Genomic DNA, 115343 nt, shown 5'->3' on the forward strand with positions numbered 1-115343 from the left:
CTCGCCCGCTGCGCGGGCTGGGACGCAAACACGCAGGGCGGCTTCGCCATTATGCCCTACGTGCCTGCGCCCCTTATTTAAAAGTTATGACCATATACACGCTCTAGTTTATAACCTATGTATTTAGCCAAAAAAGTAGGCCATTTTCGACTAAACCAAGATACTTAGTTCTGGACATCCATCATATTGCGAGCACAACCGCCATCAAGCTCGGTTCCGACTTACCATTTTGGCGCCCTGAGTGTCCGTTCAAGTTGAACGCTGCGATGGTCCGTTGTTTGTCTAAACCGGACTCCTATGATTATCTTATTTAAGCTTCTGTTCACGTAAGTCAGCATTATGCAACTGTGCGCGCCCTGACGTCATTCTCTCGCTTTCTATCTGCCTCTGTAATTGGCCTCGTATATAGGTTCATGGCTTCATTGAGACATACCCACGCATGCCCCTGCCTATTTGCTTTCCGTTTTTGAGGCACATGAGCGCTTAAAGGGCGAATTGTTGGAGCATCCTCGTAATTACACAAAATAATGGGCTGAGCGGCATTGATTGTGTTGACCACCGGCTTTCCGTGCACGGCGCCGTAATACAAAGAGACATTGACCGATGCATTTCGTGTTTTTCGCACGTAAAAGCGATGGGAGTGTCGTGTATCGTCTATCTGCTGCGATAATGCCTTGAGCTGCTCATCATTGAGCCCAGAATTGCAGTTATAGAGATAGTGCTTGGCCCTATCAGGCAGTAAACGTTGGTCTGCGTTCTTGTAAGCCCAATAGAAGTTCACGCTTTTAAGCGCGGTATCCGTATCAGGGCGACAGTTGATCACATCGATATGCCGATAGAGCTGATAAGAGATAATTTCAGCCCCACGGTGTTGGTGCAAAAACTCATGCTTCTGCAGGTGATTACGACGGTGGGCGCCCGTAACAGGGTCAACATCTTGCACACACTGTTTAATCGCTGTTTTGGTGCTGTTAATGGCAACGATAGTATCAATGACGTCGTCATGGTTCTCTAATAAAAGAATACCAGGGAACTTACCCGCCACACGGCCTGAAATATCCCGAGAAGGACGATGAAAACATTGAAGGGCATTCAAGCAACGCATTTGTGCCTGCACATTGAACCTATCCCGATGCCCGAGCATCAATTCACCGGCAGAGAAAGCTTTGAAGTCCTCTTTTGTGACGTCGTCAATATCCGCAAAGTAAGCCGAGGGTGATAACCGCATAGCACTATACAGCGACTCGTATAAATCATCTAATGTAGTGAGCAGGCTAGTAAAGCGCGCAAAATCATTCACCATGTCCACGTCCTATTCTCAATCAAACATATCTCTATTGTATTATATTTACAGACCACCTTCATATAAAAACACCAATAAAACCCACCCGCGACAGCTCAAACCTGGCATCAACCTTGAAACCCGCCCTGCCGACCAGCCGAAGGCGCGCGCGAGTTGAGCAAAAGGGGCACCTCGGTGGTGGATGAGGGACTCCTTTCTTGGGGATACCTACTTGAAGGTGGTCTGTAATGTCACTAGTTATGTTTTATTTTGTATGGAATGATCATTATTTGGAGTGTGGTCAGTAGCCGTGATTGCAATAGAAAAAGTAGGCGCATGTACTCGAAATCTAGTTAATTTCGTTATGCGTCGTGAAGCCTTAGGACTATCTGCATGATACACATCATACCCGTTTGTGGCTGTGGAATTTTAACTTCTACTCTCACTCTTTCAATTTTTGAAGAACTAACTGAGGGAATTTTCCCTTTGTTTCAATTTTTGAAGAACTAACTGAGGGAATTTTCCCTTTTTTTCAATTTTTGAAGAATTAACTGAGGGAATTTTCCCTTTTGTTTCAATTTTCGAAGAATTAAGCTCGTATTGTTTCAATTCTTGAAGAATTAAGGCTTCTTTGCTTCAATTTCCGAAGAATTAAGGGCTCGCTTGCACTTTTTTTATGCTACTACTCATTCCCAGAATAATATTTTCAATTATATTTATTGACTTTTAGATTTTTCCTGGTTTCGCATTATTTCAATCGCTAGTTAACGCGTTTCACACTAATGCTTTTTTGCATTAAAAACCACCATGTTCTATGTCTTTACCTTCTCAATTTTCGGATTTTAAAATTCACATTTTTTCTACATCATTTCTTTGTAATACCAGACCATTTTCGGACGATTTTGACCAAATTCGCAAACCCGCATACCTACCCCAAGGTACTTAGGGTATTTTCCACTGACGTTTATCAATTTTTAGTTCCTGAGCTTAACGCTTTCGCTCTTTAAAAAGGCCAGTTAAAAAGTTTTATATTATTGCCTATTCATGCTGCTTTATGCATAAATCACAACGTGACTTAGCAAACCCCGAATTCATCTAAACAAAAGCGACTCTTGGCCAGCTCCGCTCCCCCGTATCTGAAAAAGATTATTTGAAGTTTTCTATAATGATTAATAAAAATCTTGACTGGAAAAATCGTGCTATGTAGAGCTTCTGTTGTTACCGACCATGTAAAACTGAGCTGCTCACGCCAAACCGTTGTGCGAGAAATTTCATTAATTTACTATTCACAAAGTGATATAGCCTAATCAAATCGTCTTAACAAACATGAGATTTATTGTCTTTATTAAAATAAAGTATGCAAATATCACACATAATTGTGTTTACACTTAAACGCTGATATTACTTTGTACTATTGACGCGCAAGGCGACTCTTTATGATTGATTATGACCACTTTAGCATAATACTTTAGTATAAATTATATGGGCACCGAAAAAACTAAATCGCTGATTTTAAATCAAATAAAAACAATAAACTCTCTCTTACATATCGCAAAACCACTTCATTCCTTTCTTTTACGCCCATTAATACTCACCATAAGATTAATAAATAGTATGTTTTTCGTTAAAAATGATGACAAATGACTTGTTTTGATTGTTTCATGTGGTTACTATGGTTTCACAAAGATTTAACAATACATTTAAGAAGCACACTTAAATCACACAACAAAGAGAATGGGTCTATGCAAAACACAAGATCAAATATCAATAGAAAGCTGCTGGGCAATACAGCTGCACTATTATTAACCATTAGCTCTCCTACATTGCTTGCGCAAGAAGTTAACACTGCGGTCAATAATGCACAGCAAAACACTGATAAAAAACAGCAAGAAGAAACCTTAGAAGTTATCGAAGTCACCGGCGTCAGAGCGTCTCTTGAAGATGCACTTAATACTAAGCGTAATGCTGCATCAATTGTTGATGCAATCTCGGCCACCGATATAGATGCATTACCTGCTTTAGATTTTGGTGAAGCCCTTCAAGCAATTCCTGGTGTTCAATTGAACACTGATGAAGAGGGAAGACAAAGCACTATCAGCCTTCGTGGTTTAGGTAGTGGTTTTGTAAAAACAACGGCCATGGGCCAATCTTTTGCCACCCCATCAGGCGCATCAAATATCAATGCTGTGGGTGAGCCAAATCCATTCGCAGCTTTCGAGGCAAGCATTTTCGACGGTGTTACCGTTGTTAAAAGCCCCACAGCCGACCTTCAGGCAGGCGGTATTGCCGGTATCGTCGATCAGAAACTTCAGCAAGCTTTATCAAAGAAAGATGGTTCAGCATCAATAAGTGTTGGCGGTCGCTATGAAGACTTAACGGGTAATGTAGACCCGAACTTTAGGATCTCAGGTGTAAAACACCTAATGGACAATAAACTAGGTGTAGCTTTCAAGCTAGCTGGCTCGGGACAAACATTCAGACGAGACACCTTTGATATTGTCGATTACACATCTGTAGATACTGTAGACGGCGATGTTCGTGCCACCAATATTGCCGAGTATCGCGAGAAATGGGGCTTAGCGGAAGATGCTCAACTTACAGCACCCGCTCGCGCTCGAAACGTAAGCGAGTACAGTGATGGCGATAGAATTTCGTTCTCTGGTAATATCGAGTATCGCGTAAGTGAAAACTTTAAGCTTGGCGCACATTTACTGTTCTCAGAACGTGACTTAGCTGACGGAACGAAAGAAGCTTCAACTATCAGCCCAGGCTTTAACACTCGTCGTCGTGACAGAGATAACTTCGATGCTCGCGTAACGCTAGATATGGACACAGCACCGTTTGCATATGATAGAACGGCAGACGAAGAAGGCGCTCCATTAGTTTATGCCGTGTCTAATTACGACTTTACAGATGGTTCTCTTCAAACAGAAAACCGTAAGACTACCTTTAGAGAAAAAACCGAAGGTATTATCCTTTACGCTGATTACTTCACCGACGATTGGGCTTTCGACGGCACAATTACACACTCTGAAGCTAGCAATGAGTTCCAAAATGTTGGCTTTACTTTCTTAACTGACCAAGACTGGCGTGACTCTTTCAATTTTACAGACGCTGATGGTCGTAGAAATGGCTTAGACAGCGTTCCTACGGGCTTTAACGGCTCTATCAACTCAGGTAATGGCAACTTAGACAATATCTTTGTTCAAGGCCAATACGACCAACCATATGTCTTTAATGACTTGGTATGGCAGGTTCCAAATTTAAGCTCGTCAAGTGTAAACTCAGTGTCTGATGCAAACCAAGGCAGACGCCTATCGTTTAGAATTACAGGCCGCGTTCGAGATTTATCTAGAGAAGTAAGCAGTGCTGAATTTAACGCAGAGCGCTTCGTTGATTTTGGTTTAGGTGACGCACTTAACTTTGAAACTATAAAATTTGGCGCGAGATTTTCAAGAGAGTCTCTTGAGAGTATTGACCAAAGACAAGGTTTAGCAGGCGTCGATACAAGCAATATCTCTGATGCATTCTTAACCGATAATATATTGTCTTCAGAGCAAGGTGATTACTTTGGCGGAAATATCCCTGGTACATTTGATAACACGTCAGGTTGGTTAACAATCGACAATGCGCTAGCTTTAGAAATGTTACAGGAAGGCATCGAGACCGATGTCAATAACATCCCAACAGCAACATCTTTTAGCACCCCATTTGCAGGTTTAGAGCGAAATAGAACTGGATTTTGGGATCAGCAGGATAGAAATAGCGGATTACCGATTAATCTTGGTTTTAATTTTGGCGCAGACCAAGATATCTTGGCAATGTATGTTATGTCAGACTTTACCGGTGAACTAGGATCCGTTCCTTATCGAGGTAACATTGGCGTTCGCCATATTCAAACCGACAACACGTTTGATGGATTTGAAACCCAAGTGGACGCCCAAGGTCGAAATGGTATAGCAGCGCCAGTTACCTTTGAAGACGACTATCAACATACGCTGCCTATGGCAAACATTACTTTCGAAGTTCATGATGATGTGTTGTTAAGAGCTGCATACTATGAGGGTATTGTTCGTCCAAACCTACTTGCACAGCGCCCTACAGCAGCTTTGCGCGGGGGCAATCAATCGGTTAGCTTAGACCTACCAACAGCAACGGTTCGTCCTTATGAAGCAAAAAACTATGACCTATCGTTAGAGTGGTACAACCGTGAAGGTAGTGCAATCTCTGTAGGTTATTTTAAGAAAGAGATAACGAACTTGTTTGATTCTGAACAAGGATTCTGCCCTGATCCAGGTACAAACCCAATTGTGGATCGCTTACTTGGCGACATAGAGCGTACACCTGGAACTAATGGCCGAGAGTTTGGTTGTATTCAAACGACACCTATCATCGATGATGACGGTAATGAGAACTTGAGAGAAGTAAATATCACTGCTCCTATCAATATTTCAGATACAATTACCGTTACAGGCTATGAAGTTGCAATCCAGCAGAAGCTTGATTTTCTGCCGTATCCTTGGAATGGCCTTGGTGGTGTATTTAACTACACAAGCTTAGACCAAGAGGGAAGTGAAATTGAGTTAACGCGTGTATCGCCTGAATCTTTCAATGTTATAACCTATTGGGAAAATGACGGTATAAGTTTACGTTTATCGTACAACTGGCGTGACGACCAAACGCTGAGAGGCGCTAACTCTTTCTTAGGTACTAATGCTCGTACCAGAAAAGCGATAGGCCGACTGGATTTTGTAGGCCAATATAAGCTTAACGATAAAACTAAGTTGTTCTTACGCGCTTTCAACTTAACAGATGAAGTTGGTGAGGAATTCTTAGGAACAGACGAGCGTGCTATTAGCCGTCTAACTTATACAGGTCGTATCTATCAATTAGCTGTTAACTACAGATTCTAATCTGTACCAACTATAGTTGGCTTGGGCTCAGGCCCTCGCCAACTTTACTATTTCCTCAATAATCTTCAAAACTTTTACGCAAATTTTACGCGTTTTCATTCTCCTTCCCTGATACATTTAACGCACTAATTTTTATTAACAACTACTGAATAATATGTATGCGTGATATCGCAGTAACAAGTGCCATTATGGTATTCGCTGTTCTGGCAAGTTGGCTATTAAGCAGCTTATTTTTGCCGATGGGTGGAACGCTACTCATACTACAACTCGGCAGCGTTGCCTGTGCGACTTTGTTTTCTCGCTTTAATGGTATGTTAGCGGCTTTCTTTGGCGCTTTGAGCTTTAACTTTTTCTTCACCGAACCTTTGTACTCTGTTCGAATGACCAATGCAGACGATGTCGTTAATATGGCAACGTTTATTATCGTCGCTATTCTGACAAGTGAGTTAACAGCGTTTTATAAGAAACAACAAACCGCGCTTCGCAAAGCACAATTACAGGCAAATGTACTTCGGTCAGTTTCACATGATTTACGTACTCCCCTCTCCTCAATTATCGGCTCTATGGAAACACTAGACTCTTACTATCACTCATTATCTGACGAAGATAAACGTGAATTGATAACGGGCAGTATCTACGAGAGCAAACGACTACATGCCTATGTCGAAAACATTCTTCAAGCTACAAAAATACAAAGCGATTTGTTAATAGCGGGAAGAGAGAAGATAAGCATTTCCCTTGTAGTTAATAATCTATTAACTCGGTTTAATACCGAGCGAATCTCAGTTAACTTTACGCATACCAATGAACATATCATTGTCAGCCCAACGCTCTTGGAACAGGCTTTATTTAATGTATTAGACAATGCGCTTAAATTCAGTAGCGAAGTAGTAGAAGTGACAATTAGCAACGATGCGAAAAGCACCTATTTTTCTATCGAAGACTCGGGCATTGGCCTCAAAAATGGTGATACTGAATCACCTTTTCTCTTGTTCTCTTCTTCACGTAATGGTGATGTTGGAAAAGGCGGTATTGGTCTTGGGCTCAATGTTGCTAAAGGAATAGTCGAAGCCCACAAAGGAACCCTCACGTTACAAAATCTAGATCCAGGCTGCGGTGCCATACTTTCTATACCCAATTTAAGTGAGCAATCTTCATGAGTACAGTTCTCATTGTTGAAGATGAACCGCACATTCGCAGAATGATAAGCATCGCGCTAAAGGTAGAGGGTTTTATAGCCAAAGAAGCGCTGAATGTGAGGGAGGGGCTAGCAATCGCTCTGAGAGAGAAACCAGCGTTAATAATACTAGACCTTGGTTTACCAGATGGTGAAGGCAAAGAAATATTAACCCGAGTTAGACAGACCAGCAGCGTACCTATTTTAGTTCTATCAGCGCGGCATTCTGAGGATGACAAAGTAGACCTCTTAATGGCAGGGGCAAATGATTATGTGAGTAAGCCATTCAGTATCAAGGAGTTGGTTGCCCGTATTAAGGTATTACTCCGGGACATAATGCCAGTTATTCCTGATGCAGAACGTATAAGGCACTTTCAGGACCTTACGCTGGACTTGAATAGTGGTGTATTGGTACTAGGCAGTGCCCAAGTTTCGCTTACTCCAAAAGAGCTATTGTTAATGGATATTTTAACGAGGGAAGTGGGTGTTTTCGTCAATCAAACGGTGCTTATACGTACTATTTGGGGCATTCACAATAGCGAAGATACCCATTATGTGAGAGTGCTCGTAAGTCATTTACGAAAAAAACTCTCAACACTTAGCAAAGACCAGTTTGCAATAGAAACCTCCGCGGGCCACGGCTACCGCTTTTTGTTTAATCAATCGGAGTAAACTTATGGCACATTTTACGGTAATAGGGTTAGGGCGTTTTGGGTTAACAGCGAGCATTGAGCTTATACACATGGGGCATACCGTTACGGGAATAGATAAAGACGAGAAGCTCGCTGAACAATACGCAGGACAACTTACTCAGACGCTTATATGTGATGTTACCGATGAGAGAGCATTGAAAGAGCTAAATCTCTGCCAAAGTGAAGCCGTACTTGTGGCAATAGGTGAAGATATGCAGGCCAGCTTATTGTGTACACTCCACGTTAAAAACTTGGGCGTAAAAGATATTTGGGTTAAAGCAAATACTGCAGCGCACCATACCATTCTCTCTAAATTGGGGGTTACTCGAATTGTGCACCCGGAGGAAGAAATGGGCGCGCGCGTTGCGCAGGCATTAAATTACCCCATGGTAAGTGACTACCTCAGCGTTGGTCATGGGAACTATATTGTAGACGTACACCTTCCCTCAACTTTCCAACCCATAAGTCTAGAACAGATAGTTAAAGGGTTTGAGCATTCAATTCATTGTTTATTACTCAAGCGTGAGCAAGAAGTGAAAAAGTCCCCCCCTTCATCTTTTATTGCCCGTGAGCACGATACGCTTATTTTATTTGGCCCTAAAGAAGCCCTAGTCAGAATTGCTCCAAGGTTGAAGTAATGACACGTTGGAATTTACAAAGCCGCCCATTAACAAGAAAAGCGAAAAGTGCTTATAAAATACAGGCAGCTCCGCCTCTCATTTTATCGTTGAGTTTTTTGGGGGTGATAATAATGGGTACTTTACTGTTGCTGCTGCCGGGCATGACAACACAACCTATTTCTTTTTCTCAGAGCCTATTTACTGCGACTTCTGCAGTAACGGTTACAGGGTTAGTCGTGGTTGATACCGGAACGGTATTCACATCAATGGGCCTTACCGTCATCGCCTTTTTGATTCAAATAGGTGGGCTTGGCTTGATGACCTTCGCTGTGGTTACCTTAATTGCGCTTGGCAGCAAGATTTCATTTTTACAACAATCTGCTATCAAAGAGGCGTTTAACCAAACAGACCTATCTACTCTTGTCTCTACCGCAAAGTCAGTACTTTTATTTGCACTAGTTATCGAATTGGTAGGCTTCACTATTTTGTCCTTGTTTTGGCTACAGTCAAAACCAATAGGAGAAGCACTATTTCACGCATTTTTTTACACAATTTCTGCGTTTAATAACGCCGGCTTTGCACTTAGCGACGATAGCCTTTCCTTCTATGTAGGAAACCCTGTGATTAATCTCACTATAACTGCCTTATTTATTATTGGTGGTTTAGGCTTCTCCGTGTGGATAGATTTAAACAAAAAGCGAGCATGGCAAACCCTATCCGTTTACAGCAAACTAATGATTAGTAGTACTATTATCATAAATGGCGTCGCTCTCATTCTGATTTACCTTATCGAAAAAGATAACCCAAACACCCTTGGGCCTTTAAACAGCACGTCAAAATTATGGGCGGCATGGTTTCAAGCCGTAACGCCGCGCACCGCAGGTTTCAACACCATTGATATCAGTGCTCTTGAAGACGCAACAACATGGCTAACTTTGCTGCTTATGTTTATAGGTGGAGGGTCAATGAGTACGGCCAGCGGAATTAAGCTCGTTACTTTTGTGGTGCTTATCATGTCAGCCTATAGCTACTTGCGCCGTGACCCATCGCCATCAGTATTCGGAAGATCGCTGTCTAGCGAGACCAGAGGAAAAGCTTTAGCACTCGCCCTTCTTTCAACCGCAGTATCTTGGATTGCGATATTCATCCTATCAATAACCGAAAACGCTGATTTCTTAGATGTGGTTTTCGAGGCAATTTCTGCTCTCGGTACGGTGGGGCTGTCTAGAGGATTAACAGGTAACTTGTCTGACGCGGGTACGGTCGTAATTATCTTCTTGATGTTTATAGGCCGCTTGGGACCGCTAACCATTGCTTATTTTCTGGCTAGTCCTCGCAATGTAACAATTAAATACCCAAATACTACTATTCCCGTGGGGTAACATACGCATTGAAAGGCGCCTAATGGCGCCTTTCACGCTTTAAACCAGTAGTTAAGAAACTAATGCTTTAACATATGACTTTATTGATTCATTTTTACCATTTTCAAAAAGACATTGTTGAAAACGCTCTCCAGATACAGCAACTTTCACAAGCTCTTGGTCAATTTTCTTCAACGTATCCACATAGTCGTCGCTCGACAACGCCGCTTTTAAGTCAGCTAAAATCGCTGCATTGCGAACCTGAGGTTCTTTTCTTTCTACCGGGTATCCAGCGCCTCGCTCACCAGTTAATGCTTTCTCGAAGATATAACGGGCATTAAGCTCTGCTCCCCAGCCAAAACCTTTCGCAAAGGGAAGTGCTAATGCATTACCGTTGTTAACTTGGTTGAACAAGAATGCATCAGAAGGGTCAATACAGTAACCGCAAAAAACACCTGGTTGTGCATTTAAAGACATCAGAGCGCCTTGCCCAGTGCCACATCCAGCAATAACGAAGTCTACTGCACCAGAGTTAATTAACGCTCCGGCCATGATACCCAAATGCACGTAGGTAAGATGATGATCGGTTTCACTGTTCATCCCCACATTGTGTACGCTATGACCTAAGGAATCCGCAACAGACTCTAACTCTTTAAGGATCACAGGGTTCTTTGATGCTTGGCTGTTTTCCATCATTAATGCAATCTTCATGACTACTCCTGAATAAATTTGAAATACATAGCAAGCATAACATCTTTTACGGTCATTAATAAGCAAACACGATGAAATCATGCATGCAAATTTGCTTTATAAAAAAATTCAACAATCGAAAAAACGTTTGGCCCGCAGCGAGGTTAATCAATTGTTAGCATCCACACTCTTAGCATGATATTTTATGATTGGATATAATCGTTTTTGGCGCCAATAATTAATGTTTCCACGACTCTTATTACTTATTCTCACAAGTATTGTATTTAATGCCTTCGCTAGTGAGGCTGAACAGTGTGGCTCTTGTCATCAAGAGCAATTATCTGACTGGCTAACATCGGATCATAGTAGAGCCATGGATGTAGCCTCAGAAGCAACGGTAAAAGGTGATTTCGACAACGCTGTGTTTGAGCATTTCAATCAAAAAGCGACTTTTTTCAAGCGCGACGGCAAGTTCTTTATAAGATTTGAAGAAAATGAGCAAACTACAAACTATGAAGTGAGTTACGTATTTGGTCACTACCCTCTTCAGGAATATCTCATCAAAACTGAACGCGGAAAAATGCAAGTATTCCCTTTTGCATGGGATTCAAGAGAGGGATCAAATGGTGGCCAAAAGTGGTATCCCATATATCCCGATGAAGAAATTAGTCAGCAAGATAGATTACATTGGTTGCAGCCGTTACAAAATTGGAACGGAATGTGTGCAGACTGCCATTCATCAGGCTTACAAAGAAACTACGACAGTGAGAGAGATTCCTTTGAAACAGTGTGGAACGAGGTGAATGTTTCTTGCCAATCATGTCATGGCAATCTTGATGAGGGCCACTATGGCAAAAAAGAAACGCCTCATTCAGCGCTAACTAAAAACGAACAAAAAAATATCGGTAATTGGCTTTTAGGTGAAGGTGAAGGTGAAAAAATTGCTTCATGGAATGGACCCAAGCGCGACAACAGTTTTATGGATAGTTGTTTTGCATGCCATTCACTTAGAGCACCACTTACTGATGGAATAACGCCATCAAAGCCTTTCTTGTCACAATTTAAGCCTGCTTTGTTAACTACTCCCCAATACCACGTTGATGGACAGATTCAGGATGAAGTTTACGTCTATGGCTCTTTTCTGCAAAGCAAAATGTATGAGGCCGGGGTGAACTGCAATGATTGTCACAATCCTCATACTGCAAAAGTGAAAGTAGAAGGCAATGGCCTTTGCTTGCAGTGCCATAAAGCGTCGGAATTTGATAACGTTAAACACCATCGTCACGAACCAGATACCGAGGGTTCACAATGCATTAGTTGTCATATGCCAACGAATACCTACATGGGTGTTGATAAAAGACGAGATCACAGCTTTCATATACCGGCACCTAGTGTCAGCGAAAAATTCGATACGCCGAACACATGTAATAGCTGTCATGAAGATAAGAGTACAAAATGGGCTAAAGAGAGCTTAGTCAAATGGCATGGCGCTCCAGCCTCTCCTCATCCTGCCCAAATGCAATACATGCTATTACTTAGTGGTGAACGATTAACGCCAAATCGCCATCTTGCGTTAGCAAAAAATACATCACTGCCTGCCATTAAAAGAGCTACCGTTGTATCTTTATTGCCCAACACTCTTCAGGCATTACCGTACAATTACGCCAAGGTACTCGCGTCTGACAATAGTCCGTTAGTGAGATTGGCCTTTGCAGATGTTTCTTTTTTAGTGGACAAAAACAAAAGGCATCAACTTCTAGAGCCTCTTTTAAACGACCAATTTAAAGCAATCCGCATCGCCTCAGCAGAGCAACTAATCGCATTAGGAGGAGTGTCACTTATCTCTACCAATGTGTTAAGCGAAATGTCAGAAGCATCCGAGCAAGCCCTTTGGCGAGGCGAAGGCAATTTAAATGCAAGCTTAGTGTATGTGAACGCGGGAAACTTTGATAAAGCAAAGGAACTCCTTCAAGCCGGCATTAGCAAAGACCCTTTCTTTGAGCCAAATTACATTAACTTGGCCAATCTTTATCGTTCATTGGGAAAAGAACACGTAGAAGCCTCCACACTCAAAAACGGCCTCAAAAATAATCCACAATCAGCGTTAGTAAATTACGCTGAAGGTATGCGATTGATAAGAGCTCAAGATATAGAGACTGCAGTTATCCACCTTACAAGAGCCAATGAGCTCGAGCCGCGTAATAGCAATTATTTGTACATTTTGATTTTGGCGCTAGACAAAGCGGGCAACACTCAACGTGCCGTAGAAATCCTGAAAGACAAAGTCAAAGCGGTGGATAACCAATTTGAATTACTCCAACTCGGCCTCAACTTTTCTCAAAAATTAGGGCTTCGAATTGAATACACACATTTTCAAAATGAATTAAAGAAGGCTCAAAGCAAATGATTCGCGCAATTAGGGCGTGTTGATAAATTTAACATTATTGAAAGGAGAAACTGAATGTCTGAAAAGTTAGGTGTAGTTGAAGATATGGGCGGCGGTATCAAGCGCCAAATACTTGCTTATAACGACGATGCTATGGCCGTTAAAGTATGGTTTGAGAAAGGCGCAGAGGGTTATGCTCACAGCCACCGTCATACCCAAATTGTGTATTGTGAGGAGGGTGAGTTTAACTTCATCATTGGGGGTGAATTAAAAGTATTAAAAGCCGGTGATAGCTGCGCTATCGATCCGCATGTTGAGCATGGTACAACAACTGAAACAGGCGGTATTCTTATCGATATGTTTAGCCCAATGAGAGAGGATTTTTTGTAAGAATGTGACGCATAGCGACATTTTCTTCCCCTCATAAAAAAAAGCTGCAAAATTGCAGCTTTTTTATTATTAAAGAAATCTTATTTGTAAATGATCTGATTCACAATATTCTCTAAACCCTCTTGCCTTCCCGAGACGGGCTTAGGATCTAACGATTTCTGCTTACTGTGCTCTGCTAGAGACTCTAAAGACATATTTCCGTCAAGGATTTCTCGTCCAAACACCGAGTTCCATTGTGCATAACGTTTCTTAACATTATCGCCTAGCACGTCATTTGAAATGAGTTCGTGAGCTTTCTTTAACCCTAATGCACAAGTATCCATACCGCCTATGTGACCTAAAAACAGATCTTCTGCGTCTAGGCTTTGACGTCTAAGCTTCGTATCAAAGTTAAACCCGCCTGATGTATAACCGCCGTTCTTGAGAATTTCGTAGCAAATGAGCGTCATTTCCTCCACTGAATTTGGAAACTGATCAGTATCCCAACCTAGTTGGGCATCACCGCGATTCGCATCAATTGAACCAAAAATATCAAGTGCAAATGCAGTCGCTACTTCATGATGGAAAGAATGCCCAGATAACGTTGCGTGGTTTGCCTCAATGTTTACCGCAAACTCTTTCTCTAAACCGAACTCTTTTAGGAAGCCATAAACGGTGGCAGTATCATAGTCATACTGATGTTTAGTAGGCTCTTGCGGCTTAGGCTCAATGAGCAGTAAACCATCAAAACCAATTTTATGTTTATGCTCAACAACCATATTCATGAAGCGCCCTAACTGCTGACGTTCTCGCTTTAAATCGGTGTTTAAAAGAGTTTCGTAACCTTCACGTCCCCCCCACAATACGTAGTTAGCACCACCAAGTGCTTTCGTCGCATTCATCGCGTGATACACCTGGGTAGCAGCGCGAGTAAATATTTCAGGATTCGGGTTGGTAGCCGCACCAGACATATAACGTGGATGGCTGAATACGTTTGCAGTACCCCATAAAAGCTTCATTCCCGTTTCTTCTTGTTTACGACCTAACACTTCAGTCATCTCTGAGAAGTTTCGAATATAGTCTTGCACTGAATCACCCTCAGGAGCAACATCAATGTCATGGAAGCAGTAAAAAGGCACGCCAAGCTTTTCAAAAAATGAAAAAGCAGCATCTGCTTTTTGTTTGGCTCTCTCCATTGGATCGCCAGCAGCAAGCCAAGGACGATTAAATGTTGCTCCACCAAATACATCGGCACCGTCCCAACAGAAGTTGTGCCAATAGCAAGCGGCAAACCGAAGATGCTCTTCCATTGTTTTCCCACCAATGACCTCTTCAGGGTTATAGTGCTTAAACGACAAAGGATTCGTCGATTCAGGCCCTTCATAGTTAATTTTAGGGATACTTTCGAAATAGTTTTTCATCATTTTTTCCTTTTTTGTACGCGCTGTGACGCTACGTATCGGATTTTTTTGAATTTTTGACTCTTAACCCGCTTTCAGGAAAAGAATGTTTCAACGGCGTAATACAGTTCTCTAAACTTTTGTCGCTTATTAAGATAAGTAGCATGAACGTGGCTGTTCGGCGTGTAAGTTGCTTCTAAGGTGGGCTTGAAGCACACATCAGATACACTTAAATTAGAATTTGCTGCTAGCTGTGCTAGACGCGCGGCACCTAAAGCCGGGCCAACATCTCCGCCTTCACGATATTCCAGCTCATAACCACTGATATCGCTAAGTAGCTGACGCCAAAATGTGCTTTTCGCGCCTCCACCGATAAGGCTAATAGAGGTTGCAGCAACGCCACTTTGATGCACGGCATCAATGCCATCGGCAAGGGCCATAGACACTCCCTCTATCACCGCTCTCGCCATATGCACGCGTTCAGTCGATGCAGATAAACCAAAGAAAGCAGCTTTAGCCGATGGGTTGTTGTGAGGTGTTCTTTCGCCAGTGAGATACGGTAGAAACACTGGAGTTTGAGTGTCTAAGTGACTAGTGTTCGCCTGCACGTCTTCAATCATGGTGGCAACGTTGTTATAACCGCTCTGATTTGCATACCAATCTAAGCAACTTGCTGCGCTGAGCATTACCGACATCATATGCCAACGATTTGGAATAGCATGGCAAAAGCTATGAACCGCTTGGGCAGTATTTACGGTAAACCGGTCTGTAACGGCAAAATAGACACCTGAGGTACCAAGCGACAACATAGCGTGTCCAGGTTCATAAATTCCGCAACCGATTGCGCCTGCCGCATTGTCTCCTGCCCCACCTGCGAGAATCACATTCTGCATTCCCCATCGAGTCTGGAGAGCATCTTTTAGGTTCCCTGTAGCACTATTTCCTTCATAAAGAGCAGGCATGTTGTCTACATTTAGGCCACACGCTGATAACAGCTCTTCATCCCACGTGCGAGATTCAGTATTTAGCCACATCGTCCCTGCCGCATCAGACATGTCAGAACCAAACTCTCCAGAAAGTTGATAACGCAAGAAATCTTTAGGAAGAAGGACCTTGCTAATTTTAGTGAAGACCTCAGGCTCATTCTTTTTCACCCAAAGTACCTTCGGGGCTGTGAAACCAGCCATAATTAGGTTCCCCGTGCGGACAGAGGAATCTGGCACTAAGGTACTGAGCTCCTCACACTCTTCTACGCTTCGACCGTCATTCCATAATATTGCAGGCCTTAAAACGTTTCCTTTATCGTCAAGTAATGTAGCGCCGTGCATCTGGCCGCTCAATCCAATTGATTTCACTTTTGATAAATTTTCTTCACTGCTTAATTCATCTAAGCAATCACACGTAGCTTGCCACCAGTCTTGAGGATCTTGCTCAGACCAAAGGGGATGGGGCATTGAGACACTCAAAGGTCGAGATACGGCTCTAACTACAGCTCCCGCATCATTCATTAACACCGTTTTTACACCAGAAGTGCCTAAATCTATTCCTACGTACATCATCTTGTCTCATACAAATAAGAGCTTATGAACAGATGTTGATTACTAAAAGCGTTTATATCAATTACGAAATTTTGTAATCGTTTTGTTAATTACCACATACTGGTTTAGTATGCTTAAAACTAATAAACATAATAGTTATTACGTAATTTGTTTATACGTGGGAATCTGACATGTTCGAGAAAGCGCACAGTATTACGCTACTCCTTAATGCAAGTAAGATATTTGACAGACAAATAATTGAAGGTATTGGACGCTATCTTCAAGCATCAAATGCTGACTGGGATTTGTATTTAGAGGAAGATTTCTTAACCCGATTAGATCATTTCGACGAATGGCACGGGGATGGTGTTATTGCAGACTTCGACAACCCGGCTATTGAGAAGACATTATCAAATACCTCTGTTCCCGTGGTTGGTGTTGGAGGCTCTTATCAAGATAAAGACAGTTATCCAGCAGTACCTTATGTTGCAACAGATAACTACGCGTTAGTTGAAGCCGCCTTCGAACACTTAAGACAAAAAGGAATAGAGCGCTTCGCGTTTTATGGTAGCCCAATTAGTCACAATCAACGGTGGGCGCAAGAAAGAGAACAAGCGATGCTTAGCATCACTAAACGACATGGCTATGAATGCTATGTGTATCGCGGCCATGCGGTTAGAGCCGAAACGTGGCAGTATTCGCAAAAACGTTTAACAGACTGGCTTAAAAGCTTACCTGCGCCTACCGGTATAGTCGCTGTTACAGATTCTAGGGCGCGCCACCTGCTTCAGGCCTGTGATCATTTGGGCCTTTTGATCCCAGAGCGTTTTGCAGTCATCGGGATAGATGATGATGAGCTTACTCGCTTTTTGAGCCGGGTTAGCTTGTCTTCTGTTAGACAAGGTTGTCTGGAAATGGGATTTCAAGCTGCAAAAATACTGCACAAACAGTTAAAGGGAAGTACTTATAACGCCACACAACTGCTCGTTCCTCCCGTAACAGTTGCAGAAAGGCAGTCCACCGATTTTAAGGCAATTAAAGATCCTCTCGTAATGCAAGCATCTCACTTCATAAGGATGAATGCCTGTAGAGGCATAAAAGTAGACCAAGTGCTTGACCATGTGAGTATTTCCCGTTCGAACTTAGAAACCCGCTTTAAAGAAGAGCGAGGCCATAGTATCCATACTGAGATACACAACGAAAAACTCAACCGTGCATGTAGGATGCTAAAAGAGACCGATTTACACAGCAACGAGATAGCAAAACATTGTGGTTATCCCTCAGTTCAATATATGTATGCGCTATTTCGTAAGCACTTTGACCAAACCCCAGTAGAGTATCGCCAAAAATTGCAGCCTGATCATTATAAGAACCAGTCAGAAAGCTCGCTTACTAACATCTCCTAAATTATGACAATAACAGTAGAGAAACTACATGGACACAACAACTGTAAATGACTTATCACAAGAATCCACTAGCTCTGGGTTTATTCTCTTTATCACTATCGTGGCGACAATAGGAGGCTTCCTGTTTGGGTTCGATAGTGGCGTAATAAATGGCACTGTGGATGGTCTTCAAGCCGCTTTCAATTCAGAAAGTGTGGGCACTGGCTTTAACGTTTCTAGTATGCTTTTAGGTTGTGCCGTAGGTGCTTTTTTTGCTGGTCGACTAGCCGACAAGTACGGCCGAAAATCTCTTCTACTCGTCTCTGCTATTTTCTTTTTAATAAGTGCTTGCGGCTCAGGAATTGCTGATAGCAGTTTTGAGTTCGTCATTTATCGCATAATTGGTGGACTTGCAGTGGGAGCGGCCTCTGTGATGGCACCTGCATACATAGCAGAAGTGTCTCCTGCAAAATATAGGGGTACGCTAGCTTCTATACAACAAATAGCTATCATCGGTGGACTATTTACCGCGTTTCTTAGCAACTACTTTCTTGCCGATTATGCGTCAGGTTCAACGCAGAAACTATGGTTTGATTTTGAAGCGTGGCGCTGGATGTTCTGGATGGAAGTTGCTCCCGCATCACTTTTCTTAATTATGTTACTTTTCATTCCAGAAAGTCCGCGTTTCCTCGTTGTTAAACAGAAAAATGACCAAGCAAATTCAGTACTTCGCAAGTTGTACGGCAGCCAAGGAGCCAACAAACTTTCTGAAATAAAGGCTTCTTTATCCAACGACCAAAAGCCTCAACTAAAAGACCTAATAGATAAGCCTTCCGGCAAGTTAAAGTCGATTGTTTGGATTGGAATTGGACTAGCGGCGCTTCAACAGCTTGTTGGTATAAACGTCGTTTTTTATTACGGAGCGGTTTTGTGGCAAGCAGTAGGGTTTTCAGAGTCGGATGCTCTTCTGATCAATGTTATCAGCGGAGCTATAAGCATTGCAGCATGCCTTGTGGCCCTAGCAATCATTGACAAAGTAGGCCGTAAACCATTGCTCAAGTGGGGCTCTATTGGCATGACAATCACACTCACCATGCTAACGGTTGCGTTTTTAAACGCAGAGCAAAGTGCTGATGGCAAACTTGCACTAAATGAGTGGGGCCCCGTGGCACTTATAGCCGCGAACTTATACGTATTTTGCTTCAATTTTTCATGGGGACCGGTAATGTGGGTTATGCTTGGGGAGATGTTTCCAAACCTATTACGAGGTTCGGGCCTTGCTGTAAGCGGACTAGTTCAGTGGTCGACTAATTTTCTCATAACGTGGTCTTTCCCTATGCTGCTCGCTGGAATAGGTCTTGCCGGCGCTTATGGCCTTTATGCCATATTCTCACTGCTATCAATTGTATTTGTCATTCGCTATGTATACGAAACGAAAGGCCTAGAGCTTGAAGACATGAAGGGCTAAATTCAGCATTTAATTCGCTTTCTAACACAGGAGGCGAATTCATCGTTGTAGTACCCATGAAAGAATACGAGCGAGAACGCATCACAGATAGCAGAACCTACTGTAGGGAAATAGAAAAAGGCTTTTAGGTATTGTGCTCTGTTTTAAATGATTGACTAAAATAATATTCCCTTCAGGTGATACTGAAGGGAATAGGTATGATGCTAAAAAGTAGAAAGTTATATAACAGCATTTGGCTGGTGATGTGAGTGGTGTGATGAAAGGGTTGAATTCTCGTTATTCAAAAACGACCTCATTGGGAACAATGTTTCAGATAAATAAAAAACGCCCCTTACAAAGCAGTAAGAGGCAGTATTACAAACTAAAATGTACAACGCTGTAATTGCACGGACTAAAGGTTAGCTGTTACCCCTAAAACTATACGTCTATCTGTGAGGCCTTGTGCACATAGAAGCGCACCTTCGTTAACACACCACTCAGTTCGGTCTTCGCGTAACAGGTTGATACCGTCTAAACCCACTGTAAATGTGTCATTGATGTCATAGCTAACACTCATGTTAAGCTGTGCCCTATCGTCAACGATACGCGGCATATCAAAGCTTATTAGCTCTCCCGTTTTAAACGCTGAACGCCATGTATAGCGAGCGCGAACGCTTAAATCGTATTTATCGTAAAACAATGTAATGTTATAAGCATTTTGCGACAAATCTTCTAATTCAATACGCTCTTCCACGATATCATCGGCTAAGGTTGCCGTAGACTGATTAGTATCAGTCCTCCCCAAGAGTTTATTCAGTGCGTTAGCGTCTCCAGTAGCAGGACGGAAAGTCTCAATACCTGCACCCGACTCTTGATAGGTATAATTAGCTATTACCCCAAAACCTGATGCCCAACCAAGATCTTTTTCATAGGCCGATAAGTCGTGCTGAAACGTAAATTCAATACCTGTTTGAGTTTCCTCATTAGGTAGATTAATTGTGGTTTGAAGCGGTACACATATTCCCGTTCCAGGAACTGATGACCACACATTTCGATCGGTGACGGTTGGGTTATAAATACCGCCGCCTTCACATGGCGCCGTAATATCGCGTTCAATTTGCCCGTTATCGCCAATTGGCTCTTCCGGATTATCTCGAACTGCGGCAAAGATATCGGTTCGCTCTTTGTGAAAAAGACCCACGCTTACGAAGCTAGACTCTGCAAAATAATATTCTGCAGATAAATCATAGGATATTACTTCCTCAGGAGTTAACGACGGGTTACCTACTCTTACCGCTGCGCCAGCCCCACCAGGAAAGTTAATTGACGTGGAAAGATTATCAAAATTTGGTCTACGAATATCTTTCGCTACACCCGCGCGTATTACGACATCATCAATCACTTCAGAGACTATATTGAACCTCGGTAGGAAATAGTCATAGGAAGACGTTTCCTCACGTAACCCTGTCACTTGGCCGTTCTCAATGTTATTGCCTACTGAAGTCACTTCAGTGTCTATGTATCTTAAGCCTACATTTCCGCGAAAAGTAATATCGTTGATATAAAAGAAGTAGTCGCCCTGCAAATATAGTGCGCTAGTTTCTTCTTCAATATCGAAAAATGAATCTAACTGCAGTTCGGGCTCAGACAGCAATGGGTAGCCTTCAGTGATATTTCCGTTTGCAATTTGGAGCGCATTATTTTCTTCAATTGCTTGATTAAGCGCATTGATTACCGCGCTAGGATCGGAGAAAGAAAGGTCGCCATCAATGGTTAAATAGTTTTGAATATAAAGTCTTCGACCGTCTGCATCGTTAAAGTTAGATGGTCCTGCACCAACAATACTCGAAAATAAATCGGCAGTTGGCCGGTAAAAGGTCGTATTTGGATTAGAAAAGTTAGACGCAGTATTGATGTCATTGCTTAGCGCAGTATTTTTATTCCAGCGATAACCCGCTTTAATTCCTGAAAAGTACGGATTAAGGTCAGACACATCATAATCGGCGTCAATCCTGAACGCAGTTTCGGCGTTTTCTTGTGTATTACGCCCAACACCAACGCCTCTTAACGCATAGTTTGCTGGATTTAAAAGATCCTCATTTGACGGCCCAAATTCAGTATTTTGAGCAATACCGAACTGTAACGTTCTATCCGAAGCATCGAACTCCACCGGTACACCATTGTCTATGCTAAGCCCTTCTGCGGGCTGCGGCCCATTGGGATTTATGAAGTCTAGTGTTGTATTTAAACGGGGAAAGAATGAATCTGAGCTTGAGTAAGAAACTTCAGAGGAAAGCTTAAGCCTGTCGCGAAGCCACGTAAAACCGGTTGCGAAAACGTCGCTGTCTGTAAAGCGAGAGCCGGTATTAACGCTCGTTCTCAAGTTGGGATCAATATTGTTATTATTACTATCGACGCCTACACCTAACGTTCCGGAAAGTACCGCCTGTACTTCACCTAAATTTAACGGTCCGTTAGGTCCATCAATGGTTCCTAGGTTAATTGTCTCAAATGCAGTATTGTTTGTGTTATCCACTACGGCTGCACCGCCTGTCCCTGAGATAAATGCTCGCGAGCTCTTCTGAGCGCGTTCTTGCCTATTAAGCGTAGCATCGAAATAAAATTTGAGGTCGTCCACAGGCTCAAACTCTATTGAACCCGTAAAATTTTTCGTTTCATATTCATAGCGAGAAATGACTTGGTCTAAAAACTGTGTCCGCAAAAACGGAAATGCTTCTGCGCTGCCACTGCCAGAATCGGGTAACACCTCCCTATCTCTATCAAAACGTGGATCGAAAGAAGCTACCTGCTGCTCAGCATAACTTCCCGTCAATACAATACCAACACGGCCATAATCGGTATCATAACTATCACCAAATGTCCCCGAAACTCGCGGTGATGTTGCATCTGCTAAATCGCTGTTTTCTGCTTGGGCTCGCACAGATATTAAGCGCTCTTTAAGGCTTAACCCACGTAGCGTTCTCAGGTTTATTGTTCCACCTACCGAACCTTCTATCGTTTCAGCTGAAGGAACCTTGATAACTTCTAATGATGAAATAAGAGCTGCTGGCAAGTCATCAAAACCAATACCCGAACGGCCATTACCGCTTCCCACTGTCGAAACGCCATTTATTTCAACTCGATTAGCACTGGTACCTCTAATTTGAACGCCAGTACCAACACCAGCAGTGCGGTCAATCTGGACACCAGTTATGTTCTCTAAAACTTCAGCTAGGTTTTGATCAGGAAGCTTGCCTATGTCTTCTGCTTGAATAACCTCTTTTATACTATCTGCAGAACGCTTTTCAGCAAGTGCACTTGCTAACGCACTCCTTATCCCTCTTACTTCGATAACCTCTGTCTCTTTCTGACTATCTGCGCCTGAACCGGCATCTTGTGCGTAAGCGTTGCTTGTTAAGCAACCGATTGCAGAAGACACTGCCACTGCTATTTGCAATTTTTTCGCAGTCACTTTCAACATCCATACTCTCCCTTTAACAGTCATTGTCAATCAAACAAATCCACAATAGATCACAAAACAATCACTATCAACAAAATTGTTAACGAAACGTAAATATAAGGGGTCATTAATTTACATTGTTATAACCTGCCTCATCACTCATATTCTCTCGCTTATGCAGAGAAACAGGGGTAAAAAGTAAATATTCAGAAACTATCCGCGTTGCAATATCACTCTTATTAGTGCAAAATCAGTCACAAACAATCAAGGCGCTTAACTTTAAGCTTTTTAGGGTAATATAGCGCTTCAATTAAGACCCAGCTCACGGTGAAAGAGGGCTGCGTTCTTCAGGAGATGTTAATGTTTAATCGAAAGCACGTGTATGTAGCACTATCTATGTTAATGGGGTTATCAACCATTGGCTGTTCGTCTGACACTTCTGTGGATAAAGTACTAGACCCTAGCGCTGCACCGAAAGAAGTTAAAGCCTACGCAAAGTTTGTCCCTGAAAGGCGTGACGACTTTGCCTGGGAGAATGATAAGGTTGCATTTAGAGTATACGGACCGGCAGCTCCACTCGCGGGTCACGCCAGCGGTGTTGATGCATGGCTTAAGAAAGTCGATTACTCAATCATTGATAAATGGTATGCCATGCATTTTGCAGGCAAGTCATACCACGAAGATCGCGGTGAGGGATACGACCCATACCACACTGGCATTAGCCGGGGTGTAGGCGGGTCTGCCGTATGGATCAATGAAACGCCATACTATGCCCACAACTTCACTCAATATGAAATTCACGAAAACAATACCGACGAGGTACGTTTTACTCTGCACTACAAGTTTGAAACGCCATTAGGGCAAGTGGATGAAGAGAAAACCGTTTCATTAGCTCTCGGTTCAAGAATGTATGAAGTACAGTCGATATTTTCGCTAAACGGTGAGCCTGCATCTATTCCAATTGCTATTGGAGTAGCGACACATGACGAAAATGCGAAGGTATTTCAAAGTGAGAAAGATGGATGGGTTGCAGCATGGGAAATGATAGACGGACAGGGCCTAGGTACCGGCGCACTTATAGACCCCAGTAAAGTACAAAAAATTATTCATACACCATCTGAAATAAAAGATAACAGTCATATATGGCTAGTTACGCAATCATCCTCTGATGGCTCACTTAACTATTATGCAGGCTATGGGTGGTCAGGTGCTAACGAGATAACAACCTCGGCGCAGTGGCAAGAATACCTCAGTAAATTTGGGGGATAAAAGATGGAAAAGATCGCATTTGTAATGACACTAAGGCCGGGGCTCGAGCAAGAATACAAGAAAAGGCATGACGAAATATGGCCAGAGCTTGTCGAGGAATTAAAGGAAGCGGGTGTTTCAGACTACAGCATTTTTTATGAAGAGAGCTCGAATAAACTTTTTGCAGTGCTCAAGCGCGAAGAAAAACATTCAATGGATGATTTACCTGCCAAGCAAGTCGTAAAAAAATGGTGGGCGTTTATGGCTGATATAATGGAAACCCATGATGACAACTCTCCAGTAGTAACAGATCTTAAACGCGTATTTCATTTAGACTAAATCTCAGTAAGAAACTCAACTAATACGGTGCCACTCAACTAATAATAAAGGCGCCGTAGCGTAAGCGCCTAGTTTTTGCGCACGGTAGAGTTTCGTTTAAACGCATCAGTAAACGACAGAAAAGTATACTGAATGAGATTTCTCATTCTCCTCTATGTTTTAGGAAAGGAGATATAATTGAAAATCCTAATTTTAAACGAAGCTAAGCACTCATCAATGCTCGGGCATATTGAGCGGCGATGCGCCGCAACGCCTGCTACTGTGTCAAAGTTCTCTCGTAAAGGCATCACTATTTACGTGGAGAGCAATGCAGGCCTACTCTCACATTATACCGATAGCGAATATGAAGCTGCGGGCGCAACCGTAATTGCACATCCAGACGAGATAGTTGGCGAAGTAGACGTGCTAGCCTGTGTCAACAGTCCTGACGAAAAAACCATTTCAATGTTATCGGCCAACACAATCGTAATTGGTCATTTAGATCCATTTTTTCAGCCATCAATGATTAACAAATTAGCTGCGTCAAATTTGACAGCGCTTTCTGTTGAAATGATACCGCGTAGCTCTAGAGCACAAAAAATGGATGCGTTGAGTTCGCAAGCGAGCCTTGCTGGCTACGTTATGGTAATGAAGGCAGCCAATCACCTCCCATCAATATTACCAATGATGATGACACCTTCTGGCACTATTAAACCAGCTAAGGTTTTTGTGATAGGTGCAGGTGTTGCTGGTTTGCAAGCTATTGCAACTGCAAAAAGATTGGGGGCAAACGTGCTCGCTTACGACACCCGTCCCGTCGTTGCAGAGCAAGTAGAGTCTTTAGGCGGTAAGTTTTTAAAGGTAGATATTGGAGAGACAGGCCAAACAAAAGACGGTTACGCTAAAGCGCTTACTGATGAGCAAAAAAGTACTCTGGCGGAAGCGCAAAAAGAGGCTATCGCCACTTCGGATATCGTAATAACAACAGCCCAACTGTTTGGACGTAAACCTCCTGTTTTGATTAGTAAAGAAACACTGTCATTAATGAAGCCAGGAAGCGTTGTAGTCGATATGGCAGCGCTTTCGGGTGGTAATGTAGAAGGGTCGGAGCCTGGCGAGATTTCAGTTATAGAGCAAGTTACAGTCATTGGCTCTGGGAATTGGAGTGAAGAAGTCTCCAGAGCGGCAACAGACATGTATGCCAACAATATATTTAACCTTCTGGACGAATTCATTAGTGGCGAGCCTCCTCATTTTGAACTGTCATTCGATGATGAAATTCTTGCTTCATCTGTCATCACTCATGACGGAAAAATAACAAATGAAACACTAATCAAAGCATACGAGAGCGCGTAATTATGGAAATTATCTACTTACTATTTATTGTTTTACTTGCTGCTTTTCTTGGCTTTGAACTCATTCGAAAAGTACCGGCTACACTTCACACGCCCTTAATGTCAGGGTCTAACGCGATTTCAGGAATTACCCTAGTAGGAGCGCTAGTTGCATCTGGTTCAGACAGTAGCCTTTTGACAACCATCTTAGGCACAACTGCTGTTGCCTTAGCTAGCATCAATGTTATTGGTGGCTATCTAGTAACTGATCGCATGCTTGGCATGTTCAAGAAAAAAGAAAATAGCTAAGAGAGTGGCAGACATGAATTTAGAAATATTAATAAACTTTGCCTACGTAGTGGCTGCTGGGCTATTCATCTTCGGATTAAAACTATTAAGTCATCCATCTACTGCTCGCAGAGGCAACCTTGTATCAGCAGTAGGTATGTTCGTCGCAGTTGTTGTCACCTTGTTAGATCAACAGATTATAAGCTACCACTTCATTGTACTGGGTGTACTTGTTGGCGGCTTATATGGTGCATGGAAAGCCAAAAGTGTACAGATGACGCAAATGCCTGAGATGGTATCTTTGTTCAACGGCTTTGGCGGCGCAGCCTCAATGCTACTCGGATGGGCAACAATTAGCAGTATGTCTCAACAAATACTTGTTAACGCAAGCAGCTTCGTTTTCATTACGGTGCTACTAACGCTGCTCATCGGCGGTGTAACGTTCTCTGGCTCTGTCATAGCTTGGGGCAAGCTTTCTGGAAAGTTATCATCAAAAGCGCTCATTTTCAGCGGTCTTAGAGAGTTAAGCATATTGCATTTAGTTGCCATGGCCGTAGTCGGATATATGTTTGTCACAGATCCTGCTAACACCTTATGGATTTACGTTATCATCGCACTCGGATTGAGCTTTGGACTCTGGGCTACAATATCAATAGGTGGTGCTGATATGCCCGTTGTTATTGCACTACTCAATAGCTATTCCGGTATCGCAGCTACTGCCGCCGGCCTTGCTGTTGGCAATACCATATTGATAGTTACAGGTCTTTTAGTAGGTGCCTCTGGTTTAATATTGACTAATATCATGTGTAAAGCGATGAACCGCTCGCTGATGAATGTTTTACTGTCCGGCTTTTCCAAACCTATTGAACAAGGCGAGGTGATTACAGGCGAAATTAAAGTACTGTCACCTCAAGATGCATTTTATGTGCTGGAAGCAGCTCAGGCAGTGTTGGTTGTGCCTGGTTATGGTATGGCAGTTGCTCAAGCTCAGCATGCCGTGCGGGAACTGCATACCTTGCTAGAGAGCAATGGTTGTACTGTAGATTACGCCATTCACGCAGTAGCTGGGCGCATGCCAGGCCATATGAACGTGTTACTTGCAGAAGCCGATGTCCCGTACGATCAGCTTTATGAAATGGATGATGTAAATCCTCGCATGGAAAATTACGACGTTGTTATTGTCATTGGTGCAAATGATGTCGTCAACCCTGCGGCTAAAGAGATGAAAGGTAGCCCTATCTATGGCATGCCTGTTATTGAAGCGTATCGGGCCAAAACAGTTTTTGTTTTGAAGCGCTCTGCAAATGCAGGCTTTGCCGGTGTAGACAACCCGCTATTTTTTAAAGATAACACCCGAATGATCTTAGGGGACGCAAAAGAAACGATAAATAGCTTAATTCGTGAGTTTGGCGATTAAGTCGCAATACCTACCGGCTCGTGATTGTAGAGTCACGAGCCCAACTTTTAGCTTTTAGTCGGTAAAACACTATTATGCCTTATGAAGTCCTTGGCCAGATTTTTGGGCTGCTAGCCTTCTTAGTAGCCATTTATTCTTTTACCCACAAAAGCGACATCAAACTAAAGCTTAGTTTAATAGTCATGTTCTGCTTCCAAACTGCGCACTTTTTCTTTTTGGGCCCAGTAACCGGAACCATTGCTAATTTATTAAACTTTTTCCGAACTATCATCTCAATAAAAACCAATCACAAATATATTGGCACTTTATTTATCGCGATTAACATCGTCTGGGGATCCTTAAACGTTCACCAATTTATCGACCTCTGCCCTATTTTAGGCGCTTGCTTTGGCACTTATGCTATTTTTTATGCGTCTGGTATACGAATGAGGAAACTATTTATTTGCGGTGCGTGTTTCTGGCTTACCAACAATATTGTTTTAGGTTCTATCGGTGGGACGTTACTTGAAGTGACTGTAATAATTGCAAACAGCATCACAATCTACCGGTTACAAAAAGATATCGATATAGAAAAAGAGGAAAGCTTGTGAGTAAGCACCCACAAGCTTTTGAGATCTTTAATTTATAACATTTCGTTCCTTTAACGGATACCAGCTTTCTATTTCGCGCATTAACATATCAACTTTATTTGGATACTGCTCAGCTAAGTCTACTTGCTCATTCTCATCGTTAGCGAGATTATAAAGCCTAGGCCCAACTAACAATTCATCATGATACTTCTGATAGCTTACATTTTTGCCGTCGTAGCTTACAATCAACTTCCAATCGTCTTTAATTACCCAACGGTATAATAACGTCGATTCTACATCGTCTATGCCATCCATATCATGAGCAAAGCCCTCACCAAAGATTGCCTCTCTTTCAATCTGCTTTCCACCCCTTAAATTGTCGTACAGGTTGAGCCCGGGCAGTGATTCAGGCACATCAACACCTGCTGCACCTAAGATAGTAGGCACTATATCAATACTGCTTACCCTTTCTTGTCTGAACTCTGATTTGAACTGGGTTGGCAATGAGTAAATAATTGGCGTGCGAACCCCGCTTTCATTAGGGCTTTGTTTAGATTTAGGTAAAAATCTGTCTGTTTGCTTTGGATTGGTTATCCAGCCATTATCTGAAACGTAAACAATTAGGGTGTTATCTTTCAATCCTCGCTTTTCAAGGTGATCAAAAAGCTGACCGTTAGTTTCATCGAACCACTCAACCATTGCATAGTATTTAGCGATGGACTCGGGCAGATCATATTTCTCATACTTAGACAGAATTCGTTCAGGAGGCGTATGTGGTGAGTGAGGCATGAAAGGGGCATACCAAACAAAAAATGGCTTCTCTGCATCATGCGTGCGATCGATAAATTCAGTGATGGTATCCACACCCTGACGACCAATTTTTAAGCCTTCGTCGCCGTGGCGTCCACCTTCATTTGGAAAGCCTTGCGTCATCCCTTCATCAAAACCACCACGCTGAAAGCTTCCTTCCCACCATTTCCCCGTTTGCAGTGACACATACCCTTTTTCTTTGAGCAGTTCTGGCAACGTTTGAACAGTATCAATTTTAGCGATAATTTCTGCTCGCTGCTTACGATACTCTTCTCCCATTTTACCACCAGGCAGCTTTCGCGATGGATCATTGCCTGTAATACCATGCTGACTGGCATAGAGACCTGTTGCAATAGTTGCTAATGATGGACGGCAAAGTGAAGTTGGAACATAACCTTTAGTGAAGGTTACCCCGCTTTGCGCTAACCGGTCCAAACTTGGAGTTTGAACAATATCGTGACCCATAAAGCTATAGTCGTTCCACGCATGATCATCAGAGAGTATTAATAGTATATTAGGGGGCATGTTTTGCTCTTGCTCTGCCCTTGACGTTTTTTCAGTAGGCGTTGCGACACAACCTGTCAGCAACAACTGAACACATATATAAACCGCTATTGTTCGCCAATATAGTCTCACTTTTTCGCCTCGTTTTAGCATTTTTGAACCCTACTCCCATTTTCTCTTCAATTAACATATGGCTATTTAACAAATAACGAGTAATTGCTCGGCCCCTCAATCAGTTAGTTATTTGAAGAGCGGTTAGCTGGATGGAAAGAGCATTACTGTATCAAAAAGCCCCTAGCTGAAGTGAATCGAGCTAGAGGCTTCGGCTGGAACCTTTCTATTTATTCCATTCAAGCATCTCTGAGGCAGCCAGTAATACAGCGCCAGTGCCATATAATTGCGAATCAGACTCTTTTACTGGGTCAGGGCTCTTTCCAACGTGCTGAACCCAATGAACTCGACCATCATCAGTGACAGCTTGTGTGATTGCACTCCAACCTTTTTCTACAATATCTTTAGAGCGCTGATCGTTAAGGATGCCATTGTTCACTCCCCACGCTAGCCCGAAGGTAATAAAACCTGTACCGCTAACTTCCGGCGTTTTAACCTTATCAGGATCCATCAACGACGCGGGCCAATATCCATCCTCTTTTTGAAGCGCCATAAGCCCTTCAGCATGCTTTCTATAAAGCTCAATGTAGCGCGCTCTAGAGGGATGCCCTTCTGGTAGTTCTTCGATAATCATGGGTATAGCAGCAAAGACCCAACCGTTACCTCTTCCCCAAAAAACGGGTTCACCATTGTCGCTTTTTGCATCGAAATAACGGCTGTCCCTGAAGAATAGGCCGTATTCATCAGAGAATAAGTAATCTGCTGCGGCCCAAAACTCTTTGTCTCCATATTCTAGATATTTAGGGTCGCCAGTTACTTTTGTCATTTGCGCCCACGCTCTTGGTGCCATAAATAGGGCGTCTGCCCAACACCATCTTAACTGGCAGTTTCCTTCTAGATGGTACTTACCAGTGCTCGATTCAGAATCTCCCATGTTCAAACCAACCTGTGGTGGCTTGCTCAAAATCATATCGAACACTTCTTTTGTTGGCTTGTATGCCTCTTTAATGTCAGCATGCTCCGCTAACCAAAGATAGGTTTGTGCAATGGCATGATCATCTGCATGGTAAGGTCGCTCAAGAATCAATTCATAATCTTCTTCTTCAGCGACTTCTTTAACAAACGACGCTAATTGCTTATCGTTAGTCGCGTCAATCCAGCGCGTCAAGCCGATATAGAAAGAAGCCTGGATCCAAAATTTAGCATTCTCTGATTTTGCGCGATGGGATTCGGGAATGTAATTCAAGTTGCCAAGTTGCGCTATTTGCCAATTCGCAGCGCTTTTACCGATGCGCATTGCAGTAGACTGGATACCCTGCTTCTGCATCTCCTTGCTTTTTTCCATTTCCATCGCTTTCGCAGGTTTACTATCTATAGTATTAGTCTTTTGCTCTGGCGTCTCGCCAGAGCAAGCGCTGAGACCTAACGCTAAACTTAATGCAATGGTCGATAATTTCAATTTTGTGTATTTCATATTTGTTCTCAACTAATCGTCACGGGTTGCGTAAATTCCCGGGTTGAATATAGGAAGCTAGTTTACTTAACCGGCGCGTTAATAGATTTCAGGCTGCTCAACGTTCTTGGTACTGGCCCATTTTCGCCAACTAAGTACACTTTGATATTCTCGTCACTTTCTTTTTCTGCCACCAGCATTTGAGCGTCAGCATGACCGTTCTCTATTAGTGTCGTGATAGCGAAACTCGCATTGGCTCTTTTGAGTACCGTTGCCTCTTCTGAAAACGAATTCCCATCTTTGGTACTACTCCACCACGACAGAACGGCATCACCTTCTTTCTCGTAAGTAACGAGGTAACGAATATCATTAGGCTCTGTAACTGTGAAGTCGCCGCGAGACACTCCCTCGTAACCTTCGATAATCTTATTGCCACCTAGCCATTGCTCACCGTCCCACCAAATGTGTCTGGTTTGCTTAGGTCCACCCGTTTTCGCGCCTTTATCAACGCCAGCATTGATTGCAATATGCGGGTGGCCTTTGCTATCAAGATGTGAGGTGCCGTTAAAGGTCCATAGATCGCCAGTTTTCATGGCTAGTGTTTTTTCATCAGCAACTTCTTTGGTAACCGGAAGTGAAAGAGGTTCACCTTCTACATTGCTCCACTCATTAGTTTTGGTATTAAAATTCATAAAGTAGACATCGTGTCGCTCTGTAGTGTGTCCTCGTCCATTAATACCCGCTTTACCATCCCAGCACACGTGGTAGTCGTAGGACACGATCAGGTTGTCGCCCTCACCTTTGCCTATCCATGCATACCAGCTATCAACAGCTTGAATATCGGTTCGTCTTTTATGTTTGAGAAATGAAACGGGGGCTGAAAAAGTACGTCCGTTGTCTACTGATTTCTGATAAACCCAGTCACTGCGATGAGCTCCATGACGGAAAAATAAGTAAATATCGCCATTATCCATCTTAACCACCTGGTTATAGGTGCCAAACGGAGTGATGTTATCTAAATCTTCCCATTCGGTAATATCGTAAGGCTTTTTGGAAACCGCGTGTTTGTTCGCACCAAAATGTGTGTTACCCAACGGGTTTTTACCATTTGAAGCATGACCGCCGTGTCCACCGTAAAAAATATGAACATAGCCTTCATTATCAATCAGCATGGTAGGCTTGCCGTGGTTATCAAATTTCTTACCACCATCACGGCGTCCCAATTCGCTGGTTCCTGCTTTGAAGGGGCCTTTCCACTCCTTGCTGTCATGGTTGTAAGTGGCAACAAACGGGTCTTCTTTTGGACCTTGATAAGACACATAGGTAATACCGTTTTGGTGTAATGCAGCCGGATGCTGAACAATCGCTAAAGGGTTGCCTACCGCATTATCAGCAAAATACTCTACGTATTGGGTGTCCTTTATTGCAACAGCCTCTACATTATCAGATTGAGTATTACAACCTGCTGCTAGCACGCTCCCCATCAGCGCAGCACTGAGTGCTATTTGCGTTTTTGTGTTCAAAAATTTACCTTTTAACATCGTGTCATTCCTACTCTTTGCTCAATACTAATCTCTGTTTTCTTCAAACAAGTCTAGAAATTCGCGAGCAATGTCTGGATTTGTCATGGCTAGATCACGTAGTTCAGCAGGATCTTTTTCGATATTAAATAATTCAAGTGGGGCATCGTAACCGTAACGAACCGCTTTCCACTCGCCTTTGCGAGCAGCCTGATAGGTATCACCAATTACGCCTGAGTTAGGGTCACCCACCTGCTTCGAAAACTCCCAATAAAGCACGCGTTCGCCCATTTCATTTGGGTCTGTCTTTAAGAGGCCTACAATTGATTTACCATTAGTTTTAACTCTGGGGACCATGTTTAAATTTACGCCCGCAAGTTCAGCCACAGTAGGCATAACATCGGCAAATAACCACGGTGTTTCGTCAGTGCGCCCCGCCTCTATTCGCTCAGGCCAATGCACAATCATAGGTACATGAATACCGCCATCGTATAAATCTCGCTTCATACCGCGATAAGGCTCTGAGGCTTTTAAGTATTCAGGATCGGCACCGCCTTCATCATGTGGACCATTATCAGAGGTAAAGAAGATGAGTGTGTTATCAAGTTCACCCATTTCGTCTAACTGCTCTACAATTTGACCAATGTAGTGGTCTAGTGCAGATACCATACCTGCCAATGTAGCGTTGGGCTTGTCAATGGGCTCAGGGTAGTATGAAGCGTACTTGTCGGCTGGGTTTCCGTCTTTCATGCCCGTGTATGGTGTTTCATCGAACGTATACTGCTCGCTAAATTTCTCAGGCACACCTAACTCTGCGTGTGGCGAAGAGTATGCAAGCATAATGAAAAATGGGTTTTCCCGTGGCTGCTTTATATAGTCTATCGCTTCTTTAGTGAATAACTCTTGAGCATAGGCGCCCTTTTTACCACCTTCGTTCTCAGGTACCCGAATTTTTTGACCATCTCTCCATACTATATGCGGATATTGACGGTGCCCTTCTAAAATTGAGTAAAAGCCATACCAAGTATCAAACCCCATAGCAAGAGGGTCTGTAACGCCCATCTGCGACCCAATAGAGTATTTACCAAACAGCGCCGTGTCATAACCACCATGCTTTAGTACATGCGCTAACGTGATATCCATTTCCGTTAACTGCACCGTATTGGAATTATTCGTCATCAAACGACCGTCTCTTCCAGTAAAAAGAGAAACACGGGACGGAGAGCACACTGTGTTACCTGCATAGGCTTGGTCGAAGCGAATACCATTTGATGCAAGCTCGTCAAGATTTGGCGTTTTAATTGGTGTATTACCGTAAGCGCCCACTTGGTTGAAGCCTAAGTCATCAGTAAGAATAAAGAGAATATTTGGTTTATCCTGTGCTGCTGCACTGGAGGAAAGAGATGTGAATAATGCACCAAGTACGCTTATAAGACTAAACCTTAGTTTGTTCATGGTATTTCCTAATTAAAGTTATTATTAAATCGTAAAATTTTGATGACTGCGCACTACTTGAGACAGTGCGCCGTTAATGTTGTCGGCTCAGGTATAAAAGTTCTTCCTTTGTCACGGTTAGGCGGCAGCGCTTCCCAAGCAAGATAAAATCGCTTTCCTGCAGTAGGGAAATTATCATCTGTTACAAGTTGCTTCATCGCCTTTGTGTATAAGGGCATCTCGTTCGATTTGTCGAACGCACGCAAAGCTTGTGGAATTTGTGAGCCAGTGGTCTTGGTCTTAACATCAAGAGAATCAGCTTCAAGAGTGTAAGCGTAAGCTGTACCGTCTAAATCGGCGAAAACCTGAACGTCGCCATTTTCAAGAAGCTTAGCAGGCTGTTTAACCGTTAAAGTAGTCGGGAGGGCTCCCGTCATATTCAACTCTTGACGTGAATCTTTCCAATTAGAGATCTGATAACTTTTCCACTTCCCGTTGTCATTTCTTGCAACGAAAAGTTGGCTATCACCGTTTTCGTCATACGCTTGATATGAGATAAGCGGCCGTGCCTTGTGATCAAAACCGATGGGAGTGTGCCCGTTCAAAATTCCAGAGAACTGTGGCAACGGTACCGCGGCTTCACTATTACTAAGCTTCATCGGGAGAGTGAGTGAAGTACCGTCCGATTTCTGCCAATTGACGAGGTCTTTACTCTTTGCATAAGAAATATCGTGATTAGAGGCTGCTACCGGCGTTTCTCTCCAAACCCAAGAAAGATGAAAGAATCCGTCTGGGCCTAAAACTGGACCCCAAAAATAACCATTCCTTTCCCCTTCACCATCCACTAATGGAGTATCATGCAATCTCTTCCAAGCGTCATTTTTGGTATTAAAAGCATTGTAAATTTCGTTGCCGCTTCCGCTTCGACCATTTCTATATTTGAAATACAGTTTGCCATCAGCATCGTTAAAGAATTCTGGGTAGGTCATACGACTTTCTGTTTCTTTATCCGCCATGAAGTCGACACGCTTTAGGCTGCGAACATCATATGGGTTTTCGCTTTTGAAATACACAATAGGGTTAACGTGCAAATTACCGACAATATGAATAAAACCCTCTTCATCTAAGCCAATAACAACACTATTGTGACTGTCCCAGCCTAAATAACTATCCAACTTTTGGAATATCCAATTACCGGTAGGATAGGGCTTGTAAGCGACACTCATTTGTCTGCTGGCATCATAATACGCCACTATCTGCCTATCGCCTTTTCCCACGTAATCAAAAGCAACTCGATGCCCAGACCAAACACGGTCTATTGCCTCTACTTCAAAGCAATCGGTTTTATCGAACGTTTGCGCAGAAGTTGCACCACAGATAGCAACAGCACACACCACAGTTGACCGACGTAGAAATGTCTTTAATCGCCTCACTGATTCGCCCCAAAACGTTAATTTGTCGTTAATATTTATGGTGACTTTAAACAAATTAACCGTCATTTACAATCTTTTTCACTCATCCAAAGGCGTGCTAAAATTTCAAATCGAAAATTTAAAAAAATTATTTTAAAAGTCATTTAAAAGCAGAAAGATAAGCTAAAACCACCTTATTTCCTGCAGCATAGCCACCTTAGTGAAATTGCTAAACAGACACAAAATACTGCAATTTTTTGCATTCCATTGAAACATTAAGATTTCAAATAACAGCACAAAAGATTGGTTTTGACTTATTATTTACATTTGTGATTAAAACAATGTTAATATCGAAATTACTATTAACTTACGTCGCGAATGGTCTTCAATAATAGATAGTGCGAGGGCGGTGTGAGCAAAATTAGCTAAAGGATGGGATGAACGTGCATAATATTAAGCTGAGGTTTATCAATACAGTGACGGCTTTACTTTTCGTACTAAGCCACTCAGTTAGCGCAAATACAAGTCAGCCAAACATAGTGTGGCTTGTGATAGAAGACATGAGTCCACTATTACCTATGTATGGTGACGATACGATAAAGGTGCCGAATATATCGCGTTTGGCAAATGAGGGACTTGTTTACAATAACGCATTTTCAACCTCCGGCGTGTGCGCACCTAGCAGAGCAGCACTAGCAACTGGCCTCTATCCCAGCAGTTTCGGTGCCAACAATATGAGAACGTATTCTAACACAAAGGAGACTGGCCTGCCCAAGTACGAGGCAGTTCCTCCTCTTCACTCAAAGATGCTAAGCCAATTATTAAGAGAGGCTGGCTACTACACCACCAATAATTATAAAACGGATTATCAATTCAAAGCCCCAAAAACCGCATGGGACGAAAATGGGATTTACGCCCATTGGCGTAACCGGCCATCAGATATGCCGTTCTTTTCTATCTTCAACTTCACTACCACACATGAATCAGGCTTATTCGAACCATACGGAATTAGGAAGCTAGAGCAAAGACACTATTTTTCAAGCGACGCTGAGCAAATATCACAACTGCCTAATGATCATCGAGTTAAAACCGATGAAGAAACCACGCCTATCCACATAGACAAAGCAACTGAGTTTCCTGTCCCACCTTACTTACCAGATACAACAACAGTGCAACACGACCTATGGAAGGTTTACAACAATTTAGCCGAAACTGATAAGCAGATTGGCGCAATAATAGAAGCATTAGAAGAAGATGGGCTGATGGATAATACCATTATTGTTTTCTACTCCGACCATGGAGGGCCGATGCCCAGGCAAAAACGTCTCATCTACGATAGCGGGCTAAAAGTTCCTCTTATTATTCGCTTTCCTAAAGGCTACAAAGCTGGAACTATCGAGGAGCGCCTCGTGTCTTTTGTCGATTTTGCGCCTACAACATTAGCCATGGCAGGTATTCCGATACCTGAATATATGCAAGGTAAAAACTTTTTTAACACGACGAATGAAAGAAAGTACATTTACGCTGCAGCGGATAGATTTGACGGTATTACTGACACAATACGAGCGGTTAGGAGCCGCTGTTATAAATATATCCGTAACTACCGGCCTGATACCCCTTATTATCTTCCTGTCGCATACAGAGAAAAAATACCGTCCATGCGAGAATTACTTGAATTAGATGCGACGAACAAACTCAATGAAGCACAGGGTCAATGGTTTAGAGAAACGAAAGATGCTCACGAACTTTTCAATGTTTGTAATGATCCTAATGAGCTATCAAACCTTGCCTACATTAAGAATTATCAAAATAAACGTAAGGAAATGGAGGCCGCTTTACAAAACTGGTTATCTGACATTGGTGATAACCCATTGATGAAAGAACGACAACTCATCCATGCACTTTGGAACGGCGAACCCACACAGCCTAAAACCCAAGCACCAACCATCGCTACCGAAAACGGTAAGGCAGTAGTAACCAGCGAAACACCAGGCGCTTATATTTCTTTTCGCATAAAAGACGATACGTCTTCCTCTAAATGGCAAATGTATAGAAAAGACCAGGCTATCAAGCTGGGCACTATAGAAGCTATCGCTCATAGGCCAGGATATCTCGAAAGCGCCCCATCAACATTGACCATTGAAGCAAACTGAAAATAAAGGATTTAAAAATGCGTGCTGTAATAACATTTTGGCTTGCCATCGCGACAGTTATTTTCATAGGGGCCTGCTCGTCCTACTCGCACACTGAAAACGATAAACCCATTTCACTAACCGTTGGTGAAGGGTTTACTAACCCCCTTGGCTATTACGAGAACACTCCCCGCTTTTCTTGGCGCCAATCATTAAATAGCGGAAAATCAACCCGTCAATCAGCGTATCAAATTCAAGTGGCTTCAACGGTTGAAGATTTGATGAACAATCCTGATAAATGGGACAGTGGAAAGGTAGAATCTGCGTCGATGGCCTGGGTGGAGTACAACGGCAAGGAAATCGCATCAAGAGATCAAATATTTTGGCGGGTTAGATTTTGGGATGAGCACAATGTGCCTTCAAAATGGAGCGATGTTGCTGAAATCGAAATGGGATTGCTCGAAAACGCAGACTGGAAAGCCTCATGGATCGGGGCAAATGAAACAAAGGCCACAGCACCCGTTTCTCAAAGCATTCTAGCAACGCCACAATACTTCAGAAAGCAGTTTTCTGTGGATAAAAAAGTTGTTAAAGCTAGGTTGTACGTAACCGCCAAAGGTGTTTTTAAAGTTTACCTAAATGGTGAAGACTTAACTAAAAATGACGCACTCCCACCGGGCTGGACTCCTTACGAAAAACGTATTGAAACGCTTACCTATGATGTAACCTCGCTGATTAATGAAAAGGATAATGCGCTTGGAGCAATTATTGCGGGTGGTTGGTATTCAGGTCGAATTGCAGATCTTAAAGAAACTGACCACTCTAAGCCACCGCGCTTCTTAGCCCAGTTAGAGATCACTTATTCAGATAACTCTACCAAGCGCGTTACATCAGATAACGCGTGGAAAGCAACGCAGTCTGGCCCCATCCGTTTTGCCAGTAATTATGATGGCGAACGGTACGATAAAACATTTGCCATGGATGGATGGACGACCTCTGGGTTTGATGATGCTAAGTGGAATACTGTAATTACCGACCCGTTAACAGAAGGTACACTTTTACGCCCTAAACGCCATTTGCCTGTACGGAATATAAAGCAACTAACACCGCGCTCATTTAAACAAGTAAGTAGCGATACTGTGATCTATGACTTTGGCCAAAATATGGTTGGAGTGCCGTCTATTACACTACCGGTTAAAGAGGGAAAGCAGGTGACTCTTCGTTTTGCTGAGGCACTGCACAAAGGTAAATTCTATACAGAGAACTATCGTTCTGCACACTCTACAGATTATTACCTTCCCGCAAAGAGTGGTGTAGCTGAATATACACCTACTTTTACTTTTCATGGGTTTCGCTATGTTGAAGTATCAGGTTTTGACGAAACTAAAGCTCCCGTGAATAGTTGGATTGTCGCTAACGTTCAGCACTCCGATATAAAACTATACAATAACTTTTCAAGCGCTAACCCAAAGCTAAATAAATTGTTTGAGAATATAAATTGGGGACTAAGGGGCAATTTCTTTGATATTCCCTTGGACTGCCCACAGCGGGACGAAAGACTTGGCTGGACAGGCGACGCCAATGCTTTTATTGCGCCCTCTATGTACATGGCTGATGTATATGGTTTTTGGTCTGCCTACTTAACTAGTTTACGCGAAGAACAAACCGAAGACGGATTTGTGCCGCTTTATGTTCCGTTTGTAAAATGGATAAACTGGACGTCTTCAGGCTGGGGTGATGCCGCCACTATACTCCCGTGGGAGCTTTACATGATGACCGGCGATAAAAAAATTCTAGAAGATAGTTACCCGTCCATGAAAGCTTGGATTGATTATCATGAGAGCCAAGCTACAAATAATATCTCAAGCATGATGACTTTCGGTGACTGGCTGCAACCGTATCCCGAAAAAGAGGGTAAGGGTGCCAATCGAGGAGACACTGACTTTTCACTGATTTCAACAGCATTTTTCGCTCGCTCGGTAGCTTTGACACGAAAAGCGGCGCTAGAGCTTGGTTTCGAAGAAGATGCAAAGCGCTTTGAGGAAAAGCGCAGACACTTGGCACAAGCATTTAGAAGAGAGTTTTTTGATAACAATCTAAATGTACTCAAAGGGAAAGAAACACAGACAGCCTATTTACTTGCGCTTGCATTTGACCTACTGCCCCAAAAAGAAATAGAAATAGCGCAAACTAAATTGATCTCATTACTGGAGAGTTCCAACACACATTTGAGAACAGGTTTTCTCGGCACGCCGCTGCTTGCAGACGTTTTGCAAAATGCTGGCCGCACCGACCTCGTCTATGAGTTATTGTTTAAAGAAACGTACCCATCATGGTTTTACTCGATTAATAATGGCGCAACTACCACGTGGGAACGTTGGAATTCTTATTCGTTAGAAGAGGGTTTTAATCCGCAGGGAATGAACTCACTAAATCATTACGCTTATGGCACTATTTCGAGATGGTTTTACGAGGGGATCCTTGGCGTAAAGCCAGCGTTACCAGGCTTTAAAAAAGCGGTAATATCTCCTCAGTTAACCTCCAAACTTAGTTTTGCCGAAGGCTCTATACGCACGCCTAACGGCATTATAGACGTAAGCTGGACTAAGAGCACCGAGGGCTTTGAAGTGTTGGTGACTGTTCCTTTCAACACTACTGCTGAATTTATTCCACCCGCGCATTATAAAATAGTGGGGGCTATAACAGCTAAAAACGAACCTGTAGCTCAATGGAACAAGCTAGGTGCTGGCAAATATCAATTTCGTCTAACGGAAGATGAGGAAAATACTGGAAGTAACTTATGACAAAGGGCCCTTTTCAAACATTGAACGTACTTACTTGCTTAATATTTTCACTAGTTACAACCAATCTTAGCTTTGCAAGCGAGCGCGACTCAATAGTTGTTACAGAAAATGGAACAGCGGTAATAGAAGCAGAAAACTACTCTGCTCAACATAAAGCTGATACTCGGCGCTGGATTGTGTTTAACCGTAAAAGCAACAGTGCCCATGGTTTTGCAGATAGTGACAAACCCCATTTGGGTGCCAGTAGCAATGCGTACATTGAGCTGTTACCGGATACTAGAACAAACCATTTCGAAACTTTAGTGCATGATGTTAATTTTTCTGCCACGCCAGGTAAGTTAGCTGTTCTAACCTACCCTGTTTATTTTGATGCCCCAGGTAGATATTTCGTTTGGGCAAGAGCCTTTAGCTCAGGGAGCGAAGACAACGGTTTACATGTAGGTCTCAACAATGCATGGCCTCTCAGTAGTCAAAGGCTTCAGCTATGTGAAGGCAAAAACAAATGGACGTGGTCTTCTAACCAAAGAAGAAAAGACAACCATTGTGGAACACCAAACACTATCTGGTTAGATATACCTGAAAATGGTGTACACAACATCACAATATCTATGCGAGAGGATGGCTTTGAGTTAGACAAAATTATTCTGACCAAAGACCCTAATTATAAGCCCGAGGGCATAGGCCCAAATGAAACAAGACGCCAACCTTCACCCCTTCCAGCAAAAGAAACGTTTGTTGGCATAGAAGAATACAGCCTTATTTTAGAGGCTACGCAAAATTTTGAGTCTGCTGGTGATATCCCCTTCTATAAAGACCACAGAAATAGAGCCCTGGGTATTGATGCCAGAGAAACACAGTATAGAAACGTGTGGGCTACATCTAAATTAGAAGTTCCTGAAAAGATGTGGGGTAAAAAAGCGATAGCTAGCCAGAATTTTAAGAACGTCATATTGGTTACACTAGGTGAAATAGACGGTGAGTCATCTTACAGAGTCCTACTGAATGGCAACGAAATCGGTAGCTTTACCAATAATGAAACCACCATTGATTATCAAGAAAACTATTTTAACTTAGGCTCACTCACGTTAAAGCCAGGTGACATTATCACCGTTCAAGCAAAGGCAGTGACCAACGGAAAAATTCCTGAAAATGGTGGCACTGCGTATGCCAGAGGAAGATGGCGCGGGCTGGTGTTTCAAAAATAGTTTTAGTGTGCAATAACTGGAGAGATTACGATGAAATACCCCTCAATTTTTAGCCTATTTACCGCACTTTTGATGTTGAACGGATGCACGTCAACTCAACCTTTGTTGGATGACTCACTGTATAACTTCAACAATGTATATGAGGATGGTGAAGCAACCTTTGTTGATGGTGAGCTTCAGCTTATATCAGAGAACAATTGGTTCTTCTCAACCAAAAAGGTTTACGAAGACTTTGTACTAGAAGCAGAAGTCAAAATGCCTGATACCTCTGAATACAGTAATTCAGGAATAATTTTTCGAGGCCAAATTGTTGACACCGACAAAGGTAAGCAAATTGTCGGCTATCAAGTAGATATAGATCCCAGTGATAGAAAATGGACAGGGGGATTCTTCGATCAGGGCCGCAGAAAATGGTTGTACCCCAGCCACCCTACCCGTTCTCACCCTGATGAAGACTTTGTTACCAACTACTTAGGTGAATGGAGTAGAGAGCAAGGCGACGCCTATAATCACTTAGCATGGAATAAGGTCAAAATTGTGTGTAAAGGTTCCGATATAAAAATCTTCATTAATGACCTACTAACAACCCATGTCAAAGATACAAAAGACCGTAAAGGTGTGATCGCTTTCCAGCACCATGGTAGTAAAGCGTATAAGGAAAAGCGGGACAAGAGTAACATTGTGCGCTTTAGAAACATTACGATTACTCCCATATAGTAACAAAGGGGAGAAATGATTCTTCGCCCAAAGTGTATTGAATGTACCGGAAACTGATTAAACCTTCACATCATTATATCTAGCCACAATCTGAAACTGGTAAAGTAAATGCGCTTTTTTTCATTGAATTGAAGGTCCGCTTGTCTTAAGCACACTATATTCGCTGAATCATTAAGCTCTGCTTCACTGACATCTTCACCGTTAAATGAGGGGCGCGTGTGAATTATCTCTCAACAGAACTAAGCCTAGATCTGCAAACCTCACTCTACAAAACGCAGAGCCCGCGCTAAAGCTTGAGGTTAACGATCGTTTCTTTAATGCAGTTATGAAATATCTCCTTAACCATACGCACCTCTCCAGCTTTGCCAGGGTGCTGTTCTTCATTTTTAATAACATTCATTAAATGACTAACATTTTGCTCGATAGCTTTTGTCATTTTTCTCACCTGAACCGCCGCCAAAGAAGCGGGGACACGTAACTCCTCAGCAAATTCCATAATGTTTGCTTCAGACAATTCTCCCAAGAATTGTGCTTTCCCCATGGGCTGGGACAATTCATGATCCATGTGTTTATGCGGTAATTCATATATCGCCGTCGACAACAAATCATAATGTGGGGTCATAACTACGTCAGAGTCTTTGATGAAGAATGAAAGGTTTTTCAGATGAGCGTCGCCATTGCCAACGAACGCATTAAATAAAGCCCAGCGAAAGATATCCAGCGTTGTTTTGGCCTTCATTCTAGAGAGCTGCGCCAGTTTGTTTAAACTCTCTGCTGTACTGTTAGGGTATTTCATATTTGGTGCAAGATTGAGTAACTGACAACCATCTAGAACATGGCAACGATGTTGGTTAGGGTACAAACCTACGCGGTCAAACCGCTCTATAAGGTATACAGGCTCTGGCAAATAGCGAATATCTACCGAAGGGACGTCTAAACCACAAAGCTTTGCCAGCTTCATGACAAACCATTCATTCCTAACGGTATGGTAATAAACATCTGGCGAAGAATGTTCAGGTTTAAGGATGTGAGTGGACGGAAAAAACCCAGAAGGCTCCAGAATTTCACCGTCGCGATAGATAACCAGCATCTTGTGCTGCGCGCCAGCTACAGACATTCTTTTACGCTCAGCGCGGTTCAAAGGCGCTTTTGGCAAATTTTTTATTCGCTCACTCACTTCTTCGTAAGTAAGTGAATGTACTTCACCTCGTGTAAGCTGCTCGCCTTCCGGCAACAAAGTTATGGCGCCAGCGGATTCAGCACCGGCAACTTTGAGTAATCCAAAGGCATCTTCTATTGGCACTCTCACGTTTTTTGCCAGCAAATCACGCGCTTTCTCTTCGGGTAACAGGTTGTCAAAAAACCACTGCACCGGACGATAGGTACCGCCGTCGATGTGCTTCCCTTCTCGCAAAGGAATATGAGGAGACAGCGGGTGGCGATTCTCGCTTACCAACCAACCTGGCGCGTACTCAAATCCCCAAATGTTATTCTCGTCAGTCAATTTGCCAACGAGCGTATCATCCACATATACATCAAGAGCTCGGTTCATAAATCAATGCCGTCGATGATTTGTGACATCCGTTTTCGTTGTGCATCTGAAAGTGCCTCTTGTTGAATTGGAACATCGATGGTGACCGTGATCCCCAATGAATCCAAAACTCGCAACACTCGACCTAACTCAACCGTCGGCTTGCCATTCTCAAAATCACTCAGAAACGTTGTACCATTGGAAGACAACGAGGCAGCAGACATCTGATCAAGACCCTGCGTCTTTCTGACTAATTGCGCGGCTTTACCCAATTGTTTGGCATCTTTAACTGAAAATTTCACACAACACCCTCAAATATATGCGTTCGCGGTTATCTTATAAAAGATGAGACAAATAGCAAGTGTTTATATGCGTTCGCGGTTAAATCAGTTTTAATTTATGATAAAACCCAAGTAAAACCGCGAGTGCGGTTATATTAGTATCAATTATGAATTGATATCGGATAGTCATGCAAAGTAAATTCTAGTTGAAGGCGATTAATATTTATCGGGACACCGAAAATAACACTTTAATTACGGGGAAAGCCTTCGGCGGGTAAGAAATAGAACCAAATAGAAACACGATACCGAGTCCCTATCGGTACCGACATACCTTTACAAGTCGCTCAGTTGAAATGATGACTCTTTGGAGTGGTGGGAAAGTTAAAACCGATATGCTACCACTAAACGAGATTGCACTTGAGTTTGGCTCAATGGAATACCCAGTTGGACTCTATTGTCCGCTCTATTTTCATTTCGATGATACTCTGCGCCAAATTCCCAGTGACGATCGTATTGATAACGCCATGCTAGGGTTATTCCGTAGCCGTTACTGCTATTTTGATCCTCCGGCATGGAGTCATCCTCTCGAACATCAAACCAGTCGTAACGCAGAGTCACTGAATGCTTATTAAAAGAATACCGCCCAGCTAAGTACCACGCCGTGAAATCAGCTCTGACAATATTAGGGCCCATATCTGTCGCCCCATCCATAATCTGAAACATCAACCGCCATTGGCTGTCGAAACTGTGTTGTAGGGCAAGCGAATGAAATTTGGTGTGCCAAGCATACAAACGCGCCTGATTAATTACACTGGGATCGGCTCTATTGTCGTAAAAATAATACCGTGCTTCTGTGGTTCTAAAATGGCGCAAATGAAAACCAATGTATGCCCCCCATCGGCCGTCAATTTCGGTGAAAGGCTCCACCCATGCAGGTGAATTAATCGCGTTCTCATTAATAACTGAAGGCAGCCTCGCAAAGTTTACTCTGTCTGAATGGAGACTTTGCCTATCATGCATCGCAAAACCTCGCCATGTCAAAAGAGAGCCCAAGGGGTCATTGCCTTTAAACGCTCCTAACGTGGCTTCCCAGCTCCAAGGGCTGCGACTCGCTCTGCCATTTTCAAATACGCTCAACTCCCCACCTACGTTTCTTAACTCCTCACCTATCCAGCTATTTATCGCAGATTGGGTATAGGTGTAAGGAGAAAGCCAGCCCTCAGCAACGTTTTCAATCGACATCGAGGGGTAGAAAAACCCTAGCCTCGCCTTGACCTTTATCTTATTTGGCATTAGGGGTTTGTAGCGAAGAAACGCCTGAGTAAAGCCGAGGTGCTCAACGCCATCTTCATATGCGTTGAGCACGGCGTCTACAGACCAATGACTATTTAAATCAAAGTGGGTTCTGATAAATGCCTGTTGAGATTGAAATCCTTCGTTTTCAGGCCGAAGAATACCGGTACCATTACTTTGCCAAGTTGGTAGTTTGTCAGCATCAACAATAGCGACTTCAACACGACCAGATAATATTTGCGCACTAGCCGGCGCACAGATAGCAACACAAATTAATAACAGTAGAATCCGATACTTCACTGTCTTCCTTTTTCTAAAATAAGTACATTGCAAAAAGTTAGCGCGTGTCGCCGTGTGTTTCTAGCCATTGTGTAATATCTTTTGCTGGTAGTGGTCGACTCAGGTGAAATCCCTGAGCTGTCGAACACCCCATGTCACGGAGCAATACAACCGAATCCTCATTTTCAACTCCTTCTGCAACTGTACTCAGCCCAAGGTTTTTTGCCAACGCAACAAGCGTTTTAACCATTACTTGATCTTCTTCGTTGGTAGCAAGCTCTAATACAAATGCTTTATCAATCTTAATCTCATCGACAGGCATTTTTTTCAGCTGTGCCATTGAAGAAAACCCGGTACCAAAATCGTCGATCGAAAGCTTAATCCCCATTCGACTTAGCATGTTCAGCGAGTTGATTGCCACTTCAGGATCGCCCATTACTGCACTCTCAGTCACCTCAAGGATCAGCTTATTAGGTGCCATAGTAAACTCAGACAATAACGCAGATACAGTATGTGGTAGTGATAAGTCAGTGAGATCCACAGCAGAAATATTGACCGCCATTGCAATGTCAATACCTATACTTCGCCATTGAGCATATTGCTGGGCAGCTTCTCTCAACGCCCACTTAGTTACATAGCGTATAGCGCCGGTTTGCTCCGCTAAAGGAATAAATTCATCTGGTGAGATAAAGCCATGCTGAGGGTGTGTCCAACGTATCAAGCACTCAACGCTATGAACTGTTTCACTAATCAAATCCATCTTTGGTTGATAATACAACGTCAGCTGACCTTGATTAAGTGCGTCTTTTAATTCGCTCATTAACCGCAATCGCAAAACCGAGAACGTATTTAATTCTTCATGATAAAGCACATAAGGCTTATGAGAATCTTTACTGGCATGAAGGGCAATATCAGCCGCCTGCATCAAATCACTCGGTTTAGCGCCGTGCTCGTTGTAGCGGGCTCCGCCAATATTAACGTTTATATTTAGCGAAAGTGAGTTAATAGTAAACGGACCATTAAAAAGACTTAGCAACTCTTCCATTAGTTGCTCAACATTTTCATCTTCAGTGTCGATGACAGCAAACTCGTTTCCACCTAAACGGGCAATAAACATATCGCGACGACAACCACTGCGTAAACGTTCTCCAACCATGAACAGCAACTTATCACCGCTGCTATGTCCAATAGTGTCGTTTATTTCTTTAAATCTCGCTATATCAATTAACACCACCGAAAACATATTTTTTGGATAATTAATCATCCGCTCTTCGAGCAATTGAATAAAGCGGTTACGGTTGGGCAGAGACGTTACACTGTCAAAAAATGCCAGTCTTTCTATCTCTTGCTCTCTTTTAACAATTGCACTTTGCATAGAGCTGATAGCATTAGAAAGAGTGTTAACCTCAGCTGCTCCCTCTTTTGGAAACTTAGTAACATGCAAGCCTTGACGTATTTTCTCTGTTAAACCTACCAAAATAAGAATCGGCCTAGTAATGCTATTAGAAATCAACATTGCAGCTATTAAAGCAATAATAGCAGCAACAATTAGCAAACCGATTAAGCGCCCTAGTAAACTGTTGTAAGACAAGTAGGCGTTGCTCTCTATTGTGGATAACATAAGTAATATTGTTGCGTTTTGAGTGCTGCCTAACGAGCTCACGTAATAAACATAATGTTCGTTTGAAAGGTAAGCATCTTGTAATTCGCTGCTTGCATTTGTAAGCACATTCGAAAACTCTTGTTGAATGGAAGTATCATAAATAGAGGCTAGATAAGTTGATGAATTCTCTGTTTCACGCAATAAACTTACGTCCATTGTGGTGAGACGCGTTAGGTCATCATCAATTAATCCTTCGATGGGCTTAGCAAATACTATCCATGCCATCGCATCTCTAGAACGTGGCGTGTTTTTCACAGCGACCGATTTAGCTAGGAAAATATCGCCATTAATCTCTGCCCATGTTATGCCCTCAACAGCGAGTTTCTCTACATCCAGACTTTCTATCGAAATAAAACCCTTCGAGGTAGATAGTACTTTGCCTTTATCATCAATAACGGCAAACTCTTCTGCCCCAAAGCGGTCTGCGAAATTACGCATGCCAAGCGTGAGCGACTGTGCTTGAGTATCCGCGCTTAATATTAAACCTTTCACACTAAAATCCGCAGCGAGATTAGTTGCGGAAGATTGCAAAACATTAGCGACTTCTCGAATATAATCATTGATTACTCGACTTGATGTTTCGGCATTCGTTTTTAACAACCCCGTTGAATGAGTAAACGTTGCATGCTGAACAATATACAGGGTAAATAGCACTATCACTAATACGATAGTTAAGAAGCTCGCCATTAATGTCGTGCGTAAATTTAAGGCGCGACCAAACAAAGATTTAATCATATTCGGTAAAGCCCTCAACCGCATCATATTCAACTAAACTCGGCAATAAAGGCGAGAATAGCGAAAAACTAACGGCAATATCATCCTTACCAATGGTCAGGTTCGACTGTCTGGCAGTATCACTGTCAGACAGTCTCGGATGCCAAATCGATAGCGTGTAATTGCCATCAGGTACCGTAATGATAGCTTTACCCTCACTGTTCGATTGCGCAAAATACGGTGTATCTGCAACATAAATGTAGCCCAACATCCAGTCATGTACGTTGCAACCAAGTTCCACAACGCCTGGGGTATTAAAAAGCTGAGGTTCCACTTCTAGTTCACTGTAAAGCTTTAACTCAAAAGTTTTTGCAGGTGAAAACGAATAGACATGGTGCTGAACATTATCTGAATTAGGAAACTTAACCTTTGTGCCTTGTTGCACAACCAGAGTGTGAGGAACAAACTCTCTGTTTATTTGGTCCATAATTGCAATAGCTTGCTCACCAGCAACTGCGTTCGATTTATCATCATTGTGTAGTAATGCAACTATATTAGTGAGAGGCTTTCCTTGCTTGTCAGTAATGAATACGGACACTTGTGCAGCATAAGATGAAAAGGTCAAATTCGTTGCTAGTAAAATTACGCTTAACTTAGTATATAGGTAGGTCACATAGCTTTCCTGTAAGAGTTCGATAGAATTATATAACGGTCAAGCGCAATTAAATTTTCAATAATTTAGCATAGCTGTATAAAAGAGTTGTGCTAGTAGAACTTCGCGGCTTGTCTTATCGTCTATTTTATAAGCTCGCGAGCTACCAAAATATCTAATTCGCAATGTTGGTGAAAGCACGCCGACATAATAAAGCATCAACAAGTCGTATTTAGGCTGAAACGTCAGCCCCGATAACCATAAACAATTGCTATCTGGATTCTAAAGAGATTTGATATTTTGAACTTATACAAACGGCTGTAACTCGTAACGGCTACAGCCTTTTTTATTGCTAAAGTGAATTAGTGCCAAAGGTTTGGATTAAAACACCATTTGGTTTTTACCTTTCGGGCCATCGTAGTCGTATTTAAACCAGTCTACATCTATATAACCGTCGTCCTTTTTCTCATTCCAAGAAAAGAACCCTAGTCTATCCCCCGTCCACTTACCAAAGCTTATGGTAAAAGTTGGGCCGAAAGCGCGATAGCTTTTGCCATCTAAGCTATATTCGTAAGTTGCTTTGTTTCTCGCATTGGAGGTTCTTACATACAGCGTGTCGCTTTCTATTATTGGGCCTACTTCTTTTTGACTCATTCCATCCATGTAAAACAAACGAGTTGTACCATCTTCTAGGCCTTCCACGCCTAATAGGTTAAACGTTCCGCCGTATCTAACAAAACCCGCTAATTGATTTGGGGCTATACCGCTAATATCGAACTTCGCTACAGCTGTGCCCGTCGTAATGCCCATTATACGTTGGCTAAGGGTGTTACTAACGCGCCAGAAATCGCCATCTGAACCATCATTATTAGTCCATTCGTTAATTTTTGGTCCGTACTTAGCGCCTTGCGGTAGCACCTTGCTCGCTTTAAGCCTTAACCAGCCGTCTCGCTCTTTTAGCGACCAATGACTATCTCTTGGATTATGATTCCACTCCCACTGTGGACCTAATTTACTGCTGGCAAAGTCGTCGTCGGAACGAGGTGCTGCAACGGGATAACCTTCTATAGGTTTTTTAAACCGCTTAACAGGCTCGCCTATGCCGTCATTATCTTCATCCACGCCAATAATTGGCCAGTCGTTTGTCCATGTCACTGGCTCTAGGCTTTGTGGACGGCCCTGAAAAGGAATATCGTCATTTTGTATAAGCTGGTGCATATACCACCAGCTGCCGTCAGGAGCTTGCATCAAACCGCCTTGACTAGCGCTGCGGTTACCAAATTCAGTACCTTTCTCTAGCACAGTTTTCACTTCATAAGGCCCATAAATACTTTCTTTCGAGCGTAAAACTAACTGCTTTCTGTCGTTTTTAGGGTTTTTTACACCTGGCTTTGTCGATTTGTCGCCCATGGTCCATTGCGCCATAAAGATGTACCAAAACCCATCTTTCTTATAAATCTTGGCAGCCTCGGCCCCCATACCTGTATATACCAACTTACCTTCATCGAGTATTTTAGTGCCGTCCCAGCTCATACGGTAGATACGGTTTTCATTACCTTCAATAGTATTGTCAGCACTTTTTTGCTTAGCGCCAGAGTTAACAATAATGTAGGCTTCGTGACTATCCTCGTCCCAAAATACAGCAGGGTCATCTAACACATCGGCTTTGGGCAGCATCATGATTGGCTCGCTCCACGGGCCTTCAATATTATCGGCGGTTGTAACCATTAATCCGTGTTGATAGTCTATTTGATACACATACCATTTCCCCTCGTGATACGCTAAATCACCAGCCCACACGCCAAACGAATAACCGTTCATGCGGTCCCAGTTGTATTCCGGCGCCCAAGATAGACTGGAAAAAGCATGACCAACGTTTTCCCAGTTCACCATATCCTTTGATTTAAGAATGGGCATTCCCGGGGACATATGCTGTTTCGAAGTAATCATGTAATACGTATCACCCACTTGCTCAATATCTGAGTCTGGGTAGTCGGCGTTTAAAATGGGGTTGATATAAGTTCCGTCGCCCTGATCACCAAAGCTTCCCGTAGTACCTTGTTTCATATACTTGTTTTCTACAGAAATTGTGCTCGAGGCATCTACCTGACAACCGGAAAGTGTTGTAAGTAAAACAGATGCAATACCTAATTTCTTAAAATTCATTTGCTTAAACGTGTCCATAAAATTCCGCTGCTCAAAAGTAAGGATTATCAGGGCGATTGGTTAACAATATTTACATAATGACACATTTTGATTACCATTGACAATTAGCAATCATTTACAATCACAAAGTGCTTTATTCAATGCGTCTGGAGTTACTTTGGTACTTAACATTAAAGGGTCTTCTGTGAAATCGTTGATAAATATAGTGGCAGCAAGCATTGTGCTTAGTGCTTGTAATCCAGCATCTCTTACTACTAAGCAGGAGGAGCCTTCGCCTCTTCAGCACATTAATTTACCTGCCGGTACACTTGCAGTGGTAATCGACGGTAATTCCCCCGACCCTGATGACATTGGCGCTACTCCAGTTTTATTAGCATTACTCGATAAAGCCAACGCTTCCGACAGATTGGTACATATTTCTCACTCTTGCGATTTAGACCCTTTTAGGAATAAAGCTCGGTATCAAATAGACTCGGATGACGAGAGTAGACGTCAGCGTGTACTCGACAGTTCTATCAACCGCGCGCTACATGTTTTTGGTCCCTTCGAAAACACTGAAAAGCTGTTTAATTGCAGAACGGAACAACAAGGTGCAATAGAAGATTTAACGTTAGCCATAAATAGGGCGACCGCTGAAAGACCTTTATGGATTATTGAAGCAGGTGAACCTGATGTGATTGGCTATGCCTTAAAAGAGTCAGAAGTAAGCAAGCGACAATATGTAAAAGTAGTGTCCCACCACCCTGCAAATGACAACAGCGGTGACTTTTTTACCTGGCAGCAAATTCTAGATTTCGGTGTTGAAGAATACCAAATAGGCGATCAGAATGTAGGTTTACAAACTTCAATAAGCGCATGGGATTGGGCTAAAGATAGTAAAGACGAAGGTATCTCTCTTATTTACGAAATGCTCGAATATGCGGAACAAGATGGTATCGTTCCTTTTCAAGCGGGCAAATTTGATAGCTCCGATGCCGGTATGATTTATTGGTGGATAACGGGTGCAGATAATGGAGGGGACAATAAAGCCACACCAGACAATATAAAGGCAACATTGCTACCTTAAAATCCCTCATTCTTACTTTAAAAAGTTTAAACAAAATATCCTTTTATTTATAAGTTTACAGGCGGCTCAGACTTACTTATTAGCATGGTAGAACAACATCCATTAGCGCTATCATTTAATGAGTTCGTGAAATTTGATAATACAAATGTAGCGATGTCATTTACTTGCTTGGAGAGTTGTTATGTTGAAAAAGGTTTTAGTTTTATCGTCGTTGTTTTTTTTTAGTTTTTCCAGTTCTGCTACAATGGTGTTTGTGGAAAATCTTATCGTTGCGCCAAAACAAAGTAATATTTTGCAAGGAACCGCTGCTCCATTTTTTAGTATATTAGATTTTGGCGTATTAGAGGCGAAACCAGGTACATCATCATTACTACCAAGTTTTTTATTCCCAGGCGATGAGACTGTACTGGGATTTCAGTCCAACAGTGTATCGAATAGCTCTACATCAAGCGAGGTCGTTGGTTCCGATGGAACAAGAACCAGAGTGGATCGAGAGTTAAGAGCTTCGACGACGAGATTGCTTCAAGGCGTTGACATATTTAGCAGCGTAGGCCTAAGTGGCTTCTCAGATAGCTTGCTTTCTATCCGTTCGGGAGCGTTATTTTTAGACTTCAGTAACATTGAGCTTTTTGATTTCTCCGAACTTATATTAACAGTAACATTTTCATCAGAAACCATAGTGGAAGTGCTTTCTGAAACACTGAATGAGATTCAGCCAGCAACACCAGTTAACGCCCCATCATCGTCTTATTTGTTGTTGATGTTAGTAACAATTTTATTAATGGTTCAGAAGAAATCAATATCGCCTAAAGTGACTTCGTCGTTCGCTTAACAAAAACGACAATTAATTATATCCAGTTCCCCTAAACCTTTGCCCACACCAACGGATGGTAGGGCCTTTTTTACTACAATCAAATTAAACAGTCATCACTGTCATTTTCTTTTTTTTCTAGTAATTTTTCAATTCTTTGAGGGACAGATTCTTCAATAGGTATTTGCATAATCAGTTTTGTATTCGTATCACAGTAGTCAATAATACTTTCAAGAAACTTGTCGAGCTCCGATAAGGCTGTTACTCCGACTTCAACAATAAACGTAGTGACACCCGTAACATTATATATTTTTATTACCTCGTCCATCCCTAATAGTATGGACTTTAGTTTTCTCTCACTCGCTTTATGGACCTCACACTCCACCAATGCCCTTATTGGCAAACCAAGTTTTTCAAGATTAATGATCGGTTTATATCCAGTTATTACACCTTGTTCTTCTAATTTTTTTACACGCTCAGCGACTGCGGGCGCTGACAAGTGTACTTTCTTTGCCAGTTTAGAATACGAGATTCTAGCATCCAAAGATAATTCTCTGATAATTCTTAAATTCAATCTATCCATTACTATCAACACCGCTAAAAATACATCTACTATATAGACAGACATTAAGCCCAATATATTTCAATATTCATTCGATTTTGATAAAAAACAGCTAGTTTTATTTAGACTTTAGTCTAAACAATATGAAGTGAAAGGTTATTCCAATTTTTACCTTTAAAAACAATTTTCTAATGACTAGAGCTCTATCATCCTTTGTTCAGAAAATACGCGTTAATGTTAAAGTATCACGCTGAATATAATTGAAGTCATGAGTAAGGCAGTCCATGCATTCAACAACTTTAGATAACCTCATAAGACGATTTACGCTGATAGAAATTTTACATAAGAATGACTCACTACCGAATTTATTAAACAAGTGCTTGCAGGAAGCAGAAAGCTTTTTTGAGGAATTTAATTTCTACTTAATCGCGTGTTCATCCAATAAACTAAATGTACTCTACAAATCGAGTACTGAGTCTCCAATTACAATCGATAGAATACAAAAAAGCATAAAATTTTTTAGTTCATCAGAAGAAAGCAAAATTCTAATTAGTTACTCCAAACACAAGGTGCTTTATCAATCGTTGCCGTCAAATTTTCACATTGCCATTTCATTCCCTAAAGACAGCTATTCGGACTCAATACGCACTGAGTTGACAGCTATGATTATTGAAATTTCAATACTCATAGCAAAAAAAGATTCAAAAATGTTGCTTGGTAATGCAGTGAAGGTCGAAGATGGTATAAAAATTAGTGACTTCGAAACGTTCTACCGAACCTTGACAAGTCTATTTATCGAAGATAAATCATCTTGTTACTCAGCATTAATCTTTATTGACTTCGAGCGTTTCAGCTCCGCAAAAGATGTGATTCGTTTCTCGTTTAACGATAACATTCTGTCAACGATCTTAGAGCATATCAAAGTCAGTAACGACGAAAACGTATTAATGGCAAAGGTAGAACACGACTTACTCGCCATACTCATAAAAGATTTTACACAATTAGAATCTGTAGCATTTGAATATATATCCAAAGCAACGCAGGATTTCAGGATTAAACTCAAAGAACAACTAAAAATTGATTCACAGCGATTTTTTCTGACCTTTAAAGCAGGAATAAGGTTGTTTAATCGAATGGATTTTAGTGATATTGAACCAGAGCGCAAAGCTAAGGCATTAATCAAGCAAACAGAGTTTGCCATGGACATGGTAAACAAAGACTCTAAAACGCCTTATCTGTTTTTCACCGATGAACTGTTAACTAAATATCAAAGACGCAACACAATCGAAATTGAATTAAAACACGCTTTAGAAATAGGTGAGTTTTATCTGGTATATCAACCTATTGTTAACTCTGAAAGAACTATTGTTGGCGCTGAGGCACTACTTCGTTGGAAAAATAAAATACTCGGGGAAATCTCTCCTAGTGAATTTATTCCGATAGCAGAACAATCTGGACTAGTTATCGACATTGGAAACTTCGTAGCAGAGCAGGTCTGCGAAGCACTAAGTAGCGATCTTTGTAATATCAAATACATTAGTATAAATGTTAGCTGTATTCAGCTGAAAGATACTATGTACGAGGAAAAAATTTCTTATCTACTTGCTAAGTATCCAAAATGTCGAGGGCGGCTGCGTATTGAGTTAACAGAAAGTGTTGCCATGACGCACTTAAAGAGTACTCAATTGATTATGAATACGCTTCAATCAAAGGGAGTTTATTTTATGCTTGACGACTTCGGGACAGGCCATTCGTCTTTAGCCTATTTAAATGAACTTTCATTGCACACTATCAAAATTGATCGAGTTTTTGTTGATGGGGTGAGTCAATGTACTAAAAAACAAACAATAGTTTCAACTGTAAAAAATTTAGGAAATAGTTTTAATTTAGAGTGTATTGTTGAAGGAGTTGAAAAGGAATGTGACTTCGATTTCTTGAAAAAGCTTGGCATTAACTCATTTCAAGGTTTCTTATTCTCAAAGCCAATATCGAAGCTAGATCTTGCAGAATTAATACCTACCTCTGGAACCTTACCGAACAAAACCGCAAAATCCTAATTCAGAACTGTCCAACTGAAAGTGAAGTGGACAGTTCTTCTTTGCATAGATAGAACACCATGCAGTAACTAACCTACGAATTAGATATGGGGATTACCGGACGGATACAATAAAGTAGTCAGTCATACAACTCCTAGTCAAATATGGAAAAAAGTATTGTCTTCAACTTCGGTACTGTAAGCGGCTTAATGACGATACCGTTCATCCCAGCTTCGATACAAGAACGATTTACTTCATGCGTTTGATCTGAGGTGCATGCAAATATCTGTATTGGATAGTCTACGATTTTCAATATTTCTTTAACCGCATCTGGCCCGTTCATGATCGGCATATGATAGTCCATAAGAATGAGGTCGTACTTAAAGCGCTTACAAAGTTCTACCGCTTCCTTGCCATTTCTGGCGTGATCGGAACTAAATCCCAATTCACACAACAATAATTCACCAACAATTCTGTTAATTTCAATATCATCGACAATCATTATACGAGGCCCAGCATCAAAAAATTCTCGTCTTTCTTTCTTGATGGGTGTCGTATTAATGAGCAAAAATGCACTGGTAATATATTGAGCCAAAATACTGAACTGTGTTGTGGCATTCCGATTATTTATATTTTCAAGCGTTCTATTTTTTCTTAAAAGAGTTAACTGGCCTTTCTTACCAGCCTTCAAAAGAACGTTAAATGTTAAGAAAAAAAAGCAGACTTCATTCTCTCTTACTACACCACTGGAAAAGTTCTCTTTCCCATCAGCTTTATGAAATACTTGAGATGCAATATCTTCAAGCGCAAAATAGGTAAAACAGTCGTGACGACGAGGTTCATCAATTCTTGTGGATCCTAACTTGGAACACAAAACAACGGCATCGGCTCTAAAACAATTTTGAAACTGTCGTAGTAGACCGGACAACGCCTTTTCATCGGCAGCGCTAGATGAAACAAGCGAGGTTGAACCTTGGTCGATAAACATAATGCACTCACAGTAATGGGGTTAAATTAGGTCCATCCGTTGTTTTTTTACTTCCTTTATAACTTGTTCTATTTTAAAGGACTTTGTTATGTTGATAATTTAGAAAAAAAAGAATTGCTTCTCCTGCCTTTTGATAACAAGGGAATTCGTTAGAATAACAATGATTCCAATGCTGCTGTGAAACGAGTCTATTTTTCAAATAACTTTAAATGTTTCCCTCTGTGAGAACCTTACCATCTGAAGGGCGTAATGATTGCCAAGGGTACAAGATAATCAAAAAAGCATTTATGAAACTGGCGACTTAACTTAAGTGTTTTCTATCAGATATCATTGTGTCTTTGTGTCGGCCTGACTCTCAGCAGTCAGTGTTTTAAAATATTCATTACTTTTAAACTGAGACACAGGCGACCACTTAGCGTTTTGCTGGGGTAGCTTAGCTTTAAGCCTATCCTTCACGTCAGAATAGAAAGGATTACTGGCTAGATTATTCCACTCGTTAGGATCTGTTGAATGATCGTATAGCTCTTCGCTACCATCTTCATACCGGATGTATCGATAACGCTCATTCTTCACCGCGTGGTTATTCGGCCCGAACGTTGTCAAAGCAACATGCTCCCAATCTGCATTCGGGTTACTGATCAAGGGAGTGATATCGTGCCCCTCATTGAGCGGGTTTTCCGGCAAGCCGGCCATTTTGACTAGCGTAGGATAAATGTCGACTAAACTTACGGGTAGATTGCTGACATGTTTCGAAGACGATTCAGGCGATTTAATAATAAGTGTAGTTTTGGTCGACGTTTCCCAGAGCGCCATTTTAGCAAAACGGTTTTTTTCACCTACATCGTAACCATGGTCGCCCCATAGCACGACAATGGTATTGTCAGCATATTCGCTGGCTTCTAGCGCATCCAGCACTTGGCCAACATAATGGTCTACAAACGAAATACTCGCCAGATAGGCCTGCACAATGTTTTTCCACTCTCCAGACTCTATTGCCCAATCAGTAGTAGGCATCATGTCATAGTTAGAAATGCGTTTTGCAATTTCAGGCACATCATCTAAATCGCTGGGTAAATAGGGAGGGAGTTCGATACCATCGAGCGGATGCATATCAAACCACTTTTGAGGCACGGTCCAAGGCACGTGTGGACGAAGGAATCCACCAGCGATAAAAAAAGGTTTATCATGTTTACGTTGTAACTGCTCGACCAACCACTGAGCCGAATCATAGTCTGGCATCATTTCATCTTTTTCAGGGTAGGCGCCCCAGTCAGTGTTCGTTCCTTTTTTGGTCCATTTAAACCGTTCCGGTGCGTAAGGTCCAAACTGCCCGTTTCTTCCACCAAATGCGTCGAAGCTTCCGTCAGCTATTCCATGATGAAATATCTTTCCCACCGCTGCAGTGTAATATCCGTGTTGTTTGAAGTATTCACTTAAAAAAATAGATTGCGCCGCTGTCATGTTTGCAGAGCGAATATCGTTGTCTTTTACATGGCCGTAAATACCAGTCGTCGATGGGCGAAGCCCTGTCATAATGCTTGCTCTTGATGGGCCACACAGCGGTGCAGGTGCGTGGGCGTTGGTGAACGTGGTGGCTTGTAAAGCCAGTCTGTCAATGTTGGGCGTTTTGGTACTAGGGTGGCCATTCATCGCCCCTACCCAGCTGTTTAGATCGTCGATAGCTAACATAAGAACATTTGGTCGACTATTCGTATTTTCTGGTATGTTTGCACTAAATGCATTCCCTGCAGCGAGAACAAATATACTACCTAGTAAGAAAGCTTTTCTGCCTATCATTTCCTTATTCCTTAATTATTCAGTTTTACAGCGCGAGAAAGTTCAAATTCGACCTTTCTAATGTTGGCCTCGACAAAGTAAAAGTCGCCATAAATTATAGGCGTATCAATTTCACCAGCGTTCCCCATGTCTCCAGTAGCTTCATCAAGCACGAAACCGAGTTCGAAGCTTATATATCGCCCATTTTCGTTTCTATCTGTTCTATAGTTAGTAGTCAGTTCCGCCATGATTCTGTCAGCGAGCGTTCTATATTTTTGTACCTGCTTGTCGTCTTTCGCTATAGTTGCGTAACGGTAAAGTGCAGATGCGTAGATAGCGGCGGCGGATGTATCTCTCGGAATTTTAGTGTGCGTTGCTGAATAAGGGTCGCGTCCACAAGGAACAAACTTATCTCCTTGCAAAATATCAGAACCGTACCAATTCTTTCGGTTTTTGAGTTCGTTTAGCGACTCATCCGTTAACATCGATGCATCTAATATTTGAGGACGATAGCCTTTATACGGCAGAATATGTGGCTCTATTCTGTTTGCACATAGCTCAAGAATCCCCGAATATACAGACGTTTCTAAAGACGTATTTTCGGCATACTCATAAGCGTTGTCTCTGTTCGCCCAAAAGTCCCAAAAAGGAACGGGCTCTTCTTCTAGCAAATAATCAATGCTATTTAGCACGTTACTTAAATGCTTTTCGAAAGCTACGCGTTCCACGTCACTCAGGTTTAAATCAGACATATAGTCAACGATCGTTACATAACCATATAACGACCACCCCTGCCCTCTAGCCCAAGCTGAAATGTTTCCTAATCCCTGCCAGTTTCCCGGCTTCCGTTTGCCATAGTCAAATACATGGTATGCGATTGGATAGCGCTGTTCAGTATCTTTCTCTTCATAGAAATAATGATTTCTGAGCGTCGTTTTAGCATGCGTTATTGCAATGTCTTTGTAATGCGATGAGTCGCTATCCAGCAGGTATTCGAGGTTCATCATATTGTCGATGATGACTGGATATGTCCATGGCTCTGCTAGTTGGTGCAACTCTACAATGTCTTTACCGTTTTTTGATACAGATACCTTCATATGGGGCACAAAATCCCAAGATTTGATGACACCTTTTTCTTCGTTAAATCGGCTAGCCAGCGTTTCTCTGCCTGTTGCTAAAATTGAAGCATACTTAGCTCTCAATTCGTCGCTCAAGTCTTTATAATTTAGGGCCTCGCCATATGAATCATAAAGCATGAAACCCAAATCATGCGTTGAATCAAGCGTTGCATCACCGTCCAGCGCTTTCTGATAGTGTATGGCAAAGTTTAAAAGTTGCTTTTCCTCATCACCGTCCCATTCCACGTAGTCTTTATTGGACAGTAACTTCCACATTACTCCAGGGAAAAAGCCGTTAGTCCACTTTTCATATTTATCCATAAATATGCCCCCGTGCTCATATGAACGAGGAACACAAATCATTGACGTATCCTTTACGCAAGCCGGTCGATAATATAAATGACGCTCACTTTCAATATGATTCGCCATCTTCAGATATTGATTCTTAGCAAAGGTAAGATTACCGAGGGCGTCTTGCAGAACGAACAATTGCTCACTGGCTTGCGTTGCCTTAGTTTCCTGAACGTCAGGTTCTGAATTATTCTGGTTGTTGCATGCACTAATGGAAATGATGGCGACAAGTGTCGCTGCTATCCAGTTCATATTTTTTTGCACGCTTTCTAACGCAGTACATTTTCGTACTAGAAAGTTTTTTTTCTTATCTTCTTTACGTTCCAAGGCCACTCGCCCAATGACTAATTTTGACTAATATTGATCATAAAGTAATGATTTTGTAAACGCAATGTAATATGGTGTGCCTGAAATTGAATGTTAATGGAATGTTGCGGTATTAACATTTAATCACAAACCACCACATTTACTTTTAACTATCTTGAGCTAATAAACTTATGAAATGTCTAAAAACATTGTTAGTTTCAACTACTTTATTGGGTGCATTTACGCTAAACGCTGAAGTAACCCTTGAAAAACAAGTAAAAATTACAGATGAAGGGCTGCACTTCGATGGCAGAAACCTTGATTTTTCTAACGTGGGCACACCCGACACGGGAGAGAAATATGACTTTTTCTTTGGTCCAAACATCTCTGCACACGGCGATGCGGTAAAGACGTACAAGCATTACGTCTTTATGACGTGGTATAAGGGTGGTAAGAGCGAAAGAAATGTAATGCTCTCTCGTTACAACACTCTCAGCGGAGAGCTATCTACAATAGAGTTTCCCCACAGGCATACTGGTTTCAGGGGCGATCCGCTGGTTGGAGAGTCTCACAATACTATTGGATTATCGGTAAGCCCGATAAACGGCACCATCCACATGGTGTTCGATATGCACGCCTACGATAACAATAATCATGACGGTAAGTTCAAAGATGATTTCTTTAGATATTCTTACAGTATTGCAGGGGCTGCCGAACTACCACATTCAGAATTTACTTTAGATAAATTTGTTAAAGATACCAGCGAGGTTAGTCAGGGAGACAATGACTATAAGCATCTAACCATGACAGGAGACCTCAGCGACAAAGGGAATTTTGCTCGCCTTACCTACCCTAAATTTTTTACTACGGTAGACGGTACACTGCTTCTTTACATGCGTCTGGGCGGCAATAACAACGGCGCTTATGTCTTCAATCGCTATGATGCTGAGACTGAAACATGGTCAACGTTCACCAAATTCAATGAGAACAACCAAAAACTTAAAGGAAACCCATACAACTGGGGCCTTTACGGAAACATGAAATACGTGAACGGTAAGCTTCGTGTTGGCTTTCAACAGCGAAGTAACGACAATTCAGATAGGTATAAGTATCAAAATGGCGTTTATTACGCGTATTCAGACCACCCAGATGGTTTCGGTGATTGGAAGAATCACAAAGGCGAACCAGTGACATGGCCTCTAATCAATTCTGACGAAATTAAGGTATTTGAGCCGGGCGACTACGTAAGTCATACCGATGCCAACTCGGTTTACATTGTGGGAAGCTTTGACTGGACGGTTACCGAGAAAGGTGACATTCATATTATTAGTAAAGTTCGTTCAACAGACCGCAGCAGACCTGATTACGAAGAAGTCTATATTCATTCATATAAACCAGCTGGCGCTGAAGATTTCATAATTAGTACTGACTTTACTGGCGCAAGCGAGATTTATACTTCAGGTGACAATGTTTATATTGTAGGGCTAGAGGGTGGTCGCCCCTATGTGGAAAAAGCGCAAGGCGGTACCAATAACTTTGTTAGAGTGTATGAAGCCAGCGATGGACCATCATTTGATCACGGCACGCTGTACATAAAGGACGGTAAAGTCTACTACTACCTTATGGAGCGTACATCTGGTAACGCGATGCCGCTTTATCTTCAAATTATTGATTTAGATTTAGAAGGTAATGCTAATGCCCCAATTGTATCCTTCCCTTCTCCTTCACTGACTGTAGAGCAAGGTTTTGAGAAATTGAGCCTTAATATTTCTGCAGAAAGTCCAGTTGAAGTTAGAACCATTCAATCTGTCACACTTTACATTAACGATGCGCTAGTGCGAACAGACACTTCCCTACCCTATTTATTCGGTCATGGTTCTAAACCACATGAGACAGGTGCAATGGGCTGGCTAGATACGCATGAGCCAAACCCCTCCCCTCTTCCTGCAGGACGCCATATTTTTAAAGCCGTTGCAGTAGATAGCGAAGGCGATAGCTCTGTTGCAACGATGGTACTTAACGTTAACTCAAATGCTCCCGTAATATCCTTTCCACAAGAGAGTTTGGAAGTCGATGAAGGCTTTGAAAAACTCAGTCTCAACATTAGTGCAGAAAGCGCTGTTGAGGGACGCACTATAGAGTCGGTATCTCTTTATATTGATGGAGAGTTTGTAAGAACGGATACTTCCCTTCCTTACTTGTTTGGACATGCTTCAATACCACACGAAACAGGTGCGATGGGATGGCTTGATACCCATTCACCAAATCCCTCGCCGCTAACTTCTGGCACTTATGAGTTTACTGCTGTTGCTATTGACAGCGAGGGTGAAGAATCTACAGCGACGATGCAGTTAGTGGTGAAAGGAGAGCCTGAGCCACCTGTTGTTACCTGGCCTAATTCAACCGTGACTGTCTATGAAGGTTATGAAAAGTTAGCCATTACTATTGATGCAAAATCACCAGTTGAGGACCGTGATATTCAGTCGGTTACTCTTTATAGGAATGGCGAATTAGTAAGAGTGGATACCCGCCCAGTCTGGAATTTCGGGCATTCTCATGCGCCATACGAATTTGGCGCGATGGGGTGGTTAGACCGTCATGAACCAAACCCCGCACCTTTAAGCGTGGGCACGCATACGTTTACCGCTGTAGCAAGAGATAGTGCAGGACTTGAGACTGAATCTGATATGACGCTGATTGTTCTGAATTTGCCTGGGCCTTCAGTGATGATTAACGAAAGCGACATTTCACTGCTTACTGAATATCAAAATCTTTCTATAACGGCAGATGCCTCTACCGCGAATGACGATATTTCTCTGGTCAGCTTAGCGCTTTACATTGATGACCAATTGGTAAGAGAAATCTACGAACCTCCATTTGAATGGGGAGCCGATGGTTATTCAAATGAATTACTTGAATTATCAGAAGGTTCGCATTTAGCGCGCGTTGTCGCTACCGATTCGAACAACCAGCTGTCTGAATCAAGCATTTTTATCAATATTGATTTGCTCGGTGACCTTAACAAGGATTCGGTAGTAGACAAAGGCGATACAAGGCTTTTCACCGCAAAATTAAGAGCGGGTGAAATTATGGATATCCGCTATGACTTTAACGGCGATGGCGTTGTTAACAATAGAGATACCCGAGGCTTGGTTAGTCGCTGTACTTATTCGCGCTGCGCCTCTAATTAAAAGGAATAACAAAAATGAAGATTGCGAATTTAATATTGATTATTGGTTTTATGATGTCTTTTTCATCAAAGGCATCGCTAATCACCTTTTCAAATGATTCATCGTCATACCTAAATGGCGACATCATTGAACTTGAGATATTTATTAACAACGCTAACCCGGAAATAGATTTTCTTGAGGTTGTATGGGGGTTCGATGACAGTCTATTTGACTTTGATACGCTTTCCATCACAGATAGTGTGTTCGATAACTCCTATCTTGACGATGCTTTTGCGTTGGGTGATGAACTAGTGCTTCAGCTGGGTCTACTCGCTAACTGGGATAGTGTTCTCGGTACGTCGTTTAAATTAGGGACGTTTAGCTTTATTGCTTTAGAAGACGGCATGTCATCGCCTGAACTTATTTTGATTGACATGTTTGCGCAAAATTTTGACGGAGATGATATCAGCGCTGCATCGGTACCAGCCCCACCAACCTTAGTTATACTTTGTATTGCAGGGCTTGTGCTTCTAAGAAAACGAATGATGTAAACCAAAATGCCCAAGGCTTATAACCTTGGGCATTTTTCTTATTTAAATTAAATGACTGATGCCAAGTAAGGCATGAGAGTAATAACTGCGGAATAAATGCGTTGAAGCATGAAGGACAACTCGTAAACCACTCAAAACAGTTCCAAATATCCACACCCACCAAAAATAATCACAACCAATCATTTTGAATCAATTTAGCTTCTACTCACTCCCCTTAAGTGCTAATCTCTAAAATATTGTTATCAGAATGTAGGTGTAATGTTTATTGCTTACATGTTTTTTTAAATTAATAAGGTTGTTTGATGTGAGAATTTTAACGGTAAAACAAACTAAAACATGGACATCGACGTGTATTGCCGCATTGATATTGAATTTGGGGCTCATGTCCTGCTCAAGCGACACGAGAGATGAAGTAAACATCGTTAATGTTAAGGCCAGTAACTTATTGGCAGAGGGCATGGAAACGCCGTTAAACGTCCATAACAGTGAGCCAAGACTGTCATGGCACGCTAACGTAATTACTCAAAGTGCCTATCAAATTCAAGTAGCAAGCTCTCAATCTAACTTGCTAGCAGGCAATGCTGATCTATGGGATTCAGGTAAAGTCGTCTCTCGACAATCATTAAACATTCCGTATCAAGGTAAAAAGTTAGAGAGTACCGATACAGCGTTCTGGCGCGTGAGAGTGTGGTCAAAGGAAGATACAGATACCTTACAGCAATGGAGTGATGCCGCTCGCTGGGAAATGGGCTTAACAAAAACACTGGATTGGAAGGCAAAGTGGATACAGGCTGAAAAACAAACAGTGTCTGATGTCAGTGAGCCGGTAAAAAACTGGATGTTGTATGCAGCCAATATTCACAAAAATGCTAACGACAGCTTAGCTCAAAGTAAGCAAGAGACTCAAAAGCGTGTATATCAGCAACTAACAGAGCAACCTACTGCAAGTTTGTTTCGAAACAACTTTGTGATACCAATTGATAAAACAATCGTTAAAGCGCGCTTGCATAGTACAGCTGCGGGCTACTACGAAATTTTTGTCAATGGCAAAAAGGTGGATGACCGTATCGCAGACCCCGGACAGACCGATTTTGATGAGCGAATTTTATATAACACAGACGATGTTTTGTCTTTACTTACCAACAAGGACAATGTCATTGCAGTGCATTTAGGCAGTGGTTGGTACGATGAAAATATAGCGTTTAGCAAGTGGAATAATCCAGATGCTGCACCAAGTAATTCGTCTACTCGTTCACTCTCGTACGGGCAACCTAAATTTATTGCTCAGCTAGAAATTACCTATGCTGATGGGTCGAAGCAGATTGTTGCTTCTGATCAAAATTGGCTTAGCCATGCTTCACCAGTCTTAAAAGAGGGGCTTTTCTCTGGTGAAATGTTTGATGCTAATCTAGCAATTACTAACTGGAAGAGTATTTCACAGCCTAATAATTTAGCACATTGGAAACCAGTTCAGGTATTAAGCGAATGGCCAACAAAACGCCTGATACCTCAGTTGCTCCCCCCTATCCGTGCTGTTTTAGAGATGAAAGCTGACAAGCTTTATCAACCAAAGGAAAAGGTATGGGTACTGGATTTTGGTCAGAACTTTACAGGCATTCCTACCTTACACTTAGACAAACTTAATTTGCGCCCAGGCCAATCTATCAATTTACGGTATGCCGAGTGGGCTGATGTAGATGGCAACATAAGTCAAAAGACCGGTGGTGGTGCCCCGTTACTCAAACAAGTAGACACTTACGTAGCGAGTAACGTCTCTAATCAAAATCAAACAGACACTTGGTCGCCTGCATTTACGTGGCATGGTTTTCGTTACATTGAAATAACAGGATTAGATTTACCGCCTTCGCTCGATTCCGTCTCGGCTCACTTAGTCAGAAGTGATGTTGAAAGAGTAGGAACGTTTAATAGTGAAAATAAACTAATAAATCGCGTGCACGATATGGCGCTGTGGAGTTATGAGAGTAACTTGATGGCAGTCCCCATGGATTGTCCCATACGAGAACGCGCTGGTTGGACTGGTGATGCTCATGCTGCGCTGATTACTGGTAACTACAACTACAATATGCAAAATTTTTGGGATAAATATTTAGGCGATTTTGAAACATCTAAACATGTGGCTCCGGCGGTTGTGCCCGGTAAGCGAAGTCATGGTGGTAAGTTTGATTGGGCAGCTGCAGAAGTGATGATTGCTTGGGAGCATTACCGGCATTATGGTGATCTTCAAGTATTGGCGTCGCAATATGAAAGCATGATGGAGTATATGACAGCCGGAGAGGCCATACTTGAGAATTCGTTAATACGAAATGACCGCTACAGTTATGGCGATTGGTGTGATCCGGTTCGAGAGCCTGGTATGGGCCGAAAGCGATGCAATTCACAATATACTGCGCCAGTGAAAACAACCTCTGCGTTATTTGCTCATTCAGCGAATATAATGGCAAAGATTTCTACCTTGCTCGATAAGCCTGAGAAAACCCAGCATTTTAATCAGCTTTTTGATGCCATTAGCCAACAATTTCATCAAGAATTTTATGATACAAATACTGGCAGCTATGGCAGTCAAACCGCAGACTCGATGGCATTACAATTTGGAATGGCACCCGAAGCGCTCAGACAATCTATTGCTGATGCGTTGAATAAAGACGTTGTTGAATCATGGAATGGTCATGGCTCAGTGGGTGCAATCGGGCAGACTTACTTGTACAAATCACTCAGCGATTATGGATACGGTGATACTGCTTTTAATATCTTTACCGCAGAAGGTTATCCAGGCTATCAATGGCAATTTGATAAACTGAACGCTACCACACTATGGGAGCGAAAAGGTGTATTAGATCCAAATTTAGATCCTGAGCGCCGTAGTGCCCCTGGGCGTTCATTAAATCATCCTTTCCATAGTGGCTATGACGGTTGGTTTTACGAAGGTCTGGGAGGTATTCGGCTGTTGGAAAACAGTGTAGGTTATCAAGATTTTGAACTACGTCCGGTATTTCCAAGCAGCTTAGACTCGGTTGAAGTAAAGTATACTACTGGTTATGGCCAAATTAAGAGTCGTTGGAAGCGTCAAGGTGATAAGCTTACTTGGCAGTTTAGTATTCCACAAAATTCAACTGCTTATGTGAGCGTTGAAGGCAAGGAGAAAACCTTGTACAAAAGCGGAGACTACACGATTGTTATTAATGAATAATGTCGCTTTAGATTAAAAACTGTAGCGATAACCTATGTGGCCCAAGGCATTTAACCTTGGGCCATTTTAGTATTATTCCTTTGACCTTTGCTGTTTCTGGTATTCATATAAAGATGGTATAGCTACCTTGGAATTGATCTCACCCGTATGTGGTGCAGGATAATGCTCTACTTCAAAATGTCTATTTCCATACATTCCAATAACCCTAGCATCAGGTCCTTCTGTTTGTCCTAAAATTCTAACTGTTTCATTACTATCGGCACCACTTTCTACCAGAACTTTAGAGTTCCACGTTGTATTGTATCGGCCGTGACCGGGTTGCCAATACCCCGCTCCCCCCCCAAACCATAAGTCGTAGTAAGGGCCCTTCTCATCACGTGCTGCCTCAATATGGAAAGTCATGTTGTCGTAAAGGTTCTGATGATTAGCACCTGCGTGTTGATCTAGCGTTGGCTGAGCAAAACCTTCACCTCGTAAGAACACACTTTTGGTAGATTTTGTATTCATGCTAAATGTATGAACAGTTGAATTCATAATGGTGACATCTTCAACCAAAAAATTGTGCACGCTACCAAGATGAATACCGTAATGGCCAAAACGTGTACCGTAGCTGTATATGTTTGATATCGTCACGTTGCCGCTATTTTCAGTCAATATCGCGCTATCTGCATTGTTAAAACTCACATCTCTAATCCAACCGTTAAAAACGCTCGTTAAGTAGATACCATTAAACCCCTGTTCTACATGGTGTCCATAGGTATCGCCCGTTGGGAATTGAATTGATAACCCCTCAATGCCAACCTCTTCTAAATGTTCCCAAGATGTTATGTGAGCAGGGATATCTTTGTTAATGTCATGCAAAAGTGGATCGCGTATCTCAATGGTATTTCCGTGAACTGACTTTATTTGAGTAGGTTGCATTACTAGTGGGCGATTTGGAAAATTAAAATGATGGGAACCGATAACTTGGTCTGTATTGCCATAAATTGACTTAATTATACCGCCTTGTTCACCGCCTTTGTTGTGCCAGTCTATTCTAAGTATGTCTCCCTCAGAGATATTTGAAGCGTCGTTAACTTCTACTATCTGCCCTCCCCTTTTGCCCTGTTTAGCAATAGCTATTCTTTGAGGTTGTTGATCTAATTCTTTTAGGTAAGGAACAGGCCGTGTTCCTTCCTTTTGGATCCATATGACTCCGCCAGACCAGGAATATTCTGAGAAGTAATCATCTATGTAAATTTCTGTATCTCGTTGTTTTTTGTTGTGTAGCCTTAGATAGCTTCTCAACTCATCTAAATTAGGTGTTTTATCAATGATCGAGAGAGGCATTGGGAAAAAGAGCTGAGTCCCACTTGGTCCCATCCCCTTTCCGCTAATGGTAATGTTTCCTCTGCTTACTTTGAGGATATCTTTGATAATAAAGCGTCCCTCGCCAAACAAAACTGTTACATGCCCTTTAATAGTATGTGCATGTGTTAGGGCATTTAGTATTGCTTTAGTGTCGTCTTTATTGTCATTTGGAATAGCGCCAAAATCTGTAACGCTTACGTGTGTAGTTTTATTGTTATAAGGAGTCGATTTATCTCCAAAATGATATCCCGCATATGAATAATCCGGAAGGTATACTGTTGGCGTGTTTAATATTTCTTTTGCCTCATTTCTTGTATTTGCCGCTAATGAAGCACTCGTTGACAAAATAACGGTTGAAATTAAAACACGTATAGATGTATCAATGGAAGGTCTGTTAGTGATGGTAAACATTATTGAAAAGCTTTGTATTTTGCAGATGACTTTACAATATATTTACAAACGATCAATAACAACCACTTTCAGTCAAAAATGTTTTTTGGTTTTTGCATCGTTGTGAATACAGAAACTGTGTCCAGGTTGTCTAACACTCTTTTTGTTCAATACTAAAATTAGTAGTTGTGGCGCAGCCATATAATCTTCCTTTATCTAACATCTATATATCATCTAATGTCTGCTGCAAAGGGTTGAAATAAAATCGATTGTCTTTTTTTCGTCATCAACGGCTATTACTACTCAGCAATGGAATGATAGCTACTCATGAATGGCACTCATATCGTCGTTTGTACGCGCTTAGTGTTATAAAATCATCCGTTAGACAAGAGAACACATCAGTTTAGTGAACATTTCACATGGCTGTTAAGGGAAATAAGAAAAAAGGGCTGTTTTCTGATATAGAAATGCTGGTTGCTTATGAAATTGACGTTAACGCGTGGGAGATGGAGAGTATTAAACTCTACCAAGGCTCTTTAGGTGTTGGAGGTGTTGAGCTGCTTCTCGTGGTGTTTTAGAGGCCCGGGGCTCATGAATCTGATGTGCAACTTTCTTGTGGGATTCTGTTTTATTTACGAGTGTTGAAAGCTTAGTGACAAGGCCATTTATTGACGATACTTTAATCGAAAATGAATGCACCGACAAAAACTTGAGCACCCCTTGTGTGAAATCAAAAGTTACAATATTTAGATTTTTGAGTGTATTTAAAACACGTCTCACTGTGTTTTGAGACCAATTAAGAAAGTGAGCGAGAAACGGCACCGTTCTGCAAACTTGCTGCCTGCCTTTTTCGATATTCCACTTATGTTGATTAGATAGATAGCCATGTAGGATCAGCGCTTTATGTACATGTTTAGATCTATTTCCAGACAACATTCTACTGTTTCGCTTGAGTTGGCCTACCTGTATTTTAAAAAAGGTAATAGTACGTTCTTGTTCTTTTACTTTTTTGTTCCTTGCTGCTATAAGCGTTTTTTCTAATTCATTAGCAAATAGCAAAGCATAGCTGTTATCGCCTATCTTGAGATGATGAGCGATATTGTCGTAGTATGGATGGTAAGATCCTTCTTCTCTTTTCTGTGGTTCACTCTTTATTAAGAAACCTTTCGCTATAAGTGATGATATAGCGGATCTTACCGCATTAGGTGAATAACCCACTTTATTGCAGATAGCCTGAGTGGTTTGCTTGAACAAACGCTTGTACGGTTTTAGCTGACAAGCAAAAAAAGCAATGTGAGAGAACACAAAAGATTCTGTGTCAGTCAATTGTTCAAATTGCCCAGACGACATAAAAAGAACGTCGTCATATTTGCTATTAGAATTCATCTTTTTACCAACAATATACGTGATTTGCTGATAAAAAACGCGTTAGTGGTTGACCTGATCTGGTAAACCGCTAAAATTAGATGTGTAACTGCTTCGAAAAAGTTACATCTAAAGACCCGTGTAGTGCGCCAACACTCCACGGGTTTTGTTTTTAGCGCTTCTTATCTATCCATATTTCCAAATGCTCGTCATTGAGCGCTTAAAGATTATATATTTTTTATTGTTCATCTTTGATGAATGTAATCTTTATATGAAAGGTATGATAGATCAAGTTGGATCGCGATATATTAGTGATCTTTCTAAAGATTCGATCCAAGTGTTATTCTTTGATTTTATTCAGTTAAAGATTCGATCCAACGAATTTTGTATGATGAATAGCTAACGTCGGTCGTCTAACTTTCCTAAAATGTGAAGTGCAGACATATCACGCCTAAAAGCTATTACAGAAGACCCCTGCTCTGGCGAATAACCAATATTAATCAAATAGCCTTGCACTGTAGCTCTGCCATATTCAACAACAAGTTCTCCTTTACGTTGTTCGGACAAATAAGTTGTTCCAACCTGTTTGACGATCTTCGTTCCCACAGCTTCATCAATTTTTGCTCTATAAGATGGATCAGCGTTAGCCATAACCATGTTTGAGAACTTGCGCTTGAATTCATTCAGACTTGAAGATGGAGCTACAGACTCTCGAAGTTCATTCCATGCATATAACTGTTGAGCTTGCCTCCCCGTTATTAGGTGTTCACGTGCCCAAAGGCCAAATAAGATTTCTATTTCGTTTTTAGTTGCAAAAACATCGCTATCAATGAGTAACATATCATCGAGCGTGCGCTTTGCTTTAATGGCTGCGATGATATTTTTTACCGTTGACCTGGGAAACTGTATTACGGCAGCCTTTTTTTCAACACTCTTCGAGTCCTCATAAGTCACGATTGCTTCTAAGCGAAACAATTTATAATACATTTCTATATCGACGATAAAATCTTTTCTACTGTCATAGAAATCTCTCATATCAAAAGTAGTTGCAGAGATCCTCTGCATTGATTGAATGGCATTACTGATATAGCCACCGGCAGATGCTTCTGATATGGGTATATCTTTCGCCATAGATATTAAGGGTTCTAACGGTAGAGTGAAGGTTTCGCCAATAGTTTCTGACTCATCAATTCGTTCTGAAATATGGTTGATTAACCAAGTAATCGCGCTTGCGTAATAGCTCATGTCGGGGAGGTAGATTAGTCTCCCTTCCTCTGCTCTCGCCGTTATAAGAATTGGCTTAGTTCTACCCTCCTCTCTTAGCTTTATACTGAGTGACGCCGTTTTATCTTTTCGATTTGTACGCATTGCCTTAACAAGATAGCGAACTATTTGAAGCTCCATAAATCGTGTTTTATCGTCGTAGCGCTCGATATTAATAGTTTCGACCGTGCTTGACGATACTAATTGAAAATTGTCAATGTCTTGGTCCTTGCTGTTCGACTCTGCTGAGGCTATTAAATGGCCTTTCGGGACGACTATTTTAAAAAGTTTTCCTCTGCGCTTTTTGATAGGGTCCGTTGTGATAAATTCACTGATAATTAACCCTTTCTTTTCCAACTGTACAAGATGATGCCTAACATTAGATAATTTACGGTTAATTTTCTCTGCTACAAATTCCAAGCTTGCGGTAAGCTCTTCAATATTTTGCAATGTAATAAAAATATCTGAGGCCACCGCGCTTGAGGTTGGTGAAATATCTAAGGAGCTGCAGACTCTCATGAAAACCTTAAAATCAAAGTCGTCAGATACTGAGACTAATGGTGCTTTAAATCCATATTTTTCTGACAGCTCAAAGAGTTCTTGCACGTTACGTTATTTCCTATAGATTTTAATTACACAGTAGATTCGATCCAAAGGTTATCTGAGAATAATTTTTTTGTCTATATTTACAGTTTTCAAGTATTGTGCACTTCTCTGGGTTTTCCCTTGTACTTTAGTAAATAGATTGTATTGGTAATCACTGAAAGATCATTGCTGGCTGTTTCCGCGGGAAAATCTTTATCGGAGGGCTGTCAATCTCACTAAAGACGCCTACTCTAGCGAATTTATATTTTAGTTTTAATTATAAAGAAATAGTAAAAGCGGCTGCTCTTTCAGGCATCATCGTATTTCAAAGTATGAAACTATCATTGATTCAACTCACTATTCTCTTATGCTCGAATAGGGCTGCTCTTTTGGTAAGTTTTCGTTTCAGTGCCCTCTGCTTCTTGTTCAGAATTCTGCACAAGGATACGGTTCAGGAGTTCGCTGTCGGAATGTTTCCGCGGAAACACCCTTGCTCAAGTTTGGCTCAGCCCAGTAAAAGCAAGGCCCGAGAAGATAATTATTTAAATTTTTAATTTACTACATTTTAGCCTCAGAATTGTAGCTTCTAGTGCTGTTGTTATTGAATATATCTAAATGTGCAGTGAGGATAAGCATCTTCATTTTCTAATAGTGGTAATACACACCATCTTTTATATGCTACTAATACAAAAAAGTATGATAACTACTGTTTTAAAGATTCGATCCGAGACATTAGTAATCTGCCATGTCAATATAACTCTAAGTCCTGAAATAAGGTTATGATAATGAAAACAACAGAGTTGTATAACGGAATGCGTGTTCTCTCCAGTTACCACAGAAAAGGCGGTGTGGGCAAAACCTTTCTAGCTTCTACAATTGCCTACTTGCTTGCTACTGGTGGTCCTAACGGAAAAGGAAAGAAGCGTCGCGTTTTAGTACTAGACTATGACTCACAGCAAGATTCATCAAAGGCTTTTTTAAAAATGGACGCAATTCCAGGTGATGATGAATATGCTGCACCTCTGCACCCTGAGTTTGACGATATAGATGATCCAGAGTGGAGTGGAAGAAATACCAGCACAGATATTTTATTCAACTCACCAGTGTATGAATATCCAACGGCTTTTGAAAATATAAAAGTTTTACCTTCAGAGGGAAACGTAGATAGAGTATTGGCGCTTACTCCTGAGTCAGACAGGTTAGTATCGAAAATAACTACTCATATGCGAGACTGGTTCTCTGTAGAGGAGCTCGCTGATGATTACGACATAGTAATTGTCGATAATCCCCCAAGTAAATCGCCAGTGTCAGCTGGAATGCTTGGTGCAGCTACTCACGTAATAATTCCTACAGAACCCGAATACGATTCAATAGATGGTGTACCTATGCTTTTAAACCGTATAGATCGCATTAACGAAGACCGTGCTTCAAACCCACTAGAAATTATAGGAGTTGTTCCTAATAAAGTCCCAAGCAAATCACGTTTGACGCAGAAAGATGAAGTCGCGTTGGCGAAGCTCTATGATAAAGAAGGCCCCACGGGTAAGCATATGAGTCCATTTTGGTTACAGCAGCGAAATTGTTACCGAGTAATGGAGCGCCCGTCGGTTGACGAAACTCACTTTAACTATGTTTATAACCATCACGCGAAAAGTGAAATGCAGAAGCTATACACCTTGATTGAAAATAGTTTGTGGGGAGATAAGACATGACAGCCAAAAAGCCAAGAAGTAGAAGAGTTGCCAAGCCAACGTCTCAAGAAGATCTCATAAGTAAATATCAATCTGGCGAAGGTGTTTCTAAAAAGTCTCAGCAAATGCTCGATGATTTAAAGCAACGAGATAAATCAAAAGAGAGTAGTGTTCACGACGACCCATTGTTTAAGACCTCTTCTGAAGTTGATAGGGTCTTGGTTGATTATATACAACCTCAGTCTGACAACCCTCGCTATCTACCTGTTAAGTTCGCAAAGCGCGACGACCCAGAGTCTATTGCGTCTTTGACCGACTGCGTAGTATGCGAAAAGGACATTATCGAAAATCGATTAGACAAATCTAACCCCAGATATGATGCTGTAAACGCAGAGATTGAAGAAATAAAAGGCTTAGCTGAAACGCTAAAACACAGCGAGTTAATTCACCCTATTGCTGTGTGGCGCAAAAATATGTCTGATTACGCTATTGTAGCTGGACACAGGCGTTATTACGCGATTCGTTACCTCTATGGTGGCTTAATTAAGGTGAAAGTTAAGATTTACGCTGAGAAGCCCCGGAATATTAGTGTTTTGCGTCATATCGAAAACTTTTCTCGTAATGACCTCACGCTTCCTGACGCACTAAGCAGTTATTCCAATGCCGTTACAGAGCTAGAGAACATAGAGCAAAATGAGCTCGAAACGAATCGAGCTTCAATTGTTACGTCGTATTTAGGAATAGGTCGCACTACCTTCTATCGATATGACAAACTTCATGACTATAGACAGCATGTGATGCCTTTGTTAGAAAATAGAATAGTCGAGTCCTTAAGGGGACTGTATGAGGAAATTATTAAAGCTGAGGAGAAGGGGAGGGAAGAGGTTGAAATATACCTTGTAGAACTTTTTAACAATAGAAAGTTCTCAAAGTACTTACAAGCCCCAACGATAAAAAAAGCGGGAAGAACTAAGCAATACATTTCCTTACCCAAAATAAAGGTCAACCAGACTTCAGCCATTAAAAGGTTACTAAAGGAAGATGTAACTCAGTTAGAATTGGGTATCGACTGGGATAAAGTAGATTTTGATGATCCTAAGATGCTTGAGGCCGCACTCAAAGAACTTATTAAATCATTGACTAAATAGAATGATTATTTCCGCGGAAACACTCTAGCTTTATATCGCTGCATCTCTTATTTTTAAAGAGCTGTAGCGATTTTAAGTTTCAATATAATTGTCTCTAAAAATTATAGATTACACCATTTATCGACATTCGATCCGTTGATAGGCTTTTCTCAATTAGACAATTTTTCCTACTAAAAATTAATTAAGTATAGGTACTCTCTCTTTTAAGTATCCAGCTGTGTTGCACGAAATCATTGTATTAGCCTTTTTTATATAATGCTGATTTCCCTCTATTAATAATACGAAACATCTTGATAACAATTCTGTTGATTGAAACTTACAATTAAGTCATAATCGCTCAAAAGTAATCATCGTTACTTCCTTTTAAGCGGCTTCAATGAAAGCCTAAAACGAGAATAATGGAGGAAATGTGTCGAGTTCAGATGAGTTTGAATCACAACCAATAAGCCCTACTAAATTACAACCAGCTCGAGCATTTGCAGGTAGCTATGCGGGTGAACATGTAGCCGGAACCGAATTTGTCATTGGGGCGCTCTTTGTCTCTTGGGGGGTGGGTGCTGGAGATATTTTGCTCGGGCTACTCCTCGGTAACTTGTTAGCCGTTTTAACGTGGGGCCTTTTAACAGCGCCAATTGCCACTGACACGCGTCTTACACTTTATGCTTATTTAGAAAAAATAGCAGGGAAGGGCACGATTAAGCTTTACAGTGTAGTAAATGGAATTCTTTTCAGTGTGCTTGCTGGCGCAATGATTACAGTGTCAGCATCAGCGGTTAGAATTTTATTAGATATTCCTCCCCAAGTAGGTTGGTTCCCCTCTGATTTTCGTTTTGTATTAGTCGCGCTTTTCGTAGGAGCCGTTGTCGTATTTATGGCTGTAAAAGGATTTGAAAAACTAGCTGCGTTTGCAGAAGTTTGTGCTCCTTGGATGATCTTAATGTTTATTGTGGGCGCTTTGTTTCTTCTTCCTGCCTTAATAGATGCAACGCCAGGTATAGCTTCAATATCGTCGTTTTCAGATTTTTACACCATCGCTAATGAGTCTATTTGGATAAAAACAAGTGACGATGTTGGCTTTTGGCATGTGGCGGCTTTCGCATGGGTTGCTAATTTGGCGATGCATGGCGGAATGGGTGATATGACGTTACTCCGTTTTGCTCGTTATTCAAAATATGGATTCTTTTCAGCGCTGGGCATGTTTATTGGTCATTACATGGCGTGGATATGCGCAGGTATAATGGGGGCTGGAGCTGCAATAATTTTGAGTACAGCAATAACTAGTTTAGATCCTGGCGCCGTCGCTTATCAAGCGTTAGGTACATGTGGGATTATTGCAGTAATAATCGCTGGTTGGACGACATCTAATCCGACGATATATCGAGCTGGTTTAGCATTTAGCTCACTTAATCCAAAGTGGGGTAGGGAGAAGTCAACAATAGTCGTTGGCGTTGTAACTACCATTATTGCTTGCTTCCCTTTTGTGTTTTCTCAGCTGTTGGGTTTTGTAGGAATTATGGGATTGATGATGGCGCCTGTAGGAGCAATTATCGTAGCGGAGCATTGGCTATTTCCTAAAATGGGGTTAACACGCTATTGGTCTAAGTACAAAGGAAATACTACAAACTTTGCTGCAATTATAACTTGGCTGACAGCACTTGCGCTCAGTTATGTTCTTGAACAGTCAGGTGTGTTCCACCTTTTCTTTTTACTGATCCCTATATGGTTATATTCAACGGCAATATACTGTTTATTAGCAATTGCCATGGGAGCTAAAGAGGTGTATCCGGCATCGGCTGAAGCAGAAAGTGTTGAACTGAGCCGAAAGCGTGAAGAGCATGCTTATCTGGCAAACTTAGCACCTAATAATCTAAGTACCGAGCGCAGGCAAACTTCATTTATTTTATCATTAGCTTCTGTTACTGCGATTGCTTCGCTCGTGGCGTGTTTAGTAATAGGTGTAATGGCATTTCTAGATGGCGATAACCGCTATCTGCACACGCCGTTGTTAGTGGCTACTGTCATCTATTTTATCACTGCTACGTACGCGTATCTTGCTAACTCCAGCGGCATTGCTGTCGAGACTAAAACAAGTGATATCTCTAACGCGTCTGAAAACTAGTTCCTGAAGTAGGACTTCCCCTCTAACCTCCGTGGGTTAGAGGGGCTTTTTATTTAATACTTAGGAGTAATACAGATGAAGATTCTGCTCTTGATCACTCTTATTGCTTTTTTTTCGTGTGCCACAGATGCTAACGCTGATAGCGGTAGTTCGATTAAGCATTCTCGGCCAAACATTTTATTTATACTAGCTGATGACCACCGCTGGGATTTGCTTGGCTCAAAATCGTCTATTATTAAAACGCCAAACCTTGATGAAATAGCAAGTGAAGGCGTTTTGTTTGACAACGCTTTCGTTACAACACCAATATGTGCGTCGAGTCGTGTAAGTATACTAACGGGCTTAACGGAAAGAACCCATGATTTCACTTTTGGAAGACCTGCTACCGGTGAAGAAGAGTCATCAAATATGTATCCTGCTTTACTCAAAAAAGCAGGCTACAGGACAGGGTTTGTCGGAAAATACGAGATAAAAATTTCGGGTGCTGATGAACAGCGTTTTGACTACTTTAAGCCACTCCTACAGTCGAAAAAGAACGAGTGGCAAGGAAAGCAAATACCTCAAACCTACTATATTCAAAACTTAGCGAGCGAGTTTATTGAGCAAGCTTCGAAAAAAGATAATCCATGGGCACTTGCTGTCAACTTTTGGAATCCTCACGCCCACGATGTTGATAAAGAGGAACAGTTTCACTATCCACCTGAATTTGAAGATATGTATTCTGATAAAACAATTCCTCCTGCGAATATGTCCGATGATGCAGTCTATGCGGACTTACCAGACTTTTTAAAATCATCTATGGGTCGAATTCGATGGGAATATAGGTTCTCTACCCCTGAAATGTACCAACGAATTATAAAGCGCCATTATCGGGCTATTAGTAGTGTTGATAAAGCGGTAGGATCCTTAAACCAATTACTCAAGTCATTAGGCGTAGATGACAATACAATAATTATCTACACCGGTGATAACGGCTATGCTCTAAATGAAAGACAATTAGCTGGAAAGTGGTTTGGATGGGAGGAGGACCTCCGCGTTCCATTAATAATAAAAGACCCGCGCATTAATGAGCAAAAAGAGGTAAGTGAAATTGCTCTCAATATTGATATTGCGCCTACGATCCTAGATATTGCTGGCGTTGAAATACCAGACTCATATCAAGGAAAAAGTCTAATTCCTCTTGTCGGAAGTGAAGAGGTCGTTAATTGGAGGAAAGAATTTTTCTTCGAACACATGTATCAACCAAAGCGTGCGCCTATACCACCGATGTACGGGCTTAGAACTTCAAACTGGAAATTAGTCAACTTTTATAAAAACAACTACGTTCAGCTTTATGACCTAGACAAAGATCCAGGAGAAACGATGAACCTCGCCTATCGCGAGAAATACGTATATCTCAGAGATGCTCTTCTTCAGCGCGCTGGTCAATACATCGACAAATACGAAGCTGCCCGTAGCGAGGAAGTTAGAAATCGAAATAAATTCGAAAATGAAATGCCATCACACTAGTGAGTGTTGCTCTTTCCTTTAATGATTTCGGGGCTGACTGAAGGCATGTTGCTCGCGAGTAAGCCCTAAACTCCTAGCTATTGTCATGCTCACGAAGATTCTCTTTACGCCCCCCAGTGAGCAAACTCTTTTCTAAAACACGCTAAACGCTCTAACCTGTTTTTTCTGCCATATCGACGCCAGTAATTTCAAACATTGCAATGAAGCATCTTTGTGATTACTTTTGAGTGTTGATGATTGGTAATTGTTCATATACAATCATTTTACAAATGGTTAATGATTTTTATTGCGTGAATATTGCTTAAATTGCATTTCTCGCAATGTAGAGGTTGGAGTGCAATAGGGTGAAGTTAGCGATTATTGGCGAATGCATGATTGAATTATCAAACACTGAAGGTGAGCTTTATCAACTCAATTACGGTGGAGACACTCTTAATACCGCTATATATCTATCTCGTTGTGGCGGAGAAGTAGAGTACGTTACAGCCTTAAGCGATGATATGTTTAGCAACAAGATGCTCGATAACTGGCAAAGCGAAGGTGTTGGTGTGAAACACGTAAAGCAATTTGCTAACAGTGTTCCGGGTCTCTATTTGATTGAAAATGACGCTAACGGTGAAAGGCACTTCCATTACTGGCGTTCTAATGCACCAGCTAAGTTTCTACTGGAACAATGTCCAGAAATATTTAAAGAGCTTGAAGATTACGATGCCTTATTTCTAAGTGGTATTACCCTATCAATCTATTCCGAGGCCTCAAGAGCCAAATTGTTTGATTTTTTGAAAAAATATCGAGACAAGGGAGGAAAAGTTATTTTCGATAATAACTATCGCCCAAAGAGTTGGCTTTCATTTAATGAAGCATCCAAAACGTTTAAGAAAATAATGAATCTCACTGATATAGCGCTGCTCAGCAGGGAAGATGAGATAAGCTTACATGGCGAACATTCAATTGAATATTGCATAGAACGTTGGTTAAAAGCTGGCGCTTCAGAGGTTGTGGTAAAAAATGGCCCGAATGGCATTCTTGCAGCCAACAGTATGGGGAAATTTGAGTTTGATGTTCCGAACGTTGTTAAACCTATCGACACAACTGCGGCAGGAGATTCTTTTAACGGCGCGTTTTTAGCTCAAAAAGCAAAAGGTAAAGATTTAGAAAAGTGCATCCGCGCTGGCCAATTCTGTGCTGCCCAAGTAATCCTTCACAAAGGGGCAATTGTTCCTCGTGAAGTAACCTTGGTTGAGGAGTAACAATGAGATGTCATCGCTTGCTTTATATACTATTTCTAATTCCATTAACTGCGCTTTATGCGTGCAACGATGATGGGCAAGATGGAACATATGTCATTCGGTTAGGACATCAGCTTGATATTAATCACCCTGTTCACAAAGGCCTTGTATTTTTAAAAGAGGAGTTAGAGCGTAACTCTGAAGGAAAGATGTCTATTGTTATCTACCCCTCTTCTCAAGTAGGTGACGAGAGAGAAGTTCTTGAGTTGATACAGATTGGTAGCATGGGAATGACTAAAGTGTCAGCAAGTGCACTAGAGACCTTTGTTCCTGAGATGAAAGTATTTAGCTTACCCTATCTTTTCAATGACAAAGCGCATTATTGGGAAACATTGAACGGGGAGGTTGGGAAAGCGCTTCTTGCTGCAGGCGAACAGTACCGTTTTAAGGGGCTAGGTTATTTTGATGCCGGTTCAAGAAGCTTTTACACGACGAAAAAACCAGTTCAGTCACCAGATGATCTAAAAGGTCAGAAAATAAGGGTTATGAACAGCCAAACGGCGGTGTCCATGGTAAATACCATGGGCGGGTCTGCAACACCTGTAAGCTGGGGTGAGCTTTATACATCTTTACAGCAGGGCGTGGTTGACGGTGCTGAAAACAATCTTCCTAGTTTTTACTTCTCCAAACATTATGAGGTAAGTCAGTACCTTATTTTAGACGAACACACTTCTATTCCTGACGTCATTATTGTTGGAACTCATGTTTGGGATCAACTTAGCGCCACGCAAAAAAGATGGCTGCAAGACGCCATGAAAGCGGCAACCGAGTATCAAAAGGAAATGTGGGCTGAGTCTACCGAGACGTCATTGGAAATTGTGAAAGAGGCTGGCGTGCAAGTTATCGCAGCAGATAAGGAGCAATTTCAGCAAAGTGTAGCACCAATTTATGAAGGACTGCGGGGGAGCGAACTGGAAAGGTTAGTGCAACAAATAAAAGCCTTAGGAGAAAAAATGTGAAAGCGTTAACTACGTCGATTTCAGGGTTAAACAAATTTCTCCGTCTGTTACTGACCTTAATGATGGCGCTATTAGTTTTAAATGTAACGTGGCAAGTGGTTACTCGTTTTATTTTGCCACACCCAAGCTCATTTACTGAAGAGCTTGCTCGCTTTTTATTGATATGGATAAGTTTGATTGGCAGCGCCTATGCATTTCATACGCATAGCCATTTAGGGTTCGATTATCTCACTAAGAAGTTTAGCAAAGGTGGGGCGTTAATGGCTGCAAGAATCGGATATTCGATAGTTATTTTGTTTGCATTAGGCGTACTTGTAGTGGGTGGAATGAACCTAACCTACATAACATTTTTACTAAAGCAAGCTTCTCCTGTTTTAGGTATCCCAATGGGATTTATTTACATGGTTGTACCAATAAGCGGTGTTTTGTTTGCTGTTTATGGCGTATTAGGCCTGCTAGAAATGAAAGACTCTAATAAGCTTAGGGAGCACGCACTATGACTTCGCTAGTACTGTTTGGAATATTTCTAATACTTTTACTTATTAATATTCCCATTGCGATAAGTATAATTGTCGCAACCCTAGCAACTATGTTGCTTACGATCGATACGCTTCCTGCCCTTACTACTCTAGCTCAACGTTTAGCAGTCGGTGTAGATAGCTTTGCACTTTTAGCCATTCCGTTTTTTGTTTTGTCAGGCTATCTGATGGGGCAGGGGGGGATCGCAGTACGACTTATTGAGTTTGCAAAAGTATTGGTGGGGAAACTTCCTGGCGGATTGGCATTCGTAAACATTATTTCATGTGCACTATTTGGTTCAATATCCGGATCAGCGGTTGCTGCCACTTCTGCGGTAGGTGGTTTTATGGTTCCCGCAATGGAAAAAGAAGGATATAGCAGACCGTTTAGTACTGCTGTAACTGTTACCGCTGCTACTACTGGCATGTTAATACCACCAAGTAATATTCTAATTATTTATTCATTAGCAAGCGGTGGCGTGTCAATTGCCGCATTGTTTATTGCAGGTTATTTACCAGGACTTTTAGTAACAGCATTACTCATGTTGGGTGCTGGTTATTATGTAAAAAAGAATGGTATAGCAACAGAAAACACTATAGTTGTAGGAAAGTTTCTGCCAAGCCTTTTAGGAGCTGTTCCTTGTCTTTTTCTTATTATTCTGATCATTGGTGGAATAATAGGAGGGCTTTTTACTCCCACTGAAGCTGGCGCAATTGCGGTTCTTTACTCCTTAGTTTTGGCTCTAGGGTTCTACAGAGAGCTTAGCGTCAAGGATCTTTATCCTATCTTGCTCAAAACTGTAAATACTACGGCAATTGTTATGTTTTTAATCGGTGCTTCAGCATCGATGTCATGGTTAATGTCGTATGAGGAGATACCTCAAGCAATAAGCAATTCGTTACTCTCTGTATCTGAAAATGCCATTATTATATTGCTCATTATGAATCTTATTCTGCTGGCCGTTGGCACATTTATGGATGTTACACCTGCAGTTTTAATCTTTACACCAATATTCTTACCCATCGCTGAGATGCTTAATATATCTCCTCTGCATTTCGGGATAATGATGATTTTAAACTTATCTATAGGCCTATGTACCCCTCCAGTAGGCAGCGTTCTGTTTGTCGGGTGCAGTATTGGTAAGGTATCTATTAGTAGCATAATGAAGCCAATACTGCCTCTTTATGCCGCCATGCTTGTGGCATTGGCGCTAACAATTATTTTCCCCGAAATTAGCGAATTCCTGCCCAAGCTTTTGGGCCTCATTTAATTACACAAAAAGTTAGGAGACATGAAGTGTCTGATTATTTAAGTAGACAATTTGGTTTGCACGGCAAAGTTGCCGTTGTTACAGGAGCTAGCAGAGGATTAGGCCAGGGTATTGCGCTAGCCTTAGGTGAAGCCGGCGCAACAGTTATTGCCATAGGTTCGTCGACAAAAAGCGTTGAATCTACAATTGAATTGTTAGTTAAGAAAGATGTTGAGTGTGCAGGCTACGGATGTGATCAATCAAACACCGCCGAAATTATCGATACAGTAAATACGATTATTGAAAATCATGGGCGCATTGATATTTTAGTTAACAACGCTGGAACAATAAAGCGCTCTCCAGCACATGAGTTTTCAGATGAGGACTGGAACGAAGTCATTAATGTGAATCTAAATGGTGTATTCACTTTCTGTCGTGAAGCGGGCAAACAGATGTTGGAGCAAGGCAGTGGAAAAATTATCAATATTGCTTCTTTGCTAAGTTTCTCTGGTGGTATTACTGTTCCAGCTTATGCTGCAAGTAAAGGTGGTGTAGCGCAATTAACAAAAGCATTGGCGAATGAATGGGCTAATCAAAATATTCAAGTGAACGCAATCGCCCCTGGATACTTTGAAACAGACAATACGTACAACATTCGCCAAGACCAATCGCGATTTGAAAGTATTACTAGTCGTATCCCTACCGGAAAGTGGGGCCAGCCGGACGACCTTGGTGGCGCCGCTATCTTTCTTTCTTCTCGAGCATCTTCATACGTGAACGGGCATGTATTACTTGTCGATGGTGGCTGGATGGCTCGCTAATGCGAGCCCGTCAACCTTTCTAACAAGATATCAAAAGGCACATTATGAATTTTTTATTTTCTACCAATAAGCGCAGTTATCCAAGTATGACAAATGAGGAGTTAAGAGAAGCTTTTTTAACGGAAGAGCTCTTCACTCCTGGTCATTTATCGCTAACTTACACTGATGTTGACAGGGCTGTTATCGGTGGTGCTATGCCGACAGAGGCAACTATTGAATTACCAACGCATAAAGAACTTGCTGCTGATTACTTTTGTGAGCGCCGAGAATTAGGAATTATTAACATCGGTGGGGAAGGCTCCATCAGTGTTGATGGTGAAAGTTTCGACATGGCTAAGAAAGACAGCCTTTATGTCACCAGAGGTAGTAAAGAAGTTGTCTTGTCGTCTAAGGATGCGAGTAATCCTGCTAAATATTATATGATTTCATATCCTGCACACCGGGTCACTAAAACCGTTCATGTACCAAAAACGATGGCAAAAAAGATAGATCTTGGTTCTCAGGAAACTTCTAACGAAAGAACAATATTTCAGTCTATTCGACCTGGAATTGTCGATAGTTGCCAGTTAGTCATGGGTATTACCGAATTAAAAACCGGAAGCGTTTGGAACACTAAGCCCCCTCATACGCATTTTCGTAGGACTGAAATTTATATGTATTTCGACCTCGATAAAAGCGAAAGAGTATTTCATATGCTAGGTGAACCCAAAGAAGTTAAGACTCTCCCATTAGCGCCTGAAATTGCAATTGCTTCACCTAGTTGGTCTATCCACAGTGGGGTAGGGACGACTAATTACAGCTTTATTTGGGCTATGGGCGGAGAAAACCAAGAGTTTGACGATATGGACCACATTGAAATTTCCTCTTTACGTTAAGTTTTAACCTGTAAATTGCCATTAAATATGTCATTTTTATCAAAATCAATCATATGATAAGTTTTTTGATTGATTTTGGTTGCTTTGGTGATTATATTAAACGTTATAACGCCAAATAGGACAGAAAAAGTAATGCTTGAAAAGCAGCGACAACAGTTAATCCTTGAAGTATTAGAAGAGTCCACCTTTGCGAGTGTGCCCGAATTGTGCAGTCAATTAGGCGCATCTGAGGCAACGATCAGAAGAGATTTGAAAAAATTATCTGCTCAAAATAAGATCAAAAAGATAAGAGGGGGGGCGCAAGTAATAGATACTGTCTCGACCTCAAATTTCTATCTCTCTGGCAATGCCTTTCTAATAGATAAAGAAAAGAATGCCGATATTAAACGCGCCATTGCTAAAACTGCATGTGAGCTTTGTAATGACGGCGAATCTATTATTATCAACGGTGGCAGCTCTACATATATGATGGCCGAGTTCCTGAGAGATAAAAGATTAAATGTGCTAACCAACTCATTTGTCTTGGCTCAAGACTTGGTAGAGAACAGTCAGAACCAGGTCACCCTCCCAGGCGGCGAGGTTTATAGAAAGCAGAGCATTATTCTAAGTTCCTTTGAAAATGATACTACACAGAACTATCGCGGAACCATGATGTTTATGGGAACACCTGGTATCAGTAAATACGGCGTCATGGAATCTGATCCACTGCTAATATTGGCAGAGAAAAAGCTACGCAAGCAGGCTGATAAGCTAGTTGTATTAGCGGACAGCTCAAAAATTGGTCTGCAAAGTAATCTTGTTTTCTGTGATTTGAACTCTGTAGATATTGTAATAACTGACAACCGTGCTGATAAAGTGCAATTAGACGAAATCAGAAGTTACGGTATCGAAGTTATTGTCGTCGACGTTGAGACACTAGAGGCGGCGTAACGAAAAACCACATATTGTTACTACGAGGTTTCTCTTGATGATGAAACCTCCTTACTTCAAATATCCCCCACTGGTACATGTTGAGATTATCGTTTCGCAGCAGTATCAACTAGTCTTATCAGCCACTAATATTAATCAAAAGATTTCAATTTCAATCATTTTTTGTTATACATAAACTTAATATTTTGGAAGTATCCTCGAGAGAAGTCATAATCAGCATAGCTGACAAGCATTTCAGTGTACTCTTTAGTTACAACTTACATGACGCTCCTTTGATATTACATTCACGAAAAATTTGGAGTTAATGCTAGAGTGAAAGCTGTTTTAGATATTGGTAAAACTCATATAAAGCTATTGTTTGTTTCAGACTATGAGCAAGTTGCAAGCTTCAGCTGCAAAAATGCCCCAATTGAAGGTCAGTACCCTCAGGCCGACGTAGACAGCATATGGGACTGGATAGAAGAAACGTTAAAGTCGTGCACACATACAAAAGAGGTAGACGGGTTTGTTGTTACTACCCACGGCGCCACTGCAGCTTTAATCGATGGTAATTCAACAGATAGATCTAAAGCACTTACACTTCCTATTCTAGACTACGAATATCAGGGTATTGACGAATGTACACCACGTTATAAGCACGAACGTCCGAACTTTAGTGAAAGCTTATCTCCATTACTGCCTGCAGGTTTGAATTTAGGTAAGCAACTTTATTGGTTGCAAGAGAAGTACCCGAAAGAATTTGCAAAAGCGAATGCTATTCTTTTATATCCGCAGTATTGGGCTTGGAGATTGGGTGCAGAGCTGAGCTCAGAGGTGACTTCTTTAGGTTGCCACACAGACTTATGGCAACCATCTGAGCGTCAATTTTCTTCTCTCGCCATTAAAAAGGAGTGGGCTAACCTATTCCCACCTCTAAAGAATGCTTGGGACTGCATAGGGAAAGTAAATGCCGAGGTATCTAAAAAAACGTCATTACCTATTTCATGTAAGCTTTATTGCGGTATTCACGATAGTAATGCGAGCTTCTTAAGGTATCTAAATATCGAATCTCAAGCGACTGAGCAATTTACCGTTATGTCTACAGGGACATGGACTATATTAATGCAGTCCGGGGGAGATGTGGGTGCCCTTCATGACAAAGTAGATACTCTTGCTAATGTAGATATAAACAGTAACCCAGTCTCTTGTGCCAGGTTTATGGGTGGCCGTGAGTATGAACGTATTTGTACGACGCTCGGTGGCAACATAAAAATGAACCCAACAGAATCAGAAATTCAAGACGCTATAAGTAATTATTGGCGCGTAACCCCTGATTTTAGCGAGGGCAATGGCCCTTTCCCCGACTTGACGCCTCAATTGCTATGCCCTGAAAGGCCAACTGCACCACAAGCTATCGCCACACTTTATTGTGCGCTTATGATTAATCAACGGCTAAATGACCTTCAATCTAAGGGGGCAATCTATATTGAAGGTGCTTTTCTTAAAAACCCACTACTATGTCGCTTGGTTGCTCAGCTGCGTCGTCAGCAGCCAGTTTTCGCTTCGACAGACAATACAGGCACAGTACTAGGTGCAGCAGCACTTATAGGCTATCAAAAGCAAAGGCAGCATTCACTGGATTTAGAAAACGTAGAGCCCTCTAACTTTGTTGGACTGGAATCATATGCTGATGAGTGGTTCGAAATAGTCAAAAACGCTCAAAAATAAACGGTAATAAGCTTTTTTGCGGATTAAAAATCACAATGCAGTCAAAATGAAACCAATAATGATTGAAAATGATTGACAGGGATTGGAAGTGGCGTGTATTGTTAGCACCATAATCGATGTTTACATTTATGAAACATATCTAACTGATAATTTTAGGACACTGTAATGGCTTTTAAACCCGATGATTACAAGCATGTTAAGTACCTTTGGAAAGATGAAGAAGCAGATACACTCTCTCCTGTAGAGAATTTGGTATATCGCTCAAACAAGCTAGGCGAAGACCAACGAATCACCAATACTGGTGGCGGAAACACATCCGCTAAGCTGCTAGAAGAAGACCCATTAACAGGCGAAGAAGTAGAAGTGTTATGGGTTAAAGGTTCAGGCGGAGACCTGAGAACATCGAAAAAAGAGAATTTTTCTTCACTATATGCTGACAAACTTCGCGCTTTAGATAACGTTTACCAGCAATATCCGGACAAAGGGTACAAGAGCGCTGGTGAAGACAAGATGGTTGGCATGTTTAAGCATTGTAACTTTTGTCTAAACCCTCGCGCTTCATCAATAGATACGCCTCTGCATTCAATGATTGAAGAAAAGCACGTTGATCACCTACATCCAAATGCCGTAATTTCTGTCGCATCTTGTAAAGATCAAGAAGCGTTAACGGCTAAAATATGGGACGGAAAACTGGCCTATGTTCCTTGGATGCGCCCTGGTTGGGAAGCCGCAAAAGTATGTGAGGACGCTTATGAAGCGAATCCTGATATATGGGGTATTCTTTTAGGTCAACACGGACACACTAATTGGTCTTCAGAGAGCAAAAGTTGCTACGAAACCTCATTGTGGGTTATTGAAACTGCTGCGCGTTACATTGAAGAGCACGATAAAGGCGAAAATACGTTCGGTGGACAAAAGGTAGAATCTCTTGACGACGATAAAGCAAGAAGCCTTCTCACCGACTTTATGCCTATCGCAAGAGGAAAGTTATCGACTAATGTTAAGTACATTGGCACGCTTCAAAATGACGAAGCCACGCTTAGATTCGTTAATAGCGTTGATGCTCCTCGTCTAGCCGAGCTCGGTACTTCTTGCCCTGACCATTTTTTAAGAACGAAAATTAAGCCACTCTATATCGACTTCGACCCTAAATCTGACGCGCTTGAAGATCTCGTTGCAAAATTTGATGCGGCGCTAGAGAAATATAGACAGGACTATACTGCGTATTATGAAGCATGCAAACGCGAAGACTCACCGGCAATGCGTGACCCAAGTCCAACAGTAGTGCTAATTCCTGGCGTTGGAATGATTGCATGGGGTAAGAACAAAAGTGAATCCCGCGTTACCGCTGAATTTTACAACTGTGCTATTGAAGTAATGAGAGGCGCAGAAGCAATCTCTGAATATACAGCTCTTCCTGCACAAGAAGCATTTGATATCGAATACTGGGCTTTAGAAGAAGCCAAGCTTCAAAGAATGCCAAAGGAAGCTCCTCTAGCTAGAGACGTTGTTGTTGTTATCGGTGCTGGAGACGGCATTGGTAAAGCGACAGCCCATCGCGTTGCTCGAGAGGGCGCACATGTAGTCTGTGCAGACCTTCGCCTTGAAAACGCTAAAGCAACAGCAGAAGAACTAGAAGCTATTTATGGTAAAGGTATTGGCGTAGCTGGCACGGGTATTTCTTCATGCGGCCCAGCCATTGCGCTTGGTGTTGATATAACCAAGAGAGAAACCGTAGAGGAATTGTTTACCAATGTAACGCTCGCTTATGGCGGCATTGATAAAGTTATTGTTACTGCGGGCGTATTTATCGCTGAGGGTGCAGACTTAGCGAAAAACGACGAAGTCTTTGAGTTGAGCTTTAACGTGAACGTGAAAGGCGGCTATGTTGTGGCTTCTGAAGCGCAGAAGATCTGGGAAAAGCAGCAAATGAAAGGAAATATGGTACTCACCACTAGCGTTAACGGTGCTGTATCTAAGAAAGGTTCACTAGCTTACGATACAAGTAAATCTGCTGCTAACCACTTAGTTCGAGAACTTGCCGTTACGTTGTCACCTTTAGTTAATGTTAACGCGCTTGCTCCTGCTACCGTAGTTCAAGGTAGCAGTATGTTCCCGCGCGACCGGGTTATATCTTCACTGACTAAGTACGATATTCCGTTCCAAGAATCAGATTCCACTGAGAACCTTCGCACAAGTCTAGCTGAGTTTTATGCGCAGAGAACATTAACAAAGTCACCAATAACACCTGAAGATCAAGCTGAGGCAGCCTATCTCCTTGTGTCTGGTCAGCTAAACAAAACCACAGGTCAAATTATTAGTGTAGACGGCGGTTTGCACGAAGCCTTCCTACGCTAGGAGTAGATTATGTTACGTAGAATAGATTCCGCTTTAGTAAGCGAAAAAAACGAAGAACTCTATAAAGATTTAAAATCTGATTATGACGCACTAGGTGAAAAGCTAAGCCGCGACGGTATTGATATTGAAAATTTCACAAAGGCAGCGGAGCAGTTTCAAATAGCAGTACCGTCATGGGGCACTGGTACCGGGGGAACTCGATTTGCTCGCTTCCCATTGAAAGGTGAGCCTCGCAATATTTACGAGAAGCTTGAAGACTGCTCGGTCATCAATGAATTGTCTGGCTGTACTGATAGTGTTTCACCCCATTTTCCATGGGATAAAGTAGATGACTTTAGTGAATTGAAACAAACGTCAGATGAATATGGTCTTAGTTGGGTATCAGTGAACTCAAATACATTTCAAGACCAACCTGGACAAGAAGTATCGTATAAGTACGGAAGCTTAAGTAATACGCAAGAAGCATCTCGTGAACTGGCTATTCAGCACAACCTCGATTGTATTGAGTATGGCCAAGCATTGGGTGCTAAAAGTCTAACAGTGTGGGTGGGTGATGGATCTAACCATCCTGGCCAGCAGCATTTTCAACGCGCTTTTGAACGCTACTTATCAAGCATGGAGAAAATCTATGCGGGGCTACCAAGCGATTGGGAAATGCATATCGAACATAAAATGTTTGAGCCAGCCTTTTATTCAACTGTGATTCAAGACTGGGGTTCAAACTTACTGGCAGCTATGCACTTAGGCCCAAAATGTAAATCCCTTGTAGATCTTGGGCATCATGCGCCAAATACTAATATCGAGATGATAGTGTCTCGTTTAATCCAGTTTAAAAAGCTAGGTGGGTTCCACTTTAATGATAGTAAATATGGCGATGATGATTTAGATAGCGGCTCACTGCATCCTTATCAGCAGTTCCTTATTTTCAATGAATTAGTAGATGCAGAGCAACGTCAGCAAGAAGGTTTTAACCCTGCCTACATGCTGGATCAGTCACATAATGTAACAGACCCAATCGAAAGCTTGGTAATTTCTGCTATCGAAGTTCAGCGCTCTTATGTAAAAGCATTATTGGTTAACAGAGATGCTCTGTACAGCTATCAGCAAGACAACGATGCAATGATGGCCTCTATGGAACTGAAAAAAGCGTTTAATGTAGATGTAACGCCTATTCTTGCAATGGCGCGCTACCGCAAGTCCGCGGCAATCAATCCTATTGGGACTTACCGTTCGCTTGACTATCGAGAGTCTATGGACAAGGTGCGCCCACGGGATCCGAATGCGACGGGTTCTGGCATTGTTTAATCATTCAATAAGATAGCCGCTTTCTATCTGTACTCTACAAAAAAGCGATCGAAGAATAATAAAAAAGAACAAGAATAATAGAAATAACTGTTGTCAAACTATCGGAATAAGAAAAGCATATGTTGTTGAGCAATTGTCATAACTATCACGATTTTAGAAAGTTAGCGCAGAAAAGGTTGCCTGGTCCAATATTCAATTATATTGATGGTGGAGCCGATGACGAAGTGACAATGCGTCGCAACTCTGAATCTTTTCAGAGCTGCGATCTTATTCCAAATGTTCTGACCGGTGTAAAGGACATCGATTTAAGCATTGAGGTAATGGGGCAAAAGCTGGCGCTTCCAGTCTATTTGTCTCCCACCGCTTTACAACGCTTGTTTCACCATCAAGGTGAGCGCGCAACGGCTGGTGCGGCAGCGAAGTTTGGCACCATGTTTGGTGTTTCTTCATTAGGAACAGTAAGCATGGAAGAAATCGCTAAACGGTATGATACACCTCAGGTCTATCAGTTCTATTTCCATAAAGATCGTGGCTTGAATAGAGCTATGATGGAAAGAGCCAAAGAATCTAATATCGAAGTTATGATGTTGACTGTAGATTCTATCACTGGCGGCAACAGAGAGCGGGATTTGCGAACAGGTTTTGCTATTCCGTTTCGACTCAATCTTAAGGGGCTGTGGCAATTTGCAACGCGCCCGATGTGGGGTATCAACTATGTTACCCATGAGAAATTTTCACTTCCTCAGTTAGATGCTCATATAGACATGGGCGGTGGGGCTAGCTCTATTGGCGATTATTTCACTAATATGCTTGACCCTTCGATGAACTGGAAAGACGTTGAAGAGATGGTTAAATTTTGGAATGGTCAATTCTGCCTCAAAGGTATTATGAGTGTTGATGATGCCAAACGCGCGGTAGATATAGGCTGCACAGGTATAGTCATCTCTAACCACGGTGGCAGACAACTCGATGGTTCTAGAAGCTCTTTTGACCACTTAGCTGAAATTGTAGACGCCGTAGGCGACCAAATTGATGTTATTTTTGACAGCGGTGTTCAAAGAGGAACTCATGTCTTAAAAGCGCTCGCTATTGGCGCAAAAGCTGTTGGCTTGGGGCGCTATTATCTTTTTGCACTAGCCGCAGCAGGACAAAAAGGTGTAGAAAGAGCCATGGAATTGATGGTCGCGGAAATCGAACGTGATATGCGCCTTATGGGATGTTCAAAAATTAGTGACTTAAATCGTGACCACATTCGTTTTAGATAGGGTATAAGTTAACGAGTTTTTTTCTCGTCTTCAACAACACGTAGTCTTCATGGTCGTGGTTTGAAATCGGCTACTAAATTATTTTCGTGCTTAGAGTTAAATTACGAAGACCACTGCAATTAAGTTTTGCTTTAACTTTCATCGAGTATAAAAATACGGGTGAGCCTTTATTTCTCAATAAGAATTTTATAGCTCTCTCAGTTACGTTATCGCCGGATAAGTTGCTAAATGAGTTTCTCAGAAAAATATTATTCATCAAGTTCTTTCGCGGGCTGATACTCATCGACTGCTTTTTTAATGGCAGCTTCAATACTACTTAATTGGTGTTTGAAGCGTCGGTGAATGAAAGGATATATCTTAAATTCTTCTGGTTCTGATACTCTAACCAATAGAGTAGCGGTGTCTGGACGACTAATTGTACTAATGTATAGGTTACCCGCTATAATCATATCTACTCTTTCATTGAGCAATAGGTCAACGGTGTCTCTTTTTGACCAGGTAGTTATAACGTTTTCTATTGCGTTCTTTCTTACAAAAAATTCACTCGCAAGTGAACCTCGTTGATGCACAACGATGTAATCATTTCTATTCTTAATCCCTGAGGCAAACTTTTGCGCATTTTTCTCAAGTGCCCAGAGTGCTATGTCTGTCGTAAATAGAGGCACTGGAATTTTAATCAAATCTTTTGCGATGGGCATATTTTCGAAGCTTTCGATCTTTCCGCATAATCCATCTATGGACCCTTTTTTTGATTCAAGCACTGCTCTTGCAAGTCCTACAGGAACAATTTTAAAATCCATGCCCAGTTCTGCAAATGCTGTTCCGTATATGGATTTAAAATAGCTCTCAATATGTGTTGGTATTTGTGCGCAAGCAAATGTCACCCTATGAGTGCTTAATTTAGTATCAGCTAAAGCAACCTTGCTAGCTAACAGCAATAAGATAATAGAATAGAGGGTTGTAGCTGTGGGCTTTGGCATTATTTGAATAGAAACTGCGTAACCATTACACAAACGTAGACGTATTTTCTTGGTTATACAATGTTTACTTTGGTCTAACAAAATAATGTAATTGTGATCATTTTAGACCATCGTTAGTGTCTGATTAGATTTAAGCTCAGGTCAGAGAAATCGATCCATACCAGTTCAGTAGACAATATATCATTCGTTAGTTGATTTGAATTTTCCTTTACATAGGCAGAGTTACAATCTATGTGAGGCCGCCTCAGCGGCCCCCTTTTATACTGTTTTAAAGTGCTTAGAGTCTAAAGCGTCTGCTTAAGCACACCACAGGAAGCAATAGCAAAGCAATCCAACTCATGGAACCACCGCGTTTGTCATTGACAGAAATGGTTACGGTGTCCGTGGTGGTATCAATACCATCTGTTGCTGTAACGTTAACAATAATATGGCTTGATTGTTCATGGTTAGGCGCTGTTCCATTCAACGTGGTTGTCTGCACACCATTAATTGTAATGGTGACATCGTCACCGTCAGCGTCGGTAGCAGAGGCAAAAACAGTGTAGGTTTCGCCCTCATTAACGCTTGATGGTGCAGATACAGAAATGACAGGTGCATCCTGCACGCCAGCCACGCTAACTGATACCGTACCTTCGCCAATTACATCGCCAAGCACTTTCTCTTCTTCATTGACTGCGCCTTCTTCACGTACTGTGTAAGTAAATAGATCCTCCCCGAAGAAGTCAGCGTTGGGCGCGTAGGTCACTGTACCATCTTCGCTTACGATCACCGTTCCATTTGCAGGTTCAGTTGTAATGACGACGGTTGATGGATCAAGTGGCGCCTTGTCGATCTTTATTGGCGACAATGTACGGTAGTCCCCCGAGAGAGATTTCATTGTGAAGGTATTTAAAATGACATCATCTTTCTCATTAGCGAGAATGCTCGCAGTAACAGATGCATCTTCGCTAACGTGTAGAACATCATCCATCAATTCGCCGGCCGCTACAACACTACCAGCATACGATAGAAATACTTGATCGCCGCTGGTCTGAGTAAGGGTATATTCATCTCCTGAAACTGGCATCGTTCCTTGCATTGACGTACTTGTAAGGGCAGCCAAGGTGGTACCGACTTTACCTGTAGAGTCTTCTGCTCCCACTACAGTTGGAGCAACTGGAGCGTCCATTGGTCCATAGACAAAGTGAACAGCACCGGTAGCGTATTCAAACCATAACTGGAAATTAAATGATGTACCTGGTTGGTCGAGAAGCTGAACGTTTTCCCATTCTACTACAAAGTGCCCAGTAGTTAGTGAAACGGCATACATAGTTCCTTTACCATTACCACCAGACAAATCAAAGTCTGTCCAGAATGGGGCAATTACGTTGTTTGGTTCGAGCAAATTTGGGAATGGTTCGGCAAACGGAGACGTAGTTCTTCCTGAATTTGTGCCTAATGAAACATAGCCATTGGAGGATATCTGCATAGACCGATATTGCTTACCCAGATATGTGATAGGTCTTGGTATGTCAACGGTGATTGATGCATCATCACATAACTCAGAGCACACAAGCGGTGATATATTAATAGCTGACATGGGTAAATATCGAGGCGCGCCCAACCCGGATAAAAGATCGCCAATTGACGTCGACTGGGACATTTTTAGAGTAGCAGTGTCAATAGATCCTTCCCATTTAATTTCACGAGTCTCTGCATTGTAAGTTACAGACTCTTGGCTCCCATTTATTACTGCTGAAATCGTTTCTGGCTCGACGTCAAATTTACGATCAATGATGGTCGAAAGACCAATCAGCCCAGTGATATCAGTATTGTCTATAACTACTTCGGAAACGACTAACTCACCTTCTTCTGCTACGCTCGCACTGACACTGCTTCTGAATAGATCAGGCTCGTCCGAAGTAATAGGATAGACCGCAATAGGAATAAAGTAATCCGTCGTTGCATTGTTATTGTCTGACCAGTTTATTCCGCCAAATGACCATGTATTAGTGTCAGCGGATGAAACGTCAACAGAAATCATTATTTCCGCTGAGGCACCTGCCGGTAAAGTAGCCATAGAGGGGGTTACACTAGCTGTGATAGCTCCATCATCAAACATCGATGTTGCATCTACAGCCACATCGCTGTCGCTGGTGTTAGTTACCGTGATTGACATTTCACAGTTCAGAAAACAATTTGCTGACACCAAGCTTAAATCACTGTAGGTAAGCTCAACACTGGTTGCACGCGGAAGATCGAGTCGACCTGCGCCAATATCAAAACTATCGGCAGGAGTAACTGCATCTTCTTTTACAACATCGCGAATGGAAGAGGTAACTAGTGCGCTCTTAATTTGCTGTGCAGACCAATCGGGGTGCATTTGTTTAATCAACGCTGCTGCACCTGCGACATGCGGAGCCGCCATAGAAGTGCCATTTTTAAATGAGAAACTCTCGCCGAGATGATCAGGTGCATCAGGAGACTCCCCAGAAAATATGCGCGTACCGGGGGCTGCGATGTTCGGTTTTAGGAATGTCGGATCACCGCCAGGTCCACGAGAGCTGTTTTCGTTCATGATATCTGCCAAATCGTCAGAGACAACACGAACAATTTCATTACCGATAGTAATAGTTATTGTTTCTTCCGATGCTAACGTCAGGTTTGCTAACGCCGCCCCCGGTGTTGCGGGTAGCATAAGAGACGGTACCATTTGATCGGGTCTTAATCCGGCCATTTGAAAGGGGGCTTCTCCGCGCCCCGGTTGATTATAAACCAGTACCGCCGTTGCACCTGCTGCTTCAGCGTTTGCAATTTTATCAGCAAAGCTGCAAGTTCCGCGGCTTATAAGAGCAATAGAACTTTCGAGTGCATTTTCGTCTACATATGGTGAGCAGCCTTCTGCGTTGGTGGCATCTACCTCGCCAGCGAATATCACAGGCGCTGTAATTGGGCTGTCAAATACAATATCAGGGTTACCCACTGAATAAACAGCAGGGATCGCGCCAATAGCGCTATCACCGTCAATGATAACCTCATTGGCAAAAATGCGACCAGTTGTGGTATTTGCAACTGTGAGCACGTTTTCATCACAACCGGGGCAACCGATGGTTGTATCGCCCGGGCCATCGTTACCTGCAGCGAATACTGTGACAACGCCAGCATCATTCATGGCTTCAAAAACGCCTGCGTAAAAGCTGCTAGGCAATCCGCCAGCACCGCCACCCCATGAGTTGTTAACGACGTCTGCTCCGTCTTCCAGCGATGCTTCTAGCATTGAAAGCAGCATTGACGACGCGCCGCTGGATCGAGTTGGCTCTGCAGATGTAGCGTAGAGGCCTTTGTATACCATCAGGTAAGCTGCAGGTGCTACCCCTGAAATTTCGGCTTCAGCGCCATCGCGCTCTGCCATCACACCGAAATTACCTACCGCGGTACCGGCAACATGTGTACCGTGACCGTTAAATCCCAGCGGGCTTTCATATTCTCCATCAGCAAGGTCAAAGCCTGCGACAACTGGGGCAGCACGCGCGACAATAAGCTTGTTATTACAGAAGTCTAGTACTTCAGAACAATAGTCATCAGTAGGTAATGTGGCGGGGTCAGGTGCAGTAAAACCATTGCCACTGAATAGTTCGTTTTCGGGACGAATTCCACTGTCGATAATGGCAACTTTTACGCCTGCGCCAGCGTTCTCTCTACCACCGAACTGTTCCCACGTTTCGATAGCGCCTATTAAATCTAAACTTGCGTCCATCTGTGCATGATGAATAACGTCAGGGTAAACAGCTTTGACGTTAGGAAGGCTGGCGAGTTTATCTAGTGCACTTTTAGACACCATCCCCGCGAAACCATTAAATGAGTTAGTGTATGACAGGTCGGATTCAAACGATGAGTCAAATGATTTAATGCTCTGTATAACGGATTTTTGTTGTGTCTGAAGGTACGACTTATATTCCTTTGCTGCGTTCGATTTAAAGTTAACTTTCTGCCCTCTGTGTGCAGATGTAGCGCCAACACTAGGATTAACACCGCTAAACTGTGCCATAGGAGAGTCGATCAATTGAACGATGACACGTACTCGGTTGTTACTTGCCTGAATAGCGTTAGCCAATATATTTTTCTTATCGAAAGAGGCTTCTATGGCGTTTTCCTGTTCAACAGTTGCTCCTTCGATAGGAAGTATGTCTGTCAATGCAAAAGCGCCGAAGGTAGAACCTGCTAGAGCTGTTGCTACTAATGTATTTATTAATTTCTTTTTCATAATTATTCTCGTGTGAAAGTTTCCCTGGAGCGAGTCGATATATTTGATTTAGATGAGAGTAGGCCCGAGGCCTTTTATTTATTGATTTTGACGACCCTAATAATTTGTAGCACAAAGATTTTTACGATGTAATGACTTGTGGTGGATGAATTTAAATTCATTTTTTAATAACGTTTATAGTAGTGTTTAGAATTGAAAACAAAGAAAAAACGAATGTTTTCTTTAGATGTGAAAGGTTGTTATTTTGACCACCTTTGCGGATTTATTACTTGAAAGCGAAGAAGCGTTGAGACTTGAGCATGTTTGCTAGTGTCGATACATACATTTGATGCTCTTTCTCAAAAATAGACTTTTCTGGGGTGACTCAGATTGGAAATTCTCGTTGGTTCACTATCTTTGTTAGATTCTAATAATTAGAGCGTCATAACTTTTTATCAAAAGTAATTGTCCGTTTGAGAGTGGCCTTTTTTCCAGATAGGACAATGCGGGCGAGTCGAATAAAAGTGAGGTATAATTATTTTGTTAAGACATCATGGTAGAAAACTGTAAATTGTTCGCGGACAGTTTCCGATAACCATAATGAATTTAAAATTTCCAGGTCATGTGATGTCTTTGAAACCAAATGAACCTCCTCACATTAGAGGCTCTGTTTCATATATTTCGTTTGATGATTGTTTTGCTTCTCGGAGCAAAATACCCGTAGTAGCCAGACGTTATGCTGGCACTATGAATTACTGAGTCCGGTATGACTAGCGGAAGGCATATAAAAACCCTCATCGGAAAATTCCATCAAAAGATTGACCTCAGAAACCCACATCCCATCTATCTAGATTCGAATACACATTGTCCGCAATTTCTACACTGTTGGTAGTTCGACCCTCATAGTCATAGGAAACTATTCCCCAAGCGCGTGTAGTAGATCCTCGCGAATTTCCGGTAACGCCTCTGATTTTATTATTCTTTACTGTATTTGTTCCTTGCACACCAATAAGTGAAATACCCTCGAATGCGTCGCTATAGGCGTTAAAGTTAGCTTTGCTAGCAGAAGTTTGCGCTGCCACGACGTCGCCCAGATTGTTTATTTCATTGTCTTCAACCGTCACATTATTTGTGGTTTCAAGACTGATTGCGCGCATGGCATTATCGATAGTATTATCACGTATTTTGACATTTGTGGCCTGCCATCCTCGGAATACGCTTTTTGTACTTAGTCCCACAACGACATCTTTCAGTACGTTGTTACGCATAACTATATTGTCAGCGCCTCTTTTAGAGGTAAAGCCATCAAATGCGCGCTCTACGTAATTGTCGTGAATGGTAAAGTGATCACCAAATTGTCCATTATCCCCACCCGCTGATAAGTATACTGCGGCATCGCGTACGCCATAAAAATTGTTAAATCTAATTGTGGCTTTGAGTGCGCCTGTCATTAATATACCGCTGTCTCCACCCGCCTCATAAAATGGGTCGCTGTTATTACGCGTTCCATAAAAATTAATGCGCTCGATAACGAGCTCGTTTAACTTGTGATAGTTGGTTGTATTGACAACGCCACGAATAGAAAGCGCATCGGCGGTCTTATCTTTTCCTTCTCGCCCTGCTGGTGTTAAACGTGTTATGGGAACAACAGTCGATACTTTCGCGCGGGACATATCGAAATCACCGCCTTTCCAAGTAAAATCAGCAAGCTGACCTTTGTTCCCACAAACGTTGTCATTGTTCTTCGTGTCGAAACTAAACAAGTCACCGTCTAAATCTGCCTTCGCGATAAAGCGAGCACCCGTGGCGTCAACTATCAAATCTTTGCGCAAGGTTACATTTATCCCTTTGAGTATCTGCTTCCCATCTGTGGCGTCTTTATCAGTGCCTATATAGTAAGTCCCGGTTAATCGAAGTGGTTTTCCAGTGTTTGTTGCTTGTTGCAATGCGTTTTGAAGTTTCGAGGCTTCACCGTTCGGATTGGCTGGGTTGCTACTACAGTCTGCAGCTATCCCTTGACCTACCCACAGCATGGTGCTGCACTTAGCAAGTATTCTTAGCGAATTTTTTATATTTGTTTTCATAGTTAACTCCTGTTCTTTTCACCAAACAAGGTTAGAAGTTATTGTGATTCTACAAAGTCATACATCGCGCTTCCCGCGAGTAAAAAGGCACCTACACCAAATAATTGGGAGTCATCTTTTGTTACTACATCAGGCTTCTCATTCACACCCTGCACCCACCCAAACTTTCCGTCTGGATGTACTGCTGATGACAGCACTTGCCATCCTTTCAATGCAGAGGGGAGGTATGTACTTTCATCTAACAAATCGTTATTAATGCCCCAGATTAATCCATAGGTAAAAAAAGCCGTGCCACTAGTTTCTGGCTCTACATATCTCTCTCCTGCTAGCAATGACATAGGCCAAGCACCATCTTTCTTCTGCAGTTTCACGATTGCGGATGTAAGCTCTTGATAGAGTGATTCGTAGTAGGACCGGTATTGATGGTCTTTAGGGAGGCTCTCCAAAGCATGTACAACGCCTGCGTATACCCATCCCATTCCTCTAGACCAAAAAACTTGTTCATCGAACTTGCCTTTTTTGTTGAAATAACGAGAGTCTCGGAAAAGTAATTGGGTTTTCGGGTCTTGTAAGTAATCGATAGTTGCTTGAAACTCTTTGTGGGCGTAATCAGCATATTTGGGCTCGCCTGTAATTACTGAAAGCTCAAAAAATACTGGCGGCCCCATGAACAAAGCGTCAGCCCAGCACCAACGCCATTGACAGTTATGTACGTTATCTTTATTTCTGCCGGCAACAAACTCGAGACTATTGTCGGGAGCTTGCTCAATTAGCCAATCAATCGTTTCTGTTACTGGCGTAAGCGCTTCTTCGTTTTTGTGCCTGCGGTAATACCAAAGGTTGGTTTGTGCAATAACGTGGTCATCGGCAAAGTATTTGACCTTACCCATCTTCCAGTCATGGTCATTCCCCACATAACCAATCCAGGTTTCGTAAAAAGGGTTATCAGACCGCTCAGCAAGTTTGGTGAGCCCTTTATAAAAAGCGCCTTGAATCCATCGTCCATATGCTTCAGAACCAGCCCGAGCACGACCTACATGTGTCATATGTTGTGTGCGTGCAACTTGCCAATTTGCCACTTTTTCCATTTGTGCCATCACGTGCTCTTGTGTTGGCAACACGGCCTCAGCCTGTAATGAGGTTAGTGGCATATAAGCCATAGCGAACAAGCCGATTTTTATTCCGATAAACCGACTTATTTTGCGTATGTGGGTTTTCATCATGCATCCTTAAAGTTAACTGATTTGACGAAATACAGAGTAGTGAGTGGCTTAACTGCGAACCTGATTTGTGCTCAATGTTACATCGAAGCAAACCAGCAGCACAATCAAATTCATTCACGTTTGGTCTTTTTTGTTCTTGAGTTTGTCGTCGGCTTTTGTATTTCACGCCTCAATTTTATTAGGTGTTAACTATGCTCAACCCCCTGATTTTAATGTGTTTTTGAGGTTTTTAAATATCCATTTTGGTCATTCCTCCTTATGTAAAATATTTGTTTAAAAAATAAAACAATGCTTTAATGGTCAAAATCAATCATATTTGGCGAGTTTAAAATGCGAGTTTGTGTTCTCTTAGCCTTCTTGAAAAACATAGTGCAGCTCAATACTCTTGATTTTCTCAAGTAGGCATCACCGGTAAACGCTGATTTTGGAAGGGAAAAAGAAAATGCTGGTTTACTTATTGCGCCTTTTGGCATTAAGCATACTGATTTGGAGCGGCTGTGGATATGTAAGTGGTGAGACTGATCCAGTAATGGATGTCACCCAAGAAAGCGAAAGTATAAGCCCGAATATTGTTTTTATATACACGGACGACCAGGCTCCATGGGCGTTAGAAGGTAAAAGCTCCAGTGCTGTAACCCCAAACCTTCAACGCTTAGCCGAGCAAGGTATGTCCTTTCCGAATGCTTATACCACTACGCCTGTTTGTAGCCCTTCTCGAGCAGGTTTGCTCACTTCCCGTTACGGCTTTGAAGTAGGTATCGACGATTGGATAAATGACCACCTAAATAGTAAAACCCTAACAGGGCACCAGTTAGACTTAGGGCTTTCAGCAGAACTGGATTCCTGGCCCAAAAGATTGCAAGAAAACGGCTATTATAATGGTTTGATCGGTAAGTGGCATTTAGGAAAACAACCTGAACATCACCCTCAAAATTTTGGCTACGACGAGTTTACGGGTTTTTTAGGAGGCGGAACTTCCCCCGCTGATCCTCAATTACTTGTTAATGGTGTCCAGGAGAAAGAAACGGGGCTTACCGTTGACATTCTCACTGACCATGCCATGGATTTTTTAAGTAGAAATAGACACAGGAAGTTTGCCTTATCATTGCATTACAGGGCGCCTCACTATCCATTTGAGCCTGTCTTAGGGAGTGATTTAGATGCTATCAGTGACGATGTAGATTTAATACATCCTGATTATCCCGATCTGAATACTCAAAGAGCAAAGAAATTATTACGCGGATATTTAGCATCTGTTAAAGGTATAGATAGAAATGTCGGCAGACTGCTGGACCATTTAGACGAACTGGGACTTTCTGAAAATACTGTGGTCATTTTTACCTCTGATCATGGCTATGTTATCGGACAAAATGGTATTTGGCATAAAGGCAATGGTTTTTGGTTGCTAAACACACCACCGAAAGGCACAGAAAACATTCCCAAGGGCCAGCGCCCCAATCTGTACGATGCCGTGCTTAAAGTACCTCTTATCGTTCGTTGGCCCGGTAAGGTGCCTGCGGGTACGGAAAATGCCTCAACCGTATCAAATCTTGATTTCTTCCCTACTCTCATGGATGTCGCCAAACTGGATATACCTAGTGAAACAGTCATTAGAGGGCAAAGTGTAATCAAAGCGTTAAGAGATGAAAGCGTAGTAGTGAGCACTGATTACTTTGCCGCTTATTCAACGCTGCATCAGTCGATTACTGGCATGAGAATGTATTGCGATGGCCAATATAAACTAGTTAGAGACTTCAAGAACAAAGGACGAGATGAGTTCTATTACTTAGATGGAGATCCTCATGAGACTCACAACCTGCTTGAGAGAGAATTGACAGCTGCTGAAAAGATGACGTTGAAAAGGCTGGATGACACTATCGAAGAGAAAATGCTCGATTTGGACGACCCACTTTCAACGAGCTTCAACCCAGTGACTTTTAAAATGCCTTGAAGCTTGGTGCTTCTCATAAGAAATTGAGCAGTCAAATATTGACTAAATAGATTTACGTAGTCGATAGACCAGCGGTCTTCCAATTGAACAAAATATGGTACATAGAAACATGAAAAATAAGCTTCTTTTAGCTATGGTAATTGCACACCTATTTGGCTGCACTTCTTTTGCGCTTGATAGAGGAGCTTCGGCACATCAAGATACGCAGGCCTCAGTACCTTCGTTGTCTCTCCACTCAACGCCAATTTTGCTGGGGAGTAGTCTTTTGGTTGATAAATCTCATACTTCAGATGGCTCAGACCGTGCGCGAAATGGTAAGGCTCTCTTTGCGGGTGTTATGGGAGCTCAAGCAGTTACCTATAAAGGTTATCAATATGTGATTTATTACACAGCAAAAGACAGGGGAGGTTACGGTGACCTTTTTGCTGAAGTGGTTGTCGCACGCAGAAAAGTAACGGGGCACGACTGGCAACACGCCACCTTGCCTGTATATCGACTAACTTCTGATGACGCACATAACCGCCAAGCCATCGAGATATCAAAAGGCGACGGCGCCATTCATATTTCCTTCGACCATCACAACTCAGATCGCATCAACTACGCACGCACTGCTTCGGGAGTCGCAGACCACCCAGAAACCGTAGATTGGAACGATGAAGTTTTTAAGTTTCAGCGCAATCTAGGTTTTCCTAACGACGCGGTAGGGCGTGTGACGTATCCCAAATTTTACTCGTTAGAGAGTGGAAATTTGCTCATGTATTTCCGAGAGGGAGGTGCAGCAAAAGGTGAAATGCGGCTCGCACTTTATGATGCCAAAAATAGCGATTGGCAGTTCATTCGCAATCTATCTTCAAATGACGGTGTCTATCGTCAAAATGTGAATGGCAATAAAAAGCCTTCAACTAGAGGCCCTTATTTAGCTGGTGGCGGCCCAAAGTTTGATGCTAATGGTCGCATGCACATCAGCTGGGTATTCAGAGAGCGGCCGATAAATTGTAACCCTGGTACAAGCAATGGGTCTGACTGTAATCATGGTATCTACTACGCCTACAGCGATGATGAGGGGCTCACTTGGTACAATAATGCAGGCAATCTAGTCGCTGATACTCGAGAAGGTGAGGTGTTATCTGTAGAAACATCAGGGTTAGAAGCTGTCCATGTGCCTACAACATTAAGGCCATCTAATGTTTCCCACAATTCTGTAATCGATACTAAAACAGGTGATTATCACCTCCTCCTTAGTCATAAAACATCCCCACACGGCCCAGCGCGAGTGCATCATTATGTTCGCGACATATCCGGCAAGTGGCAAAAACGAGTCTCTGATTTTAACGCTTCAAACGTTACTTTAACGCTCTTAGATGACAGGTTGTTTGCTTTTGCAGGAAGAGGCGATGCCAGAGTTTTCTATTCTGATAGAACAGACGGCTTTACTGAATGGCATAAAATCGAAATACCAAATATAGATAATGAGCTAGTCACAATTGAGGGCGGGTATATCACGTGGGATCTCAGTTTATTAAGCCATGGGGTTGCAAGTATTGTTTGGCAGCATGCACCAAAATTTAATGGTGAGTCTAGCCCCATTTACGTCTATGACTTTGAGCTAGGAAAAATAGAGCCAAGTGAGTAGAGCGTGATGCTCTTTATATTTTTTCTTTTAGAAATAAATTAAATAACGGGAGTGTGCTTTGCGCAGATTATTGTTAATTATTGCTGTAGTTTTTGTCTCATTGAGCGCAAATGCTGAATCAATAAAACAGGCGTTTGAAAGTCCTGAAGATAGTCATAAACCATGGGTATTTTGGTATTGGATTAATGGCAATATTACTGAGGAAGGCATAAAAGCAGATCTTGAATCAATGGCTGATGCCGGATTAGGAGGTGTGGTGTTGATGCACATTAATGAGCATCATGTTATTCCCGCAGGCCCTGTTGAATTTCTTTCAGAAGAATACCAATCACTACTCGCTTATACCTTTGAAAATGCTTCTGAGCTTGGTTTGAAAGTGAACCTTTATAATAGTGAAGGGTGGTCCGTCGCTGGTGGTCCTTGGATAAGCCCTAAAGACGGTATGAAAGAGCTGTCTTGGAGTGAGCAACAAGTCCATAGCCAAACTCAGCCTATAATTTTCCCCGCTCCTCATGCTCCCTTGAATTTTTATGAAGATATAGCTGTACTTGCCTTTCCAACACCTAAAGCGCACATGGAGCCAGAGTTTCAAGAACGTATCGCTATGGCCAGAATTTCAGGGGTTACGCCAAAAGTTACCGAGCCTGCTACAAATGCTTTCGATGGTGATTGGAATACAGTGGTGTCCCCCAAGGTTGATGACGAAACCAAACAGCGCTTTATTCAATTTGATTTTTCTGAGGAGTATACGTTTCGTAACGTTTTTGTGAAATTTGCTGCTTATGGAATGATGGGGAGAAACCACCTTCTTATATCAAATGATGGTGAGAATTATCAGGAGGTCGCCTTTTCAAAACGAGGGCAAATTTATGATGACCTCAGCTGTTTTCAGTTTGAACCGGTAAAGGCGAAACACGCAAGAATTGTGTTCGAGCCTACTGACAGTAAGCTCTTGTACACAGCGATGCCGAAAGTGGATGTCGCGGTGCGGGAAGTAATTTTTGACAACAAACCGCGTATTGCGAACTGGTGTCAAAAAGCAGCGCATATATTCCCGTTTCATATGCAAGAAACAGAGCGCGAAGCAATGAATGCCTCGTTAGAGAGTAACGCGAGTATCAATCTTGATTCAATTGTTGACGTTACCCAATATCTTAGCGAAAACGGTCGCCTTAACTGGACGCCACCTAGTGATAATTGGACCGTAATTCGGTTTGGTCTGTCTTCTACGGAAGCGGTTAATCGACCGGGTACGGCGAAAGGCGAAGGGCTTGAAGTTGATAAATTAAGCGAGCGTGCGCTTGATAAACATTTTGAGCATTACATTAAAAACGTAGCAAGTCGTTCGCAGGAACATGTAGGCGATTCATTTGTATCAACCCACGCCGATAGCTGGGAAGTAGGGCGGCAAAATTGGACGCAGGAGTTTGAAATAGACTTCGAAGAGAGGCGAGGTTATTCACCTATTCGACTTCTTCCTATTACGCTGGGGTATACCGTAAAGAATGCAATGTTCAGTGAGCGTTTTCTTTGGGACTACAGAAAAACACTCGCAGAGCTCATTGCTGAGCGTTTTTATGGGGGTATGCAAAAGCGTTCAAACGAACTGGGTTTGAAGTTTTCAGCGCAATCGATGAAACCTTTTATAGACAACCTTCAAGCGTTGGGAAAAGCGGATATTATTTATGCTAATAGTGCATTTCGTTCTATTAACCCTGCAGAAAATAGGCCCAATCAAGAATTTGCTTACCTGACTGCCAAAATGGCAGCATCCGCAGGCTCTATTTACAATAAGCCTGTTCGTTCAGAGTCCTTCACTTCATTGCCTCAAGCGAATAGGTGGCTAAGTCACCCGCTAACTTATAAGTCGCAAGCTGATACCGATTTGGCTGCAGGGGTTACGTTGACAACGCATCACCTCTTTACCCATCAACCCTGGACAACCCTAGAGCCGGGCATGACACTTGGTTACTGGGGTTTACATTTTGAGCGCACACAAACGTGGTGGCATGAGATAAATACATGGAATGAGTATTTGACGCGTTCCCACGCCATGCTCAGCAAAGGGCAGCCTGTGTTTGATGTATTGCACTTATTAGGTGATGACTCGGCAACGACATCCGACAAGGAATTTGCTTTGAAAACGCTGCCTGATGGCTACGATTTTGAATTTATTTCGACAGATGGGCTGATGAACCACGTTGATGTAAATGAGCGAGGGCAGCTAGCTTTTGAATCGGGGAGAACCTATAACATTTTATCGATATCGCCCGACGTGAGCATGCGAGTAGAAGTACTAGAGCAAATAAAATCTCTATTAGAGCGAGGGGTAACGGTTGTAGGTTTACCTCCCACTTTTTCGCCAAGTTTGGAAGGCTCTTTTGATATCTCGGCCACTGATGGACGAGTTCACCATTTAGCCAACGAAATTTGGGGCGCGGGATTTAAGAGCCAGGTGTTTAAAACCCTAGAAGACGCATTGAACCATAAAGGTATTCAACCAGACGTGCTAATTTCTCACACTGATAACCGATTTGTTTGGCGACACCATGATGTATCTGAAGAGAACACGGATGTGTATTTCATCAGTAACCTAGATCAAATGGCTGCCGAAATAGAATTGGACCTGAGAGCTAAAGGTAAAGCGGTTGAAATCTGGGATCCGCTTTCAGGTAAACGACTTCTCGCCAGTGATTACGTGGTTGAAAACGGTCGCACGCGGTTTACATTACACTTTGACCAAGCACAGTCTTTGTTTGTTGTTTTAGCGCCGCAAAAGAGTACCGGAAAGCTACTTAACACCCTCTCTTTTGGGCAATTGCAGGTGCTAGATTCACCGTGGCAGGTAGAGTTTATTAAAGGCGTAAAAAAACCAAACGCATTAGCGCTTAACGAACTCATCGATTTGTCTCAACACGCGAATGAAGATGTCAGGTATTTTTCTGGCACGGTTCGCTATGAGACTGAATTTGAAATGGCTGATGATTTGCCAACGTCCCCAAGCTACCTTCTTAACCTTGGCGACGCTTTCCAGTTTGCGCGCGTAAGACTAAATGGTCACGATCTCGGACTGAGAATGTGGGCGCCTTATCACTTTGATATTAGCAATATCATTCGAAGCGGAGAAAACCGTTTGGAGATAGAAGTGACTACTCTTTGGCCTAATCGCTTAATTGGCGATGAGCGCTTGTATCCTGAAACGGCACCTTGGAAGAAAAATGGCTATCAAGGCTCTCAGTTAACTAGTTTTCCGAAATGGCTTAAAGGAGCTACGCCCGAACAACCTGGGGCGCGTAGCACGTTTGCTACATGGAAGCATTGGAACAAAGATGATGAGTTACTTCCATCAGGACTGCTAGGCCCTGTGAGTATAATGGTTCAAGAAAGGAATTGAAGCATCGACGTTCTTGGTGGTAATTGAAGCTAGCATGCCCTTTCAAAGTCCTTTTTTAAGGGCATGCGTACACTCTAAATAATGTTGTTTTTGAGAAGCTTAGCCGCGTAGTCTGCCGCTCGCGCCGTTATCGCCATATAAGTTAGCGATGGGTTTTGTGTTGCGCTAGATGCCATGCAGGCACCGTCGGTAACAAATAAATTGGGTATATCGTGTGCTTGGCCCCAGCCATTGAGAATCGATGAATCTGGATTTTTTCCCATACATGCGCCGCCCATCTCGTGAACCTGCTTACCCATCGGAATATGTTTATTTTCTGGTGTCGCTTTTACCTGAATGTTGGTGCACCCACCTGCTTCGAGTATCTCTTGGATGTCTTTGGCCGCTTGTTTAATCATTTTTCTTTCATTGGCTTTAATTTCAGCATCGATATGAAGTAACGGCATGCCCCACTCGTCTTTTTGGGTAGGGTGTAGAGTGGCTGCATTCTCGTAATAAGGTAAAACCTCGCCATACATAAATGCCCTGAAACGCCATGGGCCGGGCTTTCCAACGCTTTCTTTAGCAATAATGCCGATACCTTTTGATTTGGCATTCGGTGAGGAGAATGAGCGGTTTTGTGCTGTGGTTTGAAAACCAAAGCCTCTTTCAAAATCTGCATCATCTTGCTTTTCGTGTCGATAATTTGGAATGTAAGTAGCGATAGGACGCCGTCCGAATGCATACTTATCTTCACTTACCGGCACATCAGCGTTTGCTACAACACCAGTGACGTGACCAAGTATATAGTGGCCCAGCATACCGCTGCTATTTGCAATACCATTTGGGAATGTTTTGGATGTAGAGTTCAACATTATTTGAACGGTGCCTAATGCGGATGCGCACATAAACACAACGCGACTCTTGTATTGCCTTCTTTCTTTCGTATTAGCATCGATGACAGACACGCCAGAGACTTTGTTATTGACGTCGTCGTAGTCAATACGCTCAACAATACTGTCTGTTATTACGGTTAGGTTTCCCGTTTTATGAGCTGCAGGTAATGTGGCAGACTGAGAGCTAAAGTACGCGCCAAAACTGCATCCTCTTCTACAGTAAGAACGCGCCAGGCATTTACCTCTACCTAGTGCAGTTTGTTCTTCAGTAGGCGAGGTAAGATTAGCGGCTCTTCCTATAATGAGGTGTCTGTCAGTGTATTTTTTCGCAATATTATTGGAAATGTATTGCTCTGCATAACTCATCTCCCACGGTGTTTGAAACTCACCGTCGGGTAGGGTTTTTAAACCATCTTTATTCGCTGACACACCTATAAATTTCTCAACATAGCTATACCATGGAGCTAAGTCTTCGTAACCAATAGGCCATTCAATACCATGGCCGTCTTTCGCATTGGCCTCAAAATCCATTGGGCTCCATCGCAATACCTGCCGCCCCCATGTTAATGAGCGTCCACCGAGTTGATATCCCCGCGTCCACATAAATGGCTTATCTTCGGGGTAGCTGTAAGGGTGCTTCTTATCGTCGACAAAAAAGTGAAGTGCATCGGTTTTATATAAGTGCCCTTTTTTTCTCAACGTAGCGTAGTGACCATTTTCTGCGAGCGTTTCTTCTGGCATTCCTCGGTTTTGTAAATCCCAAGGTGCTTGAAAATCTTTGTACTCAGGGCCTCTGTGATCTACATTTCTACCCCGCTCAATAACTAATGTATTGAAGCCTCGCTCACAAAACTCTTTCGCTGCCCAGCCGCCCGTAATTCCTGAACCAACAATAATGACGTCATAGTCGTTGTTCATAAGTATTTTCTCTCGTAAATAACGTTTAGCTCATCCTGTGAAAGACTTCCTCGATAGCCACCAGGAACAAGAAAAAAGTTGGGGTTGGCTATTTCAGATGAGTAGTGAATATGAAAAATAAGTGCTTTGAATCGTTTGTATGCAATGGAGAAGTCGCCTTTACCCGTGTCGAAAACGACCTCGTCGATTTGCTCTACAAAGGTCTGACGATTTTCTTTACTCAGTGACAGGTAGTTTGCATTAAATGCGGCTCTTGCGCGTTGCAAAAACTCAGATAAGAATAGAGTGAATTGCTGTTGGGTAGAGGGGGCTGCCCAAGATATCATTAACTTATCAAGCACCTGTGCGGTGTGAGAATCTACTGCACCGGGGGTGTCAGTGCGGGGTATCATAATGTCCACAATATCGTAAACCAGCGTAAATTGTTCAGCATCAAAAAAAACCGCATCCGACTCAAAAACAGTAAGGTGAAGCGCCTTTTTTAGTTCTGATGGTAAAACAGAAGCTGAAACTACATACAGCATAGAGCCCAAAAATATACGTCTGTTTATTTCCACGTTACCCTCTTCTTCTTTTGACTCGGGAAATTTGATGACGTTGATACTACCTATAAAAACAAGCCAAAAGCAATCATTATCAATCAAATTAATTTACATTATTTTGACATCAATGTATTAGGTAGCAGGATAGTAGTTGTCGGTGGGTTGAAAATTTTCGTTTAAAAATCGTCTTTGGGTAAGCCGGTGATGTTATCTAGTAGTAGCGTCTTATTAGGAGTAAGTTCTATATGGCTTTTGTACGGTAACGCTTTTGCAGATGGCTGGCTGCCGTAGTAATTCAAGCCCATCAAAACATTATTATAGTGAAGCGCTACCATAAAAGGTGTTAGCGCAAAATCATAAAATGCCACTTCATCTATCGTCCCCGCATAGGCCTCTGCGGCGTGCCCTTGAGCGTTAGGAGAATTGCCAATATTGGCTAACCCCGCTCCACCGCTCAATACTTTTGAGCCAGGGGGATATCGGTAAAGTGCGCCTACTTTTCCGTCGATATAAATTGCTTTTATTCCACTTTCAACATCATAAGTTGCTGCCACATGGTGAAGGTTTCCATCTTTTAACTGTTGAAGCGTTGGACGTCCGTCTGTGCCGTCTAGAGGTAGTTTGAGCTCGTGGTAGCCTTGGCCTAAAATGTACAACCCGAAGCTTAGAGACTCTGCATAATTGCCTGCTGGGACAACTATTGATTTATTACGGTCATTTTGAAAGCTAAGCAGCATTCTATGATCTTTATCACTTTGATCTTTCCTAAAAATTTCATCAATTTCACCGTATCTTGTCGTAGTTGGGCCTTCTCCACTATATAAAGGCTTAATCAATGCTTCTATAGTGACTCCATCAATAACGGAGAACGAACCTGTTGCGGGCGCACTTCCGCCTCCGCTACCCACGTTAATTCTTGCATGCTTTGTGTTATCAAAATAGAAAGCGCCTTTTCCAACGAGTCCATCGATGCGTTGAGCTCCACTACCGGAAACACCGACTGCCCGACCTGCAAAGTCCGTCACTCTGTCGCCAACATCATCGAAGTTCCAAAAGTGTTTGGGGCGCCATGTTTTAGGGAATATTTTTGCTTTGGTGTTACCAGAGACCGATGTTGTATCACTGTCAACGTTTACGGTTAACTTGCCCGAATGCATCTGAATATCAGAGGCGTTGGCAGAAATAGTAATAGTCTTATTTGAATGAGAGATTACGTTGACCTCACCGCTTTTTAGCTCAATTTCGGTAGAATTAAATAATTTAAAGTGCGAATGAGCAGAGAGCATTAAGCTATCACCAGAGCGTAGTTCAAGCTCAACCGGTCGTTCGGTTTTGTACATACCAGGATAAACGAGCGTGTTGTGGACGTTTCCATTTTCGTCAATTAACAGCTCCCCACTAACTAATTTTCCTATAAAGGGTTCGTCGGGAAGTGGTTTGAATTGAATAATTAGGTATACCACCAGCATGCACAGCACGGTGAGTAGCCCCGCTAAATAAAACTTACGTTTTGTACTTGCGGTTCTCTTTTCAGAGGTGGCTTCATAAGATTGGCTTTGATGAGGTAAACTTGAAGCGTGCGTGGGCCGCACAATAAGTTCGTCGACGAAGATTTTACGCCTGACTATTTCGAGTTCTGGAATAGCATTCGATTTAAGATGAATGTGAAATTCGATGTAATCAAGGTAAAACCGTTGAGCCTGCTCATCGTTACTCAATAGTGATTCAAGTTTTTGAAGCTGGTTCGGTGTAACGGTACCTGCGCAAATATCATCTGCTATGGCCCGAACTTCATCAAACCTTTCTGAGCGATTCAAGTGTCGAGCTCCACTTTTTGTTGATCAACGCAGTCGAAGAGCTTACGGCGAAGCAAGTGGATAGATTTACGAATACCAAAAATCGAGCGCCCAGTTTTGTCTGCAAGTGCCTGTGCGCTTAAATTTTCTATGTAAAAACCATAATATAATTGGTGTGCGGAAGTAGAGAGGTGAGAAACGCAATGCTGCAGCATGCTCCATCTTTGGTCTGTATTCTGATGATGGGCAGCAACTGCTGACAGCTGCTCTAGCAACTCATCACTCAACCCTGAGACGAGTTTTTTTTGTTGTCTTCGGTACGTTCTTACACAGTTAAACACTATAGTATTTGACCATTTTCTAAAACTCGTTCCTCGCTCAAAAGTCTCGAACTCTTTCCACAGAATAACGCTTGTCTCCTGAAAAATATCATCAGCGGCTGCTTTGTCTAAAACAAAGGCATAGATATAGGCGTACAGACGTTTCTTTTCCGATTCAAACATTGCTGAAAACAAGTTTGAAGTTGGTTCCAAAGAACCTCGATTTCCCTGTGGTGATGGCATGTTTTGAGACACCTTACCCTCTGTTTTACGATGCGATCATCAAATTCATCGCGACAGTTTACTACTCATGTCAGCAGCGTTAGCGTCACACCATGAGTGTATGCGTAACACTGTAGTAATTTACGCAAATTTAACATTTAAGGCATTGTTTGACCATATTTGATTGAATTTAAATTTTAAGGGTATCAATCTCACAATTTGGTGCCTTTTCTAATTATATAAAGTCTGATTTGAGCCAAACAATGTCATATTATCGTTACTTAGTATTATGTTTATTCGCTATTTTTGTTGTTGCCTGCGAGCACGTAGGGCCTGACTCCATCAATGACAATGAGTCATCATTAATAGCTCCTCCCATTGGACTTACGGTGGGAGAAGGGATGGTAAATCCCATCGGCCACTATGAGAGCGTGCCACGTTTTAGTTGGCAGTTTGACACCGAGTCTTCTCAGCAAGCTCAGCAAAGCTACCAACTTCAAGTTGCAAGCGACGGTGCATTTAAGCCCGAACAAATCATTTGGGATAGCGGAAGAGTAACCTCCTCTAAAAACGCTTGGATAAGACCTGAAGGCCTCACTTTGGAATCAAGGCAACGCGCGTTTTGGCGAGTTAAAACATGGAATGTACAAAGCAATAGTTCACAATGGAGTGAAATACAGACGCTCGAAACTGGCTTATTGAGAAACAGTGATTGGAACGCTCAATGGATAGGGCATCCAGACACTAATGAGCGTACAGAAGTGCTTAGTCCTAACGCTATTGAGCAACCAGATAACCAATACTACCCGCCACAGTATTTACGCAAAAACTTTGAGCTTACTAAGCCGATTAAGCGGGCTCGTTTATATGTCACGGCAAAGGGCGTTTTTAAGCCATTCATTAATGGTCAGGCTGTCAGTGAAGATGTCATGACTCCGGGATGGACGCCATATCATAAGCGTATTGAGACGCTGACTTACGATGTGACTAATCTATTACAACAAGGCGCTAATGCCATTGGTGCTGCATTGGCTGAGGGGTGGGAAGGTCGTATATTCCATCCTACAAAGCAGGATTACGTAACACCACTGCGTCTTATTGCGCAGCTTGAGGTCACTTTTGAAGACGGCACTAGCTCGCGAATTGTAACGGATGAAAGCTGGTTATCAACGGACCAAGGCCCCATTCGCGCTGCGGGTAATTACGATGGTGAGCGCTATGATGCGAATTACGAAATGCCTGGTTGGAATACTCCAGAGTTTGATAGCGAGGGCTGGAAACGTGTTTACGCTGAGCCACTTGAGCCTGTGGTTAGGCTGCAGCCTAAACGTCATGCGCCAGTGAGAGTAACAAAAACAATTCCTGCTATCGCACTTGTGAGCGTGAAAGATGGTGTAGCCATTTTCGACATGGGTCAAAACATGGTAGGCGTGCCCGAAGTATCGCTACCGGTGAAAAAGGGCCAAACCGTAAAAATTCGTTTTTCTGAAGCACTGCAAGGCGAGGAATTCTATGTTAAAAATTTACGTTCGGCCAAAAGTACCGATTGGTACATTCCTAACTCTGATGGCCTAATTACCTATCAACCAACATTTACGTTTCATGGCTACCGTTACGTAGAAGTGTCGGGTTACGACAATACAGCAACGCCAGCGCTGGATTGGGTTACAGGGAAGGTGCTTCATTCTGATTTCGATGTATATGACAATTTTTCCAGCAACCATAGCAAACTTAATAAGTTATCAAGCAACGTGTCGTGGGGGCTGAGGGGGAACTTTCTTGATATTCCAACCGACTGTCCGCAGCGTGATGAGCGGTTAGGCTGGACGGGTGACGCCCAAGTTTTTGTACGCACATCCTTATATAAAGCAGACGTTTACGCATTTTGGGCATCATGGCTAGAGAGCATGCGAGAAGAGCAAGGCATTGACGGAATGATCCCCAAATTTGTGCCGTTTCGCCCGTTTCTTACTGAGGGAACCGCCGCTGCCTGGGGTGATGCGGCAACTATAGTTCCATGGGAGTTATATCAGCATACAGGTGATCTAACGGTCCTTTCGGAAAATTACTCAATGATGAAGCGGTGGGTAAAATTCACCGAATTTAATAGCTTTGACTATATTTCAAATATCGGTACATACGGTGACTGGCTACAGCCTTTCACAGAAAACGGGCGTGCATCAGGTGACACGCACCCAGATTTGATAGCTACAGCCTATTACGCGCGCTCGGTCGACATTTTGGCCAAAACTGCACAGGCGCTAGGCTATGAATCTGACGCTCATCAATATCGACGATTATTTAATAACATTAAGCAAAAATTCAGAACGTTCTTTTTTGATGACGCCCTTAACGTTGTAAGCACAACGACTAAGCAAATTAAGCGGGAAAAAGGGAGACGGCTTAAATCACCAAAAACTGTTGAACTTAATCTCAAAACTACTCAAACAAGTTACTTACTGCCGCTAGCGTTTGGTTTGTTTTCCGAGGACCAACAAGCCACTGCAGTTGAGAAGTTATTAGACTTGCTAGAGAAAAGCGATCGGCATTTACGTACCGGTTTTCTCGGTACACCTATGCTGCATCAAGTGCTTCAGCAATATGGCCATAGCGAACTGATGTACGATATTTTGCTGAAGGAAACCTATCCGTCGTGGTTCTATTCAATCAACAATGGCGCAACGACCACTTGGGAGCGATGGAATTCATATTCTATTAAAGACGGTTTTAACAAAGCAAATATGAATTCACTAAACCACTATGCTTACGGTGCAGTGGCTGAGTGGTTTTATACAGGAATGCTTGGAATAAGAGCATTAGAGCCAGGGTTCAAAACCTTTCAAATTAATCCGCAGTTCACGAGTAAGCTGAACAACTTACAGGGCACTGTGCCAACCACAAATGGCGATATTAGCGTGGCTTGGTCTATTACCGCCAATCAATTGTCAATGAGTATCACTGTTCCCAAAAACACCCAAGCTGAATTGAAACTTCCGTCTATTAAAGAGTTAACACTGACCCGAGATGGTAAGGCGTTGGCAGATACGGACTTATGGCTTGAGCCAGGTTCTTATAGCGTCTCGGGCGACATGAGCACCTTAAGATAACGTGTTCTAAGCTCCTCAACCACATTTTTTGCAAGCGTTAATGGACAATAAAATATGCGCACAAAAGAAATAATAATTGCTAGCATCATGCTACTCGGCTCGGTTTTACCTCATTCTGCGCTTGCCGTTGAGTGGACAGCAGAGTGGATTTGGGCAAAAGAACGTTTTACCGATCCAAATACTTGGATGGCATTTCGTAAGGAAATTAGCCTAGACGAAAAGCCTCAAGAAAGCTTTGCTTACATCAGCGCAGATACCAAATATTGGTTGTGGATTAATGGTGAACTTGTGGTCTTCGAGGGAAGTTACACCGGGGGGCCGTCCCCGGTAACACCTGCGCCACGCACTGATTTCTTTCCTATTGCATCTAACAAATACTATGACAAAGTTGATATCAGCCAATACCTCACTGAAGGCACCAATACTATTGCGGCATTGGTATGGTATTACGGTGACAACGGGCAAAAGGGCACCCATATCTCGTCTAACAAAGGGGGCTTTATCTTTCAGGCAGAAGTGGGCGATACCCAAGTTATTTCTAATGACTCATGGAAAGTAAGCCCACACCCAGCTTACGCCACGAAAGTGACAAAGCAATCTCCGTATCGCGTGGCTGCATGGAACATTAACTATGATGCCAGAAATAGCATGGGAGATTGGACGGATAGTGCTTGGTATATGCCAGGCTATGACGATACGTCATGGCAACAAGCAAAAAGCCTGCACCGCCCACCGCGCGCGCCTTTTAATGCACTATCCCCGAGTGAAATCCCAATTCTTAACAACTATGGATTAGCTTACTGCGAGAACTATCCAGCCAGCAAGTTTCCCTTTGTGAGTAACGGCGAAACCATTAAATGT

The 115343-nt window shown here is 42.2% G+C and carries 76 protein-coding genes (1 of these 76 running past the window's edge); 45 read left to right on the top strand and 31 right to left on the bottom strand.

The genetic code is table 11. The features are described 5' to 3' along the window. Nucleotides 1-337: 337 nt before the first annotated feature. Nucleotides 338-1303 (bottom strand): DNA replication terminus site-binding protein, encoded by a 966-nt coding sequence (locus AC27EZ_RS13060; RefSeq protein WP_487135735.1) that lies wholly within the window; start codon nucleotides 1301-1303, stop codon nucleotides 338-340. A gap of 1721 nt (nucleotides 1304-3024) precedes the next feature. Between AC27EZ_RS13060 and AC27EZ_RS13065 the strand changes: the two genes are divergently transcribed. The 5 genes from AC27EZ_RS13065 to AC27EZ_RS13085 all read left to right on the top strand — a co-directional run bounded on the left by AC27EZ_RS13065 (nucleotide 3025) and on the right by AC27EZ_RS13085 (nucleotide 10066). Further along, nucleotides 3025-6195, top strand: coding sequence for a TonB-dependent receptor (locus tag AC27EZ_RS13065; protein WP_487135736.1), 3171 nt, complete (start codon nucleotides 3025-3027; stop codon nucleotides 6193-6195). Between the two features lie 158 nt (nucleotides 6196-6353). Then, entirely contained in the window at nucleotides 6354-7355 is a 1002-nt protein-coding gene (locus AC27EZ_RS13070; protein ID WP_487135737.1) for a sensor histidine kinase, read from the top strand. Next, nucleotides 7352-8044 (top strand): response regulator, encoded by a 693-nt coding sequence (locus AC27EZ_RS13075; protein WP_487135738.1) that lies wholly within the window; start codon nucleotides 7352-7354, stop codon nucleotides 8042-8044. Before AC27EZ_RS13070 ends, AC27EZ_RS13075 begins: the two co-directional genes overlap by 4 nt. Nucleotides 8045-8048: 4 nt before the next feature. Next, on the top strand, nucleotides 8049-8702 hold the full coding sequence (locus AC27EZ_RS13080) for a potassium channel family protein (protein WP_287009583.1): 654 nt from the start codon (nucleotides 8049-8051) through the stop codon (nucleotides 8700-8702). Next, nucleotides 8702-10066 carry a TrkH family potassium uptake protein gene (locus AC27EZ_RS13085; protein ID WP_487135739.1) on the top strand — a complete coding sequence of 455 codons (1365 nt, stop codon included), beginning with the start codon at nucleotides 8702-8704 and terminating at the stop codon, nucleotides 10064-10066. The genes AC27EZ_RS13080 and AC27EZ_RS13085 overlap by 1 nt, the downstream gene beginning before the upstream one ends. A 51-nt stretch (nucleotides 10067-10117) precedes the next feature. Here the strand turns inward: AC27EZ_RS13085 and AC27EZ_RS13090 are convergent, their stop codons facing one another. Then, nucleotides 10118-10756, bottom strand: a complete 639-nt coding sequence (locus AC27EZ_RS13090; RefSeq protein ID WP_487135740.1) for an RpiB/LacA/LacB family sugar-phosphate isomerase — start codon at nucleotides 10754-10756, stop codon at nucleotides 10118-10120. Between the two features lie 220 nt (nucleotides 10757-10976). Here AC27EZ_RS13090 and AC27EZ_RS13095 point away from each other — a divergent pair, with 220 nt between their 5' ends. Together AC27EZ_RS13095 and AC27EZ_RS13100 are read left to right on the top strand one after the other, a co-directional pair. Further along, nucleotides 10977-13142, top strand: a complete 2166-nt coding sequence (locus AC27EZ_RS13095) for a multiheme c-type cytochrome (RefSeq protein WP_487135741.1) — start codon at nucleotides 10977-10979, stop codon at nucleotides 13140-13142. Nucleotides 13143-13196: 54 nt separating this feature from the next. After that, nucleotides 13197-13511, top strand: a complete 315-nt coding sequence (locus tag AC27EZ_RS13100) for a cupin domain-containing protein (RefSeq protein ID WP_287009587.1) — start codon at nucleotides 13197-13199, stop codon at nucleotides 13509-13511. An 80-nt stretch (nucleotides 13512-13591) separates the two neighbouring features. Here AC27EZ_RS13100 and xylA read toward each other — a convergent pair whose 3' ends face one another. Both xylA and xylB read right to left on the bottom strand, forming a co-directional pair. Beyond that, nucleotides 13592-14911 (bottom strand): xylose isomerase, encoded by a 1320-nt coding sequence (gene xylA / locus AC27EZ_RS13105; RefSeq protein ID WP_487135742.1) that lies wholly within the window; start codon nucleotides 14909-14911, stop codon nucleotides 13592-13594. Nucleotides 14912-14985: 74 nt separating this feature from the next. Next, nucleotides 14986-16446 carry a xylulokinase gene (gene xylB, locus AC27EZ_RS13110; protein ID WP_487135839.1) on the bottom strand — a complete coding sequence of 487 codons (1461 nt, stop codon included), beginning with the start codon at nucleotides 16444-16446 and terminating at the stop codon, nucleotides 14986-14988. Nucleotides 16447-16619: 173 nt separating this feature from the next. On the opposite strand from xylB, the gene AC27EZ_RS13115 reads away from it, so the two are divergent. Next, nucleotides 16620-17834 carry a XylR family transcriptional regulator gene (locus AC27EZ_RS13115; RefSeq protein WP_487135743.1) on the top strand — a complete coding sequence of 405 codons (1215 nt, stop codon included), beginning with the start codon at nucleotides 16620-16622 and terminating at the stop codon, nucleotides 17832-17834. 28 nt (nucleotides 17835-17862) lie between these two features. Continuing rightward, nucleotides 17863-19281 carry a sugar porter family MFS transporter gene (locus tag AC27EZ_RS13120; RefSeq protein WP_487135744.1) on the top strand — a complete coding sequence of 473 codons (1419 nt, stop codon included), beginning with the start codon at nucleotides 17863-17865 and terminating at the stop codon, nucleotides 19279-19281. Between the two features lie 391 nt (nucleotides 19282-19672). Here the strand turns inward: AC27EZ_RS13120 and AC27EZ_RS13125 are convergent, their stop codons facing one another. Then, a complete protein-coding gene (locus AC27EZ_RS13125; RefSeq protein ID WP_487135745.1) occupies nucleotides 19673-22741 on the bottom strand; it encodes a TonB-dependent receptor in 3069 nt (1022 codons plus the stop codon). A 339-nt stretch (nucleotides 22742-23080) separates the two neighbouring features. Here AC27EZ_RS13125 and AC27EZ_RS13130 point away from each other — a divergent pair, with 339 nt between their 5' ends. The 6 genes from AC27EZ_RS13130 to AC27EZ_RS13155 all read left to right on the top strand — a co-directional run bounded on the left by AC27EZ_RS13130 (nucleotide 23081) and on the right by AC27EZ_RS13155 (nucleotide 27915). Continuing rightward, nucleotides 23081-23989 carry a DUF4861 family protein gene (locus AC27EZ_RS13130; protein WP_487135746.1) on the top strand — a complete coding sequence of 303 codons (909 nt, stop codon included), beginning with the start codon at nucleotides 23081-23083 and terminating at the stop codon, nucleotides 23987-23989. A 3-nt stretch (nucleotides 23990-23992) separates the two neighbouring features. Continuing rightward, entirely contained in the window at nucleotides 23993-24307 is a 315-nt protein-coding gene (gene rhaM / locus AC27EZ_RS13135) for an L-rhamnose mutarotase (RefSeq protein WP_487135747.1), read from the top strand. 177 nt (nucleotides 24308-24484) lie between these two features. Then, a complete protein-coding gene (locus AC27EZ_RS13140) occupies nucleotides 24485-25642 on the top strand; it encodes an NAD(P) transhydrogenase subunit alpha (RefSeq protein ID WP_487135748.1) in 1158 nt (385 codons plus the stop codon). A gap of 2 nt (nucleotides 25643-25644) precedes the next feature. Next, nucleotides 25645-25929 (top strand): NAD(P) transhydrogenase subunit alpha part 2, encoded by a 285-nt coding sequence (locus tag AC27EZ_RS13145; RefSeq protein WP_269520672.1) that lies wholly within the window; start codon nucleotides 25645-25647, stop codon nucleotides 25927-25929. A 13-nt stretch (nucleotides 25930-25942) separates the two neighbouring features. Beyond that, nucleotides 25943-27325 carry an NAD(P)(+) transhydrogenase (Re/Si-specific) subunit beta gene (locus AC27EZ_RS13150; protein ID WP_487135749.1) on the top strand — a complete coding sequence of 461 codons (1383 nt, stop codon included), beginning with the start codon at nucleotides 25943-25945 and terminating at the stop codon, nucleotides 27323-27325. A 74-nt stretch (nucleotides 27326-27399) separates the two neighbouring features. Then, nucleotides 27400-27915, top strand: coding sequence for a YgjV family protein (locus AC27EZ_RS13155; RefSeq protein WP_487135750.1), 516 nt, complete (start codon nucleotides 27400-27402; stop codon nucleotides 27913-27915). 27 nt (nucleotides 27916-27942) lie between these two features. Here the strand turns inward: AC27EZ_RS13155 and AC27EZ_RS13160 are convergent, their stop codons facing one another. The 5 genes from AC27EZ_RS13160 to AC27EZ_RS13180 form a co-directional block, all read right to left on the bottom strand. Beyond that, nucleotides 27943-29229: a sulfatase family protein gene (locus AC27EZ_RS13160; RefSeq protein WP_487135751.1), complete on the bottom strand. Its 1287-nt coding sequence runs from the start codon at nucleotides 29227-29229 to the stop codon at nucleotides 27943-27945. Nucleotides 29230-29545: 316 nt separating this feature from the next. After that, entirely contained in the window at nucleotides 29546-30793 is a 1248-nt protein-coding gene (locus tag AC27EZ_RS13165) for a glycoside hydrolase family 88/105 protein (protein ID WP_487135752.1), read from the bottom strand. Between the two features lie 62 nt (nucleotides 30794-30855). Next, the gene (locus AC27EZ_RS13170) at nucleotides 30856-32295 is read right to left on the bottom strand and encodes a BNR-4 repeat-containing protein (RefSeq protein ID WP_487135753.1); all 1440 of its coding nucleotides are present in this window, start codon (nucleotides 32293-32295) and stop codon (nucleotides 30856-30858) included. 45 nt (nucleotides 32296-32340) lie between these two features. Further along, complete coding sequence (locus AC27EZ_RS13175; protein ID WP_487135754.1) at nucleotides 32341-33747, bottom strand: sulfatase-like hydrolase/transferase; 1407 nt, start codon at nucleotides 33745-33747, stop codon at nucleotides 32341-32343. A 53-nt stretch (nucleotides 33748-33800) separates the two neighbouring features. Then, a complete protein-coding gene (locus AC27EZ_RS13180; RefSeq protein ID WP_487135755.1) occupies nucleotides 33801-35225 on the bottom strand; it encodes a BNR repeat-containing protein in 1425 nt (474 codons plus the stop codon). A gap of 350 nt (nucleotides 35226-35575) precedes the next feature. Between AC27EZ_RS13180 and AC27EZ_RS13185 the strand changes: the two genes are divergently transcribed. Genes AC27EZ_RS13185 through AC27EZ_RS13200 form a run of 4 tightly spaced genes read left to right on the top strand, consistent with a single transcriptional unit; the run spans nucleotide 35576 to nucleotide 41996 of the window. Further along, nucleotides 35576-37291, top strand: coding sequence for a sulfatase family protein (locus AC27EZ_RS13185; RefSeq protein WP_487135756.1), 1716 nt, complete (start codon nucleotides 35576-35578; stop codon nucleotides 37289-37291). A 17-nt stretch (nucleotides 37292-37308) separates the two neighbouring features. Further along, a complete protein-coding gene (locus AC27EZ_RS13190; RefSeq protein WP_487135757.1) occupies nucleotides 37309-40074 on the top strand; it encodes a family 78 glycoside hydrolase catalytic domain in 2766 nt (921 codons plus the stop codon). After that, nucleotides 40071-41279, top strand: coding sequence for a hypothetical protein (locus AC27EZ_RS13195; RefSeq protein WP_487135758.1), 1209 nt, complete (start codon nucleotides 40071-40073; stop codon nucleotides 41277-41279). Before AC27EZ_RS13190 ends, AC27EZ_RS13195 begins: the two co-directional genes overlap by 4 nt. 30 nt (nucleotides 41280-41309) lie before the next feature. Beyond that, a complete protein-coding gene (locus tag AC27EZ_RS13200; protein ID WP_487135759.1) occupies nucleotides 41310-41996 on the top strand; it encodes a 3-keto-disaccharide hydrolase in 687 nt (228 codons plus the stop codon). Between the two features lie 286 nt (nucleotides 41997-42282). Here the strand turns inward: AC27EZ_RS13200 and AC27EZ_RS13205 are convergent, their stop codons facing one another. The 6 genes from AC27EZ_RS13205 to AC27EZ_RS13230 all read right to left on the bottom strand — a co-directional run bounded on the left by AC27EZ_RS13205 (nucleotide 42283) and on the right by AC27EZ_RS13230 (nucleotide 50593). Further along, nucleotides 42283-43548 (bottom strand): HipA domain-containing protein, encoded by a 1266-nt coding sequence (locus tag AC27EZ_RS13205; RefSeq protein ID WP_487135760.1) that lies wholly within the window; start codon nucleotides 43546-43548, stop codon nucleotides 42283-42285. Then, nucleotides 43545-43829, bottom strand: a complete 285-nt coding sequence (locus AC27EZ_RS13210; RefSeq protein WP_487135761.1) for a helix-turn-helix domain-containing protein — start codon at nucleotides 43827-43829, stop codon at nucleotides 43545-43547. The genes AC27EZ_RS13205 and AC27EZ_RS13210 overlap by 4 nt, the downstream gene beginning before the upstream one ends. A 360-nt stretch (nucleotides 43830-44189) precedes the next feature. Then, entirely contained in the window at nucleotides 44190-45401 is a 1212-nt protein-coding gene (locus AC27EZ_RS13215; protein WP_487135762.1) for a hypothetical protein, read from the bottom strand. Between the two features lie 37 nt (nucleotides 45402-45438). Next, complete coding sequence (locus tag AC27EZ_RS13220; RefSeq protein WP_487135763.1) at nucleotides 45439-47778, bottom strand: putative bifunctional diguanylate cyclase/phosphodiesterase; 2340 nt, start codon at nucleotides 47776-47778, stop codon at nucleotides 45439-45441. After that, nucleotides 47771-48430: a methylamine utilization protein gene (locus AC27EZ_RS13225; RefSeq protein ID WP_487135764.1), complete on the bottom strand. Its 660-nt coding sequence runs from the start codon at nucleotides 48428-48430 to the stop codon at nucleotides 47771-47773. The genes AC27EZ_RS13220 and AC27EZ_RS13225 overlap by 8 nt, the downstream gene beginning before the upstream one ends. Nucleotides 48431-48790: 360 nt before the next feature. After that, on the bottom strand, nucleotides 48791-50593 hold the full coding sequence (locus AC27EZ_RS13230; protein ID WP_487135765.1) for a glycoside hydrolase family 43 protein: 1803 nt from the start codon (nucleotides 50591-50593) through the stop codon (nucleotides 48791-48793). Nucleotides 50594-50759: 166 nt separating this feature from the next. Here AC27EZ_RS13230 and AC27EZ_RS13235 point away from each other — a divergent pair, with 166 nt between their 5' ends. Both AC27EZ_RS13235 and AC27EZ_RS13240 read left to right on the top strand, forming a co-directional pair. Next, on the top strand, nucleotides 50760-51641 hold the full coding sequence (locus AC27EZ_RS13235; RefSeq protein WP_487135766.1) for a hypothetical protein: 882 nt from the start codon (nucleotides 50760-50762) through the stop codon (nucleotides 51639-51641). 253 nt (nucleotides 51642-51894) lie between these two features. After that, on the top strand, nucleotides 51895-52473 hold the full coding sequence (locus AC27EZ_RS13240) for a hypothetical protein (protein ID WP_487135767.1): 579 nt from the start codon (nucleotides 51895-51897) through the stop codon (nucleotides 52471-52473). Between the two features lie 79 nt (nucleotides 52474-52552). Here AC27EZ_RS13240 and AC27EZ_RS13245 read toward each other — a convergent pair whose 3' ends face one another. Beyond that, nucleotides 52553-53035, bottom strand: a complete 483-nt coding sequence (locus AC27EZ_RS13245; protein WP_487135768.1) for an Lrp/AsnC family transcriptional regulator — start codon at nucleotides 53033-53035, stop codon at nucleotides 52553-52555. Between the two features lie 263 nt (nucleotides 53036-53298). Between AC27EZ_RS13245 and AC27EZ_RS13250 the strand changes: the two genes are divergently transcribed. After that, the gene (locus AC27EZ_RS13250) at nucleotides 53299-55071 is read left to right on the top strand and encodes an EAL domain-containing protein (RefSeq protein ID WP_487135769.1); all 1773 of its coding nucleotides are present in this window, start codon (nucleotides 53299-53301) and stop codon (nucleotides 55069-55071) included. A gap of 133 nt (nucleotides 55072-55204) precedes the next feature. On the opposite strand, the gene AC27EZ_RS13255 is transcribed toward AC27EZ_RS13250, so the two are convergent. The 3 genes from AC27EZ_RS13255 to AC27EZ_RS13265 form a co-directional block, all read right to left on the bottom strand. Next, nucleotides 55205-56038, bottom strand: a complete 834-nt coding sequence (locus AC27EZ_RS13255) for a response regulator (protein ID WP_487135770.1) — start codon at nucleotides 56036-56038, stop codon at nucleotides 55205-55207. 327 nt (nucleotides 56039-56365) lie between these two features. Further along, the gene (locus AC27EZ_RS13260) at nucleotides 56366-57835 is read right to left on the bottom strand and encodes a sulfatase (RefSeq protein ID WP_487135771.1); all 1470 of its coding nucleotides are present in this window, start codon (nucleotides 57833-57835) and stop codon (nucleotides 56366-56368) included. Between the two features lie 11 nt (nucleotides 57836-57846). Then, nucleotides 57847-59535 carry a hypothetical protein gene (locus AC27EZ_RS13265; protein ID WP_487135772.1) on the bottom strand — a complete coding sequence of 563 codons (1689 nt, stop codon included), beginning with the start codon at nucleotides 59533-59535 and terminating at the stop codon, nucleotides 57847-57849. Nucleotides 59536-59780: 245 nt separating this feature from the next. Between AC27EZ_RS13265 and AC27EZ_RS13270 the strand changes: the two genes are divergently transcribed. The 3 genes from AC27EZ_RS13270 to AC27EZ_RS13280 all read left to right on the top strand — a co-directional run bounded on the left by AC27EZ_RS13270 (nucleotide 59781) and on the right by AC27EZ_RS13280 (nucleotide 66518). Further along, nucleotides 59781-62780: a BNR-4 repeat-containing protein gene (locus AC27EZ_RS13270; RefSeq protein WP_487135773.1), complete on the top strand. Its 3000-nt coding sequence runs from the start codon at nucleotides 59781-59783 to the stop codon at nucleotides 62778-62780. Between the two features lie 14 nt (nucleotides 62781-62794). Then, the gene (locus AC27EZ_RS13275; RefSeq protein ID WP_487135774.1) at nucleotides 62795-63310 is read left to right on the top strand and encodes a hypothetical protein; all 516 of its coding nucleotides are present in this window, start codon (nucleotides 62795-62797) and stop codon (nucleotides 63308-63310) included. 304 nt (nucleotides 63311-63614) lie between these two features. Further along, complete coding sequence (locus tag AC27EZ_RS13280) at nucleotides 63615-66518, top strand: family 78 glycoside hydrolase catalytic domain (RefSeq protein ID WP_487135775.1); 2904 nt, start codon at nucleotides 63615-63617, stop codon at nucleotides 66516-66518. A gap of 72 nt (nucleotides 66519-66590) precedes the next feature. Here AC27EZ_RS13280 and AC27EZ_RS13285 read toward each other — a convergent pair whose 3' ends face one another. The 3 genes from AC27EZ_RS13285 to AC27EZ_RS13295 form a co-directional block, all read right to left on the bottom strand. Next, complete coding sequence (locus tag AC27EZ_RS13285) at nucleotides 66591-68279, bottom strand: glycosyl hydrolase family 28-related protein (protein ID WP_487135776.1); 1689 nt, start codon at nucleotides 68277-68279, stop codon at nucleotides 66591-66593. A gap of 495 nt (nucleotides 68280-68774) precedes the next feature. Continuing rightward, on the bottom strand, nucleotides 68775-69644 hold the full coding sequence (locus AC27EZ_RS13290) for a hypothetical protein (RefSeq protein WP_487135777.1): 870 nt from the start codon (nucleotides 69642-69644) through the stop codon (nucleotides 68775-68777). Between the two features lie 378 nt (nucleotides 69645-70022). Then, nucleotides 70023-71492 carry a hypothetical protein gene (locus AC27EZ_RS13295; RefSeq protein WP_487135778.1) on the bottom strand — a complete coding sequence of 490 codons (1470 nt, stop codon included), beginning with the start codon at nucleotides 71490-71492 and terminating at the stop codon, nucleotides 70023-70025. 764 nt (nucleotides 71493-72256) lie between these two features. Between AC27EZ_RS13295 and AC27EZ_RS13300 the strand changes: the two genes are divergently transcribed. The 15 genes from AC27EZ_RS13300 (at nucleotide 72257) to AC27EZ_RS13370 (ending at nucleotide 91215) form a co-directional block, all read left to right on the top strand. After that, nucleotides 72257-73183 carry a ParA family protein gene (locus tag AC27EZ_RS13300; RefSeq protein ID WP_487135779.1) on the top strand — a complete coding sequence of 309 codons (927 nt, stop codon included), beginning with the start codon at nucleotides 72257-72259 and terminating at the stop codon, nucleotides 73181-73183. Further along, nucleotides 73180-74310, top strand: a complete 1131-nt coding sequence (locus tag AC27EZ_RS13305; protein ID WP_487135780.1) for a ParB N-terminal domain-containing protein — start codon at nucleotides 73180-73182, stop codon at nucleotides 74308-74310. Before AC27EZ_RS13300 ends, AC27EZ_RS13305 begins: the two co-directional genes overlap by 4 nt. Nucleotides 74311-74719: 409 nt before the next feature. After that, on the top strand, nucleotides 74720-76429 hold the full coding sequence (locus AC27EZ_RS13310) for a purine-cytosine permease family protein (RefSeq protein WP_487135781.1): 1710 nt from the start codon (nucleotides 74720-74722) through the stop codon (nucleotides 76427-76429). A gap of 75 nt (nucleotides 76430-76504) precedes the next feature. Then, complete coding sequence (locus tag AC27EZ_RS13315) at nucleotides 76505-77938, top strand: sulfatase-like hydrolase/transferase (protein WP_487135782.1); 1434 nt, start codon at nucleotides 76505-76507, stop codon at nucleotides 77936-77938. Nucleotides 77939-78282: 344 nt separating this feature from the next. Next, nucleotides 78283-79188: a sugar kinase gene (locus AC27EZ_RS13320; RefSeq protein ID WP_487135783.1), complete on the top strand. Its 906-nt coding sequence runs from the start codon at nucleotides 78283-78285 to the stop codon at nucleotides 79186-79188. 2 nt (nucleotides 79189-79190) lie between these two features. Beyond that, nucleotides 79191-80186: a TRAP transporter substrate-binding protein gene (locus tag AC27EZ_RS13325; protein ID WP_487135784.1), complete on the top strand. Its 996-nt coding sequence runs from the start codon at nucleotides 79191-79193 to the stop codon at nucleotides 80184-80186. Continuing rightward, nucleotides 80183-80686 carry a TRAP transporter small permease gene (locus AC27EZ_RS13330; RefSeq protein WP_487135785.1) on the top strand — a complete coding sequence of 168 codons (504 nt, stop codon included), beginning with the start codon at nucleotides 80183-80185 and terminating at the stop codon, nucleotides 80684-80686. Before AC27EZ_RS13325 ends, AC27EZ_RS13330 begins: the two co-directional genes overlap by 4 nt. Beyond that, complete coding sequence (locus AC27EZ_RS13335; protein ID WP_487135786.1) at nucleotides 80683-81975, top strand: TRAP transporter large permease; 1293 nt, start codon at nucleotides 80683-80685, stop codon at nucleotides 81973-81975. Before AC27EZ_RS13330 ends, AC27EZ_RS13335 begins: the two co-directional genes overlap by 4 nt. Before the next feature lie 26 nt (nucleotides 81976-82001). After that, entirely contained in the window at nucleotides 82002-82775 is a 774-nt protein-coding gene (locus AC27EZ_RS13340) for an SDR family oxidoreductase (RefSeq protein ID WP_487135787.1), read from the top strand. A 44-nt stretch (nucleotides 82776-82819) separates the two neighbouring features. Continuing rightward, on the top strand, nucleotides 82820-83650 hold the full coding sequence (kduI, locus tag AC27EZ_RS13345; RefSeq protein ID WP_487135788.1) for a 5-dehydro-4-deoxy-D-glucuronate isomerase: 831 nt from the start codon (nucleotides 82820-82822) through the stop codon (nucleotides 83648-83650). 132 nt (nucleotides 83651-83782) lie between these two features. Beyond that, complete coding sequence (locus AC27EZ_RS13350) at nucleotides 83783-84580, top strand: DeoR/GlpR family DNA-binding transcription regulator (protein WP_487135789.1); 798 nt, start codon at nucleotides 83783-83785, stop codon at nucleotides 84578-84580. A 312-nt stretch (nucleotides 84581-84892) separates the two neighbouring features. Further along, nucleotides 84893-86287: an FGGY-family carbohydrate kinase gene (locus AC27EZ_RS13355; protein WP_487135790.1), complete on the top strand. Its 1395-nt coding sequence runs from the start codon at nucleotides 84893-84895 to the stop codon at nucleotides 86285-86287. A 165-nt stretch (nucleotides 86288-86452) separates the two neighbouring features. Next, entirely contained in the window at nucleotides 86453-88645 is a 2193-nt protein-coding gene (locus tag AC27EZ_RS13360; protein WP_487135791.1) for a bifunctional rhamnulose-1-phosphate aldolase/short-chain dehydrogenase, read from the top strand. Nucleotides 88646-88654: 9 nt separating this feature from the next. Further along, nucleotides 88655-89950 (top strand): L-rhamnose catabolism isomerase, encoded by a 1296-nt coding sequence (rhaI, locus tag AC27EZ_RS13365; RefSeq protein WP_487135792.1) that lies wholly within the window; start codon nucleotides 88655-88657, stop codon nucleotides 89948-89950. Nucleotides 89951-90069: 119 nt separating this feature from the next. Next, entirely contained in the window at nucleotides 90070-91215 is a 1146-nt protein-coding gene (locus AC27EZ_RS13370) for an alpha-hydroxy acid oxidase (protein ID WP_487135793.1), read from the top strand. Nucleotides 91216-91463: 248 nt separating this feature from the next. Here the strand turns inward: AC27EZ_RS13370 and AC27EZ_RS13375 are convergent, their stop codons facing one another. The 4 genes from AC27EZ_RS13375 to AC27EZ_RS13390 all read right to left on the bottom strand — a co-directional run bounded on the left by AC27EZ_RS13375 (nucleotide 91464) and on the right by AC27EZ_RS13390 (nucleotide 99721). Further along, nucleotides 91464-92195, bottom strand: coding sequence for a hypothetical protein (locus AC27EZ_RS13375; RefSeq protein ID WP_487135794.1), 732 nt, complete (start codon nucleotides 92193-92195; stop codon nucleotides 91464-91466). Between the two features lie 277 nt (nucleotides 92196-92472). Continuing rightward, nucleotides 92473-96438 carry a S8 family serine peptidase gene (locus tag AC27EZ_RS13380; RefSeq protein ID WP_487135795.1) on the bottom strand — a complete coding sequence of 1322 codons (3966 nt, stop codon included), beginning with the start codon at nucleotides 96436-96438 and terminating at the stop codon, nucleotides 92473-92475. Nucleotides 96439-97241: 803 nt separating this feature from the next. Continuing rightward, on the bottom strand, nucleotides 97242-98501 hold the full coding sequence (locus AC27EZ_RS13385) for a right-handed parallel beta-helix repeat-containing protein (protein WP_487135796.1): 1260 nt from the start codon (nucleotides 98499-98501) through the stop codon (nucleotides 97242-97244). A 38-nt stretch (nucleotides 98502-98539) separates the two neighbouring features. Further along, nucleotides 98540-99721: a glycoside hydrolase family 88/105 protein gene (locus AC27EZ_RS13390; RefSeq protein ID WP_487135797.1), complete on the bottom strand. Its 1182-nt coding sequence runs from the start codon at nucleotides 99719-99721 to the stop codon at nucleotides 98540-98542. Nucleotides 99722-100148: 427 nt separating this feature from the next. On the opposite strand from AC27EZ_RS13390, the gene AC27EZ_RS13395 reads away from it, so the two are divergent. The 3 genes from AC27EZ_RS13395 (at nucleotide 100149) to AC27EZ_RS13405 (ending at nucleotide 106702) form a co-directional block, all read left to right on the top strand. Continuing rightward, entirely contained in the window at nucleotides 100149-101675 is a 1527-nt protein-coding gene (locus AC27EZ_RS13395; RefSeq protein ID WP_487135798.1) for a sulfatase-like hydrolase/transferase, read from the top strand. A 109-nt stretch (nucleotides 101676-101784) separates the two neighbouring features. Beyond that, entirely contained in the window at nucleotides 101785-103308 is a 1524-nt protein-coding gene (locus tag AC27EZ_RS13400; RefSeq protein ID WP_487135799.1) for a BNR-4 repeat-containing protein, read from the top strand. Nucleotides 103309-103366: 58 nt separating this feature from the next. After that, entirely contained in the window at nucleotides 103367-106702 is a 3336-nt protein-coding gene (locus tag AC27EZ_RS13405) for a glycosyl hydrolase (RefSeq protein WP_487135800.1), read from the top strand. A gap of 74 nt (nucleotides 106703-106776) precedes the next feature. On the opposite strand, the gene AC27EZ_RS13410 is transcribed toward AC27EZ_RS13405, so the two are convergent. From AC27EZ_RS13410 to AC27EZ_RS13425, 4 genes are all read right to left on the bottom strand, one after another. Continuing rightward, nucleotides 106777-108495: a GMC oxidoreductase gene (locus AC27EZ_RS13410; protein WP_487135801.1), complete on the bottom strand. Its 1719-nt coding sequence runs from the start codon at nucleotides 108493-108495 to the stop codon at nucleotides 106777-106779. Then, nucleotides 108492-109052 (bottom strand): gluconate 2-dehydrogenase subunit 3 family protein, encoded by a 561-nt coding sequence (locus AC27EZ_RS13415; protein ID WP_487135802.1) that lies wholly within the window; start codon nucleotides 109050-109052, stop codon nucleotides 108492-108494. The genes AC27EZ_RS13410 and AC27EZ_RS13415 overlap by 4 nt, the downstream gene beginning before the upstream one ends. A 161-nt stretch (nucleotides 109053-109213) precedes the next feature. Next, the gene (locus AC27EZ_RS13420) at nucleotides 109214-110854 is read right to left on the bottom strand and encodes a LamG-like jellyroll fold domain-containing protein (protein ID WP_487135803.1); all 1641 of its coding nucleotides are present in this window, start codon (nucleotides 110852-110854) and stop codon (nucleotides 109214-109216) included. Further along, nucleotides 110851-111396, bottom strand: coding sequence for a sigma-70 family RNA polymerase sigma factor (locus tag AC27EZ_RS13425; protein WP_487135804.1), 546 nt, complete (start codon nucleotides 111394-111396; stop codon nucleotides 110851-110853). The genes AC27EZ_RS13420 and AC27EZ_RS13425 overlap by 4 nt, the downstream gene beginning before the upstream one ends. A gap of 242 nt (nucleotides 111397-111638) precedes the next feature. Here AC27EZ_RS13425 and AC27EZ_RS13430 point away from each other — a divergent pair, with 242 nt between their 5' ends. Further along, nucleotides 111639-114482 (top strand): alpha-L-rhamnosidase, encoded by a 2844-nt coding sequence (locus AC27EZ_RS13430; protein WP_487135805.1) that lies wholly within the window; start codon nucleotides 111639-111641, stop codon nucleotides 114480-114482. Nucleotides 114483-114536: 54 nt separating this feature from the next. Next, on the top strand, nucleotides 114537-115343 hold the beginning of the coding sequence (locus AC27EZ_RS13435) for an alpha-L-rhamnosidase-related protein (protein WP_487135806.1). It continues 1551 nt past the right edge of the window; the window shows 807 of its 2358 coding nt (coding positions 1-807); the start codon lies at nucleotides 114537-114539; its stop codon lies beyond the right edge, outside the window.

The sequence above is a fragment of the Alteromonas sp. 4NH20-0056 genome (assembly GCF_057539655.1).

What these genes read in the sequence shown, in the direction of transcription:
- AC27EZ_RS13160 (WP_487135751.1), bottom strand. Translation starts at nt 29,229, where the DNA reads ATGCCCCCTAATATACTATTAATACTCTCTGATGATCATGCGTGGAAC.
- AC27EZ_RS13285 (WP_487135776.1), bottom strand. Translation starts at nt 68,279, where the DNA reads ATGTTTACCATCACTAACAGACCTTCCATTGATACATCTATACGTGTT.
- AC27EZ_RS13380 (WP_487135795.1), bottom strand. Translation starts at nt 96,438, where the DNA reads ATGAAAAAGAAATTAATAAATACATTAGTAGCAACAGCTCTAGCAGGT.
- AC27EZ_RS13180 (WP_487135755.1), bottom strand. Translation starts at nt 35,225, where the DNA reads ATGACGGTTAATTTGTTTAAAGTCACCATAAATATTAACGACAAATTA.
- AC27EZ_RS13075 (WP_487135738.1), top strand. Translation starts at nt 7,352, where the DNA reads ATGAGTACAGTTCTCATTGTTGAAGATGAACCGCACATTCGCAGAATG.
- AC27EZ_RS13360 (WP_487135791.1), top strand. Translation starts at nt 86,453, where the DNA reads ATGGCTTTTAAACCCGATGATTACAAGCATGTTAAGTACCTTTGGAAA.
- AC27EZ_RS13115 (WP_487135743.1), top strand. Translation starts at nt 16,620, where the DNA reads ATGTTCGAGAAAGCGCACAGTATTACGCTACTCCTTAATGCAAGTAAG.
- xylA (WP_487135742.1), bottom strand. Translation starts at nt 14,911, where the DNA reads ATGAAAAACTATTTCGAAAGTATCCCTAAAATTAACTATGAAGGGCCT.
- AC27EZ_RS13165 (WP_487135752.1), bottom strand. Translation starts at nt 30,793, where the DNA reads ATGAAATACACAAAATTGAAATTATCGACCATTGCATTAAGTTTAGCG.
- AC27EZ_RS13125 (WP_487135745.1), bottom strand. Translation starts at nt 22,741, where the DNA reads ATGTTGAAAGTGACTGCGAAAAAATTGCAAATAGCAGTGGCAGTGTCT.
- AC27EZ_RS13120 (WP_487135744.1), top strand. Translation starts at nt 17,863, where the DNA reads ATGGACACAACAACTGTAAATGACTTATCACAAGAATCCACTAGCTCT.
- AC27EZ_RS13400 (WP_487135799.1), top strand. Translation starts at nt 101,785, where the DNA reads ATGAAAAATAAGCTTCTTTTAGCTATGGTAATTGCACACCTATTTGGC.
- AC27EZ_RS13410 (WP_487135801.1), bottom strand. Translation starts at nt 108,495, where the DNA reads ATGAACAACGACTATGACGTCATTATTGTTGGTTCAGGAATTACGGGC.
- AC27EZ_RS13245 (WP_487135768.1), bottom strand. Translation starts at nt 53,035, where the DNA reads ATGGATAGATTGAATTTAAGAATTATCAGAGAATTATCTTTGGATGCT.
- AC27EZ_RS13325 (WP_487135784.1), top strand. Translation starts at nt 79,191, where the DNA reads ATGAGATGTCATCGCTTGCTTTATATACTATTTCTAATTCCATTAACT.
- AC27EZ_RS13085 (WP_487135739.1), top strand. Translation starts at nt 8,702, where the DNA reads ATGACACGTTGGAATTTACAAAGCCGCCCATTAACAAGAAAAGCGAAA.
- AC27EZ_RS13145 (WP_269520672.1), top strand. Translation starts at nt 25,645, where the DNA reads ATGGAAATTATCTACTTACTATTTATTGTTTTACTTGCTGCTTTTCTT.
- AC27EZ_RS13425 (WP_487135804.1), bottom strand. Translation starts at nt 111,396, where the DNA reads ATGCCATCACCACAGGGAAATCGAGGTTCTTTGGAACCAACTTCAAAC.
- AC27EZ_RS13350 (WP_487135789.1), top strand. Translation starts at nt 83,783, where the DNA reads ATGCTTGAAAAGCAGCGACAACAGTTAATCCTTGAAGTATTAGAAGAG.
- AC27EZ_RS13060 (WP_487135735.1), bottom strand. Translation starts at nt 1,303, where the DNA reads ATGGTGAATGATTTTGCGCGCTTTACTAGCCTGCTCACTACATTAGAT.
- AC27EZ_RS13375 (WP_487135794.1), bottom strand. Translation starts at nt 92,195, where the DNA reads ATGCCAAAGCCCACAGCTACAACCCTCTATTCTATTATCTTATTGCTG.
- AC27EZ_RS13205 (WP_487135760.1), bottom strand. Translation starts at nt 43,548, where the DNA reads ATGAACCGAGCTCTTGATGTATATGTGGATGATACGCTCGTTGGCAAA.
- AC27EZ_RS13230 (WP_487135765.1), bottom strand. Translation starts at nt 50,593, where the DNA reads ATGGACACGTTTAAGCAAATGAATTTTAAGAAATTAGGTATTGCATCT.
- AC27EZ_RS13255 (WP_487135770.1), bottom strand. Translation starts at nt 56,038, where the DNA reads ATGTTTATCGACCAAGGTTCAACCTCGCTTGTTTCATCTAGCGCTGCC.
- AC27EZ_RS13270 (WP_487135773.1), top strand. Translation starts at nt 59,781, where the DNA reads ATGAAATGTCTAAAAACATTGTTAGTTTCAACTACTTTATTGGGTGCA.
- AC27EZ_RS13265 (WP_487135772.1), bottom strand. Translation starts at nt 59,535, where the DNA reads ATGAACTGGATAGCAGCGACACTTGTCGCCATCATTTCCATTAGTGCA.
- AC27EZ_RS13200 (WP_487135759.1), top strand. Translation starts at nt 41,310, where the DNA reads ATGAAATACCCCTCAATTTTTAGCCTATTTACCGCACTTTTGATGTTG.
- AC27EZ_RS13430 (WP_487135805.1), top strand. Translation starts at nt 111,639, where the DNA reads ATGTCATATTATCGTTACTTAGTATTATGTTTATTCGCTATTTTTGTT.
- AC27EZ_RS13335 (WP_487135786.1), top strand. Translation starts at nt 80,683, where the DNA reads ATGACTTCGCTAGTACTGTTTGGAATATTTCTAATACTTTTACTTATT.
- AC27EZ_RS13315 (WP_487135782.1), top strand. Translation starts at nt 76,505, where the DNA reads ATGAAGATTCTGCTCTTGATCACTCTTATTGCTTTTTTTTCGTGTGCC.
- AC27EZ_RS13275 (WP_487135774.1), top strand. Translation starts at nt 62,795, where the DNA reads ATGAAGATTGCGAATTTAATATTGATTATTGGTTTTATGATGTCTTTT.
- AC27EZ_RS13305 (WP_487135780.1), top strand. Translation starts at nt 73,180, where the DNA reads ATGACAGCCAAAAAGCCAAGAAGTAGAAGAGTTGCCAAGCCAACGTCT.
- AC27EZ_RS13065 (WP_487135736.1), top strand. Translation starts at nt 3,025, where the DNA reads ATGCAAAACACAAGATCAAATATCAATAGAAAGCTGCTGGGCAATACA.
- AC27EZ_RS13080 (WP_287009583.1), top strand. Translation starts at nt 8,049, where the DNA reads ATGGCACATTTTACGGTAATAGGGTTAGGGCGTTTTGGGTTAACAGCG.
- AC27EZ_RS13070 (WP_487135737.1), top strand. Translation starts at nt 6,354, where the DNA reads ATGCGTGATATCGCAGTAACAAGTGCCATTATGGTATTCGCTGTTCTG.
- AC27EZ_RS13385 (WP_487135796.1), bottom strand. Translation starts at nt 98,501, where the DNA reads ATGAAAACAAATATAAAAAATTCGCTAAGAATACTTGCTAAGTGCAGC.
- AC27EZ_RS13260 (WP_487135771.1), bottom strand. Translation starts at nt 57,835, where the DNA reads ATGATAGGCAGAAAAGCTTTCTTACTAGGTAGTATATTTGTTCTCGCT.
- AC27EZ_RS13370 (WP_487135793.1), top strand. Translation starts at nt 90,070, where the DNA reads ATGTTGTTGAGCAATTGTCATAACTATCACGATTTTAGAAAGTTAGCG.
- AC27EZ_RS13250 (WP_487135769.1), top strand. Translation starts at nt 53,299, where the DNA reads ATGCATTCAACAACTTTAGATAACCTCATAAGACGATTTACGCTGATA.
- AC27EZ_RS13095 (WP_487135741.1), top strand. Translation starts at nt 10,977, where the DNA reads ATGTTTCCACGACTCTTATTACTTATTCTCACAAGTATTGTATTTAAT.
- xylB (WP_487135839.1), bottom strand. Translation starts at nt 16,446, where the DNA reads ATGTACGTAGGAATAGATTTAGGCACTTCTGGTGTAAAAACGGTGTTA.
- AC27EZ_RS13190 (WP_487135757.1), top strand. Translation starts at nt 37,309, where the DNA reads ATGCGTGCTGTAATAACATTTTGGCTTGCCATCGCGACAGTTATTTTC.
- rhaM (WP_487135747.1), top strand. Translation starts at nt 23,993, where the DNA reads ATGGAAAAGATCGCATTTGTAATGACACTAAGGCCGGGGCTCGAGCAA.
- AC27EZ_RS13220 (WP_487135763.1), bottom strand. Translation starts at nt 47,778, where the DNA reads ATGATTAAATCTTTGTTTGGTCGCGCCTTAAATTTACGCACGACATTA.
- AC27EZ_RS13290 (WP_487135777.1), bottom strand. Translation starts at nt 69,644, where the DNA reads ATGAATTCTAATAGCAAATATGACGACGTTCTTTTTATGTCGTCTGGG.
- AC27EZ_RS13090 (WP_487135740.1), bottom strand. Translation starts at nt 10,756, where the DNA reads ATGAAGATTGCATTAATGATGGAAAACAGCCAAGCATCAAAGAACCCT.
- AC27EZ_RS13175 (WP_487135754.1), bottom strand. Translation starts at nt 33,747, where the DNA reads ATGAACAAACTAAGGTTTAGTCTTATAAGCGTACTTGGTGCATTATTC.
- rhaI (WP_487135792.1), top strand. Translation starts at nt 88,655, where the DNA reads ATGTTACGTAGAATAGATTCCGCTTTAGTAAGCGAAAAAAACGAAGAA.
- AC27EZ_RS13390 (WP_487135797.1), bottom strand. Translation starts at nt 99,721, where the DNA reads ATGAAAACCCACATACGCAAAATAAGTCGGTTTATCGGAATAAAAATC.
- AC27EZ_RS13130 (WP_487135746.1), top strand. Translation starts at nt 23,081, where the DNA reads ATGTTTAATCGAAAGCACGTGTATGTAGCACTATCTATGTTAATGGGG.
- AC27EZ_RS13185 (WP_487135756.1), top strand. Translation starts at nt 35,576, where the DNA reads ATGAACGTGCATAATATTAAGCTGAGGTTTATCAATACAGTGACGGCT.
- kduI (WP_487135788.1), top strand. Translation starts at nt 82,820, where the DNA reads ATGAATTTTTTATTTTCTACCAATAAGCGCAGTTATCCAAGTATGACA.
- AC27EZ_RS13150 (WP_487135749.1), top strand. Translation starts at nt 25,943, where the DNA reads ATGAATTTAGAAATATTAATAAACTTTGCCTACGTAGTGGCTGCTGGG.
- AC27EZ_RS13195 (WP_487135758.1), top strand. Translation starts at nt 40,071, where the DNA reads ATGACAAAGGGCCCTTTTCAAACATTGAACGTACTTACTTGCTTAATA.
- AC27EZ_RS13100 (WP_287009587.1), top strand. Translation starts at nt 13,197, where the DNA reads ATGTCTGAAAAGTTAGGTGTAGTTGAAGATATGGGCGGCGGTATCAAG.
- AC27EZ_RS13155 (WP_487135750.1), top strand. Translation starts at nt 27,400, where the DNA reads ATGCCTTATGAAGTCCTTGGCCAGATTTTTGGGCTGCTAGCCTTCTTA.
- AC27EZ_RS13300 (WP_487135779.1), top strand. Translation starts at nt 72,257, where the DNA reads ATGAAAACAACAGAGTTGTATAACGGAATGCGTGTTCTCTCCAGTTAC.